The organism is Streptococcus mitis SK564, from assembly GCF_000148525.1.
Classification (GTDB): Bacteria; Bacillota; Bacilli; order Lactobacillales; family Streptococcaceae; genus Streptococcus; species Streptococcus mitis_H.
Genome location: NZ_AEDU01000022.1, coordinates 56,274 through 149,048 on the forward strand (window position 1 = coordinate 56,274; position 92,775 = coordinate 149,048).

At 39.9% G+C, this 92,775-nt stretch carries 90 protein-coding genes and 1 tRNA gene (1 of these 91 cut by a window edge); 58 read left to right on the top strand and 33 right to left on the bottom strand.

Annotated elements, in window-relative coordinates; translation table 11 throughout:
* The 7 genes from SMSK564_RS09820 to SMSK564_RS09850 all read left to right on the top strand — a co-directional run.
* On the top strand, positions 1-197 hold the end of the coding sequence (locus tag SMSK564_RS09820) for a PTS system mannose/fructose/sorbose family transporter subunit IID (protein WP_000185294.1). The gene continues 625 nt to the left of window position 1, outside the view; the window shows 197 of its 822 coding nt (coding positions 626-822); the start codon falls outside the window, past its left edge; it ends in the stop codon at positions 195-197.
* Positions 198-200: 3 nt separating this feature from the next.
* Positions 201-605 carry a PTS sugar transporter subunit IIA gene (locus SMSK564_RS09825; protein ID WP_000194481.1) on the top strand — a complete coding sequence of 135 codons (405 nt, stop codon included), beginning with the start codon at positions 201-203 and terminating at the stop codon, positions 603-605.
* 209 nt (positions 606-814) lie between these two features.
* Positions 815-1,981 carry an SIS domain-containing protein gene (locus SMSK564_RS09830; RefSeq protein ID WP_000903534.1) on the top strand — a complete coding sequence of 389 codons (1,167 nt, stop codon included), beginning with the start codon at positions 815-817 and terminating at the stop codon, positions 1,979-1,981.
* A 115-nt stretch (positions 1,982-2,096) separates the two neighbouring features.
* On the top strand, positions 2,097-3,134 hold the full coding sequence (locus SMSK564_RS09835) for an aldose epimerase family protein (RefSeq protein ID WP_000649435.1): 1,038 nt from the start codon (positions 2,097-2,099) through the stop codon (positions 3,132-3,134).
* A 136-nt stretch (positions 3,135-3,270) separates the two neighbouring features.
* Positions 3,271-4,467: a CAP domain-containing protein gene (locus SMSK564_RS09840; protein WP_000724619.1), complete on the top strand. Its 1,197-nt coding sequence runs from the start codon at positions 3,271-3,273 to the stop codon at positions 4,465-4,467.
* Positions 4,468-4,662: 195 nt separating this feature from the next.
* Positions 4,663-5,517 carry a VOC family protein gene (locus SMSK564_RS09845; RefSeq protein WP_000220691.1) on the top strand — a complete coding sequence of 285 codons (855 nt, stop codon included), beginning with the start codon at positions 4,663-4,665 and terminating at the stop codon, positions 5,515-5,517.
* A 149-nt stretch (positions 5,518-5,666) separates the two neighbouring features.
* Positions 5,667-5,924 carry a metal-sensitive transcriptional regulator gene (locus tag SMSK564_RS09850; protein ID WP_000185159.1) on the top strand — a complete coding sequence of 86 codons (258 nt, stop codon included), beginning with the start codon at positions 5,667-5,669 and terminating at the stop codon, positions 5,922-5,924.
* Between the two features lie 351 nt (positions 5,925-6,275).
* On the opposite strand, the gene SMSK564_RS0102830 is transcribed toward SMSK564_RS09850, so the two are convergent.
* Genes SMSK564_RS0102830 through SMSK564_RS09860 form a run of 3 tightly spaced genes read right to left on the bottom strand, consistent with a single transcriptional unit; the run spans position 6,276 to position 8,543 of the window.
* Positions 6,276-6,572, bottom strand: a complete 297-nt coding sequence (locus SMSK564_RS0102830) for a rhodanese-like domain-containing protein (protein ID WP_000450175.1) — start codon at positions 6,570-6,572, stop codon at positions 6,276-6,278.
* Positions 6,562-8,217, bottom strand: coding sequence for an FAD-dependent oxidoreductase (locus tag SMSK564_RS09855; protein ID WP_000691359.1), 1,656 nt, complete (start codon positions 8,215-8,217; stop codon positions 6,562-6,564). The genes SMSK564_RS0102830 and SMSK564_RS09855 overlap by 11 nt, the downstream gene beginning before the upstream one ends.
* A gap of 20 nt (positions 8,218-8,237) precedes the next feature.
* Positions 8,238-8,543 (bottom strand): rhodanese-like domain-containing protein, encoded by a 306-nt coding sequence (locus tag SMSK564_RS09860; protein ID WP_000468855.1) that lies wholly within the window; start codon positions 8,541-8,543, stop codon positions 8,238-8,240.
* 185 nt (positions 8,544-8,728) lie between these two features.
* On the opposite strand from SMSK564_RS09860, the gene SMSK564_RS0102835 reads away from it, so the two are divergent.
* The 8 genes from SMSK564_RS0102835 to rpsD all read left to right on the top strand — a co-directional run bounded on the left by SMSK564_RS0102835 (position 8,729) and on the right by rpsD (position 17,365).
* Entirely contained in the window at positions 8,729-9,493 is a 765-nt protein-coding gene (locus tag SMSK564_RS0102835; RefSeq protein ID WP_000614978.1) for a nucleoside phosphorylase, read from the top strand.
* A 33-nt stretch (positions 9,494-9,526) separates the two neighbouring features.
* Entirely contained in the window at positions 9,527-10,906 is a 1,380-nt protein-coding gene (locus tag SMSK564_RS09865; RefSeq protein ID WP_000897716.1) for a TrkH family potassium uptake protein, read from the top strand.
* Positions 10,907-10,919: 13 nt separating this feature from the next.
* Positions 10,920-11,585: a potassium channel family protein gene (locus SMSK564_RS09870; protein WP_001283905.1), complete on the top strand. Its 666-nt coding sequence runs from the start codon at positions 10,920-10,922 to the stop codon at positions 11,583-11,585.
* A gap of 153 nt (positions 11,586-11,738) precedes the next feature.
* Positions 11,739-12,755 (top strand): glycosyltransferase family 2 protein, encoded by a 1,017-nt coding sequence (locus SMSK564_RS09875; protein ID WP_000771881.1) that lies wholly within the window; start codon positions 11,739-11,741, stop codon positions 12,753-12,755.
* 115 nt (positions 12,756-12,870) lie between these two features.
* Positions 12,871-14,688, top strand: a complete 1,818-nt coding sequence (locus SMSK564_RS09880; RefSeq protein WP_000671479.1) for an SSURE domain-containing protein — start codon at positions 12,871-12,873, stop codon at positions 14,686-14,688.
* Between the two features lie 123 nt (positions 14,689-14,811).
* Entirely contained in the window at positions 14,812-15,510 is a 699-nt protein-coding gene (locus SMSK564_RS09885) for a response regulator transcription factor (protein WP_000520645.1), read from the top strand.
* Complete coding sequence (locus tag SMSK564_RS09890; RefSeq protein WP_000769783.1) at positions 15,507-16,559, top strand: HAMP domain-containing sensor histidine kinase; 1,053 nt, start codon at positions 15,507-15,509, stop codon at positions 16,557-16,559. The genes SMSK564_RS09885 and SMSK564_RS09890 overlap by 4 nt, the downstream gene beginning before the upstream one ends.
* Before the next feature lie 194 nt (positions 16,560-16,753).
* Complete coding sequence (rpsD, locus tag SMSK564_RS09895; protein ID WP_000092756.1) at positions 16,754-17,365, top strand: 30S ribosomal protein S4; 612 nt, start codon at positions 16,754-16,756, stop codon at positions 17,363-17,365.
* Between the two features lie 95 nt (positions 17,366-17,460).
* Here rpsD and SMSK564_RS09900 read toward each other — a convergent pair whose 3' ends face one another.
* Together SMSK564_RS09900 and SMSK564_RS09905 are read right to left on the bottom strand one after the other, a co-directional pair.
* Positions 17,461-18,624, bottom strand: coding sequence for a tyrosine-type recombinase/integrase (locus SMSK564_RS09900; RefSeq protein ID WP_000683944.1), 1,164 nt, complete (start codon positions 18,622-18,624; stop codon positions 17,461-17,463).
* A gap of 56 nt (positions 18,625-18,680) precedes the next feature.
* Positions 18,681-19,220 (bottom strand): helix-turn-helix domain-containing protein, encoded by a 540-nt coding sequence (locus SMSK564_RS09905; RefSeq protein WP_000578650.1) that lies wholly within the window; start codon positions 19,218-19,220, stop codon positions 18,681-18,683.
* Positions 19,221-19,394: 174 nt separating this feature from the next.
* Between SMSK564_RS09905 and SMSK564_RS09910 the strand changes: the two genes are divergently transcribed.
* Both SMSK564_RS09910 and SMSK564_RS12455 read left to right on the top strand, forming a co-directional pair.
* Entirely contained in the window at positions 19,395-19,691 is a 297-nt protein-coding gene (locus tag SMSK564_RS09910; RefSeq protein WP_000493151.1) for a hypothetical protein, read from the top strand.
* 148 nt (positions 19,692-19,839) lie between these two features.
* Positions 19,840-21,381: a phage/plasmid primase, P4 family gene (locus SMSK564_RS12455; RefSeq protein WP_000172686.1), complete on the top strand. Its 1,542-nt coding sequence runs from the start codon at positions 19,840-19,842 to the stop codon at positions 21,379-21,381.
* Between the two features lie 709 nt (positions 21,382-22,090).
* Here SMSK564_RS12455 and SMSK564_RS09915 read toward each other — a convergent pair.
* Genes SMSK564_RS09915 through SMSK564_RS09930 form a run of 5 tightly spaced genes read right to left on the bottom strand, consistent with a single transcriptional unit; the run spans position 22,091 to position 26,013 of the window.
* A complete protein-coding gene (locus SMSK564_RS09915) occupies positions 22,091-23,182 on the bottom strand; it encodes a DUF6287 domain-containing protein (protein ID WP_000791258.1) in 1,092 nt (363 codons plus the stop codon).
* 6 nt (positions 23,183-23,188) lie between these two features.
* Positions 23,189-23,926 carry a hypothetical protein gene (locus SMSK564_RS09920; RefSeq protein ID WP_001020597.1) on the bottom strand — a complete coding sequence of 246 codons (738 nt, stop codon included), beginning with the start codon at positions 23,924-23,926 and terminating at the stop codon, positions 23,189-23,191.
* Between the two features lie 10 nt (positions 23,927-23,936).
* Positions 23,937-24,740, bottom strand: a complete 804-nt coding sequence (locus tag SMSK564_RS09925; RefSeq protein WP_001071060.1) for a hypothetical protein — start codon at positions 24,738-24,740, stop codon at positions 23,937-23,939.
* A 3-nt stretch (positions 24,741-24,743) separates the two neighbouring features.
* On the bottom strand, positions 24,744-25,181 hold the full coding sequence (locus SMSK564_RS0102850) for a DUF6568 family protein (protein WP_001086165.1): 438 nt from the start codon (positions 25,179-25,181) through the stop codon (positions 24,744-24,746).
* Entirely contained in the window at positions 25,174-26,013 is an 840-nt protein-coding gene (locus SMSK564_RS09930) for an excalibur calcium-binding domain-containing protein (protein WP_000914270.1), read from the bottom strand. Before SMSK564_RS09930 ends, SMSK564_RS0102850 begins: the two co-directional genes overlap by 8 nt.
* Positions 26,014-26,197: 184 nt before the next feature.
* Between SMSK564_RS09930 and SMSK564_RS09935 the strand changes: the two genes are divergently transcribed.
* Positions 26,198-26,524 (top strand): helix-turn-helix domain-containing protein, encoded by a 327-nt coding sequence (locus SMSK564_RS09935; RefSeq protein ID WP_000340948.1) that lies wholly within the window; start codon positions 26,198-26,200, stop codon positions 26,522-26,524.
* Positions 26,525-26,844: 320 nt separating this feature from the next.
* Here the strand turns inward: SMSK564_RS09935 and SMSK564_RS13865 are convergent, their stop codons facing one another.
* Positions 26,845-28,245: a PspC-like choline-binding domain-containing protein gene (locus tag SMSK564_RS13865; RefSeq protein ID WP_000728914.1), complete on the bottom strand. Its 1,401-nt coding sequence runs from the start codon at positions 28,243-28,245 to the stop codon at positions 26,845-26,847.
* A gap of 637 nt (positions 28,246-28,882) precedes the next feature.
* Here SMSK564_RS13865 and relB point away from each other — a divergent pair.
* Both relB and SMSK564_RS09950 read left to right on the top strand, forming a co-directional pair.
* On the top strand, positions 28,883-29,170 hold the full coding sequence (gene relB / locus SMSK564_RS09945; protein WP_001101482.1) for a type II toxin-antitoxin system RelB/ParD family antitoxin: 288 nt from the start codon (positions 28,883-28,885) through the stop codon (positions 29,168-29,170).
* Positions 29,160-29,507, top strand: a complete 348-nt coding sequence (locus SMSK564_RS09950; protein ID WP_000395515.1) for a type II toxin-antitoxin system RelE/ParE family toxin — start codon at positions 29,160-29,162, stop codon at positions 29,505-29,507. Before relB ends, SMSK564_RS09950 begins: the two co-directional genes overlap by 11 nt.
* 380 nt (positions 29,508-29,887) lie before the next feature.
* Here SMSK564_RS09950 and SMSK564_RS09960 read toward each other — a convergent pair whose 3' ends face one another.
* The 6 genes from SMSK564_RS09960 to SMSK564_RS09975 all read right to left on the bottom strand — a co-directional run bounded on the left by SMSK564_RS09960 (position 29,888) and on the right by SMSK564_RS09975 (position 34,868).
* Positions 29,888-31,153, bottom strand: a complete 1,266-nt coding sequence (locus tag SMSK564_RS09960) for a tyrosine-type recombinase/integrase (protein WP_000200173.1) — start codon at positions 31,151-31,153, stop codon at positions 29,888-29,890.
* A 92-nt stretch (positions 31,154-31,245) separates the two neighbouring features.
* Positions 31,246-31,494: a MerR family transcriptional regulator gene (locus tag SMSK564_RS0102860; RefSeq protein ID WP_001083626.1), complete on the bottom strand. Its 249-nt coding sequence runs from the start codon at positions 31,492-31,494 to the stop codon at positions 31,246-31,248.
* On the bottom strand, positions 31,494-32,696 hold the full coding sequence (locus tag SMSK564_RS09965) for a Rep family protein (RefSeq protein ID WP_000093566.1): 1,203 nt from the start codon (positions 32,694-32,696) through the stop codon (positions 31,494-31,496). The genes SMSK564_RS0102860 and SMSK564_RS09965 overlap by 1 nt, the downstream gene beginning before the upstream one ends.
* Before the next feature lie 189 nt (positions 32,697-32,885).
* A complete protein-coding gene (locus SMSK564_RS13335; RefSeq protein WP_004236945.1) occupies positions 32,886-33,218 on the bottom strand; it encodes a hypothetical protein in 333 nt (110 codons plus the stop codon).
* A 206-nt stretch (positions 33,219-33,424) separates the two neighbouring features.
* Entirely contained in the window at positions 33,425-34,534 is a 1,110-nt protein-coding gene (locus SMSK564_RS09970; RefSeq protein WP_000154971.1) for a helicase HerA domain-containing protein, read from the bottom strand.
* A gap of 10 nt (positions 34,535-34,544) precedes the next feature.
* Positions 34,545-34,868: a hypothetical protein gene (locus SMSK564_RS09975; RefSeq protein WP_000144757.1), complete on the bottom strand. Its 324-nt coding sequence runs from the start codon at positions 34,866-34,868 to the stop codon at positions 34,545-34,547.
* Between the two features lie 633 nt (positions 34,869-35,501).
* Between SMSK564_RS09975 and SMSK564_RS09980 the strand changes: the two genes are divergently transcribed.
* From SMSK564_RS09980 to SMSK564_RS09990, 3 genes are all read left to right on the top strand, one after another.
* The gene (locus SMSK564_RS09980) at positions 35,502-38,282 is read left to right on the top strand and encodes a CAP domain-containing protein (RefSeq protein ID WP_001034298.1); all 2,781 of its coding nucleotides are present in this window, start codon (positions 35,502-35,504) and stop codon (positions 38,280-38,282) included.
* Positions 38,283-38,375: 93 nt separating this feature from the next.
* Entirely contained in the window at positions 38,376-38,933 is a 558-nt protein-coding gene (locus SMSK564_RS09985) for a hypothetical protein (RefSeq protein ID WP_004236947.1), read from the top strand.
* Positions 38,934-38,973: 40 nt separating this feature from the next.
* Positions 38,974-39,360 (top strand): hypothetical protein, encoded by a 387-nt coding sequence (locus SMSK564_RS09990; protein WP_001176018.1) that lies wholly within the window; start codon positions 38,974-38,976, stop codon positions 39,358-39,360.
* 280 nt (positions 39,361-39,640) lie between these two features.
* Here SMSK564_RS09990 and rpmG read toward each other — a convergent pair whose 3' ends face one another.
* From rpmG to SMSK564_RS10010, 4 genes are all read right to left on the bottom strand, one after another.
* Entirely contained in the window at positions 39,641-39,790 is a 150-nt protein-coding gene (rpmG, locus tag SMSK564_RS09995) for a 50S ribosomal protein L33 (protein WP_001265622.1), read from the bottom strand.
* A 15-nt stretch (positions 39,791-39,805) separates the two neighbouring features.
* A complete protein-coding gene (gene rpmF, locus SMSK564_RS10000; protein ID WP_000290417.1) occupies positions 39,806-39,988 on the bottom strand; it encodes a 50S ribosomal protein L32 in 183 nt (60 codons plus the stop codon).
* Positions 39,989-40,139: 151 nt separating this feature from the next.
* Positions 40,140-40,340: a type II toxin-antitoxin system antitoxin gene (locus tag SMSK564_RS10005; protein ID WP_000796544.1), complete on the bottom strand. Its 201-nt coding sequence runs from the start codon at positions 40,338-40,340 to the stop codon at positions 40,140-40,142.
* 2 nt (positions 40,341-40,342) lie between these two features.
* A complete protein-coding gene (locus SMSK564_RS10010) occupies positions 40,343-41,350 on the bottom strand; it encodes an SPFH domain-containing protein (RefSeq protein WP_000136838.1) in 1,008 nt (335 codons plus the stop codon).
* Between the two features lie 184 nt (positions 41,351-41,534).
* Here SMSK564_RS10010 and ilvD point away from each other — a divergent pair, with 184 nt between their 5' ends.
* On the top strand, positions 41,535-43,238 hold the full coding sequence (ilvD, locus tag SMSK564_RS10015) for a dihydroxy-acid dehydratase (RefSeq protein WP_000137343.1): 1,704 nt from the start codon (positions 41,535-41,537) through the stop codon (positions 43,236-43,238).
* Positions 43,239-43,297: 59 nt separating this feature from the next.
* On the opposite strand, the gene SMSK564_RS10020 is transcribed toward ilvD, so the two are convergent.
* The gene (locus tag SMSK564_RS10020; protein WP_001206380.1) at positions 43,298-43,639 is read right to left on the bottom strand and encodes a metal-sulfur cluster assembly factor; all 342 of its coding nucleotides are present in this window, start codon (positions 43,637-43,639) and stop codon (positions 43,298-43,300) included.
* Between the two features lie 123 nt (positions 43,640-43,762).
* Between SMSK564_RS10020 and rgg the strand changes: the two genes are divergently transcribed.
* From rgg to SMSK564_RS10085, 14 genes are all read left to right on the top strand, one after another.
* Positions 43,763-44,614 carry a quorum-sensing system transcriptional regulator Rgg gene (rgg, locus tag SMSK564_RS10025; protein ID WP_000434950.1) on the top strand — a complete coding sequence of 284 codons (852 nt, stop codon included), beginning with the start codon at positions 43,763-43,765 and terminating at the stop codon, positions 44,612-44,614.
* A 200-nt stretch (positions 44,615-44,814) separates the two neighbouring features.
* Positions 44,815-46,062 carry an MFS transporter gene (locus SMSK564_RS10030; RefSeq protein ID WP_000770643.1) on the top strand — a complete coding sequence of 416 codons (1,248 nt, stop codon included), beginning with the start codon at positions 44,815-44,817 and terminating at the stop codon, positions 46,060-46,062.
* A gap of 182 nt (positions 46,063-46,244) precedes the next feature.
* Positions 46,245-47,525: a histidine--tRNA ligase gene (gene hisS, locus SMSK564_RS10035; RefSeq protein WP_000775868.1), complete on the top strand. Its 1,281-nt coding sequence runs from the start codon at positions 46,245-46,247 to the stop codon at positions 47,523-47,525.
* Positions 47,525-47,989, top strand: coding sequence for an aspartyl-tRNA synthetase (locus SMSK564_RS0102870; protein ID WP_025170921.1), 465 nt, complete (start codon positions 47,525-47,527; stop codon positions 47,987-47,989). Before hisS ends, SMSK564_RS0102870 begins: the two co-directional genes overlap by 1 nt.
* Positions 47,990-47,998: 9 nt before the next feature.
* Positions 47,999-48,205 carry a helix-turn-helix transcriptional regulator gene (locus SMSK564_RS10040; RefSeq protein ID WP_001176237.1) on the top strand — a complete coding sequence of 69 codons (207 nt, stop codon included), beginning with the start codon at positions 47,999-48,001 and terminating at the stop codon, positions 48,203-48,205.
* Complete coding sequence (locus tag SMSK564_RS10045) at positions 48,205-48,387, top strand: hypothetical protein (protein WP_001046113.1); 183 nt, start codon at positions 48,205-48,207, stop codon at positions 48,385-48,387. Before SMSK564_RS10040 ends, SMSK564_RS10045 begins: the two co-directional genes overlap by 1 nt.
* A complete protein-coding gene (locus SMSK564_RS10050; protein WP_001046125.1) occupies positions 48,380-48,568 on the top strand; it encodes a hypothetical protein in 189 nt (62 codons plus the stop codon). Before SMSK564_RS10045 ends, SMSK564_RS10050 begins: the two co-directional genes overlap by 8 nt.
* Before the next feature lie 5 nt (positions 48,569-48,573).
* Positions 48,574-49,329, top strand: a complete 756-nt coding sequence (locus SMSK564_RS10055) for a DUF3169 family protein (RefSeq protein ID WP_080554219.1) — start codon at positions 48,574-48,576, stop codon at positions 49,327-49,329.
* A 10-nt stretch (positions 49,330-49,339) separates the two neighbouring features.
* Positions 49,340-50,164: an ABC transporter ATP-binding protein gene (locus tag SMSK564_RS10060; protein WP_000621681.1), complete on the top strand. Its 825-nt coding sequence runs from the start codon at positions 49,340-49,342 to the stop codon at positions 50,162-50,164.
* Positions 50,157-50,855, top strand: a complete 699-nt coding sequence (locus SMSK564_RS10065) for an ABC transporter permease (protein WP_000488846.1) — start codon at positions 50,157-50,159, stop codon at positions 50,853-50,855. Before SMSK564_RS10060 ends, SMSK564_RS10065 begins: the two co-directional genes overlap by 8 nt.
* Before the next feature lie 9 nt (positions 50,856-50,864).
* The gene (locus SMSK564_RS10070) at positions 50,865-51,506 is read left to right on the top strand and encodes a CPBP family intramembrane glutamic endopeptidase (protein ID WP_000771202.1); all 642 of its coding nucleotides are present in this window, start codon (positions 50,865-50,867) and stop codon (positions 51,504-51,506) included.
* 17 nt (positions 51,507-51,523) lie between these two features.
* A complete protein-coding gene (locus SMSK564_RS10075) occupies positions 51,524-51,754 on the top strand; it encodes a membrane protein (protein ID WP_000832192.1) in 231 nt (76 codons plus the stop codon).
* 134 nt (positions 51,755-51,888) lie between these two features.
* Positions 51,889-53,652 carry an aspartate--tRNA ligase gene (aspS, locus tag SMSK564_RS10080; RefSeq protein ID WP_000830920.1) on the top strand — a complete coding sequence of 588 codons (1,764 nt, stop codon included), beginning with the start codon at positions 51,889-51,891 and terminating at the stop codon, positions 53,650-53,652.
* Positions 53,630-54,571 (top strand): YitT family protein, encoded by a 942-nt coding sequence (locus SMSK564_RS10085; RefSeq protein WP_000806290.1) that lies wholly within the window; start codon positions 53,630-53,632, stop codon positions 54,569-54,571. Before aspS ends, SMSK564_RS10085 begins: the two co-directional genes overlap by 23 nt.
* 28 nt (positions 54,572-54,599) lie before the next feature.
* Here SMSK564_RS10085 and SMSK564_RS10090 read toward each other — a convergent pair whose 3' ends face one another.
* The 5 genes from SMSK564_RS10090 to SMSK564_RS10110 form a co-directional block, all read right to left on the bottom strand.
* The gene (locus SMSK564_RS10090; protein WP_001145446.1) at positions 54,600-55,586 is read right to left on the bottom strand and encodes a LacI family DNA-binding transcriptional regulator; all 987 of its coding nucleotides are present in this window, start codon (positions 55,584-55,586) and stop codon (positions 54,600-54,602) included.
* A 9-nt stretch (positions 55,587-55,595) separates the two neighbouring features.
* A complete protein-coding gene (locus SMSK564_RS10095) occupies positions 55,596-56,396 on the bottom strand; it encodes a DUF1189 domain-containing protein (protein WP_000938248.1) in 801 nt (266 codons plus the stop codon).
* Between the two features lie 145 nt (positions 56,397-56,541).
* Entirely contained in the window at positions 56,542-57,384 is an 843-nt protein-coding gene (locus SMSK564_RS10100; RefSeq protein WP_004236955.1) for a sugar ABC transporter permease, read from the bottom strand.
* A gap of 1 nt (position 57,385) precedes the next feature.
* Entirely contained in the window at positions 57,386-58,678 is a 1,293-nt protein-coding gene (locus SMSK564_RS10105) for a sugar ABC transporter permease (RefSeq protein ID WP_000414961.1), read from the bottom strand.
* A gap of 109 nt (positions 58,679-58,787) precedes the next feature.
* A complete protein-coding gene (locus SMSK564_RS10110; protein ID WP_000095473.1) occupies positions 58,788-60,059 on the bottom strand; it encodes an extracellular solute-binding protein in 1,272 nt (423 codons plus the stop codon).
* A gap of 485 nt (positions 60,060-60,544) precedes the next feature.
* Here SMSK564_RS10110 and malQ point away from each other — a divergent pair, with 485 nt between their 5' ends.
* The 3 genes from malQ to SMSK564_RS13755 all read left to right on the top strand — a co-directional run bounded on the left by malQ (position 60,545) and on the right by SMSK564_RS13755 (position 64,902).
* Positions 60,545-62,062 (top strand): 4-alpha-glucanotransferase, encoded by a 1,518-nt coding sequence (gene malQ / locus SMSK564_RS10115; RefSeq protein ID WP_000747301.1) that lies wholly within the window; start codon positions 60,545-60,547, stop codon positions 62,060-62,062.
* A gap of 25 nt (positions 62,063-62,087) precedes the next feature.
* Positions 62,088-64,346, top strand: coding sequence for a glycogen/starch/alpha-glucan family phosphorylase (gene glgP, locus SMSK564_RS0102875; RefSeq protein WP_000950165.1), 2,259 nt, complete (start codon positions 62,088-62,090; stop codon positions 64,344-64,346).
* A 349-nt stretch (positions 64,347-64,695) separates the two neighbouring features.
* Positions 64,696-64,902 (top strand): hypothetical protein, encoded by a 207-nt coding sequence (locus SMSK564_RS13755; RefSeq protein WP_033630792.1) that lies wholly within the window; start codon positions 64,696-64,698, stop codon positions 64,900-64,902.
* Positions 64,903-65,257: 355 nt separating this feature from the next.
* On the opposite strand, the gene SMSK564_RS10125 is transcribed toward SMSK564_RS13755, so the two are convergent.
* On the bottom strand, positions 65,258-66,106 hold the full coding sequence (locus SMSK564_RS10125; RefSeq protein ID WP_001095520.1) for a putative RNA methyltransferase: 849 nt from the start codon (positions 66,104-66,106) through the stop codon (positions 65,258-65,260).
* 150 nt (positions 66,107-66,256) lie between these two features.
* Here SMSK564_RS10125 and SMSK564_RS10130 point away from each other — a divergent pair, with 150 nt between their 5' ends.
* Together SMSK564_RS10130 and SMSK564_RS10135 are read left to right on the top strand one after the other, a co-directional pair.
* Positions 66,257-66,535, top strand: coding sequence for a DUF6110 family protein (locus tag SMSK564_RS10130; RefSeq protein WP_000910910.1), 279 nt, complete (start codon positions 66,257-66,259; stop codon positions 66,533-66,535).
* Between the two features lies 1 nt (position 66,536).
* The gene (locus SMSK564_RS10135; protein ID WP_000008778.1) at positions 66,537-68,600 is read left to right on the top strand and encodes a heavy metal translocating P-type ATPase; all 2,064 of its coding nucleotides are present in this window, start codon (positions 66,537-66,539) and stop codon (positions 68,598-68,600) included.
* A gap of 77 nt (positions 68,601-68,677) precedes the next feature.
* On the opposite strand, the gene tyrS is transcribed toward SMSK564_RS10135, so the two are convergent.
* Positions 68,678-69,934, bottom strand: coding sequence for a tyrosine--tRNA ligase (gene tyrS, locus SMSK564_RS10140; RefSeq protein ID WP_000546911.1), 1,257 nt, complete (start codon positions 69,932-69,934; stop codon positions 68,678-68,680).
* 141 nt (positions 69,935-70,075) lie between these two features.
* Between tyrS and pbp1b the strand changes: the two genes are divergently transcribed.
* The 6 genes from pbp1b (at position 70,076) to SMSK564_RS10170 (ending at position 76,869) form a co-directional block, all read left to right on the top strand.
* The gene (pbp1b, locus tag SMSK564_RS10145; RefSeq protein WP_001181096.1) at positions 70,076-72,541 is read left to right on the top strand and encodes a penicillin-binding protein PBP1B; all 2,466 of its coding nucleotides are present in this window, start codon (positions 70,076-70,078) and stop codon (positions 72,539-72,541) included.
* 82 nt (positions 72,542-72,623) lie between these two features.
* Positions 72,624-73,535 (top strand): DMT family transporter, encoded by a 912-nt coding sequence (locus SMSK564_RS10150; protein ID WP_004236961.1) that lies wholly within the window; start codon positions 72,624-72,626, stop codon positions 73,533-73,535.
* A gap of 228 nt (positions 73,536-73,763) precedes the next feature.
* Positions 73,764-74,462 (top strand): 2,3,4,5-tetrahydropyridine-2,6-dicarboxylate N-acetyltransferase, encoded by a 699-nt coding sequence (gene dapD, locus SMSK564_RS10155; protein ID WP_000127458.1) that lies wholly within the window; start codon positions 73,764-73,766, stop codon positions 74,460-74,462.
* A gap of 67 nt (positions 74,463-74,529) precedes the next feature.
* A complete protein-coding gene (locus SMSK564_RS10160; RefSeq protein WP_000885094.1) occupies positions 74,530-75,660 on the top strand; it encodes an N-acetyldiaminopimelate deacetylase in 1,131 nt (376 codons plus the stop codon).
* 11 nt (positions 75,661-75,671) lie between these two features.
* The gene (locus SMSK564_RS10165) at positions 75,672-76,211 is read left to right on the top strand and encodes a 5-formyltetrahydrofolate cyclo-ligase (RefSeq protein ID WP_000834329.1); all 540 of its coding nucleotides are present in this window, start codon (positions 75,672-75,674) and stop codon (positions 76,209-76,211) included.
* Complete coding sequence (locus tag SMSK564_RS10170; RefSeq protein WP_000658502.1) at positions 76,195-76,869, top strand: rhomboid family intramembrane serine protease; 675 nt, start codon at positions 76,195-76,197, stop codon at positions 76,867-76,869. Before SMSK564_RS10165 ends, SMSK564_RS10170 begins: the two co-directional genes overlap by 17 nt.
* Before the next feature lie 53 nt (positions 76,870-76,922).
* On the opposite strand, the gene galU is transcribed toward SMSK564_RS10170, so the two are convergent.
* From galU to argS, 4 genes are all read right to left on the bottom strand, one after another.
* Positions 76,923-77,822, bottom strand: coding sequence for a UTP--glucose-1-phosphate uridylyltransferase GalU (galU, locus tag SMSK564_RS10175; RefSeq protein WP_000096179.1), 900 nt, complete (start codon positions 77,820-77,822; stop codon positions 76,923-76,925).
* 21 nt (positions 77,823-77,843) lie between these two features.
* On the bottom strand, positions 77,844-78,860 hold the full coding sequence (locus tag SMSK564_RS10180; protein WP_000415119.1) for an NAD(P)H-dependent glycerol-3-phosphate dehydrogenase: 1,017 nt from the start codon (positions 78,858-78,860) through the stop codon (positions 77,844-77,846).
* A 168-nt stretch (positions 78,861-79,028) separates the two neighbouring features.
* Positions 79,029-79,274 (bottom strand): hypothetical protein, encoded by a 246-nt coding sequence (locus SMSK564_RS10185; RefSeq protein WP_000084857.1) that lies wholly within the window; start codon positions 79,272-79,274, stop codon positions 79,029-79,031.
* Positions 79,275-79,661: 387 nt separating this feature from the next.
* On the bottom strand, positions 79,662-81,353 hold the full coding sequence (gene argS / locus SMSK564_RS10190; protein WP_001092729.1) for an arginine--tRNA ligase: 1,692 nt from the start codon (positions 81,351-81,353) through the stop codon (positions 79,662-79,664).
* A gap of 135 nt (positions 81,354-81,488) precedes the next feature.
* Here argS and argR point away from each other — a divergent pair, with 135 nt between their 5' ends.
* The 9 genes from argR to SMSK564_RS0102880 all read left to right on the top strand — a co-directional run bounded on the left by argR (position 81,489) and on the right by SMSK564_RS0102880 (position 92,726).
* Positions 81,489-81,935 (top strand): arginine repressor, encoded by a 447-nt coding sequence (argR, locus tag SMSK564_RS10195; RefSeq protein WP_001231475.1) that lies wholly within the window; start codon positions 81,489-81,491, stop codon positions 81,933-81,935.
* Between the two features lie 50 nt (positions 81,936-81,985).
* Positions 81,986-84,520 (top strand): DNA mismatch repair protein MutS, encoded by a 2,535-nt coding sequence (gene mutS, locus SMSK564_RS10200; RefSeq protein ID WP_000179941.1) that lies wholly within the window; start codon positions 81,986-81,988, stop codon positions 84,518-84,520.
* A gap of 145 nt (positions 84,521-84,665) precedes the next feature.
* Positions 84,666-86,372, top strand: coding sequence for a multidrug efflux ABC transporter subunit PatA (gene patA, locus SMSK564_RS10205; RefSeq protein ID WP_000908120.1), 1,707 nt, complete (start codon positions 84,666-84,668; stop codon positions 86,370-86,372).
* A 1-nt stretch (position 86,373) separates the two neighbouring features.
* The gene (patB, locus tag SMSK564_RS10210) at positions 86,374-88,140 is read left to right on the top strand and encodes a multidrug efflux ABC transporter subunit PatB (protein WP_000859881.1); all 1,767 of its coding nucleotides are present in this window, start codon (positions 86,374-86,376) and stop codon (positions 88,138-88,140) included.
* Between the two features lie 137 nt (positions 88,141-88,277).
* Entirely contained in the window at positions 88,278-88,967 is a 690-nt protein-coding gene (locus tag SMSK564_RS10215; RefSeq protein ID WP_000124770.1) for a gamma-glutamyl-gamma-aminobutyrate hydrolase family protein, read from the top strand.
* 169 nt (positions 88,968-89,136) lie between these two features.
* Complete coding sequence (locus SMSK564_RS10225) at positions 89,137-90,486, top strand: glucose-6-phosphate isomerase (RefSeq protein WP_000018272.1); 1,350 nt, start codon at positions 89,137-89,139, stop codon at positions 90,484-90,486.
* A 127-nt stretch (positions 90,487-90,613) separates the two neighbouring features.
* Positions 90,614-92,074 (top strand): glutamate--tRNA ligase, encoded by a 1,461-nt coding sequence (gene gltX, locus SMSK564_RS10230; RefSeq protein WP_000031054.1) that lies wholly within the window; start codon positions 90,614-90,616, stop codon positions 92,072-92,074.
* A gap of 13 nt (positions 92,075-92,087) precedes the next feature.
* Positions 92,088-92,522: a cytidine deaminase family protein gene (locus tag SMSK564_RS10235; protein ID WP_000355913.1), complete on the top strand. Its 435-nt coding sequence runs from the start codon at positions 92,088-92,090 to the stop codon at positions 92,520-92,522.
* A 132-nt stretch (positions 92,523-92,654) separates the two neighbouring features.
* Positions 92,655-92,726: transfer RNA gene (locus SMSK564_RS0102880), tRNA-Glu, on the top strand.
* Positions 92,727-92,775: the final 49 nt, after the last annotated feature.

A 92,775-nucleotide genomic window follows, 5' to 3' on the forward strand; every position in this document is an offset into this window, starting at 1 on the left:
TCGGTGAGAAGATGATTGACTTCCAAGACATCTTGAACCAAATCTTCCCACGCTTGCTTCCAGCAATCTTTACTGCCTTTATCTTCTGGTTGCTTGGTAAGAAAGGTATGAACTCTACTAAAGCTATCGGTATTATTATCGTACTTGCTTTGGCTCTTTCTGCCTTTGGTAAATTTGTACTTGGAATGGGCGCATAATTTATGACGCAATCATTAATTTTGGTGAGTCATGGTCGTTTCTGTGAAGAACTTAAAGGTAGCACTGAAATGATTATGGGGCCACAAGACAATATTTACACAGTAGCTCTTCTTCCAGAAGATGGCCCAGAAGAATTTACTGCAAAATTTGAAGCTGCTATTGAAGGATTGGATGATTTCCTAGTCTTTGCGGATCTTCTCGGTGGAACACCATGTAACGTGGTAAGCCGTTTGATTATGGAAGGTCGTGACATCGAACTTTACGCAGGGATGAATCTTCCAATGGTGATTGAATTTATCAATGCGAGCCTGACAGGCGCAGATGCGGACTACAAGAACCGTGCTGCAGAAAGCATTGTTAAAGTCAATGATTTATTAGCGGGCTTCGATGATGATGAAGATGAATAAGATGTGACAACGTGAAAATCATAGGGAAAATAGGCGATAGGAGGATGGAGCGATGCTCCGACGATAATCGGTCTTTTTCCCAAAGATTTTAGTTGGAACTCGATTCAATTCATGTGACAACGTGAAAATCGTTAGAGTATTTTATATAGAATATACATGGGAATGGGGCTTACTCCCATTCCCATATTTAATAGAAAAAGAGGAATTCAATGCTACATTATACAAAAGAAGACTTGCTCGAATTGGGTGCAGAAATCACTACACGTGAAATCTACCAACAGCCTGATGTCTGGAAAGAAGCTTTTGAATCTTATCAAGCAAAACGTGAAGAAATTGCAGCCTTCCTGCAAGGGATTGCTGATAAACATGACTATATCAAGGTAATCTTGACAGGTGCTGGGACTTCTGCTTATGTGGGAGATACCTTGGTACCTTACTTTAAGGAAGTATATGACGAACGCAAATGGAATTTCAATGCTATTGCGACAACAGATATCGTTGCCAATCCAGAAACCTATTTGAAAAAAGATGTGGCGACTGTCCTTGTATCTTTTGCTCGTAGTGGGAACTCGCCTGAAAGTGTGGCGACTGTTGATTTGGCCAAAGCCTTGGTGGATGAGCTTTATCAAGTGACGATTACTTGTGCAGCAGATGGTAAATTGGCTCTTCAAGCTCATGGAGATGACTGCAATCTCTTGCTCTTGCAACCAGCTGCTTCTAATGACGCTGGATTTGCCATGACTTCTAGCTTTACGTCTATGATGTTAACAGCTCTCTTGGTCTTTGATCCTACAGAATTTGCTTTGAAAGCTGAACGTTTTGAAGTTGTATCTAGTCTTTCCCGTAAAGTTTTAGACAATGCAGAAGATGTCAAAGAGCTTGTTGACCTAGATTTTAACCGCGTCATCTATCTAGGCGCTGGTCCATTCTTTGGACTTGCTCATGAAGCTCAGCTCAAGATTTTGGAATTAACAGCTGGTCAAGTTGCGACCATGTATGAAAGCCCAGTTGGCTTCCGTCACGGTCCAAAATCACTGATCAACGAAGATACAGTTGTTTTGGTCTTTGGTACAACGACAGACTACACTCGTAAGTACGACTTGGACTTGGTTCGTGAAGTTGCTGGTGATCAGATTGCTCGTCGTGTTGTGCTTTTGAGTGATCAAACCTTTGGCCTTGAAAATGTCAAAGAAGTGGCCCTTGGTTGTGGCGGTGTATTGAATGATATTTACCGTGTCTTCCCTTACATCGTTTATGCCCAACTCTTTGCCCTATTGACTTCACTCAAGGTAGAAAATAAACCTGATACACCGTCTCCTACAGGTACCGTAAACCGTGTGGTACAAGGTGTTATCATCCACGAATATCAAAAGTAAGGAAATGTTTATGAATTCTTGACAAGAGAATTTGTAAACTATCAGATAAACCATAGATTGTCAGTAGGCTTTCTATGGTTTGTTTGCTTGAGAGAAATAGTAAAAGGAGAACAGAATGAAAGCATACACAGAGCGTGTATTTGGAAATGTTGAGGGTAAGGATGTCTTGGCCTATCGTTTTGAGACGGACGGTGGCTACCAGCTTGAAGTCATGACTTATGGTGCGACTATCTTGCGTTATGCCACGCCTGACAAGGCTGGAAATTTTGCCAATGTTATCTTGGGATTTGATGATTTTGATAGCTATGTAGGCAATAGTCCCAAGCATGGAGCTAGCGTAGGTCCTGTGGCGGGACGTATTGCAGGTGCGACCTTTGAATTAAATAGCAAGACCTATGACCTTGAAGTCAACAATGCTAGCAATTGTAACCACAGTGGTTCAACTGGTTGGGATTCCAGCTTGTTTGAACTAGTTGAAGTGAGCGACCATGGCTTGACCCTCTACACAGAGCGTACAGACGGGACAGGAGGATTTCCTGGGAATCTTAAGATTTGGATTAGCTACTATTTGGAAGAAACTGGTGCCTATGAAATCAGCTACAAGGTAACAACAGATCAGGATACGCTGGTCAATCCAACCAATCACAGCTATTTCAACTTGTCTGGTGATTTCACGCAGACGATTGACCGTCATGTCTTCCAACTAAACACAGAGGGCATTTACCCAATCGCTCCAGATGGTGTTCCTGCCAAAACTTCAGATGCCAATCGTGATGTGGTCAAACACATCTACAATGGTGCCTTGTTGAAGGATATCTTTGCAGAGGACGATGAGCAAATCCAACTGGTATCTGGTTTGGACCACCCCTTTGCCCTTCCTGCAGGTCATGACAATGCTGGTTTCCTTTATGACCAAAACTCAGGTCGTTTCCTACTTTTCAAGACAGAGGCTCCTTGTTTTGTAGTCTACACAGCAAACTTTGTGGATGAGAGTGTTATCATAGGAGGTCAGCCAATGCTACAGCACAATGGGATTGCCCTTGAAGCGCAAGCTTTACCAGATGCCATTCACAGTGATCTCAAAGACCAAGTTGTCCTCAAAGCCGGTCAAACCTTCACCAGTAAGACACGTTATGAGCTTGTTGTGAAATAAAGGATGAAGCTTCTACTTTTCGGAGGAAATAGCATTTGCCTCATGACATTGGTAGAAACGGGCAAAGAGTAGGGAAATATGATATAATTTAATAGTGAAAATACCTGTCCTATCTAGAGGATAAAAGGAGAAAAAGATGAAGAAAATTGTATTTGCTAGCGCCTTGGCTTTGACCTTGGCAGGAGCAGTTTTGACAACTGATGTTTTTGCGAATGACAGACTGGTGGCAACACAATCTGTTAATGGTAAAAATGAAAATGTATTGACCTCAGAGGTGCTAAAACCTGCTAGTGGCAATGTTTTGGTTGGAATCAAGGGAGAATTTTTAACTCCAAATAAACAATCTATTTTGGACGCGATTAATAAGATTCGTAAGGAAGCGGCTGATGAAGGTTTGGTAGATAAGTATGTCCCTATTAAATGGTCTACTGATCTTGAGAAAACTGCTTTTGTACGAGCTACTGAGGTGTCAGTAGCTTTAAAACCTGAGCGTCTTTCTACTAAAGAAATCTGGACTGCTTTTCCATCTAGCAATAGTATAAGAGGAGAAGCTTTAGATGTGAACTATGAAGGTTTTCTAAAAGCAATTGAAAACTGGCATGCTGAGAAGGCGAATTATGTAGCGAAAAAGAAGGGTGGAACCTCTAAAGAATTTACAGGTTATTATGAGGTTTTGATTAATCCTAAATTTACATATGTGGGTCTTGCAGCTTTTAAAAACGCAGCCAGCTCTCAGCAAGTAGCAACGATTTCTCTAGCTTTAGGTGATGATGCTTCTTCAGAGGAATTGGCTGGTGGATATGGTTCTGCTATTCAGTATACAGAAGTGACTGCATCAAATCTTTCAACAGTTAAAAGTAAAGCTACGGTTGTAGAAAAACCGCTGAAAGATTTTAGAACATCTACATCTAGTCAGTCTGGATGGGTGAAGTCTAATGGAAAATGGTATTTTTATGAGTCTGGTGATGTGAAGACAGGCTGGGTGAAAACGGGTGGTAAATGGTACTACTTGAATGATTTAGGTGTCATGCAGACTGGATTTGTAGAAGTTGATGGTGCATGGTATTTCCTTGATAGTTCAGGCGCGATGTTTACAGGCTGGGGAACAGATGGTAGTAGATGGTTCTACTTTGATGGCTCAGGAGCTATGAAGACAGGCTGGTATAAGGAAAATGGTACTTGGTATTATCTTGATCAGTCAGGTGTCATGAAGACAGGTTGGTTTAAAGTAGGCAAGCACTGGTACTATGCATATGGTTCAGGAGCTTTGGCAGTCAGCACAACAACACCAGATGGTTACCGTGTAAATGGTAATGGTGAATGGGTTAACTAGGCTGAAAATAGCAAGTCATAGGTAAAGTATTCATCTTACTTAGCAAAAAGAATGAACGATAAGAAAGAGGTTGATGGCGGACATTGACCTCTTTTTGTTAGAATATAGGCTTCAAGTTGTCTGGCTTGACTTTCTTGGTGGGAATTATATAATGTATGTAATAAAATCGATTACAACTGGAAAAGAGGACCATTTATGACCTATGAATACAAGAGCCACATTTATTTAGCAGAGGCAGTTTTAAATGTAAAGGATTTGGTCAGTCAAACAGCCTTTTATCAGCAAATCATTGGTTTAGAAATCTTATCTCAAACGTATACAGAGGCCATTCTAGGAAGCGGTGGAAAAGCCTTGGTACACTTGATTCAAGTACAAGAGAGTGGTGACGTAAGGGAACATTATGGTCTTTACCATCTGGCTATTCTCTTGCCGTCACGAAAGACTTTGGCTGATGTCTTGAAACACCTGACAGATTTACAGATTCCTCTTGTGGGCGGTTCAGACCATGGTTATAGTGAGGCTCTTTACTTGGAGGATTTAGAGGGAAATGGTATTGAACTCTATCGAGATAAGCCGGTTTCCACATGGGATATTCGAGAAGATGGACGCATTATCGGGGTGACAGAGGCCCTTGCGGCGCAGGATATCTATGAGTTGGGGGAAAGAGTAGAGCCCTTTACTTTAGCCGAGGGTACGAGAATAGGGCATATCCATCTGTCCGTCAAGGATAGTCGAAAGTCAAGCCAATTTTATCAAAAGGTATTAGGGCTAGAGGATAAATTCAGTGTACCTAGTGCCAGTTGGATTGCAGCTGGGGATTACCATCATCATTTGGCAGTCAACGAATGGGGAGGAAAAGGCCTAGCTCCGCGTAAGCAAGGCTTGCCAGGTTTGGCCTATTATGTTATTGAAGTCGCACATAAAGAAGAACTGTTAACGATTGCTCTGCGAGCACAAGAAGTTGATGCACTAATCAAATGGCTGACATCGATCCAGTTGGAAATCACAGACCCAGACGGAATTGTGACTCGTATCTGCTTAGACAGATAAAACGAGGAATTTCTATCAAGTTATCAGCATGGATAGTTTACCTTTTGAAACGTCTTTGGTAACAGAACTGCGTGAGCTGGATGGGCGATAATTTTGACAAAGGAGCTGATTAGAGATATAATGAAGAAAAATCGAGCAAGGAAAAAGAAATGACAAACTCAAAGTATATTACTCGTTTGAAACGTTCAGAGGGCCAGTTACGTGGAATTCAAAAGATGATTGAAGAAGATCGTGACTGTGCTGATATTGTTACGCAACTAACAGCCGTGAAATCTAGTGTAGAGCGCGTGATTGAGATGATAATTACCGAAAACCTTACTGAATGCATCAACCAGCCGCTAGATGATCCTGAAGCTCAAAAGGAACGCCTAGAAAAGGCTATCCGATACTTGATTAAACGGAAATAAAGAGATGAGAGTTGCAAAGATCTCTGCTATTAGAATAGTTGAATGTGAATTAAGAGAGGCTGGAAAAAGTCTTTAAAATTAAAAAAACGCATATTATTATCAGGTGCAGTTCAAAAAAACCTTGATAATATGCGTTTTATTGTGGGGAGATTTATACTCTTCGAAAATCTCTTCAAACCACGTCAGCTTCACCTTGCCGTAGAAATATGTTCCTGACTTTGTCAGTCTTATCTACAACCTCAAAACAGTGTTTTGAGCAGTCTGCGACTAGCTTTCTAGTTTGCACTTTGATTTTCATTGAGTATTACTTCACTTTTTCCTGAAATTGAGTTTTTGCCCAGCTCCTCTTGATTATTCTACTTGACCGGGCCAAGCATTCATACCACCTTCTACATTGATAACGGTGAGGCCTTGGGCGCTGAGAAATTGGCAGGCAGAGGCAGAACGCACTCCACCTTGACAGATGACATGGTATTCATGGTCAGGTTTGAGTTCTTTGTATCCTTGTTCCAAGGTACTTAATGGAAGATTTTTGGCACCTGGTGCATGTCCTGCTTGGAATTCATGTGCTTCACGGACATCGATAAGCTCTAAATTTTCATTTTGATATTTTTCATAAAAGTCAGCCATACTGATACTAGTTTCCATATTCTACTCCCTCTGGCTTAGCCATTTTGTATAGTGAATAAGCGCCGTCAAGGTTTTGGACGGTAAATCCTGCTTGCTTGAGGATACGCTCTGCGATATAGCTGCGCAAACCACTGTGGCAGCTAACGATATAGGCTTGGTTCTTGTCCAGTTCGTCCAAGCGTTCCCGTAGTTCGTTTAGGGGGATGTGGATGGTATCGACTTTGAGTCGACCACTTTGGAATTCGCCACTTGTCCGTACATCTAGGAATTTCTTTCCCTTAGCTAGTTCGTCTTCTAGCTGGTACCATTGAATATTGTCGCTGAGACCTTCGATAAGGTTCAAGGCTGCGTAGCCCAGCATATTGACGGGATCCTTGGTAGAGCCAAATGGTGGCGCATAGGTGAACTCCAATTCTGGCAAGTCAAAGATGGTGAGATTTCCCTTGATAGCAGTTGCTAGGATATCGATTCGATTGTCAACACCTTTCTTCCCAACTCCTTGGGCACCATAGATTTTTCCAGTGGTCGGGTCAAAGAGGAGCTTCAAGGTCATATCAGTAGCGCCTGGATAATAACTAGCGTGGTCTTTTCCACTGACATGAAGTGCCTTGTAAGGAAGTTGATTCATGCTAAGGATACGCTCGCTGAGACCAGTCGATGCAGCTGTCATATCAAAGGCACGAACGATAGCAGTGCCGATACTACCCTTGTTTGTACGCCCGAGTCCTGCGATGACGTCTGCCACTTGGCGTCCCTGACGATTGGCAGGAGAAGCGAGAGAGATGAGAGCATCTTGGCCTGTAATCTCTTGCTTGACGACGATGGCATCTCCAACTGCAAAGATATCTTTTTGACTGGTTTCGTAACGTTCATCGACTAGGATTCCACCACGAAGTCCCAGTTCAATCCCTGCAACTTTGGCCAGTCCGTTTTCAGGTTCAACACCGACAGAAAGGATGGTGAGGTCAGAAGTGATCTTTTGACCGTTTTCGAGAACGATGACTTTTCCTTGCTCTTCAAATCGAGTTGCAGACTGAGAAGTGATGATGCGAACGTCATTTTTGACCAACTCTGCTTGGACAAAGGCTGCCATTTCCTGATCTAATAGCGGCAAGACATGGGGTGCTTTCTCAACGATAGTAACTTGCAATCCACGTTTTGCCAGGTTTTCAGCCATTTCAAGTCCGATAAAGCCTGCACCGATAACGACAGCTTCTTTTGGATGATTGTCCAAGGCTGCCATAATTTCATCGAGATCGGGAACATTGCGAAGCGTGTAGGTATTCTTAGTTTCTGCCAAACCCTCAATGGCAGGAACAAATGGTTTAGCTCCTGGGGAGAGAATCAACTTGTCGTAGCTTTCTGTAAAGTCTTGTCCATCGTGTCGCACCGTCACAGTGTGTTCTTCTGGCGAAATCTGGATGACCTCGTGAAATGGTCGCACATCTAGATTAAAGCGTGCCTTGAGACTTTCAGGAGTTTGGACCAATAAACTATCACGGTTTGCAATTTCTCCTGAAACATAGTAAGGAAGCCCGCAGTTTGCAAAGGAAACAAAGGGACCTTTCTCAAAAATAGTGATTTCAGCGTCTTCCATGAGACGTCTGAGACGGGTTGCTGCTGACATTCCGCCTGCAACTCCCCCGATAATGATAATTTTCATTGACTTCCTCCTTTATGCTTCTAGATGACTTTTCCTGTCCAAGCACTCATACCGCCTCGGACATTGATGACATCATAGCCTTTTTTCTTAAGCTTTTTCGCAGCTAGTTTGCTTCGCACACCAGAATGACAAATGACATAGAGTGTTTCTTTTGTTGTTGGTGTGTAGGAACCAATTTCGGTCAGAGGAACATTCTTGGCATTTTTGATATGACCTCTACGAAATTCCATCGGCGTCCGAACATCCAGTAGCTGAATTGGTTCCTTGAGTTTAGCTTCTAACTCGCTGGTAGAAATACTGTCAATTTTTGTAAATAAGTGAAACATAGGCACCTCCAAATATACCCTTATGGGGTATATTAAACCATGAAGTCAAGCTTTTGTCAAGCAAGTTGTTTTGACTTGGTGGAGATTGGTTGCGATTGTATTGTTTTTTTCCTCGGTTCCTCAGCTTCCTCCTTGACATTCGGTCCGCTTTTGATACAATAGTACAAAATTAGAGGAGGTGGGTTATGATTCAGAAACATGCGATTCCCATTTTAGAGTTTGATGACAATCCTCAGGCGGTCATCATGCCTGATCACGAGGGGCTGGACTTGCACTTGCCCAAGAAGTGTGTCTATGCATTTTTAGGTGAGGAGATTGACCGCTATGCGAGGGAAGTAGGGGCGGATTGTGTCGGCGAATTCGTTTCTGCCACTAAGACCTATCCAGTCTATGTCGTGAACTACAAAGGCGAGGAAATTTGTCTGGCTCAGGCTCCTGTCGGTTCAGCTCCAGCAGCTCAGTTTATGGATTGGTTGATTGGATATGGTGTGGAGCAGATTATCTCTACTGGTACCTGTGGTGTGCTGGCTGATATAGAAGAAAATGCCTTTCTAGTCCCTGTTCGCGCTATGCGAGATGAAGGAGCCAGTTACCACTATGTGGCACCTTCTCGTTATATGGAAATGCAGCCAGAGGCTATTACTGCGATTGAGCAAGTTTTGGAAGCCAGAGGGATTCCTTATGAAGAAGTCATGACCTGGACGACAGACGGTTTTTACCGAGAAACGGCTGAAAAGGTGGCCTATCGTAAGGAAGAAGGCTGTGCTGTTGTAGAGATGGAGTGTTCTGCGCTTGCGGCAGTAGCCCAACTGCGTGGGGTTCTCTGGGGAGAGTTGCTGTTCACAGCTGATTCCTTAGCGGACTTGGACCAGTACGACAGTCGTGACTGGGGTTCAGAAGCTTTCGAGAAGGCCTTGGAACTCTGCCTTGAGATAGCCTCTAAGTTCTAGCTACTCTTCTTCTTTTTATGGTACAATGGATGTATGTTATTCAAATTATTTGTGAAAAAACTTGAAAGAGTCTTTGGTGGACTTTCGCCAGCACGTCGGATTTTTTTAAGTTTCGCTGGAGTTATTTTTATAGGCTCTCTCCTTTTGAGTTTGCCTTTTGTTCAGGCGAGCGGTTCGCAGGCCACTTATTTTGACCATCTTTTTACGACGGTGTCTATGGTCTGTGTAACCGGCCTTTCTACGCAACCGGTGGCTACTACCTATAATGTCTGGGGGCAGTTGATTTGTATGCTCTTGATACAGATTGGTGGCTTAGGTCTCATGACTTTTATCGGGGTCTTTTATATTCAGGGGAAGCAAAAGCTTAGTCTTCGCAGTCGTGAAACCATTCAGGAGAGCTTCAGTTACGGGGAGACTCGGTCGCTGAAGGCTTTTATGCGGTCCATCTTTTTGACGACTTTTCTGGTGGAGGGCTTGGGTGCCTTCCTACTAAGTTTTCGTTTTATTCCTGAGTTTGGTTGGGGACGGGGTATTTTTACCTCTATCTTCTTAGCTATTTCAGCCTTTTGTAATGCTGGTTTTGATAATTTCGGCAGTAGCAGTTTAGTGGCTTTTCAGACGGATCCCTTGATTAATCTGGTTATTGCTGGCTTGATTATCACAGGTGGTCTTGGCTTTATGGTTTGGTTTGACTTGGCAACCCAGTTTGACAAGAAGAAAAAACGCCGTCTGCGTTTCCACACCAAGCTGGTTCTCTTCTTGACTGCAGGGATTTTGCTGTTTGGGACAGTATCTACTCTCTTTACGGAGTGGCACAATCCAGGAACCATTGGCAATCTCGGTGTTCCAGAGAAAGTGCTGGTTAGCTTTTTCCAAACCGTCAGCATGAGAACGGCTGGTTTTGCCTCTATTGATTACACCCAAGCTCGGCCTGTGACCCTGTTTATCTATATCCTACAGATGTTTCTGGGTGGGGCGCCTGGAGGGACGGCTGGGGGTCTCAAGATTACGACTTTCTTTGTCTTATTGGTCTTTGCGCGTAGTGAATTGTTGGGCTTACCTCATGCTAATGTTGCGCAGAGAACCATTGAGGCTCGAACAGTCCAAAAATCCTTTAGTGTCTTCATTATCTTTTTGATGACCTTCTTGTTGGGCTTGATGTTGTTGGGAATTACAGCAGAAGGAACACCGCGCTTTATCTATCTTATGTTTGAGACCATTTCAGCCCTTGCGACAGTTGGGGTAACGGCAAATCTGACGCCAGAACTGGGTAAGCTAGCTCTCAGCATTGTCATGGTGCTCATGTTTATCGGCCGTATCGGTCCCTTAACCTTGCTGGTTAGTCTAGCGGATTACCAGCCTGATAAGAAAGATTTGATTCAGTATATGAAAGCAGATATTAGTATTGGATAAGAAAGGAAGAACTATGTCAGATCGTACGATTGGAATTTTAGGTTTGGGGATTTTCGGGAGTAGTGTCCTGACGGCCCTCGCCAAGCAAGATATGAATATCATTGCCATTGACGACCACGCCGAGCACATCAATCAATTTGAACCAGTTTTGGCGCGTGGAGTAGTTGGTGATATCACAGATGAGGAACTCCTCAGAACCGCAGGGATTGATACCTGTGACACGGTTGTAGTCGCAACAGGGGAAAATCTAGAGTCGAGTGTGCTTGCAGTTATGCATTGTAAGAGTCTAGGGGTACCAAGGGTTATTGCCAAGGTCAAAAGCCAGACAGCTAAGAAGGTACTGGAAAAAATCGGTGCTGACTCGGTGATTTCACCTGAGTATGAAATGGGGCAGTCTCTAGCGCAGACCATTCTCTTTCATAACAATGTTGATGTCTTTCAGCTGGATAAAAATGTGTCTATCGTGGAGATGAAAATTCCGAGTGTTTGGGCAGGTCAAAGCCTGAGCCAGCTGGATCTACGTGGCAAATATAACCTCAATGTCCTAGGATTTCGTGAACAAGAAAATTCACCGCTGGATGTCCAATTTGGCCCTAATGACCTCTTGAAGGCGGATGCCTATATCTTGGCGGTCATTAACAACCAGTATCTAGATGACTTGGCAGAATTAAATTCGTAAGGAGGGAATTTCCCTCTTTTTTAATGTTCAAGATAGGAAATTGGGAGAACACCTTGTATTCCAGTAAAAGTCCTTCAAAAACTGGACTTTATGGTAGAATAGAAAGAAGTGACAAGAGAGAAAGAAAAAATCAGTCCCCTAAAGGAGTAGATTATGAAGTTATTGTCTATCGCCATCCCCAGCTATAATGCCGCTGCCTATCTTCATTACTGTGTGGAGTCGCTAGTGATTGGTGGTGAGCAAGTTGAGATTTTGATTATCAATGACGGATCTCAGGACCAGACTCAGGAAATCGCTGAGCGTTTAGCCAGCAAGTATCCTAACATCGTTAGAGCTATCTATCAGGAAAATAAGGGCCATGGCGGTGCGGTCAATCGTGGCTTGGCGGAGGCTTCTGGGCGCTATTTTAAAGTAGTGGATAGTGATGACTGGGTGGATCCTCGTGCTTACCTAAAGATTCTTGAAACCTTGCAGGAACTAGAGGGTGATGGTCAAGAGGTTGACGCCTTTGTGACTAATTTTGTCTATGAAAAGGAAGGTCAGTCTCGTAAGAAGAGTATGAGTTATGAGTCAGTCTTGCCTGTCCAACAGATTTTTGGCTGGGATCAGGTCGGAAATTTCTCAAAAGGCCAGTATATCATGATGCACTCGCTGATTTACCGGACAGATTTATTGCGTGCTAGCCAGTTCCAATTGCCTGAGCATACCTTTTATGTCGATAATCTTTTTGTCTTTACCCCCCTTCAGCAAGTCAAGACCATGTACTATCTTCCTGTCGATTTCTATCGTTATTTGATTGGGCGTGAGGACCAGTCTGTCAATGAGCAAGTGATGATTAAGCGCATTGACCAGCAACTCAAGGTCAATCGACTCTTGGTAGACCAGCTTGATTTATCTAGAGTAAGCCACCCAAAAATGAGAGAATATCTACTGAATCATATTGAAATCACGACGGTTATTTCCAGTGCCCTGCTCAACCGAGCTGGAACAGCAGAGCATCTTGCAAAAAAACGTGAGCTGTGGACCTATATTCAGCAGAAAAATCCAGAGGTCTTTCAGGCTATCCGTAAGACCATGCTCAGCCGTTTGACCAAACATTCAGTCTTGCCAGCTCGCAAACTTTCTAATGTTGTCTATCAAATTACCAAGTCTGTTTATGGATTTAATTAATATAAGTATTTTATAAGAGGGATTTAAGAAAAATTTTAACTTTTTCTTAATCCTGTTTAATTTTAGGAGATTATACTAGAGTCATCAAATAAAGAAAAACTCTAAGGAGAATCCTATGAAATTCAATCCAAATCAAAGATATACTCGTTGGTCTATTCGCCGTCTTAGTGTCGGTGTTGCCTCAGTTGTTGTGGCCAGTGGCTTTTTTGTCCTAGTTGGTCAACCAAGTTCTGTACGTGCCGATGTGGTAAATCCAACCTCTGCCCAAGTCGTGCCAGACGCTGCTTCGGTGAGTGAAAAGAGCGACTTACCAGCAGAACTTCTCAAAGAAGCAGTCGATACAGCTCTTCCTTCAGAACAGGCAGACGTAACACCTAAAGCAAGCTTGGATGCTACAAGCTCTCCAGAAAAAGTGAATGTAGCTGATAAAGACCAAGTGGTAGCGCCAAAAGAAGAAGTTCAAGCAAAACCAGAATCTAAGAAACAAACAGAATATGCGGTTAAACCTGCGACAAATCCTGCGCCTACAGTTTCTGGACAAGACCGTGAAGCAAGTGAAGTGCAGCCAGCAACTACCCCAGCTGAAGTGCAAAAAGGTGTGGCTGACAATACTAAAGACACAGTAGATGTCCCAGCTACTTACTTGGATAAAGCCAATTTCCCAGGCCCATTCACAGCCGGTGTTAACCAAGTCATTCCTTACGAATTTTTCGCCGGTGACGGTATGTTGACTCGTCTTATCTTGAAGGATTCAGACAAGGCCCCATGGTCAGATAACGGTTCAGCCAAAAATCCCGCCCTTCCACCAGTAGAAAACTTAGGCAAAGGTCTTTACTTCTATGAAGTAGACTTGGCAGGAACTCAAGGCAAATCAGATAAAGAGCTTCTAGACCTTTTGAAACAAAACGGCACTCAAAGTTATAAAGCTACTATTAAAGTGTACGGTGCTAAAGATGGCAAGGCTGATTTGAGCAATCTTGTAGCGACTAAGGATTTGGATGTCAACTTGAACGGCTTGACTACCCCAGCTGAAGTGCAAAAAGGCGTGGCCGACAACACTAAAGACACAGTAGATGTCCCAGCTACTTACTTGGACAAAGCCAACTTCCCTGGTCCATTCACAGCCGGCGTCAACCAAGTCATTCCATACGAATTCTTCGCTGGTGACGGTATGTTAACTCGCCTTATCTTGAAGGCTTCAGACAAGGCTCCATGGTCAGACAACGGCTCAGCAAAAAATCCAGCTCTTCCACCAGTAGAAAAATTGGGCAACGGCCTCTACTTCTACGAAGTGGACTTGGCCGGCACCCAAGGTAAATCAGATAAAGAGCTTCTTGACCTCTTGAAACAAAATGGCACTCAAAGTTATAAAGCTACTATCAAGGTATACGGTGCCAAAGACGGCAAGGCTGATTTGAGCAATCTCGTAGCGACTAAAGATTTGACAGTGAACTTGAATGGACATCAGTCTCTGATTCCGATGCAGTCAGGTTTCGTCCCATCTTCTAATGGTTCAGCTATGCCGGCTCCAATGATGAATAGTCATCAAGATGCGTCTAAGATGAACGCTCAAATGCCAAGTGCTCATCAAGATGAGATGAAATCTCAAATGCCAGCTGCTAGTCAGGATAAGATGATGCCTAACAAAGAGCAGGACAAAAACATGAATGCTAGCCAGCCTATGGCAACACCAAGCATGAAACAAGATCAAGTTCCAGCAGCCTCAAGCAAAATGTCTGATGAAGGCAAGATGGCATCTACTAACAAGGAGTCAAGTCCAATGATGGCTGATCAAATGAAAGACAAAAAAGACATGCTTCCATATACTGGTGAAGCCCAAACATCAATGGCTACTCTTGGATTCTTTGGCCTCACCTTAGCAGGACTATTAGGCGGACTCAGTTTGAAAGCTAAAAAAGAGGAAAATGACTAGTCTAGTTACAGACTTTCTATCTAGGATTTGAAAAATCCAGATATCGATTAGAATGTTCGTAAAGAGATTAAAATAGTGTTATACTATTGTGGTATAGCACTGTTTTTTTCAAAGGAGAGACAGATGGGAAAGACAATTTTACTCGTTGACGACGAGGTAGAAATCACAGATATTCATCAACGTTATCTGGTTCAGGCAGGATATAATGTTTTGGTGGCCCATGATGGAGCAGAGGCCTTAGAAATCTTCAAGCGAAAACCAATTGATTTGATTATTACAGATATCATGATGCCTCGGATGGATGGTTATGATTTGATTAGTGAGGTTCAGTATCAATCTCCAGATCAGCCTTTTCTATTTATCACGGCTAAGACCAGCGAGCAGGACAAGATTTATGGCCTGAGCTTAGGGGCAGATGACTTTATTGCCAAGCCCTTTAGCCCTCGTGAGCTGGTTTTGCGTGTCCACAATATCTTGCGTCGCCTTCATCGTGGAGGTGAGACAGAAGTCGTCAGTCTCGGGGATTTACGGATGAATCACGGTAGCCATGAGGTCCAAGTCGGAGATGTGGCGCTTGATTTGACAGTCAAATCCTTCGAACTTCTATGGCTTCTAGCCAGCAATCCAGAGCGGGTTTTCTCTAAGACAGACCTCTATGAAAAGGTCTGGCAGGAAGACTATGTGGATGACACCAATACCTTGAATGTTCATATTCATGCTCTTCGACAGGAGTTGGCTAAACATGCTAGTGCAGAAACACCGACCATCAAAACCGTCTGGGGCTTGGGCTACAAAATTGAGAAAGCACGAGGTAGTCAATGAAATTAAAAAGTTATATTTTAGTGGGGTATGTCATTTCAACACTCCTAACGATTATCGTGGTTTTTTGGGCTGTTCAAAAAATGCTGATTGAGAAAAGCGAGATTTACTTTCTGCTTGGAATGACCATCGTTGCCAGCCTTGTCGGTGCTGGGATTAGTCTCTTTCTCCTATCGCCGGTCTTTACTTCATTGGGCAAACTTAAGGAACATGCCAAGCGGGTAGCGGATAAGGATTTTCCATCAAATCTGGAGGTTCAAGGACCTATGGAATTTCAGCAGTTAGGGCAAGTCTTCAATGAAATGTCCCATGATTTGCAGGAAACTTTTGATTCCTTGGAAGAAAGCGAACGAGAAAAGGGCTTGATGATTGCCCAGCTGTCGCATGATATCAAGACCCCCATCACTTCGATCCAAGCGACGGTAGAAGGGATTTTGGATGGGGTTATCAAGGAGGGAGAACAAGCTCATTATCTAGCAACCATTGGACGCCAGACAGAAAGGCTTAATAAACTGGTTGAGGAGTTGAATTTTTTGACCCTAAACACAGCTAGAAATCAGGTGGAAACTACCAGCAAAGACAGCATTTTTCTGGACCAGCTCTTGATTGAGTGCATGAGTGAATTTCAGTTCTTGATTGAGCAGGAGGAGCGAGATGTCCACTTGCAGGTGATCCCAGAGTCTGCCCGAATTGAAGGAGATTATGCCAAACTTTCTCGCATCTTGGTGAATCTGGTCAATAACGCTTTTAAATATTCTGCTCCAGGAACCAAGCTGGAAGTGGTGGCTAAGCTGGAGAAGAACCAGCTTTCAATCAGTGTGACGGATGAGGGACAGGGCATTGCACCAGAGGACTTGGAGAATATTTTCAAACGCCTTTATCGTGTCGAAACTTCGCGCAATATGAAAACAGGTGGTCATGGCTTAGGTCTTGCGATTGCGCGTGAATTGGCCCATCAATTGGGTGGAGAAATCACAGTTACCAGTCAGTACGGCCTCGGAAGCACCTTTACTCTCGTTCTCGATCTCTCTGGCAGTGAAAATAAAGCTTAAAACCCCTTTACAAATTCATCTATTCATGGTAAAATGGATTTTGTGTGAAATATCAGCAGGAAAGCATGAAGCTCGTCAACAGGTGTCTTATGATAAGTAACCTTGGCTGTTTAGGCGAAGGGCATCTGCACGAATCAGGGCTTTCTAAGTGACTATTTCCACCGAAATATTATTTATATCAGGAGGACATTTACATGTCACGTTATACAGGACCATCTTGGAAACAAGCTCGTCGCCTTGGCCTTTCACTTACAGGTACAGGTAAAGAATTGGCACGTCGTAACTACGTACCAGGACAACACGGACCAAACAATCGTTCTAAATTGTCAGAATACGGTTTACAATTGGCTGAAAAACAAAAACTTCGTTTCACTTACGGTGTAGGTGAAAAACAATTCCGTAACTTGTTCGTACAAGCTACAAAAATCAAAGGCGGAATCCTAGGTTTCAACTTTATGCTTCTTTTGGAACGTCGTTTGGATAACGTTGTTTACCGTCTTGGTCTTGCGACTACTCGTCGTCAAGCTCGTCAATTCGTAAACCACGGTCACATCCTTGTTGACGGAAAACGTGTTGACATCCCATCATACCGCGTAACTCCAGGTCAAGTGATCTCAGTTCGTGAAAAATCATTGAAAGTTCCAGCAATCCTTGAAGCAGTAGAAGCTACTCTTGGACGTCCAGCATTCGTATCATTCGACGCTGAAAAATTGGAAGGTTCATTGACTCGCTTGCCAGAACGCGACGAAATCAACCCAGAAATCAACGAAGCACTTGTCGTTGAATTCTACAACAAAATGCTTTAATTTTAAGAAATATCTTACAGAAAGCCTACAACAGTGGGCTTTTTGCTTTGTCTTAAAACGTTGATTTCTGGGTTTGTCCCCCTTTTTGTCCCCCTTTACAAAGAACTTACAGCTTTCTCATAAAATGAGACGGCTGTTTTTGCTTTTTCTTTGGAGAGATGACTGTAAGTGTCCATAGTCATAGCTAGTGTAGAATGACCTAGACGGTGTTGTAATTCTTTATATGGTATTCCAGAGTTTAGCAAAAGACTAGCGTGTGTGTGTCTAAAACCGTGGAATCCAATATTAGGTACACCAGCATGTTTGAAACGTGTGTTTAAACGAGTTGATAGTGTTTTATTGTTTGGGTATTTATGAATAAAATCTGAGAAGACAACAGTTTCAGTCCGACCAAGTTTCCAAGCTTCTTGCCTTTGTCTTTTTTGATACACTTTTAAGACCTCTATAGTTTGTGGGTCAATATCAATTGTGCGATAACTTGCCTCAGACTTTGGGCTGTTAATCTCACCTAAATGATTTAGTGTCTTTGTAATATTCACAGTTGCATTATTTAGGTCAATATCTGACCAGTGTAGAGCTAAGGCTTCGTTAATACGGCAACCAGTAGCAAGAAGAAACTTGTACAAAGTAATTTCATAGATATTTCTATATATTGCTAAGTTAGCCTCTTCTAAATAGCTGAGAAATTGCTTTAACTCTAAGTTATTAAAGTGTTTTACTTTGTTTCTACCCTTTTTTATTTTACGAGGAAGAATAACTTCACGAGCTGGATTCATATCAATAATCTGCATTGTCACAGCATATTGTAGTATACGTTTATTTAGCGCGTGAATTTTATCATAGTGTAGAAATGCGCCTTCTTCTCGTTTGTTAGCACGTAGAGCTAGTTGATTAACAATGCGTTGGATAGTTGGAGTAGTTAACTTATCTAACCTATAAGAACCAAATAAAGGAATCACATGGTTAGATAGTAGTCGCTTTACTGAATCTTGCGTATTTGGTTTTACTGTGTGTTGATAGCTTTCCCACCATAGTTGAGCTACTTCTTCATAACTTGTTAGTGGGATTATTTCTTTTTTAGTGAAGCCATTATTTTGGAATTCAGCCTTAGCTAATTGAGCTTTTTTCTTCAATTCAGTTTTAGTTCTAGCTGTCAGATTAGACTTTATTTTTTTTCCTGTGAGTTTATCTACTCCTAAGTATACTTTGGCACGATATACAGTGCTACCATTTTGTTTTTTTATTTCTGCTATTTTCATTTTTTAACCTTTCTAACATCAGTAGGCAAGCTGTAAAAGGTTATGAAAAATAGATATTATGATTTGTGTCTAGAACGAATACCTTCAATTAGTATCTGTAGAGCAGTTAAGTCCTCAGTTGTGAGTGCTTGACCATCAATAGTTATTTTTACATTCTTCCTAAAGATATAATCAAGATTAATTTTGATATTTTCCCCATTGATAATATCTTGGCTAATATCTTTGTATGTTTTTAACTTTGAGAATATGGATTCGCCATTTCTTAACTCAATTAAATCTTTTAAAAGTTGCTTCTCTTTATCGTTATGAACAGAATCCATGTGGATATTTTTGATTATATCATCAATATAAGAGTTAGCCAATTGTTGATATTTAATTTTGTGCTCATCAAACTCTAATCCACCTTGTTCGCATTTTTCTTTTATAGAGAGTGAAGCAATGCTTTCAGTAATTTCAGAGAGTTTAGTTAAACTGGGAATCTTTTTCTCATTTTCAATTTGTGAGATATAAGACTGTGATACTTTTAGTTCTTCAGCAAGGCTCTTAGTAGTTACGTTACCTTCTGTACGGTATTTTTTAAGATATGCTCCTATCATTTTTAACCTCCGTTTAATAACTTTAGTAATATTTTAGCAAAAAACTCTTGACATGTAAATAGAAAACTGATAAAATTCCAAATATAACCCAAGTCAATTAACTTGGTTAATAGGCGAGCTGTACTAGTTATGAGAGGATAGTTGTGCACAAAATGGAAAAGAAAGGGGGTGTCTATGTTTAGTACACCACAAGGGATATTATCTCAAGAAGCAGAACTAGCATTGTTGGGAAGGATTGAGCATTTAATAAATGATTATCTATCACATGCAATGCTTTCACCTCACAGTGACTCGTTTGGCTTGATACAACAGAAAGAGTTAATCAAAGAACTAGGTATTAGTTTAGTAACTCTGCATGAATGGGAGCGTTTGGGGTTAACTCGATACTGTCCACCAATAGAAGGAACTCGCAAAGTTTTCTATAAGAAATCAGATGTTATGAAGTTTCTTTCAATTACTAGTAAGGAGTGAATACATTGTATGAAAAGAAAATAAACACAATTGAAAAGTTCTATGATTTCTTGAAATACATAGGTACTTGCAACCATGTTGAATCACAGATTCAATTGCTATCAATTACGCTATATAGTGTAATGCTTATCCAAGAAAGGATTGTCTAATGACATTAATTACCATAAAACCAAAACATTCTGTTCTAGAAGCAGATATTAAATTTGAAACTTACCCTGAGAATGCTATTCAAGATTTTGATAACGCTACTCCAATAACTGAATATAAGGAAGAATGGCGAATATATAAAAATGAGGTAATTGATTCTACCCCTCACATAGAGCCTTCAGAAAAAGAGAAGATGAAAAAGAGAAAAGCTCCTTTTTATATCATGGCAGATTTTTTAATGGCTCATCTCATTGTGGTTAGTATAGCTGAAATAGAGGATACTGGTGAAGGTAACTTATTTGTGTATAATCCCAAAGAGGGGATTTATCAACCTGCTTGGCATATTGTTAATAAATTAGCAAGAAGGTTAGAACCTTCTTTTAGGAGTAATGATATATCAGAGATTTTTTCTGTACTAAGTTGTATCTGTAAAAATGTAAGTATATATCAAGGCTCACGTTACATAGCGTTAGGGAATTGTATTTATGATACTTATTATGGGGACGGAATGAAGTACAGTCCTTCAATTGTGTTTACACATAAGGTACAAGTAAATTATAATTCAGAAGCAACTTCTCCAGTATTGGGCGATTGGTCTATTGATTCTTGGTTAACTGAACTGTTTAATAATGATGCTGAACTAATTCACTTAGCATGGCAAACAATTTTGGCAGTGATACGTGGTTATGCTGATGAGAGAATTATTTGGCTGATTGGAAAAGGAGGAACAGGTAAGGGTAGTTTCCAAGAGTTGTTAATTAACTTAGTAGGTAGGATTAATACAGCATCCATGAAACTAATTGAATTAGAGGGCAAAAATCGTTTTGCCACTTCACAGTTAATAGGTAAACATCTAGTTATTGGAGATGATAATCCTATTGATAAGGTGGTAACAGACCCTTCTACTATGTTTTCTCTAGTTACTCATGATATTGTCACAATCGAAAAGAAAGGCAAACAGGCCTATTCTGCTCGACTTACTCCTGTGATTGTTCAATCATCTAATCGATTGATTAAGATTCAAGGAGACAAAGAAGCTATAGCAAGAAGAACTTTCATACTTCCCTTCGTTTCTGAATTTAACAAAGATGGTTACAAGAGAGAAATAAAGCAGGTTTATCTAAAACGTCAGGATGTATTAGAATATGTATTGAAGAATGCATTAGAATATGATATCAGTGATGGATTCAAGGATATCAGTCACCACCCTGCTATCAAGGAAATTCATGGGAAGTCTATGACAAGTGTTGAACAGTTTTCATCTTATCTGTTTAGTCGTGTGAAATCTACTTTCTTGCCGAATTCATTTATGCTATGGGCATATGAACAATTCTGTGAAGGAAATGGTTTAAAACGAGAAACTAAGGAAGCCTTTCACAAAGAATTAAAAGATGCACTTCCATCAGACTGGGTATTTAAGCCAACATTATCTACTTGTAAAGATTTTGATGAGGGTGATTCTGTTTATTTTATTCATTCTGAGTCTTTTAATTTGGATTCTACAAAGAGATATAAAGGGTATGTAATGAAGTCATGCTCTTGATACACTTGAAACAGTAAATTTCATTTCTATTTTCAATTTTATTTGTTTTATTTATTCTAAGAAGTTGGAAATTAGTGTATCAAGTGTATCATTCTGGAGATATACAAAGTGTGAACGACTAGCCCGCCACGAGCGAAGGCAAAGGAGTGAAACACTTTGTTAAGTACCAAACACGCCTAATTTATTCCATGGTCTAATTGACAGCAAGAAACAAGGCACTCTCGTACAAATGAACTGTCCATCCGAAAAACTAAAGCCTTTCGTCTGAGACGTTCTTAGCGTACTTTGTGCCTACTTACTGTCAATTTGCTTTCACGGCATAAAGGCGTATGCTTGTGAGATAAAATAGAGAATAAAACTAGCTATTTAATAAGGATTTAGATTATAGAATTTAACATTTTTATAGTGTTGTCTTGATTCAGCTATCAGTTTTTTCTGTACAATTGTATCAATTTATCTTTTTGTGTTTGTGGTTAGTAATGCGCGTGATAATGGGATTTCTAAGGGGCGATTAAAAAATAGAATAGTAATGGATGTATGTGAATTTTGCTATTCACCGATTAACTCTCTATATCAAAAATGTGTTAGTAATGTGGAATTGTCTGAAAGAGATTCATGTGATGTAACGGATATACAAAATCCCTGCAATGAGTAATTGCAGGGATTTTCAGGTAACTAGGAAAACTTTGTAAGTATAGGGAATATTGTTTTAGTCTATTTTGTAGTAGACAGCTTTTTCATCAGATGGATGTGTTTGAGTAATGATAATTCTAGTTTTACTTTTATCAGTTGGGTCTTCGATTGATACCATTTGGTTATTCTCAAATCGTTTCATAGGTATACTTGTTCCAGGGGGATATATTCCCATTGCAGCTCCTATAGGTCCTGAGCTGATACTAAAACCTATGTGTCCATCGCTTCCCATGCCTGACTGAGCTATCTGTCCTCCTTTTGTTAACCCATTCTTATTAAACACTATTTCATATCCTAGTTCATTCCTCCAAGTACCAGCTATACTAGAGTAGTCTCCATGTAGAATAGCCTGTGTATCAATTTCTTGTGTTGTATTTTCTGTGTGCTTTTCTTCTGTGGGAGTCGTGATAAGTGTGGCATCAGTAGCAACCCAGAATTGAAATTTTTCAGAGTCTTCCATGATTCTGACTGTGAAAGTAACGGTTGCTCCTTCTTGCCATCCTTCAATCATAGATTTCTTAATTTGTATTTGTACACCAGTTATAGGAGCATTACTAGCTTTTACCCAAATAGTATGGTATGTTTCTAGAGCTTTAAAATGTCCTACGTATGCTTCCCAAAATTTTTGGCGTGTTAGTTCTGCTGTGAAGCGGTATAGTTGACCAGTTTTTAACCTACCATCATTTTCCATGTCTCGAAGCTCTTCGGCTGTCGTGTCTATTATACTATCTTCAGTTGAGCTAGAGCTTGTGGTAGATGTGCTGGATGATGCAGAGAAACTAGAAGTAGTAGATGAGATTTGTTGTGAAGAGTGACTATCTACTGTTTCTATATTTTCATTTAGATGTCTAAAGAATAAAAAAGTAGCTCCTATAATGGTAAGAAGTAGAAGTGTAATTGAGGTTATAAGAATCCAAAATTTGTTGCTCTGTGGTAGAGGACAAACTACTACGTGATTCTGATTTTGGTAAACTTCAACAATATCGTTTACTTTAGGATGAAAAGTTAACTCATTGATAGGAACATTTAGAGTCTCATTTGTGTGGAGTCGAATGATAATATGTGTTTCTGAAACGTGAATAATTTGGTTATGTTTTTTATTTTTCATGTAGTATTAGTTCTCGTACATATAGGCAACCATGAGAGGTAGTGTTTTTGTGGATTTAAAGACCGTTTCATAACTTTGTCTTCCTTTTACTAGTCCGTACAATGTTATATGGTCATCTTCGGCTATAACTCTATTGTTGTATTCAGAAGGAATAGAAACCAAAATAATTTTATCATAGTCATCATTTATGGCTACACGCAGTGTGTAGGCTTTCCCATCTTCCATAGCTTGTAAAACTTTACCATATACTCTTACTTTAGTATCTACGGCTATTTCATCATGATTCCACTTGTTATAGTCTACTTCACCATAATTTGCTTTATCATTATCTACAGTAATCTTAGGTTTTGATGGTACTGAGGATGAGGAACTGGAACTACTTTCCTTTAAGGAAGATGAAGAGGTAGAGCTACTTTTTTTGGATGATGAAATTTGTTTTGATGTTGAACTTGAAGTTGTTTGATTGTTTGAAATTTGTTTTTTAGTATTTATAAAACTTATAACAATAATTACAAACAGTAATAGTAGAGTGACTATAATTCCTATTTTTTTAGATTTGTTCTTTTTCTCTATGTTGTTCTTGTTGATGTCGACTTTTATGACAATACCTTCATAAACTTCTACATAATCCCCTATACTAGGTTCAAAGTCACAAGATTCAATAGCAATTTCCTTTAAACTTCCATCTTCATAACCTATATAAGCAGTATCTTCAGTTATTTTAATAATTTTCCCTATGTTCATTAGTACTCTCCTATTTTAATATTCCAGAAAACTTAACTTCATCAGGTGCCATTACATAACGATTCACAGCGACTTCTTCCCCACTGAGAGTGTAATAGAATCTAGGGCTATTTACTCCGTGGGATTTGGCAATTTTATATAAAGATTTGTTTAATGCACTGATAATTGCTCTAAGTTCTTTGTTTGAATACGAAGCATTATTTTCTGTGAGAATGATTCTGATGCCAAGTGTTACAGATGTTTTTTCCATTTCAAGCATATGTGCTCCTGATTGTGTATTTACTTTATCTACACCTCCTTGAATTGCATTATAGAAAGCATCTAAATCTACTTTTCTGTTTTCTTCATTAGACTTTTTTTCAGATTCTTTAGATTTTTTCTCTGCTTCCTCTTTCAATTTTTTCTGTTTTTCCCGTTCTTCCCGTTCTTCTCGTTCTTTCCGCTCTTTTTCTTCTTTAATCTTTTCGATTTGTTTATTAAGTTTTAATTCCACTTCGTTTACACGGGAGGACAAACTACTAATTTTGTACTCGTGGTCGTTTGGATATCTATCTTCTAGGTATTTAATTTCCTTTTTAACAGATGACAATTCACTATCATCAGAAACAAGCTTCAAAGCTTCCTCTAACGTTATATTTTGTTTTATATTTGTTGTGTTATTTTCTAGTGCTTCAACTAGCTTAGTAACACGTTCCGTATCTTTAACATATTGTTGATTACCATAGCTTATTGCAATATAAGCAAATAATCCAAATAATAAAGTAAATATCACTAGAAAACCTACAATATATTTATAAATTTTTTCTTGGTTCATTATTTATTCCTTTCTTATAAATGACTCAATCACTTCAACACTAGCTTGACTTGCTTTCGGTAATATGTCATATACTGTACCATTTGTGAAGTAAGTGAGATTGGGGATTGTTTTGAATCCTACATTTGTTTTAAAGTTATTCCAACTTGTCTTATCTATATGCTCACTATCTAAGTAATACACAGTTGTCTCAGTTTTATCTACTGCTTTTGCTAGCTTTGGAGCAAATTCTTGGCAGTATGGACAACTCTCTCTCCCTGTGTATAGGTAAAAGCTTTCTTTATGTTGTATTTTCTGTTCCACAGCCTCTAAACTTATCTTTTGGAGTCTCTTTATAGCTATCTGGTATTCTGTTTGTGGTAGAGTAGTTAAGTATGCTGTGAATGTGACGATTATAATAAGTAGTAGTGACAGTAGAATAAGAACTTTTTTACTATTCATCACATCCGTATCCGTCTTTGTCTCTATCTAGCCATGGACCATATTGTGGGTCACTAGCAGGTATGTTTACACGTCCTGCTTTTCGTGCTTCCTTACAGTTTTTGAACGGTCTTAAATTTGATTGTGGAGCAGGTGTAGACGATTGTGTAGGAGTGGTTGTGGTGTGAGATGAAGCTTGTTCTTGCTCTTTTGCTCGTGAAGATGCTTTCCTTTCCTCCTCTTTTGATTTGGAGGCTTCAATACTTGCTTTTTCCTCTTCTTGTGCTTTTTCTGTTTTTCTCACTTCACTGATTACTAACGAACCTTTATCGATTGAATCATATTTTTCTAAAGATACTGTATTTCCTGTATAGACCATAAGTTCATTCATTTTCACAGCTAGTGATTCAGGTGTACGGATAAGAAGCTTCTTACCTGTTATGTTGTACTCACGGTATTCATCTTTTTCTTCAATCCCAATTACCTCAGCTTCAACTTCGTAGAGTTTATCTGTGTTAGAGAGTTTGTGTGCTACCTCTCTCAGTGCTTTGGCTCGCAGTATGATTTTAATTTGTGGTGTATTTAGATAAGCATCTACAGCTATATGTCCAGTTGGAGACCATTTCTCTATTTTAGAGCTAGTTTCACTACTAGATGATGAAGTAGAGGAAGATGAACTAGACTGTTTAACTTGTGAAGACTGTTTGACAGAATCACTAGCCTTGGTTTGAGCTTGTGAGTGTTTAGTGCTACCGCTAGTTAGTAGTGTGAAGAACAAAATGAGGATAAGCAATAGTACAATACCACCTATAATCTTTTGTTCTTTGCTTAATTCCTTAAGCTTTTTAAGCATATATAACCTCCAAATGTTTAACTTTATTTAATGAAATAAAATAAATATTTCCTAATAGTTATAATTATATCACACAAACTTTAACAATAGAATATGTTTTTATTAAATATTAAACTATAGAGAATGTAAACCTGATTGTTTAATCTATAAGATAGATAGTAGATTTAACATAGAGGGTGAAGGAATGGATGATATATTAGAAAATATAAGTAATCAGATACGAGACTTACGAGCTTCAAAGAAGATTACACAGCAAGAATTAGCAGAAAGAACAAATCTAAGTGTTCCTTATATCAGTCAGATAGAAAATAATCATAGAAATATCTCTTTGGAAACTTTTGTGAAGATTGTTGATGCTTTAGAAGTTCCGTTGAGTGATTTTTTCTTACCTTATTCTGTTCCACAAGATACAGAGATGATGGAACTGTTATTGAAGATTCAGAAACACCCACAGCATAAGATGATTGTTCATAAGGTGATGGAAATACTTGAATTAAGCCAAGATAGTTAGTGATAAATAAAAAGCACTAAAGAGTAATTTATACTAAATCTATCCAACCATATATAGTTGTTTTAGTATCTATTATTATTTCATCATGCTTAAAATTGTTATAGTCTCTCTCGAAGTGATTTTTAATAGTAATCTGTAGGTCGGGTGATTAGAAATTATCTGTACTGTTTGTATATTGTGAGGATTAGAGGTTACATTATTCAGATAAGGAATGAGAATTATTTTTCTTAATTGAAGAGGTCGATTAAAAAACAAAAAGAAAAAAGAAAGCACTGAATCTGAATATTCAGCGCTTATCTATTTTCTTAAAAAACGTGTTACTAAATCCATTCCCCATTAGCATTTACAGTATAACCATCAACTGTAGTGCTTACTGCTAATGCTCCTGAGCTATAAGAGTAGTACCATTTAGTGCTGACTTGATACCAACCAGTTTTCATAGAACCTGATTCAGTGAGGTAATACCAAGTACCACTTTGACTAAGCCAGCCAGTCTGCATAGAGCCTGAGCTGTTTAGGTAGTACCATGTACCAGATTGATTGAGCCAACCTGTTTGCATAGCTCCTGAACCGTTGAGATAATACCAAGTTCCATTAACTTTTTGCCAACCTGTTTTCATAGAGCCTGAATCAGTCAAATAGTACCAAGAGCCTCCTTGATTTAACCAACCAGTCTTCATTTCTCCATCTTGTGCTAGGTAATACCATGCACCGTTTACTTGAACCCAGCCAGATTGCTTGTTCTTTGATTGGTCATAGTAGAACCATTTACCATTTTCTTGCACCCAACCTTGTTTCTGTGTTGTAGCTTCTTCTTTTTTAGTAGTACTTTCGTCTACTTTCTTTTGCTTCAGTTCATTCTCCTGTTTTTTTAATGGTTCTTCAGCTTTAACTGTAGTATCACTCTTAGGTTTCTTTATTCCCTCTTTAATTTTTTCAAGAGAGTCATATCCTCTACGCTTATTTATTTCTGCAACATAGTCAGCATAGGGTGTATCTCCACCCTCAAAAGGGTTCCCAGTAGTTTGGCTAATCGTTTTAGATTCATAGGGGTCTTCGACTTTTCCTGTTTCAGGATGATACCAAGCAAGTACGCCTGCTTCCCCCCAGTAGAATATACCCCAATTATTTCTGAGAACATCTCCCACATATTTTAAATCTTCACTGTTTGCATATTTTTTATCTGCAATTATTCTTTCTATATACTCAGCTTCTTGTCTTTTCTTTTCTTCTGACCTGTTTCTTCTAGTTTCTTTAAGTTTTTCTATGTATTCTTTATGTCTCTTTGCTTGTTCCTCTTTGTCTTTATCAAACTCTTTTTTGATTTTATCAAAACTATCATACCCTCTAAGGCGGTTTGTTTCAGCAATATAGACACTCGAGACTAAACCAACATCATCAAAAGGGTAACCATAATGTATTTTCTCATATTCGGTTACATTTAAAGGGTCTAATATAATTTCATTTTCAGGCTGATACCAAGCAAGTTCTCCATTTTTACCCCAGTAAAATACGCCACTATTTCGAGCAATTTTTTGATTTTGCATTTTAAAATCTTCATCCCAAATAGCTTTCGTCTTCTTTGGAATATCATTTATTATTTTACTAATTCTTTCAGTCTCGCTTTTATTAATTACATGGTCTGCTGAGACAGACTTAACACCAGCAAAAACTATAAACAATGCTATAAGCGCTGTAATAATTGTGTTTTTCTTTTTCACTTTAAATACTCCTTTGTTTTATAATTCATTTCAAGCAATAAGAAGTCATTTAAACTTTATTACTTAAATATAAATCGTAAATTATTATACCATAAATCAAGTAATATCACTATATTTTCATAAAACACCTCCTGTTTTATATTTATGTTTAAAACATTGTTAAACACTATCCTAATTATATCACAGTTACATATATATTAGTTAATGTTTTTAATAATTTTTTAACTCTAGCAAATGTAAAATATACACCTTAATCTACAAGATGAATGGGGTAAAATAAAAAGCACCTAAACGGTACTTCTTACTTGCCTACTGAACTCATCACCATGAAATTTGTACTCCTTTTTGTCCACCTCGGAGTAAAGTTTAATCTATTTTATTTAATATGTAAATTCTAAAAATACTACAGAATCAACATTTATAAAGCATACCAAAGTGTAATTTATACTAAATCTATTCTACAACAAAATGTTGTAATATTTTATTGAATAAGATAGGCTTTAGAGCCTTGATATTAAGCACTTTGGGGCGTTTTCCCTTAGTGCTTTTTTTGTTTTTACTACCAGCTATAAGTATCTATACGCAACTAGACCTGTATAGTTTAAAGTGATATAATAGTCTAAAAGGAGGTGCTACTATGAATGTTTTAGAAAAAAACACACAGGTAAACTTTAAGACTAACAGAGACTTGTTAGAGAAGGCTAAAGCTATTATCACATCGCAAAATCTTGATATGACAGCCAGTTTTAACTTGTTTTTAGAACACATTGTAGAAAATAAAGCCTTGCCATTTGAAACTCAAGTAGACAAAGAAAGAGAAGAACTTCTATTAGGATTGCGTGCCGAAATTGCCCGTAGCTTTGAGGATTTAGAACATGGAAGGACTTACAGCCTTGATGAAGTGAGGGCTAACCTTGGAATTTAACGAGAACTCATATAGCCTTATTATCTCTGAAACGGTACAAGAACAGCTAAGAGGTATTAAAGATTATATCTCAGCTAACTACTTTTCAGAACAGGCAGGAGCAAACACAGTTAAGAATATTCTTTACGGATTGGAACGTCTTGAAGTTTTCCCGGAAGCAGGATTTGATGCTGATGAAAGAGTAGGAGTTATTATATACCCACCCCACAAAACTCGATGCATCATTTTAGGCGATTACCTAGCCTTCTATCATATTTTAGAGGATAGAAAAGCTGTCTTTGTATCAGATATTATTCATAGCAAACAGGATTACATTCGCTTGTTCAAGAAAAAATAGTGCATATTATTGAACTGCGTTTTGGATTCCAAAAATTTTAAAAAAGATTACTCTATTTCAAAAATTTTTAGGAATGAAAATATAAAAAAAGAGAAACCTCATAATGAAGTTTCTCTTGCTTTTAATCGTCCGAATCAATATTCTTATTTCAAAAAAGGTAGTGAAAAAGGTAGTGATTCGAATGATTTCCCTTGCAATATAGTGAAATTAACAAAAAGAAAAAACGCTAATCAAGCGTTTTTCTTCTGTATTGATTCGTATTGAATGCTTATTTAACCTCTGTAAGGAGTAGACAGAGTTCTATATAACCCCTCAAAACCTTTATTTTAAAGGCTTTGTAATTTATTGAAGAAAAAATGTAGAGACAAATGTAGAGACGATTAAGTAGATAGTTCAGCTATTTTATCTAAATAAATATTTACTGCCTCTAATTTCTTCTTCGGTGCTAACTCGGCGTATGTATCCATAGTTGTGTTGATAGATTTATGTCCCATACGAACTTGTAGTTCTTTCCAGTTTGCCCCAGCATTTAACATCATTGAAGCATGAGTATGTCTGAAAATATGGAAACCGTAATCAGGTAAGCCAAGAGAAGTTAGTCGTTTTTTTAAAGTAGCACGTTCGTTTCTATCGCACATATAATTTCCATAAATCGTTGGAAAGATTAACTTGGATTGAGGTAGACCTTGTTTTTTGAAATAGTTATTCATTTCTGTGTAGAAATCCCTAAGGTCAGTGAGAGTAGAGTTTGGAACGGGAACCTGACGATTACCAGAATCGGTTTTTGCGGTTGGTTTACAAATCATACATCCTTTAGTACCAAGTTTCTTATTGGCACTTTTCCACATCAATGTTTTATTTACAATAATTTCATTGTTTGTGAAATCCAAGTCATTTATTTCTAATGCTAGAAGTTCATTGATTCGCAATGCAGAAGCGAGTAAGGAATTGCAGATGGTAATAAATCGTCGATTAGCTCTGTTATTAGGTAAAGTTTTTAAGAATGCTAACCATGTTTTTAATTCTTCATCATGTAAGACCATAGTTCTACGAGAAGCTAATTTAGGCTTTGGAGGGATTTTGATAGTTTTCACTGGGTTTTTAGTTAATCCAAAATGTGTGATGCCAAAATCGAAAATATCACTAAGTTTGTGAGTGACTGCTCCAAAGTCTTTTGCACTACCTTTTTCAGCACGTTTTTTCCCTGATTCAATCGATGTTCTAGCTTTTTGGGCGAGATTGTTAACCCATCTTTGAATGTCGGCAGATGTGATTTTTTCAGGAATGTAATCCCCGAATGCAGGGATGATGTAATTATATACGTATCCCTTCACTCTATTGATTGTATTATGAGAAGTAACCCAAACTTGATAATTATTGAACCATTCTTCTGCAAGTTCAGAAAAAGTGGATAATCGTTTATCTTCTTTCCTCGTTCCACCTGCTTTTTCAAAATTAACTCTAGCCGTTAGGATTTTACGGTCAAGTTGCCGTAGTGTTTTAGCTGTTATAGACGTTGTTACTTGTTTGCCTGTTTTTTCATCGATACCTAAGTAAAGGCCTCGTAAAATATAACTAACCTCTCCGTTTGAATTTGTTTTTTTAATAACTTTTTTGTTATTGTAAGTTATAGTTTCAGATGTCATAATGCCCTTTCATTATACGGATATAAAATAAAAAGGCTAAAATAGAACATTTTCTATACATAACAGACAGTTCTATTTTAGCATAATTCATGTTATTTCTCTAAGAATTGGAGAACATTTTCAAGTTTATAGTAAACAGTTCTGGTTCCTTCTATAGGTGGTTCCAGTCGTTTTAGTCCTTTTTCTTCCCAAGATTTTAATGTATTCGGAGAAATTTGAAGGAGATTCAATAGGTCTTTTTGGGTATATAGACCACAATAATTGAAGATGTGGGTTTCCTGTTGTAGGATTTGTAAGAGATTTAGTAGTAGGTTTTTAATTTCAAATAGTTCTGAGTTCATTATTGTTGTTCCTTTCTTTGAATAGTTGTTTCAAACTGTGTGAAGAAGCTATTAGCACGATGTATTGACTGAGACTCAAAGGGGTTCGTGAAAAAGTTGCTGTCATCTTTTTCGTATTCCCGACTCTCATTGTTATAGTGTGTATAAAAGATATTATCCTTTTCAACTAGTATGGCTGTTTGTATTCGTCGTTCTAGCTGGTCGAAACGGTCAATTCGTTTACTGGTTTGAAAATTATCATACAACTCCTTTGGTGAGTAAGGGCTAGTTATGAAGATTAGTTCAGCGGTTAATGCTTTATCTATATATCTAGAAGGTAAGAAAACATCGAAATTATAAGGGTCTAGAATTTTCAAAAGGTCATCATATCGAAAGCTATCTGGTCGCAGTTCGTCAATAATGATAGTTTCCTGGTTTTGATAACTCTGAAAAGGATCGCGACTTGAGCCTGTTACAAAATAAGAGGTATTTTTATTTTCTGCATAAGTCTTAGCCAGTCTTGTCTTACCAAGTCCAGACTCACCATAGATATAGACTACTTGTTTTGTCTTTTGTTCATACTTCATACGATTCAGGAATTCTCTTCCTAATCTTTCTTGCCTTTTTTCGGCAACAGCTTTAAGTCGCGTACTTGCTTTTGCATATTGACTTCCCGTTAGCTCAGATTCAATCTCTTCTAGAGTTAATAAACCGTCATAAAGCATATCTAGATATTCTCGTATTAGTTCCCCTTCTTTTTTACTTTGGTTTCGCTCTACTTGTTTTCGAATGTTTTCTAATTTTTTAGCAAAATCAAAGTTACTTATTACTTCCGAAATAGGGTACTGATATTTATTTTGAGCATCTTTAGTTTGGTGAACAAGATAACTAAAACCATTATTAGGATGCTTGAAGAATTCTAATCGTTCGATTTGAGAATCTTCACGCTTACCATTTCGTTCATTAATTTCCCAAGCTATGCTATGTGGACTACGAGCATGTTTGAAATACATCATGAGATGAATATGGGGTTCTACAGTTTCTCCATCTTCATTAACATCTTTATCATGTAAAATGCCTGCCCAGAGTAATGGCTCTAATAGCTTAACGATTCTATCAATTTCTTCTTTCCAATCAGATAAAATAGCTAGTCGCATTTGTTGTGTATACATGATTGCACGCTGTTTAGGGATTTTTTTATTTGTTTTTTTCTCTGAAGACATTTCAAGAATTTCCTTTCGTTTTGTTTTTGGCACATTGGCACAGTTTGAATGCGAGACAATGCCAAGACCAGTCTCGCAGGATTGTTAGTATTAAGGGTATTTAGAGTAAGTAGTATCATTGGCACAGTTTTGTAATATAAAAAAATGGTGGAAGGACTTTTTGTCTTTGACAAAGTCCTTCCACCGATTTTAATTGTAAGAGCCTGTTGCTTGATACCAACGACCGTCACTAGGCGCTATGTTGGTAAAGAACAATTCGGGTTCTATAGTGTGTAATTTTGCTTTAATAGCAGGGAATATTTCTTGTACTTTCAAGAAACTTTCGTGATTGTTTGGAACTTTCCACCGTAATATAGCCCCATCTTCTGTATAAATCATCGATAAGGTTAGCAAAGAACGATTGGCTTTGTTGACGATTGATTTTTGAGTAGAAATCTGTTTATTTTGAGTATCGAGAATAGAATCGGATTCAAAATGGGCAAATTTTCTCAGTTCGTAGGTTGCTCGTAATCCTTTGAGCATGTATTTTATATCACTTTTAAACCAGTGATAAAGGAAAAAAGAGAAAAGTAGTATTGAAAAAATTATCAAAGGATAGAAAAGAAAAACAACATTTTGATAATTAATTTCAATGTTCAGATTCTGTTGAATCAAGATAAGTATAAATATAGGGAAAAAGCTTACTACAGTTCCTATACATAAGATTTTGAATAGATTATACTTGTTTATCATAAGCACCTCTTGTTATAGTATGGGGTGAGGAGTGGCATGATGTTGCTGTCATGCTTTCCATCACTAAATTTGACAATTCCTGTCCCTATTCCGCTAGGAACAACAATATTTTCAATATGAGCGTTTGGCAATAAAAACTGAGTGGTGTTAGTATTTATCTCTCCCAAAATAATAGAACAGTTAATTTGTTCTCTAACTGCTAGATTTCCTCCAAATGCGGTAGCATCAAAACGTTGGGAAACTAGGATAAGTGAAACTTTGGTAGCTCTACCTAGAAGAGCCACAGTTCCTAATAGTTGTGCAAACGTATCTCGTGCTTGTTTTGAAGAACCCTGAACAAGAGCAAGTAGCTCATCTATGATAATATATTTGCGTTTTAATGTAGCTTTTGGGTTTTCTAAAAGTATTTCTTGACGTTCGTAAATCTTATTGATAGCATCCCCCAGAATTTCATTTACTTCTGTGATAAAACTATTTAAGTTAGCCCCTCTTTTCGGAGACAGGACAGACAGATTTAATTCACGACCTAGAGAATAAATATCGGCACGTTTAGGGTCTACTGCTACAATATCGTCAGTTATTTTCCGAATACACCGAATAAGGTATTCTAGGAAATAACTTTTTCCTGAACCAGATGAACCACTGATAGCTAAATGAACAACATCATTTAGATTGATACTAACTTGGTTTGACATGAGCGGAACCCTAATCTCACTAACTTCTTGATTTATAAAGTGTTGGATATCAGGAATAGTTAGTCGAGTTGGAATACCATTTACCCAAGGGAAGAAAAAACCTCTAGCAAGATTAGGGTCACCTGTCTTGTAGGGGATGAAAATCGCATTACTTTGTAACATAAGCGTTTTATACGGGTAAAGAATGCCAGAACAGATATCTGCTATCTTAAAATACAGGTTTTTATCTAAAACATAGGAAACAGGAAGATTGGGAATGAAAAACATTCCCTTATCTTCTGCTTCTAAAGAAATGGAGAAAGAGTTTGTAAAGCTCGTTTCTCCGTTTATATCTAGTGTATTGTTGAGATTGCTTGTAATGAATTTAGCTAATTCATTTTCAGACATAGGCATTTTAATAGGGATAGTCATAAACTACCCCCTAAGCTTTGTGAATGCCTGTGGCACGGAAATACGCATTTGATTTAATCTGAATTGCTTCTAATTTATCAAATGCTATTTTCTCACCAATGTTAAATTCAGATAAATCTGGTTTGTTATCCGGAAGAAACTTCACTTTAAAAGGATTATGAGTATCCGTAGCAATCCAAATCTGATAACCAATAACTTTATCTGTCCGCTTATCGTCTTTATATTCATACTGTGTTTCTATTTGCAGTCCTACAATATAAGTTGTTTCATTTCCAAGAAGTTTCTCAGCATTTTCTGAGCTATAATAGCTTGATGATTTGACTGTGAATGTCATATTTTTGACCTTTCTTATTAAGGAGGAGAATAATTTTTATTCTACAGGAGTAATAGTTGTATTTAACAACTATATGTTGATTTATCTCATGGTGCCCATCTCTTATATATATATTGAAATGCCACGCGTGGCTAAAGGGAGTTAAGGTCAAGTGATTTTATGTCATCAAAAATTAACAAAAATGTAACATAAAAACACTTGACAGAGTGTTAATTTTTAGATTATACTCCCTTTAGGGAAATAAGATAAGAGATGGGCAAGAGATAAGAAAAAAATTTTTTTCATAAAGAAAAAGGGGATTCGGGGCGTAGCCCCGTTGAGATAAGTTAGTTTCGGGTACCCGAAACTAACTAGAATGGAGCATTGCATAAAATTTTATGCAACATTAAAAATGTAAACGGCTGAGCTTTTCTTGGCTGTTTTTTTGTTTTCTAAAAGAAAAAATGAGAGTTTTTCAACTTATAATTTATAGTAAAGTTCAGGAAAAATAATTTATAAAATCCTCAGAAATGGCTTGACAAAAGCATTTCGGGGGGGGTATAATATAGTAGGAATATTTTAAATGAGTCTATAAATCGAAAAAGGAAGCGCTTGCTTTTTGGTTTTGTTAACGACTTTTATAAAGGAGACAATATGAATAAAAAAGATATTTTGTTAGGTGCTGGTTTGACAACTATTCTTGTTGGGGCTGGTGCTGTAAATACAACTGCCCATGCAGAAGAGGTTGATTCTAGTCAGCCTAAGCCTACGGTGAAGACGACCCCTGTTCATGTTACTGAACAAGACGTTAAAAATGCTAAAGCTGATGTAGATAAGGCGCAAGCTGATATCAACGCAAAACAAGGCACAGTCGACCAAGCAAAAGCTGATAAAGTAAAAGCTGATGGCAAAATTGACTCAATCAATAAAGACATCGACACTGCTAATAACGCAAACAAAATCATCAATGCTCAAAACGATATTATCACTAGCAAAACAGCGGACAAGACAAACGCAACAAACGATTTGAATACCGCTAAAGATGGTGAACGTGATGCACATACAGCATTAGACAATGCTAATACTGCAAAAACAGACGCCGATAACGCCCGTGACGCTAAGAAAGCTGATGTTGATACGAAACAAGCCGACCTTGACGCAATCACAGACGCTAATGTACGTAAAAACATCACAAACACAACTAGCAAAATTTCAAACGTTGATAATGATTTGAACGCTAAAGGTGCACAAATCACAGATACAGACACTAAAATTGCTGCTAAACAAGGGGAAATCGATAACTATAGAGTTAAAGTTATTTCGACAGATTTAAATCCTGATGAACGTAATCATACCGCTCATGATAATCTTGATGATTATGCGCATAACCACGGTCCGTATCGCAATAAACAAATGGAACCGGTTAATTTCCAAGGTGTTGACATCAAAGAAATTGATGCAACTAAAGACATGATTGATTTCACAGAGGCTTTAGCGGATTATAAGAAAGAACCGTTTGACCGTGTTACCAGAAAATTAAAAGAACGCCCAGCATATCGCTACAAGGTAGATAACAAAGGTATTTCAGATGCATTTGTAAAATTAATTAACCAACTACGTGTTAATAACAACTTGAAGGGTGATATGGTGGTTGACGATGAGTATCTTGCATACGCACAAAAACGTGCAGATGAAATGCAGAAAACAGGCCTATTGTCACACCGTACAAGTTTAACCGACAAACCGGGCTATATTGAAAGAGTTCAACCAGGGGAAAACGTTGAAAACATCCTTGGTGGTGCATATGGTCAACTTATTGACCGTGATGGCGAATATTTAATGTTTGACCACATTGTAACTAACGAAACATTAGCCTACGAAATGTTGTTGGGTTGGTATGATGACTACAATAACGTGCGAGGTTTAGATTATGGACACCGTAAAAACCTATTGACACCAACAGGTAGTAAAATGGGTATTGCTCTATCTAAAATCGATGGCGTAGACAAAACAACATATTATGGCTCATTTAATGCTAGTGCATTCAAGGATTCTACTTATGAATGGGATGACGAATACAACGAATTCTTTCAGTTAAACCGAAGTCAGAGTGAGAAGGATTATTGGAACAATAACAATAACTTCAAACAAGATGACCCAATGAACCCAACATTCTATGGTAAAAAGATGAAATTTATCGCAGACACTCATTATGTGTTTGTTAAACGTCAAATCATCGATGACAGACCAAAAATGCACGCAGAGTTAGATGCATTGAAAGCTCAAAAAGCGACACAAGAACGCGAACGTGACGTATTAGTTGCGAAGAAAGCTGATTTGACTCAAGAGTTGGACGCTTTAAACAACCAATTGAATGATATTGCTACAGCACGTACGAATGCGACAACAGCACTAAATCAAGCAAAATCTGATTTAGCTACACTTACAGCGACAGCTCAAGATAAGGCAAATGCTGTTATCCAAAAACAAAAAGAGTTGGATAAGGCAACAGAACGTGTAAATGATGTAACTGCACGTATCAACACAATTCAAAGTGAAATTGATGCGGCAACAAGCAAACGTGATAATGCTATGAGTGTCCACGCGCAATTACCACAATTGCGTGCAAGTTTAACACAGGCAGAAGCAGATAGAACAAACGTGGAACAACGCATCACAGTTGCAGAGCAAGACTTAGCGGATGCCAAAGCTCGTTTGACACAAGCACAAGCTGACCACAAATACAAATCAGATATCTTTTCAATTGATAAGATACTAAATGTATATACTGATGGTAACCGTGTCATTTCAGCAACACCGAAAGTTGCTCCAACAGTAGATGAATTGCCAGAATTGGATATCACAGCTGACATTCCAAGTGATTTGACTACAAAACAAAATCCTGACGGTATCGGTGCGACACCAAAAGTAGCTCCAACCGTAGATGAATTGCCAGAATTGGATATCACAGCTGACATCCCAAGTGATTTGACTACAAAACAAAATCCTGATGGTATTGGTGCAACACCAAAAGATGCACCAGTTGAGGATGAATTGCCAGAGTTGAATCCAAGTGCTATCATTGATAAGCCAGCAGATAAGCCAGCAGATAAGCCAGCAGATAAGCCAGCAGATAAGCCAGCAGATAAGCCAGCAGATAAGCCAGCAGATAAGCCAGCAGATAAGCCAGCAGATAAGCCAGCGGATAAGCCAGCGGATAAACCAGCAGATAAACCAGCGGATAAACCAGCGGATAAGCCAGCGGATAAGCTAGCGAATAAGCCAGCGGATAAGCCAGCAGATAAACCAGCAGAACAACTTGCGTTACCAAGTACAGGAGAAAATCCTAGGGTAGCAAATTCAATTGTTACAGTTGGCTACGGATTGTTAGCAATGATTGGTCTAGCAGGATTATTTGTTAAGAGAAAAAACTAAATTAAGGGTGATTAAAGATAGGAGTCTTTGGGGAATAAAAAAAGGGAACTATCTAGTTATAACTAGGTAGTTTCTTTGGAAAGGTGTATAATGATGTTATTTTTTAGAAACGTAGTCAATTATGTAACAAAATACTCAGAATTAGAATATATCCTAGAGAATGATAAACTTGTGATAAAGAACTATTATAAACAAAGTGCAGGAGAACGAGAAGCGTTTGAAGAATATGTTAGACAACGTGGTGTAAGAGTTTATCGTATACTTTCGTTCAAAAAAGTGCCTCTAGAAAGGTTTAGTGAGCTGATTAGGAAAATTAAAGACTATTGTAAACAAATAGATACGACTCTTGAAGAAATTGACAATGCAAAGTTCCCAGACTACAAGGATAAAAGTTATCGAGTACCAGAAAGATTATATGCGATAGACTATTATAAAAATGGTAGTTTGTTAGTAAGTGGTAGAATGCAAGATGTGGCAGTTATAATGAGATTTAGGCCTAATCTTAGAGAATTTATAAAGAGTGATAATCTAATAATTGAAGTGGAAGAACGGGACGGGAAACCAATTGGTGAAAGTGTAAAATCTATTTGGTCGCAAGGGTTTACGACAATGACGAAAGAAATTGAATCAAATAGTGTATCTGAAGATTAGTTTGCTATTTATATAAAAATAAATAGTACGAGGTGTTAAAATGCAACTGATAAATTATGAAGCATTTTTAAGTGCTAAAGATGCTCTAACTTTTGAAGAATGTCAAAACATTCATCAGACAATTCTAAACAATATTGGTAACGATGAGGAAATTTTAGAAGTATGGTCTGAGTTTTTGCAAGCTAGTATAAGCTATGCTCATATTCGTAGCCAGTGGTTGCTATGGGAACGTGAAGAGCGTCAACAAAAAGATGAAGGTAGAACAGCAAAGCATGAGCGAGTAATATATTGTTTAAAGCTTCTTAGTCGTTATCTAGGGAAAGAAAGTGTGGACATTTCATGGTTTGATGCTATAGAGGATAACAGAAAGCAAATAGGAGATTTTGCTTGTTATATAGCTTATATTTACTCTATAAATGCTAGATAGAAAATGCAGGCTGATTAATGCCTGCATTTTGGACTTCAATTATTCATTCAAAAGATTTTACTATTTTCATGAATAAATTGAAGTGAAAGAATAAAAAAAGAAGAGCTACTCATCTGTGAAGTAGCTCTTCTCTTATATCCGTAATCTCTTTTTATTTATCTGAAAATGTAGAGAAAAATGTAGAGATTCGGCTGATTTGTATTGCAATACATTGAAATTTGAAATCTCAAGAATCGCTTAAAATCAGGGATTCTCACGCCTGCTGACGTGTAGTGAATCTCTATTTAACCTCTGTAAACACAACGTGTTTGCGAAGTTTTGGTGAGTATTTCTTCAATTGAAGACGGTCTGGAGTGTTACGTTTGTTTTTAGAAGTAAGGTACAAGCGTTCACCAGATTCTTTGTGTTCAAGTGTAATATTTACGCGCATGGTATCTCCCTTCTATTATTCAGCTGATGCAGCTTTAGCGATTTTACGTCCTTTGTAGTATCCTTTAAGTGATACACGGTGAGAACGTGAGTAATCTCCAGTAGTTTCGTCAAAGTTTACAGATGGAGCTGTTACTTTGTAGTGTGTACGACGTTTGTTTTTCTTCGCTTTTGAAGTGCGACGTGCAGGTACTGCCATTTTGATTTCTCCTTTAGGTATTTATATTCGATTCAATCTACTGATTTTCATCAACCATACTAGGATAACACATTTTTTTTGTAAAGTAAAGTTACTTGACAAAAAAAGATGAAAAAATTCTCCTGTCCGACCTAGCAGACAGGAGAAGATCTTAAATATCAATCTCAAATGGTTCGTCAATGGTTTCTGATACGTATTTTCCGTCTTTCTTCCGTTGTTTGACACATTCTGTGAGGAGATATTCGATTTGCCCATTGACTGAACGAAAGTCGTCTTCTGCCCATGATGCGAGTGCAGCGTATAACTTTGTTGATAGTCGAAGGGGGATCTGCTTTTTTTTAGCTTCAGCCATCTTTAGTAAAGACTTCCTGTGTTGACAATTGGTTGTGCATCATGATTGCCACAGAGAACGACTAGGAGATTTGAGACCATGGCAGCTTTTCGTTCTTCGTCAAGTTCTACCAATTCTCCTTCATTGAGACGTTCTAGTGCCATTTCAACCATACCCACAGCGCCGTCTACAATCATCTTACGTGCATCGATAATAGCAGATGCTTGTTGACGTTGAAGCATTACAGCTGCAATTTCCGGTGCATAAGCTAGGTATGTAATACGTGCTTCAAGGATTTCCAAACCAGCGTCCTCTACACGACTTTGAATTTCCTCACGAATACGTTTAGCTACAATCTCACTAGAACCACGGAGGCTTCCTTCATCGGCTTGCCCATCACCTGTAGTATCCACATTAGGAGATACATCGTAAGGATAGATGCGGACAATATTACGAAGGGCGCTATCACACTGCAATGAAAGATATTCTTTATAGTTATCTACGTTGAAGACTGCTTTGGCTGTATCGACAACTCTCCAAGTTACCGCGATTCCGATTTCAACAGGGTTACCTAAACAATCGTTAATCTTTTGACGAGAATTACTCAAAGTCATAACTTTGAGAGAAATCTGTTTCTTGCCAATTTCAATGTTTACATCATTGCCATTGGATGATTTCATTCCTGAAAAAGGAGATTTTGTGCTAACGTCACCACTTTGTCCAAGTCGAGTGTGGTTTGCAGGGTTAACTGCTACGCTGAAGGGATTGACAAAGTAAAAACCAGGTTCTTTGATGGTACCTGTATAGTTACCAAAGAGTGTCAGAACCAGAGCTTCCTGAGGTTTGACAACTTTTAAACCAGCATGAGCTAGGCCTGCAATTAAGATTAATAAAAGTCCGATAATAATTCCAAAAATGTTTTCCGAAGCAGCACCCATTATAAATATAAAGAAACCAAGTACGAGTGTCAACTCAATGAGAATCAATGCGAATACACCATTTGGTTTTGAATTGATGAGTTTTTCAGTCATAAGAATGACCTCCTGTTGTTTGATATCTAAATGATATCACTTTAATTTATAAAGTCAAGAAATAAATGTAAAATTTTCAAAGAAAATATTACTGTATAGAATTTTCTGAAAATTCAAGAATTTTCTTCTGTTCATTGCTTTTAAAATGTGCTATAATAGTAAAAACTGAAATGGGAGGGATAAGATGACTGAATTAGATAAACGTCACCGCAGTAGCATTTATGATAGCATGGTTAAATCACCAAACCGTGCTATGCTTCGTGCGACTGGTATGACAGATAAGGACTTTGAAACACCGATTGTGGGAGTGATTTCGACTTGGGCGGAAAATACACCATGTAACATTCACTTGCATGATTTTGGGAAATTGGCTAAAGAAGGTGTCAAATCTGCAGGTGCTTGGCCTGTTCAGTTTGGTACCATTACCGTAGCGGACGGGATTGCCATGGGAACGCCTGGTATGCGTTTCTCTTTGACATCTCGTGATATCATTGCGGACTCAATCGAGGCAGCTATGGGTGGTCACAATGTGGATGCCTTTGTTGCTATCGGTGGCTGTGATAAGAACATGCCTGGTTCTATGATTGCCATTGCCAATATGGATATCCCAGCTATTTTCGCCTATGGTGGAACTATTGCACCGGGAAATCTTGATGGCAAAGACATTGACTTGGTTTCTGTTTTTGAGGGGATCGGAAAATGGAACCACGGTGACATGACAGCTGAGGACGTAAAACGTCTTGAATGTAATGCCTGCCCTGGACCTGGTGGCTGTGGTGGTATGTATACTGCTAATACCATGGCGACTGCTATCGAAGTTTTGGGGATGAGTTTACCAGGATCTTCATCTCACCCAGCTGAATCAGCTGATAAGAAAGAAGATATCGAAGCAGCAGGACGTGCTGTTGTTAAGATGCTGGAACTTGGTCTCAAACCATCAGATATCTTGACTCGTGAAGCCTTTGAAGATGCTATCACTGTAACTATGGCTCTCGGTGGTTCTACAAATGCCACTCTTCACTTGCTTGCCATTGCCCATGCTGCCAATGTTGACTTGTCTCTTGAGGACTTCAATACGATTCAAGAACGTGTGCCTCACTTGGCCGACTTGAAACCATCTGGTCAGTATGTCTTCCAAGACCTCTACGAAGTTGGTGGTGTCCCTGCGGTTATGAAGTACTTGTTGGCAAATGGTTTCCTTCATGGTGACCGCATCACATGTACTGGTAAGACTGTCGCTGAGAACTTGGCTGATTTTGCAGACTTGACACCAGGTCAAAAAGTCATCATGCCACTTGAAAATCCAAAACGTGCGGACGGTCCGCTTATCATCTTGAACGGGAATCTTGCCCCTGATGGTGCGGTTGCTAAGGTATCAGGTGTTAAAGTGCGTCGTCACGTTGGTCCAGCTAAGGTTTTTGACTCAGAAGAAGATGCTATTCAGGCCGTTCTGACAGATGAAATCGTTGATGGCGATGTAGTCGTTGTTCGTTTCGTTGGACCTAAAGGTGGTCCTGGTATGCCTGAGATGCTGTCACTTTCATCAATGATCGTCGGCAAAGGTCAAGGAGACAAGGTTGCCCTCTTGACGGATGGTCGTTTCTCTGGTGGTACATATGGTCTGGTTGTTGGACATATCGCTCCTGAAGCTCAGGATGGCGGACCGATTGCCTACCTTCGTACAGGTGATATCGTTACGGTTGACCAAGATACCAAAGAAATTTCCATGGCCGTATCTGAAGAAGAACTTGAAAAACGTAAGGCAGAAACTACCTTGCCACCACTTTACAGTCGTGGTGTCCTCGGTAAATACGCCCACATCGTATCATCTGCTTCACGCGGAGCCGTGACAGACTTCTGGAATATGGACAAGTCAGGTAAAAAATAAACTCAAAAAGCAAGCCAACTTTGGCTTGCTTTTTTCATCTTCAAAAGTAATTTGCCTGCTTAACGAGGTGGCAGTCCAAGGGCGATGCGGCCGTAGCGACTGATTCGTGTGATTTTCCAAGCAGGTGACCAGGTAACTTCAACCTTAACATCTTCGATGCCCTCGATTTGTTTCAAACCTGCCACGATTTCGATAGGCAAACTTTCTGCGCAATCGCAGGCAGTATCGGTGAAGGTCATGACAATCTTACAGAGACCTGTTTCGTCCAGATTGATTTCATAAATCAACCCTAGATTGTACACATCCAATTCCACATCTGTATCAAAAACCTTCTCTAGTTTTTCGATAATTTGGTCTTGCAAGGCCAAAGCGCGGTCATTGATTTTGATATCCTCTCTCATTACAGTCCCTCCACGTGATAAATATCCTCTATTTTCTCATAATTCTGACAATTTGGCAAGTTTTTGATGAATTTTCTGAAAAATATGATAAAATGAAGAAAATACGGAATCAAGGGGAAGCCTATGGAGCAGATTGGAAAAGTCTTTAGACAATTACGAGAGTCAAGAAATATCTCGCTGAGACAAGCAACTGGGGGACAATTTTCGCCGTCTATGTTATCTCGCTTTGAAACAGGTCAGAGTGAGCTTTCGGTGGAAAAGTTTCTATTTGCCCTAGAAAATATATCTGCCAGTGTGGAGGAAATCCTCTTTCTAGCGAGAGGTTTTCAGTATGATACAGATTCTGAGTTGAGAAAAGAAATCATAGATGTCTTGGATCCAAAGAACATAGCTCCGCTTGCGGACCTGTATCGCAAGGAATATCAAAAGCATGCCCATTCTCAAAACAAACAGAAACATATTCTAAATGCCATCATTATCAAGTCTTATATGAAGAGCATGGATGAAAGGGTAGAGTTAACAGCAGAGGAAGGGAAAGTCCTTCATGACTACTTGTTTTCTACTGAGATTTGGGGAATTTATGAACTCAATTTGTTCTCGGTCAGTTCTCCATTCTTATCTGTTGCTCTTTTTACTAGATATGTACGAGAAATGGTCCGCAAATCCGATTTTCTAATGGAAATGTCTGGTAATCGAAACCTTTTTCACACTATACTATTGAATGGTTTTTTAGCCAGCATTGAGTGTGAAGAATTTACAAATGCCTCTTATTTTAAACGTGTTATCGAAGAGCATTTCTATAATGAAAATGAGACCTATTTCCGAATTGTCTATTTGTGGGCGGAAGGTCTCCTTGATAGCAAGCAAGGCAGAGTCAAGGAAGGTCAGAAAAAGATGGAAGATGCTGTCCGTATTTTTGAGATGCTTGGCTGTAATAAGTCTGCCGAATACTATAGAAAAACGACAGATTGTTGAATATCTGCAAACTAAGAAAATTATTTGAAATTTTAAGTGATAGAATTGTTGAGCTCTCTCGTGTCACTGGAGAAATTCTATCGTTTCTTTTTGCTCATTTTATGTGTTGCATATATTCAAAAGTTTTTCCTCTAACATTTCTAAGTGCTATACTATAGTCATACTTCACATAAAACTTCTAACAAGAAGGGAGATTATCTATGAAACTATTGTTTAGAAATCAAGCTTATCGACTCTTGACTTTGTCACGATTCTTCAATGCTTTTGGTGCTTCGATTTTTAATCTGGTCTTTATCGTCTATGCATCGACCTTGCAACAAGCATCTTTTGCGGTTGCTATGGCGAATATTGTCATGATCATTCCGACTCTCTTTACAGTTTTTGTAGGGATTCGGGCAGATTACACGAGGGACAAGGTCACATGGATGGTCTATAGCGGTTTGTTTCAGGCGGTTTTATTTTTTCTAGCAGCCCTAGTTGTCCAGCAAGCTAGTCTCTTTGCCTTTTCTAGCCTGTGTTTGATCAATGTCATTAGTGATGTCATCAGTGATTTTGCAGGTGGCTTGCGCATGCCTCTCGTTAAGGAAAAAGTAGCTGAAGATGATTTGATGGAAGCTTACTCTTTTTCTCAGTTCATCACCTATATTTCAGCTATTGGTGGTCAAGCTTTTGGAGTCTGGCTTTTAGGTTTATCGGTCAACAATTTTTCCCTCGTTGCGGGAATCAATGCCTGTTTCTTCCTAGTATCAGCCGTCATCCTCTTTTTAGGAAAAAGCAAATTAAGCCTGTCAATGTCATCTGCTGATGGTGAAATTCTAAAAAATGAGAAGCTTCCGATCAAAGAGCAGTTCCTAACGATTTATCGAAATTTACGTCTCGTTTTTCTTAAAGGTGGACAGAAAAACTTTGGATTCATGATCTTTGCTGTCTTGCTTATCAATGCCTTGGGTGGCGCTTTAGGAAGTATCTATAACATCTTCTTTTTGAGCCATTCTCTTTTGGACTTTTCTTACACAGAGGCATTATTTATCAGTCAATTCTGTGCTTTGTTAGCAATCATCATCAGTAGCCTTACGGGCAATGATTATTTTGGGAAGCAGTCCTTGCCTAGATTGATGATGTGGGTGACCGTAGGACTCAGTCTAATTGGTCTAGCTAATTTATTCAATCAAGTCGTACTTGGTTTACTATTTCTCTGTTCAACTCTGTATGTGTCTGGTAAAGTTCAACCAAAGATTAGTGCCATGCTCCTGAAAAATCTAGCTCCAGAGGTTCTAGCTCGTACCAGTAATTTTTTAGGTTTATTGTTCACCTTATCCATACCTGTGGGAACAGCTTGTTTTTCACTTATAGCTGTATGGAATATACAGTTGACTTGGATGCTATTTGTTGGTCTTTCCTTGCTAGCTATTCTTTTGACGATTCTTAATCTCAAAAATGATATCTAATACTCTTCGAAAATCTCTTCAAACCACGTCAGCTTCGCCTTACCGTACTCAAGTACAGCTTGCGGCTAACTTCCTAGTTTGCTTTTTGATTTTCATTGAGTATAAATCCTAATTTTTTTCTCACTGTTTTAATCCCTCTATTTATGGTAAAATAAGACTATTAAGTTTAAAGAGGATTCCCTATGAAATTACAAAAACCAAAAGGAACGCAGGATATTTTACCTGCTGAATCTGCCAAGTGGCAGTACGTTGAGGGCTTTGCCCGTGAGATTTTCAAGCGCTATAACTATGCAGAAGTGCGTACGCCTATTTTTGAGCATTACGAGGTTATCAGTCGCTCTGTCGGAGATACAACGGATATCGTAACCAAGGAAATGTACGATTTCTATGACAAGGGTGACCGTCATATTACCCTCCGTCCAGAAGGAACAGCGCCGGTTGTCCGTTCTTATGTGGAAAATAAACTCTTCGCCCCAGAAGTGCAAAAGCCAAGTAAGTTCTACTACATGGGTCCTATGTTCCGTTATGAGCGTCCACAGGCAGGGCGTTTGCGTCAGTTCCACCAGATTGGTGTCGAGTGTTTTGGCTCTAGCAATCCAGCTACGGATGTGGAAACCATCGCGATGGCAGCTCATTTCTTGAAAGAAATCGGTATCCAAGGTGTCAAATTGCACCTCAACACGCTTGGAAATCCTGAGAGCCGTGCGGCTTATCGTCAAGCCTTGATTGACTATTTGACACCGCTCAAGGAGACCTTGTCTAAGGATAGCCAGCGTCGCTTGGAGGAAAACCCTCTCCGTGTCTTGGACTCTAAGGAAAAAGAAGACAAGGTGGCAGTGGAGAATGCACCGTCTATCTTGGATTTCCTTGATGAAGAAAGCCAAGCTCATTTTGATGCGGTGCGTCAGATGTTGGAAAATCTTGGGGTAGACTATATCATTGATACCAATATGGTGCGTGGTCTGGACTACTACAACCACACCATTTTTGAGTTTATCACTGAAATTGAGGGCAATGACTTGACAGTCTGTGCGGGTGGCCGTTACGATGGTTTGGTTTCTTATTTTGGAGGCCCTGAGACTGCTGGATTTGGTTTTGGACTTGGGGTAGAGCGCCTACTTCTCATCCTTGAAAAGCAAGGTGTGGCTCTTCCTATCGAAAACGCCCTAGATGTTTATATCGCAGTCTTGGGTCAAGGAGCAAATGTCAAGGCCTTGGAGTTGGTACAGGCCCTTCGCCAACAAGGTTTCAAAGCAGAGCGTGATTACCTCAACCGTAAACTCAAAGCTCAGTTCAAGTCAGCCGATGTCTTTGCGGCTAAGACCCTCATCACCCTAGGAGAGAGTGAAGTCGAAAGCGGACAAGTAACGGTCAAGAACAACCAAACACGAGAAGAAGTGCAAGTATCACTTGATGCTATCAGCCAAAACTTCTCAGAAATCTTTGAAAAATTAGGCTTTTAATAGTAGATAAACTGGTCAGGATTTTACTCCTGACCTTTTTCTTTTGCAAAATGACAAAAATTATAAACTTTTTGACAAATATGCTTGTCAAAAAGAAAAAGATGTGTTACAATATAAGCAAGTTAAGAGAAAAGGAGAAAGGAACGATTATGTGGGCATTAGGATTTGTACCTCTTGTGATTATGTTTTATCTCTATCATACCCAAAGGGTCAAGAAATTAGAGAATAAAATCAAAAGAATTGAGCAAAAACAGAAAGGAAATAAAGAAATGTCAAGATTATTAAAAGAATTGATTGGGAAAACACCGAAAATCTTTGGACAAGTTTTTGGAACAGATAACTGGGAAGTTGTAGATGTTGATGAGGAATGGGTCAAGCTACGTCGTGTTGATAAAAAAGGAAAAGAAAAATTCAAACTACAACGCATTGAGGATATCCAAACCGTTGAATTTGATGGAGAGTAGGTGTGTAACATGCAACTAAAAAATCGTCTAAAAGAGCTTCGGGCTCGCGATAGTCTCAATCAAACCGACCTAGCCAAGCTGGCAGGGGTTTCCAGACAGACCGTTAGCCTACTAGAACGGGACGAATACACCCCGTCCGTTGTGATTGCCCTGAAAATATCTCACATTTTCAACGAAACAGTCGAATCGGTATTTCGCTTGGAGGAGGACGAGTGATGAATAAGTATAAAGTGTTTTATTATATGAGTGTTCTTGCCCTTATTGTGAATGCCTTTGCTATGATTGGAACATTACTGGGGTGGTTCTATTTTGTTGAAAGTAAGTATTTGTTTTGGATTAATTTAATCCTCTTATCCATTTTCAATTGGTTAAAGAAAAAGGAGAAAAATGATGAATAAGTATAAAGTAATCTATTATGTAGTTGCCATAGCTCTATTAGTCAGCCTGTGTCTACTAATTGGAACAAATCTAGGATGGTTTGATCTCTATTACAGCGACCAATTTATCTGGGTCTACTTTGCTCTTATCCCAGTCGTTGACTGGATTGAAAAGAAATCCAAAAATCTAGCAAGTAAATAAGGAGAATGAATATGGAAAAGAAAAAGAAAAATAAACGTGGATTGTTGTTATTTTTAATGTCTGTTGTCTTGGGAGGTTTCTTGGGCATGTTTGTAGGGATGTTTAAGGCACGTGCCGAATCCCACGAAATTATGTTAGATGTGAAAGTCTTGATACCATGGATATCAGCTATTTGTTTACTGATAGGTTTCATTAGCATTCTTTTGACTTTCAATTTCTTAAAGAAAAGCAGAAAATTTCACTCCTTGTATCAAGAGGAAATGGATGATAATCTGAATGAAACCTATTATGTGCAAATGTATCGGAATCTCGAGTTTGGAACCATTGCTTTTAATATTGCAAGTGTAGCAATCTTATTGGCTCTTTTCATCTCAGGTAGTGAAGTGATTGTACCAAATAGAAGCAATCTAACCTTATCTCTTTCTTTTTTGGGATTAGTGCTGATTCTCAGTGTTCAAAAATATCTTTTTAAGACCATTGCGATTGTTCGTCAGTTTGATTTGGCATTTTTCTCAACACCAAAGGATGTCTTAGAGTATGTCAATTCTTATGATGAAGGGGAGCGACAAGCTAATTTAGAACAGAGTTTTCGGATTTTATTCCAATTAAATAACTATGTCTTACCAGCCTTATATATTTTTCTTTTTATCATTTCTTTCTTGACAGGAGAGATTCAGCTACTAGCCTTCTTGCTTGTCGGAGCAATCCATATTTATATCAATGTGATGCAGTTACCTATGGTGAAACGTTATTTTAAATAAAGGAGTTTCTATGATTCGTGTTGAAAATGTAAGCAAAAGTTTTGGGAGCAAAAAAGCTCTTCATCAGATTTCTTTTGAGATTAAGGAGGGGGAAATCTTTGGTTTTCTTGGGCCTTCTGGTTCAGGTAAAACAACCATGATCAACGTCTTGACAGGTCAGTTGCCTGCAGATCAAGGTAACACAATTTTGTTAGGTAAGAATTCTCAAGATTTAACTTCAAATGATTTAGAACAAATCGGTATAGTTAGTGATGGCAGTGGTTTTTATGAAAAGATGAGTCTTTATAAAAATCTGCTCATTTACGCTAAGTTATATGGTCTCAAGTCAGATAGAGTAGTTCAGGTGCTCCAACAGGTTGGATTGGCAGATGCTAAAGATATTATCGCAGAAAAACTATCTACAGGAATGAAACAACGAATGTTCTTGGCTCGTGCCCTTCTGAATGCTCCTAAGATTCTCTTCCTAGATGAGCCAACTAGTGGCTTAGACCCTACAACATCTAAGATGATTCATACCCTACTTCAAGAACTAAAGCAGGCGGGGACAACTATCTTTTTGACCACGCATGATATGCATGAAGCAACTCTGCTTTGTGATCGCTTATCTCTTTTGAATAAGGGGAATTTAATAGAGTATGGAAGTCCGCAAGATATTATTCAGAAGTATCATGTGGATAAGAAAGTACATGTGGTTTATAATGATGGACGAGAACAGATAGTTCCATTTGAAGAATTGCCACATTTAGACACGACAGATTTGATGGTGGTTCACTCTTGTGAGCCGACTTTAGAAGAAATCTTTATCAGATTGACAGGAGAAAAGTTAGATGTTTAGAAAATTAAATGCCCTACTATGGTTAAGATTACAAGTTCTTATCAGCAATTCAACTTTATTGGCGAGTCTATTGATGCCTTTTGGTACTGCTATTCTATATAATGAATTTTCAAATAAGGATGGACAATTGAGCCTATTTTTACTATCTGCTAGCTTGACGATGGTCTTGAGCATGGGAAGTGGTTATATGGTATCGATTATGATGGCAGAAGATAAGGAAAAGCGCAATCTTAAATCACTCATCCTAAGTGGTGTGACAGCAACAGAATATACTTTCAGTATGCTTGTTCTCCCTATTCTGATAATGTTACTTGCTATGATTGTACTTCCCATCTATCTTAAAGTAGATGTATCGGGTTATTTAGTTGCCTACGTTATCTATTTGCTCCTAGCAACGATTAGTATTATTTTTATCAACCTTCTAATCGGTGCGGTGTCAGATACTCAATCTAAAGCGCAAGTTTATAGTATCTTCCCTATGTTAATTGTCTCTTTTTTACCTATAATTGCTCTTCAAAATGATACGGCTCAGAAAGTGTTGGATTACTCGTTCGTTGGTCCTATTGTAAATCTTTTAAATAAAAAAGGTGGGGAAATATCTTTTTCTAACATCGGTATGTTACTTGCCTGGGTACTTGTGTTAGGAATAGCGAACCTCTTTGTATTGAAAAATAGCTATAAAGCAAGATAGGAGAACTTTATGAAACTACTTAAAAACCTTGGCTGGTTTCTTCTAGCCATTCTATCCTTTTTATTCATCTATGGCTTCATTCAGGGGCTCGCGACTACGTCGCTTGCCTTAGGCGGTTCACCCTATGCTGTTACCCTACTCTATGTGGCCCTGGCTGGAGTATATGTGTACGTCATTTATAAATGGTACCAGAAAGCTCCTGTCCATATTGAGAAGAGTGGTTTTAACCGATTTATTTGGCTCCCTGCCTTGGTTTGGTTCTTATCTCTTGTCGTTCAATTTTTCCTACCAAATGATCCTTCGGTAAATCAGCAAACAGCGACAGACCTGACCTTGGCTCAGCCACTTTTTTCATTCTTTGCTATTAATATTTTTGCTCCTTTGACGGAAGAACTCATCTTTAGAGGGATGTTAGCACGCTATCTCTTTCCTAAGCAGGACAATAGCAAACAAACTCTGCTTTTCCTTCTGGTAACTAGTGTTCTGTTTGCCTTGATTCATTCTCCCGGAACTTTGCAACAGTTTTTAGTTTATGCTAGTCTTGGTTTTAGCTTGGGCTTGGCTTATATTAGCAGAAAAGGTCTGGTCTACAGTATTTCTCTACATGCTTTGAATAATTTAGTCGGCTTTTTGATGATTCTCATGCTATAATAGAGTCAGGAGGTCACATGAAACGAGTAATTTTATTAGCAGTGATTCAAGCAGTTGTTCTATTTTTCATCATTGGGGGATTAGCTTATGCCTTCAAAGGTGATTTCTTCTATAGCCATCTCGCAGTGGTCTTTGCCCCTATTGCCGGTATCTGGCGTTTTGGGACAGCTTACACAACGGAAATTGTCTTGCCTCGAAAGGCAGCTGAAATTGCTGAAAAGCGTAAAGCAGGCAAAGATTCAAAATAAAAGAGTCCGATGAACTTCATCGGATTTTTGTATGGGCGTTAATTTTTAAAGACTGGCAAACTTTTCTGCTGATTTTCATGAAGAGCCTGCGCTTTTATGGTAAAATAGTAACAGAATAAAAGAGGAGAGAAACAATGAAACGTAGTATGTATGCTGGTCGTGTTCGTGAGGAACACATCGGACAAGAAATGACCTTGAAAGGATGGGTAGGCCGTCGTCGTGACCTTGGTGGTTTGATCTTTATCGACCTTCGTGACCGTGAAGGAATCATGCAGTTGGTTATCAACCCTGAAAAAGTCTCTGCAGAGGTTATGACAACAGCTGAAAGCCTTCGTAGCGAATTTGTTATCGAGGTGACTGGACAGGTCGCTGCGCGTGAGCAAGCCAATGATAAGTTGCCAACTGGTACAGTTGAGTTAAATGTAACAGCTTTGACAGTGCTTAATACAGCTAAGACAACACCATTTGAGATTAAGGATGGTATTGAGGCCAATGACGATACACGTTTACGTTACCGTTACCTTGACCTTCGTCGTCCAGAAATGTTGGAAAATCTTAAACTTCGTGCTAAGGTGACCCACTCTATCCGCAACTACTTGGATGAGTTGGAATTTATCGACGTGGAGACACCATTCCTTTCTAAGTCAACGCCTGAAGGGGCGCGTGATTATTTGGTGCCGTCTCGTGTTAATAAAGGGCATTTTTACGCTCTTCCTCAAAGTCCACAAATCACGAAACAGCTCTTGATGAATGCTGGATTTGACCGTTACTACCAAATCGTTAAATGTTTCCGTGACGAGGACTTGCGTGGTGACCGCCAGCCTGAGTTCACTCAGGTCGATTTGGAAACATCTTTCCTTACTGAGCAAGAAATCCAAGATATCACAGAAGGCTTGATTGCGCGCGTGATGAAGGAAACTAAAGGCATCGAAGTGACGCTTCCATTCCCTCGTATGAAATACGATGACGCTATGGCTCTTTACGGTTCTGACAAGCCAGATACCCGTTTTGACATGTTGCTTCAGGACCTGACAGCAGTAGTCAAAGGTGTAGACTTCAAAGTCTTTTCAGAAGCACCTGCTGTAAAAGCAATTGTAGTTAAAGGCGCTGCGGACAACTATTCACGTAAAGACATCGACAAGATGACGGAAGTAGCCAAACAATACGGTGCCAAAGGTCTTGCCTGGATCAAGGTTGCTGATGGAGAATTAAATGGACCAGTTGCTAAGTTCTTGACTAACATCCAAGCAGAATTGACAACAGCGCTTGCTCTTGAAGATAAGGACTTGGTTCTCTTTGTGGCAGATACGCTTGAAGTGGCTAATGCAACGCTCGGTGCCCTTCGTGGACGTATTGCCAAAGAGCTTGGTTTGATTGATAATGATAAGTTCAACTTCCTTTGGGTGGTTGACTGGCCGATGTTTGAATGGTCTGAAGAAGAAGGCCGCTACATGAGCGCCCACCATCCGTTTACTCTTCCACAGGAAGAGACTGTTCACGAATTAGAAGGTGATTTGGCTAAGGTTCGTGCCATTGCTTACGATATCGTCTTGAACGGTTACGAACTTGGTGGTGGTAGTCTTCGTATCAACCAAAAAGACCTTCAAGAACGCATGTTCAAGGCTCTTGGTTTCTCAGCTGAAGAAGCAAATGACCAGTTTGGCTTCCTTCTTGAAGCCATGGACTATGGTTTCCCACCACACGGTGGTTTGGCTATCGGGCTTGACCGCTTTGTCATGCTCTTAGCTGGAGAAGAAAATATCCGTGAAGTTATTGCCTTTCCTAAGAACAACAAGGCAACTGATCCAATGACACAAGCTCCTTCAACAGTAGCTCTCAAACAACTAGAGGAACTCAGCTTACAAATAGAAGAAGATGAAACAAGCAAAACGAATTAAGCGGTGGCGCTATTATCTGCGCCGCTTTGCTTATCAGATAAAAATTTTACGTGTCTTACAAAGCATCTCTCGCGAAAAATATGATGAGAAGATTTCGGCCTCTCTGGTCTATGGTTTTTTATCAGCAGTAGCGGTCAATTTCTTTTTCCAACCGGGGCATGTGTATTCGAGTGGTGCGACAGGTCTGGCACAGATTATCTCTGCCTTGAGTAATCACTGGTTTGGTTTTCACATTCCGATTTCGCTGACCTTCTACGCCATTAATTTTCCTTTGATGGTCTTGGCTTGGTATCAGATTGGCCATAAGTTTACGATCTTTACCTTTATTACGGTTTCCATGAGTTCCTTCTTTATCCAGTTTGTCCCTGTGGCGACCTTAACGGAGGATCCCATTATCAATGCCCTTTTTGGGGGTGTTGTCATGGGCTTGGGGATTGGTTTTGCTCTTCGAAACAATATCTCCAGTGGTGGGACGGATATCGTCAGTTTGACCATTCGCAAGAAAACAGGTAAGAATGTCGGCAGTATTTCTTTCTTAGTAAATGGGACCATCATGCTGATAGCAGGTTTGACCTTTGGTTGGAAATACGCTCTCTACTCTATGATTACCATCTTTGTCTCTAGCCGTGTGACAGACGCTGTCTTTACCAAGCAAAAACGGATGCAGGCCATGATTGTGACCAATCATCCAGAGAAGGTAATTGAAAAAATACATAAAAAATTGCACCGCGGAGCAACTATGATCCACGATGCAGAAGGAACCTATAATCACGAAAGAAAGGCAGTTTTAATCACTGTCATTACACGTGCAGAGTTTAATGAATTTAAACAGATTATGAAACAGGTGGATCCAGGTGCCTTTGTCTCTGTATCTGAGAATGTTCATATTCTGGGACGATTCGTTGAAACAGAAAATTAGTAACTAAAAAACCAGCGCGAGCTGGTTTTTATTTTTCAATAATTTTGTGGGCGATTAACTGACGGTAACAAATTTGCTTATTGCTCTTAGCATCGTTGATAATCTGAAGAATCGTTTCAAATGATGTTTGACCAAGTTCTAGGCTATTGATATCGACATAGGCCGCCAAGTTGAGCTTGGGATTGACTGAGTCGAAGCTGAGAACAGGGACATCCAGTTGGTGCTTAGCGATGTAGTCACAGACCCCTTCAGCTAGGAGGCTATCAGTTGTGATGATAGCATCAATCATAGGATCGTGTTTAAACAAACGCTTACTAAATTGATAGCCCTTTTCTTCTAGAAATTCGTTCGCAAAATAGGTCAAGTTACTATCAAGAGGCAGTTGGTACTGTTTGAGTGCTGACTCATAGCCTGTTAAACGGTCTTGTGTTACGAAGAGTCTCTTAGTCCCTCCAATAAAGGCAATTCGTTTGCATCCTTTTTTGATGAAATATTCAGTCGCATCAAAGCCAGCTTGAACGTTGTCATTATCGACAAGTGGAATGAAGGGAGATAGAGATTTACCTAAGATAAGGAAAGGAAATTGCTCGTCTGCTACTAACTTAACCAAAGGGTCCTCTTCTTGGGCATAGAGGAAAATCAAACCATCTACACGCTTACCATAGACCATCTGAGAAATAGCTTTAAGACGCTCTTTGGCATCTTTACCTGTTGCAATCTGAATGGCGTAGTGGTTTTTAGATGCGACTTGAGAGATGCCACGTAGGACTGATGGAAAGAAAGGATTCTGGTAGAAGGCATCTGAGTCATCAGGAAGAACTAAGCCGATAACTTGGGTATAACTGCTTACCAAACTGCGAGCATTGAGGTTGGGGTGGTAATTGAGCTCCTTCATAGCCTTGCGAACGCGTTTTTTAGTTTCGTCGCTAATGGTTGATTTATTTTGAATAACACGGGTTACGGTTGAAGGCGAAACACCAGCAGCCTTGGCCACGTCTTTAATCGTAACGGGCATAAAAATCTCCTATTTATGGTAATCTGGATCACGAAAATGCGTTTTATAAAAGATAGTGACCAGATAAAGGACAAAAAGAATGTTTTGTATAGTGATGAGGTTTGACATATTTTGGCCAAACAATCCCAAAATAAGCGTAATCAGAGTCGGCAATCCTAAACAGTTCAAAATAAAATGGTAGCACTCTTTAAAGGTTTTAAATGAAAAGAGGCGTGATTTCTTAGTGATATAAAGGAGAAGACTCGCTCCTAGAGAGACGATAAAGAAATTCAAACCAAAGAGGAAACTTGCACCGAGAACTAGGAAGAGACTGATATAGACACGATTTTGCTGGTACCAGTCTTTAGAAATCGCTTGGGTCAAGCTGTCTTTACTTTTGAAACTCTCAGTCTGAATGGCTCGGTAAGAGACACGGGTCAGTTCTTTACTTTCCTTGCTGATGACGAGCTCATTCGTATCGAAATGCAGTTGCAAGTCCTTAGGTAACTCCTTACTTTGACTTGGACCGATCACAATAGAAGGGGCTTGACTAGCTGTTCCTGTATAAGTTAATTTACCATCAACAATTGCAGCATGCTCAGAGAGATCCTGGACAACCTCATCTGTCAATGGTTCATAGACATTATCGATAAAGGTTTCTAGCGGATAAGTCTCCTGCGAGCTGTTTTGAATGGCAATGGGTACCATAGACAAGCTGATAAGGAAGATACTGGTAAAGAGTAGTTGAAACCAGTTGAGCCCGAAACGTTTGGACAGGGGCTTACGAAATCCCCAAATACTTGAAAAATAGGAAAATGGATATGGAAGCATAGGTGTCTTTCTAAAAGGTGTTTTCTATATGAGTATTATTATATAGAGAAATGCGCTTTATTTCAAGTCTAGGAGAAAAATTGCTTGCTACAAGGATATTTTTACAGTAACAAGTTTTAAAATGAAAAAGGGTGGCGGGGATATATTATCCCTTGTCGCCACCACTTGTAAGTCCTGAAACAAAGTTCTTTTGTAGGAAGAAGAAGAGAATACAGATTGGAAGGGCGATGAGGATAGCACCTGCTGAGAAGTAGGCGATCTTCATGTTTTTCACATTGCTAACGAAGGTTTGGAGACCTACGGCAACAGTAAAGTATTCTTTCTCACGAAGCAAGAAACTAGAGAGGATGTAGTCTCCAAAAGGTCCCATGAAGGCCCAGAGAGCTTGTACGGCAACCATTGGGCGAACAAGTGGAAGAACAATTTGCCAGAAGCGGCGGAAGTGTCCTGCACCGTCTAGTTTTGCAGATTCGTCTAGAGACATTGGTACTGTATCGAAGTAGCCCTTCATGAGCCAAGCATTCATCGGGATACCACCACCAACGTAGAGGAAGATGAGGAACCAGCTGTGGTTAAGGGCGTTCAACATAAGCGCCATAACGAAGAAGGCTGTCAAAGCGGCCATAGTTGGCACCATTTGGATAATCAAGAAGAAGACCAAACTTTGTTTACGAGCCAAGAAATTGTAACGGCTATAAGCATAACCAGCAAGTACGATAATACTTGTTTGAACAGCCATAGTAATTAAGGCGATAATCAAAGTGTTGAGGTACCAAGTACCGTACAAGGTTTCAGTGAAGAGGCCTTTAAAGTTATCAAAATTGAGGTCGATATTAGTATCTAGTTTAAAGGCTGAGACGTTACCTGCTTTAAAGGCTGACATGATGGTAATCAAAAGTGGATAGATAATCACGATTGATAGGCCAATTAAGTAGAGGTAAGTAAGGGTTTGAGTCAGTCTACGTTTGAGTTTAATTGAGTTATTCATCTTAGACATCCTCCATATCAAATGCGTGTAGTTTCTTGAATGCGATCATAGAGATTGAGATGACAATGATAGAGATAATCAAGGTAACAGCTGCCGCCATTGAGTATTGAGGAGATGTACCTGTTGTCAAACGGTAAATCCATGAGATTAAGATATCGGTTGAACCAGCTCCACCACCGACACTACCAGGACCTCCACCATTGAAGAGGTACATGATAGAGAAGTTGTTAAAGTTGAAGGTGTATTGGCTAATCAAAGTAGGTGCTGCAACAGCCAAGATCATTGGGAAAGTGATGTTGCGGAATTTTTGCCAAGCATTAGCACCGTCAATATAAGCTGCTTCGTAAAGGTCGTTAGGAATAGATTGTAAGATACCTAAAGTTAAAACGTAGATGTATGGGAATCCAAGCCAACCTTGCATCATAATCAAGGCAACCTTTGTCCAAGTAGGGTCTGTTTTCCAAGGGATAAGAGCACCATCAAGGAAAGGAAGGAATTTAGCAAAGATCGGCAAGACTTGAGTGTTGATAGCACCGACACTATCATTAAACATGTTTGAGAATGTCAAGATAGTGATGAAGGCTGGGACAGCCCAAGGAAGAAGGAAAATAACACCAAAGATACGTTTTCCTTTGATAAATGGTTGGTTAGCAATGATAGCTGTGAAGATACCAATCACGATCTGTAAAGTTGAGGCAGATAAAGCCCAAATGATAGTCCAAGAAAGAACAGAACCGAAGGCAGAACGGAAGGTACTCAAGCTCCAAATGTTTGTAAAGTTTGTCAAACCAACCCAGTCCAACAATTTGTTTGGTGGCAAGTGTTGGAAGTCGTAGTTAGTAAAGGCAATCATCAAGGTTACGATAACTGGGAAGATGATTGCAAAAGTCATGGCAATATAAGATGGAATGATCAAGAGGTAAGGGAAGCCATTTTCATAGATTCCTTTGACCATTTCTTTAAAGGTAAGTGCTACTGGAATACCATTATTAATGTGTTTAGCAGTTGTATGTGCATCTTTAATATTTGAGAAATAAAAGAGTACATAAACAACTACAAAGATTAAATGGAAGGCACCACGAATCAGCATAAAGAGGGAATTGTCACGACCTGGCTTGTCACCAAGAGTGATGAGATTGCTCAATTCAGGGGCTGCAAGTGCTAGGAAATAAAGGACAAATACGATGGTTACACCAAGGAAGATAAAACCTTTGGCCTTTTGTTTATTGTAAATCTGTCCTAACCCAGGAATGATAGACAGCAGGGCTGCTTTACTAGGTTGTTGCTTTTCCATAATAACTCCTTTCATAGGATACTGGTTTCTAGATAAAACCTAAACTATTTGTGTTTTTGTTGATAAATTCAAAGGGGGATTTGATTTCCACCCCCCTTGAACAAATTTTTTATTCACCAAATTTTTGTTTGATTGTTTCTTTGATCAATGTTACAGCATCGTTAGCAGCTGTTTTAGCATCTTTCTTACCACTTACAGCTTCAAACAACATTGTTTTAGCTGGGTCCCAAACAGCTGACATTTGAGAGATGTTTGGCATTGGTTGAGCGTTCTTGAACTGTTTGATAACAGCTGTTGTCAACTCATCATTTTTACCTTCAGCGTATGAACGAGCTTCAGTGTTAGCTGGGATTTCATTAGTTTTATCGTAGAAGGCTTTTTGTTGTTCAGTTGAAACAAGGAAGTCTACAAATTTTTGAGCAGCTTCAAGGTTCTTAGTGCTTGATGGGATGATCCAAGCTTTACCACCACCAAATGCTGCGTAGTCTTTTCCGTTTGGAAGAGTTGGGATAGTTGCAACACCGTAGTTTACTTTAGCGTCTTTGAAGGCTTGAGCTTTCCAAGGTCCATCGATGATAGCAGCTGTTTTACCTTCTTGGAATTGAGTTTGGATTAGGTTTCCAGCTCCTTCAGTATCTTGCATACCTTTAGGCCATTTTTCATACCAAGTTTTAGCGTATTCTACACCTTTGATAGCGCCGTCGTTTGCAAGACCGATGTCTTTAGCGTCTTTACCGTTTTGTCCGAATACGTAACCGCCGTTACCAGCAAGAAGTCCGTATGCAAAGTAGAAGTTTGTCCAGTCAGCTAGGAAAGCAGAAGTTTTTCCATCTTCTCCAGCGAATGCGTATTTGCTATCTTTAGCAAGGTTTTCCAAGTCAGCAAATGTTTTTGGAGCTTCTTTTACCAAGTCTTTGTTGTAGTACATAACAAGTGACTCGATAACGGCAGGAGCACCGTAAACTTTACCGTCAGCAGCTGTTACAAGAGATTTAGTTTTATCATCTGTTTTAGCACCGTCGCTCAATTTCACTTCTGAAAGTTGTCCGTCAGTACCAAGGCTACCTACACGGTCGTATGGAGCCATCATAACGTCAGGAGCTTGACCTGATTGGTTGTCAAGAGAAAGTTTGTCAAGCCCACCCATTTGGTCACCAGATTTGATGTTAACTGTTGTTCCTGATTGTTCTTTATAAGCTTTAGCTACTGTTTCAGCATAAGCTTTGTATTGGTCCTCAACGTAAAGAGTGATTTCTTTCGCTTCAGATGAACCAGAATCAGCAGGCTTATCAGCAGTTTTGCTTCCGCAAGCTACCAAAAGCAAGCTAGCAAGTGTAACAGTTCCAAGCACAGCAGCGCTCTTCATGAATTTAGATGACATAGTGTATTCCTCCTAAAGAATAACAAATTTTATAATGAGGAAACGCAAACGTTTTCCTTTATGGGACTAGTATAGCACAAATAGAAAACGGTTGCAAGTGTTTTTTGTAAAAATTTTAAAAAAATTTCACGGAAAGGGTAAGCGTTTTATTTGTTTATAATAGAAGAAAAGTTAGAAAATATATTTTCATGCTTTTACTGAAATTATTTAGGGAAACGATTGCCTAGATTTTGAACAAAAAATAAATTGCTCTAGACCAAAAGTAGGCTAAGTTGAGCCTTCTATTTGTAGTTGAAGAAGGTTTTGTAAATAGAAAAGAAAAATGTATATGTATACATAAAGAAGGACAAGTTTTTTTAAAAAAATAATCAAAAAGTTTTTTAAAAACGCTTGCATTTGTCGGGAAAATACGCTATAATTATCTTAACGCAAACGTTTGCGCCCAAAAATGAAAATTTAAACTACAAATACACGAGGTGTTGTTTATGAAAAAACGTCAAAGTGGTGTGTTGATGCACATCTCTTCTCTTCCAGGAGCATACGGAATCGGATCATTTGGTCAAAGTGCTTACGACTTCGTTGATTTCTTGGTCCGTACAAAACAACGTTACTGGCAAATCCTTCCATTAGGAACAACTAGTTACGGAGATTCTCCTTACCAGTCTTTCTCAGCCTTCGCAGGAAACACTCATTTTATCGATTTGGATATCTTGGTGGAGCAAGGTTTGTTGGAAGCAAGTGACCTTGAAGGAGTTGACTTTGGTAGCGATGCGTCTGAAGTTGACTATGCTAAGATTTACTATGCACGTCGTCCTCTTTTAGAAAAAGCGGTGAAACGTTTCTTTGAAGTCGGAGATGTTAAAGATTTTGAGAAATTTGCTCAAGACAACCAATCATGGCTTGAGCTCTTTGCTGAGTATATGGCTATCAAAGAGCATTTTGAAAATCTTGCTTGGACTGAATGGCCAGATGCTGATGCTCGTGCTCGTAAAGCTTCAGCGCTTGAAAGCTACCGTGAGCAATTGGCAGACAAGTTGGTTTACCACCGTGTGACTCAGTACTTCTTCTTCCAACAATGGTTGAAATTGAAAGCTTACGCTAACGACAACCACATTGAAATCGTTGGGGACATGCCAATCTACGTAGCGGAAGATTCAAGCGATATGTGGGCAAATCCACATCTCTTCAAGACAGATGTCAACGGTAAGGCAACTTGCATCGCAGGATGCCCACCAGATGAATTTTCTGCAACTGGTCAGCTTTGGGGTAACCCAATCTATGACTGGGAAGCAATGGATAAAGACGGCTACAAATGGTGGATTGAACGCTTGCGTGAAAGCTTCAAAATCTACGATATCGTTCGTATCGACCACTTCCGTGGTTTCGAATCTTACTGGGAAATCCCTGCTGGTTCCGATACAGCAGCACCTGGTGAGTGGGTGAAAGGTCCAGGCTACAAGCTTTTTGCAGCCGTTAAGGAAGAACTTGGTGAGCTAAATATCATCGCTGAAGACCTTGGCTTCATGACTGATGAAGTTATTGAGTTGCGTGAACGTACTGGCTTCCCAGGAATGAAGATTCTTCAATTTGCTTTCAACCCAGAAGACGAAAGTATCGATAGTCCACACTTGGCACCTGCTAACTCAGTTATGTACACAGGAACACACGATAACAACACGGTCCTTGGTTGGTACCGTAACGAGATTGATGATGAGACTCGTGAGTACATGGCTCGCTACACTAACCGTAAAGAATACGAAACAGTTCCACACGCTATGCTTCGTACAGTCTTTTCATCAGTTAGCTTCATGGCAATTGCAACTATGCAAGATTTGCTAGAATTGGATGAGACAGCTCGTATGAACTTCCCATCTACCCTTGGTGGAAACTGGTCTTGGCGTATGACTGAAGATCAATTGACACCAGCTGTCGAGGAAGGCTTGCTTGACTTGACAACAATCTATCGCCGAATCAATGAAAATTTGGTAGAATTAAAGAAATAATACAATATCAGGAGACACCTTAAACATGTTATCACTACAAGAATTTGTACAAAATCGTTACAATAAAACCATTGCAGAATGTAGCAATGAAGAGCTTTACCTTGCTCTTCTTAACTACAGCAAGCTTGCAAGCAGCCAAAAACCAGTCAACACTGGTAAGAAAAAAGTTTACTATATCTCAGCTGAGTTCTTGATTGGTAAACTCTTGTCAAACAACTTGATCAACCTTGGTCTTTACGACGATGTCAAAAAAGAACTTGCGGCTGCAGGTAAAGACTTGATCGAAGTTGAAGAAGTTGAATTGGAACCATCTCTTGGTAATGGTGGTTTGGGACGTTTGGCTGCCTGCTTTATCGACTCAATTGCGACTCTTGGTTTGAATGGTGACGGTGTTGGTCTTAACTACCACTTTGGTCTTTTCCAACAAGTTCTTAAAAACAACCAACAAGAAACAATTCCAAATGCATGGTTGACAGAGCAAAACTGGTTGGTTCGCTCAAGCCGTAGCTACCAAGTACCATTTGCAGACTTTACTTTGACATCAACTCTTTACGATATTGATGTTACTGGTTATGAAACAGCAACTAAAAACCGCTTGCGTTTGTTTGACTTGGATTCAGTTGATTCTTCTATTATTAAAGATGGTATCAACTTTGACAAGACAGATATCGCTCGCAACTTGACTCTCTTCCTTTACCCAGATGATAGTGACCGTCAAGGTGAATTGCTACGTATCTTCCAACAATACTTCATGGTTTCAAACGGTGCGCAATTGATCATCGACGAAGCAATCGAAAAAGGAAGCAACTTGCATGACCTTGCTGACTACGCAGTTGTACAAATCAACGATACTCACCCATCAATGGTTATCCCTGAATTGATCCGTCTTTTGACTGCACGTGGTATCGAGCTTGACGAAGCAATTTCAATCGTTCGTAGCATGACTGCCTACACTAACCACACAATCCTTGCTGAAGCCCTTGAAAAATGGCCTCTTGAATTCTTGCAAGAAGTGGTTCCTCACTTGGTACCAATCATCGAAGAATTGGACCGTCGCGTGAAAGCAGAATACAAAGATCCAGCTGTTCAAATTATCGATGAGAGCGGACGTGTTCACATGGCCCACATGGATATCCACTACGGATACAGCGTTAACGGGGTAGCAGCGCTCCACACTGAAATCTTGAAAAATTCTGAGTTGAAAGCTTTCTACGACCTTTACCCAGAAAAATTCAACAATAAAACAAACGGTATCACTTTCCGTCGTTGGCTCATGCATGCTAACCCAAGATTGTCTCACTACTTGGATGAGATTCTTGGAGATGGTTGGCACCATGAAGCAGATGAGCTTGAAAAACTCTTGTCTTATGAAGACAAAGCAGCTGTCAAAGAAAAATTGGAAAGCATCAAGGCTCATAACAAACGTAAATTGGCTCGTCACTTGAAAGAACACCAAGGTGTGGAAATCAATACAAACTCTATCTTTGATATCCAAATCAAACGTCTTCACGAGTACAAACGCCAACAAATGAACGCTTTGTACGTGATCCACAAATACCTTGACATCAAAGCTGGTAACATCCCTGCTCGCCCAATCACAATCTTCTTTGGTGGTAAAGCAGCTCCAGCCTACACAATCGCTCAAGATATCATCCACTTGATTCTTTGCATGTCAGAAGTTATTGCTAACGATCCAGCAGTAGCTCCACACTTGCAAGTTGTTATGGTTGAAAACTACAACGTTACTGCAGCAAGCTTCCTTATCCCAGCATGTGATATCTCAGAACAAATCTCACTTGCTTCTAAAGAAGCTTCAGGTACTGGTAACATGAAATTCATGTTGAACGGAGCTTTGACTCTTGGTACTATGGACGGTGCTAACGTGGAAATCGCTGAGTTGGTCGGTGACGAAAACATCTACATCTTTGGTGAAGATTCAGAAACTGTTATCGACCTTTACGCAAAAGCAGCTTACAAATCAAGCGAATTCTACGCTCGTGAAGCTATCAAACCATTGGTTGACTTCATCGTTAGCGATGCAGTTCTTGCAGCTGGAAACAAAGAGCGCTTGGAACGTCTTTACAATGAATTGATCAACAAAGACTGGTTCATGACTCTTCTTGACTTGGAAGACTACATCAAAGTCAAAGAGCAAATGTTGGCTGACTACGAAGACCGTGACGCATGGTTGGATAAAGTCATCGTTAACATTTCTAAAGCAGGATTCTTCTCATCTGACCGTACAATCGCTCAGTATAACGAAGATATCTGGCACTTGAACTAATACTCTTCGAAAATCAAATTCAAACCACGTCAGCGTTGCCTTGCCGTACTCAAGTACAGCCTGCGGCTAGCTTCCTAGTTTGCTCTTTGATTTTCATTGAGTATAAGATACAAATTCATACTAATACATTTTGTAAAAAAGCGAGTTTCGATTGAAATTCGCTTTTTTAAATGCTGTGGATTTGGGTCAATCTTGTCTAAAAATAGGGAAATCCTAGATACAGTGAAGGCTTTAAATGCTGGTTTTTACTGTCTTCAGCCTTATATTTCTTCGTAGTTGTTTACCTCATATCTCTTGTATTCGCTTACATAAAGTATTATAATATGATTGTAGGAAAGAAGGTGTTCTTATGTGGAAAAAATATTTTTCAAAATATAGATGGACGGATTTATTTTGGATTCTATTTGTTATTTTAACATGCCTCTTGGCGGGTAATAGTAATCTTTACCCCCTTACCCATCAAGAAATCTCTTATCATGGGTGCTTATCGGGAATTACACTTGCCTTATTTCACTTGCTATTCATTGATAAGTTTGTAATTTCGAATCGAAAATAAAGATTAGAGCTATGCTTGACTGTGTACTTTTATGATTGATTTTTGGGGGAAGATTTTGTCTCTGTTATTTATTATTTTAAATTTATTTATTTTGTACAAAATCTATTCTTTGAGGCGGGAGAAATCGAAATACTTGATTTATACGGCCTATATCATATTTGGGGTAAATGTACTATATGGTATTCAATGGTTATTAAAAGAACTGATTTCAAAGATTTCCACTTAATGTGTATAGAAACTCCAGTGATTTTTGCATAACAAAACGCATAAGATTAAGGTTTTTGAGTACCTGTTCTTATGCGTTTTTGTAATATTAAAGATTTTCGGTAAGTTTTATACCTTTGGGAAGTCTAGTTTAGAATGCTTTCCCAACCAAAATCTTTGCTTCGATAGTAATCTCTGTCACTTGGCTCCAGTCAATCTTAGTCTGGTCGATGTGAAAGAGTAGGGGCGTCATACTGAGTAGGGCTTGGAGTTGTTCTGCTGTGATAGTCTTAGTCAGAGAGGCAGTTTGACTAGATAGGATGGTAAAGTGTTCCTGGAAATGCTCCTTGATATCTTGGTTGGAATAGTCCTTGTTTGTCAGCTGGTCTTGTACCTTCTGACGGATTTCCTTGAGGTGATTTTTAGTTGGAATAACCTTTATCAAGATACCGTCTTTGGATAAAACGCGACGAAATTCTCCATAGTTTGCAGGTGAGAAGATATCAAGCAGGATATCCATGCTGGCGTCTGTTATAGGAAGACGAGCCAAGTCGCCTACAAACCAATTGACTGCCCAGTTGGGTTCACTTTTAGCAGCGATTTGGACGGAATCTTTGGAAATATCAAAGGCATAGAAGGTTTTGTCAGGATGACTTTCTTGGAGTTTGCGAGAATAGAATCCTTCGCCACAACCGATATCTAAGACTGTGGTGCTAGTGTCTGAATTTGCTAACAAGTCAGATACAGTCTCTAAGATAGCGTGGTAAAAGCCAGCTTCTAGGATTTGTTGACGGTTTTGAAAATTTTCCTTGTCGTAGTTAGTAGATTGCTTGATTTGAGGGGCTAGATTGACATAGCCAAATTTCGCCAGGTCAAAAGAATGACGGTTGCAGCACTTGAGACTAGTCTCTAGCAGAGTCAGATTTTCTTGACAGATAGGGCAGGCAAAGGCAGTCGCAGAAGCAAAACGCTGGAGTTTAGGTTTGAGATTTGTATTCATAGTTTAAGTGTATCAAAAGAGGCAAATGAAAGCAACTTTAGGATGATTTGTAATAAAATTAAATAGTAGTATAATTACTTTTCAAAGTGCCAAAATTAAATTGCTTTTATATCTAAATTGCTATATAATAATAGCTAGGAGGAAATAAGTATGTTAAAAGAAGTATTGACCGTCGCAAAAGTTGCGAAAAAATCATCACTCTTTTTAGGTGGTGTTGCATTTGGTACCCTTGGTTTGAAAATCTTGGCAAGTAAGGAAGCTAAAAAAGGTTATTCTAAAGCCTTGGCTAAGGCTTACAAGTTGAAAGACGGGCTAGACGCATCTGTTTCTGTTGTGAAGCAACATGGAGACGATGTCTTGCAAGATGCCAAATATTTGTACGAGCAAGAGAAAAAAGAAGAGCAATTAGATAGCCTTATAGGAGAATAATATGTCTTTTAAAGTGCTACATAGAGGATACCAACATATCCGACTATCATCTTCTTTTTCACTCACCTTGGATATTCAAGACTATCTTCGTTCCTTGGCGAGAGATGAAAAGGGGATTGAGTCTATCCAGTTTTACATGGATCAACAGCACTTTACTCTACGCATAAAAGAAGGCTTTTCTGTATTAGATAATGCAGAAGCCTTTTTAAAAAGAATTGATAAAGGGAAAGTTTCTGAGCTGATGACTCTTCCCATTCGTAGAGAAGAGAGTGCTTATTCTATTGTTTCAGGTGCAGCGATTAAGCGTGTGCTTTTTCGTAGTTTTGTGCCGTATCCTATTCGCTATATATGGACTTGTTATCAGGCTTTGGGTTATGTTAGAGAAGCCTATCAAACACTGGCGCGTAAGGAACTAACAATGGAAGTCTTGGACTGTTCGGCGATTTTATTGTCCTTGTTTATGAACCAATCCAAGACGGCTAGCAATATCATGTTTATGCTTGATTTGGGGAATCATTTAGATCAATGGTCCTTGAAAAAAACTGCAACAGATTTAGAACAGAGTCTTCTTGCAAAAGAGAGCGATGTATTCTTAGTGCAGGGCGATACGGTCGTTAGTATCAAGAGTTCCGATGTTCAAATAGGAGATGTCTTGGTCCTATCTCAAGGAAATGAAATTCTGTTTGATGGACAAGTGGTTTCAGGTTTAGGTATGGTCAACGAAAGCTCCTTGACGGGAGAGAGTTTTCCAGTTGAAAAAAGAGAGTCTGATTTGGTTTGTGCAAATACAGTATTAGAAACTGGAGAGTTACGCATTCGTGTAACCGATAATCAGATGAACAGCCGTATTTTACAACTGATTGAGTTGATGAAGAAATCTGAAGAAAACAAGAAAACGAAACAACGCTATTTTATCAAGATGGCGGACAAGGTCGTCAAATATAATTTCTTGGGGGCTGGGCTGACTTACCTATTAACAGGTTCTTTTTCTAAGGCTATCTCTTTCCTATTGGTCGATTTCTCCTGCGCTTTGAAAATCTCTACTCCTGTAGCTTATTTGACAGCTATCAAGGAGGGGTTGAATCGTGAAATGGTGATTAAGGATGGGGATGTTCTGGAGAAATATCTGGAAGTTGATACTTTCTTGTTTGATAAGACGGGAACAATCACAACTAGCTATCCGATAGTTGAAAAGGTGTTACCTTTTGGGGACTATAGTGAGGAAGATATTCTCAGAATCAGTGCCTGTCTTGAGGAGCACATCTATCATCCTATTGCTAATGCTATCGTCAAGCAAGCTGAGATAGAGGGGATTGAACATGAGGAAATGCATGGGAAACTCCAATATATCGCAAGTAAGGGAATTAAGTCACATATTGATGGCCAACTAGTTGTTATTGGGAATTATGTCTTGATGCAGGATGAGCAGATTCATATTAGTTTGGAACAACATGCTTTGATTGAAGAGTACAAGAATCACTACAATCTCTTATTCTTAGCCTATCAGAATGAATTGATTGGAATGTTCTGCATTCATACTCCTTTGAGAAAAGAAGCAAAAGCAGCCTTGGAGAAACTTAAGGCACAAGGGAAAAAATTGATTCTGGCAACAGGGGACACCTTGGTTAGGACAGAGGAATTAGTCAAAGATTTGCCCTTTGATCAGGTTTATACAGATTTGAAACCTGATGGGAAATTTGAGTTAGTAGAGGAACTGCAGAAAGCAGGTCACACTATTTTGATGGTTGGGGATGGGTTGAATGACTCAGCTGCTCTAACCCTATCAGATATCGGTGTGGTGATGAATGAGAGTGCAGATATTTCTAAGCAGATGAGTGATATCTTATTGTTAGATAATCGTTTGGATTTCTTCCAAGAGTTGGATTGGCTATCATCATCTTTGCAAACACTCATCAAGAAGAATATTCAAGATACTGTTGTCGTAAATAGTAGTTTGATTGGCTTTGGCTTATTTAATTGGCTCAGTCCTTCAAATCTCTCTATCTTACATAATCTAACAACCTTGCGCATTGTACTGCGTAGCCTGTCTATTAAAAATAGATAGATGAGAGTTATCAACAACAAAAAGGAGTTACCTTTCTTGAGGTTAACTCCTTTATTTATAGGTAAATGTTGAACAATTTAGTAAGTCAATACAAAGTATTTTTTCTTCCCACGACGGATAACAGTCAGTTCGTTCTCAAGCTTATCTGCGTCACTCAAGACATAGTCAAGGTTTTGGATGCGGTCACCGTTTACGTAAATAGCTCCATTTTGGACATCTTCACGGGCTTGGCGTTTTGAGTTAACCACACCAGATGAAACGAGCAGTTCCACGATATTGTGGTCTTCATCAGCTTGAACGTGGTAGTTTGGCACGCCAAGAAGTCCTTGTTTGAGCTCTTTGACAGAAAGATTTTTGATGTTTCCGGCAAAGAGTTGCTCGGTAATGTTAAGGGCTTCTTTGTAGGCTTCTTCGCCGTGAACAAGTGTGACAACTTCACGAGCCAAGACTTTTTGAGCCAAGCGTTCGTGTGGCGCTGCTTCAAATTGTTTACGAATGTCTTCAATCTCATCAAGTGACAAGAAAGTAAAGATCTTCAAGAAGCGAACAGCGTCAGCGTCCATAACGTTCATCCAGAATTGGTACATTTCGTATGGAGAAGTCTTTTCAGGATTGAGCCAAACTGCGTTTCCTTCTGATTTACCAAACTTCTTACCAGTTGCATCGGTAATCAGTGGAACAGTGATAACGTAACCAGTTTTGTCAGCTTTACGACGAAGCAATTCAGTACCAGCTGTCATATTTCCCCACTGGTCAGAACCACCGATTTGTAGCGTTACGTTGTGGTCTTGGTTAAGGACGAAGAAGTCGTACCCTTGCATGATTTGGTAAGCAAACTCAGTGTAAGAAATTCCAGTTTCAATTCGTTTTTTAACAGATTCCTTACTCATCATGTAGTTGACCGTGAAGTATTTTCCAATGTCACGGAGGAAGTCAATGAAGCTGATGCTGCCAAACCAGTCGTAGTTGTTGACCATGACAGCTTTATTTTCGCCATTTTCAAAGTCAAGAAAACGAGAAAGTTGTCCTTGGATAGACTTGACCCAGCCATTTACTGTGTCTTTTGTTTGGAGACTACGTTCAGCATCTTTGAAGGACGGATCTCCGATGAGACCTGTAGCACCGCCAACGAGCGCATAAGGTTTGTGACCTGCTAATTGCAAGCGACGACTTGTCAAGATTGCGACAAGGTGGCCTAGGTGAAGGCTGTCAGCAGTTGGATCGTAGCCAGTATAATAAGAAACTTGACCTTCTTCTAGGGCTTTACGCAAAGCTTCTTCATCAGTCGTTTGAAATATCAAACCACGCTCTTTTAGCTCATCAAAAATGTGCATGTGTCTTTTCTCCTTTTTAAAATTATTGTTTCTAACTATTGTATCACAAACTTGGGCAATAGCCTAGCAGAATAGGGAAGAAAGTGGCTATTTTATTGAAAGTTTCCCTTTTATGGTATAATAGATAGAGTGAGGAAATCCATGCAAAATCAAGTAAATGAATTAAAACGAAAAATGCTGGAATTTTTCCAGCAAAAACAAAAAAATAAAAAAACAGCTAGCCCTGGCAAGAAAGTCTCAAGTGTCCAAAAATCTAAATCCTTAGAGAAGCCAGCTATTTTTCCAGCTATTTTACTGAGTATAAAAGCCTTATTTAACTTACTCTTTATACTCGGTTTTCTAGGAGGAATGTTGGGAGCTGGGATTGCTTTGGGGTACGGAGTGGCCTTATTTGACAAGGTTCGGGTGCCTCAGACAGAAGAATTGGTACATCAGGTCAAGGACATCTCTTCTATTTCAGAGATTACCTATGCGGATGGGACGGTAATTGCTTCCATAGAGAGTGATTTGTTGCGCACTTCTATCTCATCTGAGCAAATTTCGGAAAATCTGAAGAAGGCTATCATTGCGACGGAAGATGAACACTTTAAAGAACATAAAGGTGTAGTGCCCAAGGCGGTGATTCGTGCGACCTTGGGGAAATTTGTAGGTTTGGGTTCCTCTAGTGGGGGGTCGACCTTGACCCAGCAACTAATTAAACAGCAGGTGGTTGGGGATGCGCCGACCTTGGCTCGTAAGGCGACAGAAATTGTGGATGCTCTTGCCTTGGAACGCGCCATGAATAAGGATGAGATTTTAACGACCTATCTCAATGTGGCTCCCTTTGGCCGAAATAATAAGGGACAGAATATTGCAGGAGCTCAGCAGGCAGCTGAGGGGATTTTCGGTGTAGATGCCAGTCAGTTGACGGTTCCTCAAGCAGCATTTTTAGCAGGACTTCCACAGAGTCCCATTACCTACTCTCCTTATGAAAATACTGGGGAGTTGAAGAGTGATGAAGACCTAGAAATTGGCTTAAGACGGGCTAAGGCAGTTCTTTACAGTATGTATCGTACAGGTGCCTTAAGCAAAGACGAGTATTCTCAGTACAAGGATTATGACCTTAAACAGGACTTTTTATCATCGGGCACGGTCACAGGAATTTCACGAGACTATTTATACTTTACAACTTTGGCAGAAGCTCAAGAACGTATGTATGACTATCTAGCTCAGAGAGACAATGTCTCCGCTAAGGAGTTGAAAAATGAGGCAACTCAGAAGTTTTATCGTGATTTGGCAGCCAAAGAAATTGAAAATGGTGGTTATAAGATTACTACTACCATAGACCAGAAAATTCATTCTGCTATGCAAAGTGCGGTTGCTGACTATGGCTATCTTTTAGACGATGGAACAGGTCGTGTAGAAGTAGGGAATGTCCTGATGGACAACCAAACAGGTGCTATTCTAGGCTTTGTAGGTGGTCGTAATTATCAAGAAAATCAAAACAATCATGCCTTTGATACCAAGCGCTCACCAGCTTCTACTACCAAGCCTTTGCTGGCTTACGGTATTGCTATTGACCAGGGCTTGATGGGAAGCGAAACGATTCTATCTAACTATCCAACAAATTTTGCTAATGGCAATCCGATTATGTATGCTAATAGTAAGGGAACAGGAATGATGACCTTGGGAGAAGCTCTGAACTATTCATGGAATATCCCGGCTTACTGGACCTATCGTATGCTCCGTGAAAAGGGTGTTGATGTCAAGGGTTATATGGAAAAGATGGGTTACGAGATTCCTGAGTACGGTATTGAGAGCCTGCCAATGGGTGGTGGTATTGAAGTCACAGTTGCCCAGCATACTAATGGCTATCAGACCCTAGCAAATAATGGTCTATATCATAAAAAACATGTAATTTCTAAAATTGAAGCAGCAGATGGTAGAGTGGTGTATGAGTATCAGGATAAACCGGTTCAAGTCTATTCAAAAGCTACTGCGACGATTATGCAGGGCTTGTTGCGAGAAGTTCTATCCTCTCGTGTGACAACAACCTTCAAGACGAATCTGACTTCTTTAAATCCTACTCTGGCTAATGCAGATTGGATTGGGAAGACTGGTACAACCAACCAAGACGAAAATATGTGGCTCATGCTTTCGACGCCTAGATTAACCCTGGGTGGCTGGATTGGGCATGATGATAATCATTCACTGTCACGTAGAGCAGGTTATTCCAATAACTCTAATTACATGGCTCATCTGGTAAATGCGATTCAGCAAGCCTCCCCAAACATTTGGGGGAACGAGCGCTTCGCTTTAGATCCTAGTGTCGTAAAATCCGAAGTCTTGAAATCAACAGGTCAAAAACCAGGGAAGGTTTCTGTTGAAGGAAAAGAGGTAGAGGTCACAGGTTCGACTGTTACCAGCTATTGGGCCAATAAGGCAGGAGCGCCAACGACCAGTTATCGCTTTGCTATTGGTGGAAGTGATGCGGATTATCAGAATGCTTGGTCTAGCATCGTGGGGAATCTACCAACTCCATCAAGCTCCAGCAGTTCAAGTAGTAGCTCTAGCGACAGTAGTAACTCAAGTGCTACACGACCTTCTTCTTCAAGGACGAGACGATAAGTTCTATAAACTGTGCTAAATGAAGTGGCTAATCAATGGATTGCCACTTTTTTCTTTTTTACTTTCGTGTTACAATAAAGGTATGAATCAGTATCAGAAAAAGATTGTTAAAGGAACTATTTATTCGCTTCTATCCGGCTTAATATGGGGAATCTGTGGAATTTTAGGAGAATATTTCTTTACTCATTATCAGGTGTCCTCTGGCTGGATTACCTCTATGCGTTTGACACTGGCAGGGAGTCTTGTGCTCATTTGGTCAGCAATGCAATTAAAATCGCAAGTGTTAGATATTTGGCGAGATAAGAAAAATTACCTGCCCTTTTTAGCCTATGCTATTTTGGGGATTTTGTCAGTTCAGTATTTTTTCTATCTCTGTGTAGAATACTCAAATGCAGCGACAGCAACTATTTTACAGTTTATTAGTCCTGTCTTTATCCTCTTTTACAATCGCTTGGTTTATCAAAAACGAGCGTCAAAAAGCGCTATTTTTTATGTTTTGGTTGCCATGTTGGGTGTTTGCCTGATGGCGACAAAGGGGGATCTCTCTCGATTATCCATGACACCACTAGCCCTTGTGACGGGTTTGTTGAGTGCCATGGGGGTCATGTTTAATGTTATCTTGCCTCAGCCTTTTGCGAAGCACTATGGTTTTGTACCCACGGTTGGGTGGGGGATGATTTTGGCAGGTTTATTTAGCAATGTCCTTTCTCCGGTATATCAACTTTCCTTTACTCCTGATATTTGGAGTATCTTGATTTGCCTTATTATCGCTTTCTTCGGTACAGCTTTTGCTTTTTTCATTTCTATGAAGGCAGTGTCCTTGGTTTCTCCTTTGGTTGTTTCCGTTATCAGTGCTAGTGAACCTCTCTCTTCTGCCCTTTTGAGTGTTTTGTTTTTAGGATTGGTAGTGGATTGGTCCCTTCTTCTAGCTATGGCCTTGATTATTTTGCCTATGATTTTCCTATCGGTAGAAGAAGCGAAAGAAAGTAAATAAAAAGTCTTTTCTTAATTCTAAAAGTGTGCTATACTAGAATAGTCAATAAAACATGGGGAGATAGTTGTGAAGAGTGTTTTTAGGTTGTATCGGTAGGGGCTTGCTTTTACCGACAGCACGTTTTATCTCACATCCCTAAAAATCATACCTAAAAACAAACAAAAAGGCTTCAAATTTGAGGCCTTTTTTGGTAGAATAGGTATCATTAAAATGAACTAGGAGGCGCCTATGACTGCTACAAAAATGAACGCTCAAGAAATTATCCAATTTATCGCCAATGCTGAAAAGAAAACCAGTGTGAAAGTAACCTTTGAGGGACAACTCGCAACTGCTGTACCAAGATCTGTTGTTAAACTAGGGAATGTACTATTTGGAGACTGGAAAGATGTTGCTCCTCTTCTCGATGGTTTGGTAGAAAATCAAGACTATGTTGTTGAGCAAGATGCTCGCAATTCTGCAGTTCCTTTGCTAGATAAACGTGCTATCAACGCTCGTATCGAACCAGGTGCTATTATCCGTGATCAGGTTGAAATTGGTGACAATGCTGTTATCATGATGGGAGCAGTTATCAATATCGGTGCTGAAATTGGTGCAGGAACTATGATTGACATGGGTGCTATCCTTGGTGGCCGTGCTATCGTGGGGAAAAACAGTCACGTTGGTGCAGGTGCCGTTCTTGCAGGTGTGATTGAGCCAGCTAGCGCAGAACCAGTCCGTGTTGGAGACAATGTTCTCATCGGTGCCAACGCAGTGGTTATCGAAGGGGTCCAAATCGGTAGTGGTTCAGTTGTCGCAGCAGGAGCTATTGTTACCCAAGATGTCCCAGAAAACGTGGTGGTAGCAGGTGTTCCAGCTCGTATCATCAAAGAGATTGATGCCCAAACCCAACAAAAAACAGCGCTAGAGGATGCGCTTCGTACCTTATAATTGTAAAAGTAATAAAGAGGCGGAACCCTTCTTCCAGCCTCTTTCTGCTATATCGGAGGATAGATAGATGTTAGATTTGATTCAGACTAGACGAGATTTGCACCAGATTCCAGAGATTGGCTTGGAGGAGTTCAAGACTCAAGCTTATCTGTTGGATGTGATTGAGAAATTGACTGCGGGTAAGAATTTTGTCCAAGTTCGAACTTGGCGGACAGGGATTTTGGTCTATTTGCAGGGAAGTCAGCCAGAGCGGACCATTGGTTGGCGGACAGATATTGATGGTCTGCCTATCGTCGAACAAACAGGACTTCCTTTCGCTTCTCAGCACCAAGGTCGCATGCATGCTTGTGGACATGATTTCCACATGACTATTGCTTTGGGCTGTCTTGAGCGAGCCCTTGAGGAGCAACCAAGGAACAATCTGCTCTTTCTGTTTCAACCTGCTGAAGAAAATGAAGCTGGTGGTATGCTCATGTATGAGGATGGTGCTTTTGGAGATTGGTTACCAGATCAATTTTATGGCCTCCATGTTCGACCAGATTTGAAAGTCGGCCAGATTGCGACTAATACTCATACACTTTTTGCAGGAACTTGCGAGGTGAAGATCCGTTTCAAAGGCAAAGGTGGCCACGCAGCCTTTCCACATGAAGCTAATGACGCCTTGGTGGCTGCTAGTTACTTTGTGACCCAAGTACAGTCAGTGGTTAGCCGCAATGTTAATCCAATCGAGGGAGCGGTGGTGACCTTTGGCGTTTTTCAAGCTGGAACAACCAACAATGTCATCACAGACACAGCCTTTTTGCATGGAACTATTCGGGCCTTGACTCAGGACATGAGTCTCTTGGTTCAAAAGAGGGTCAAAACAGTTGCAGAAGGGGTTGCAGCTGCTTTTGATATGGAAGTCGAAGTGGAACTCAAACAAGGTGGATACCTACCTGTTGAGAACAATCCAGCCTTGGCGCGTGAACTGATGAACTTCTTTGAAGAGAAAGACGGAATCGAGTTGATTGATATCGAGCCTGCTATGACAGGTGAAGACTTTGGTTATCTCCTTTCAAAAGTTGATGGCGTTATGTTCTGGCTTGGTATAGATAGTCCCTATGCCCTTCATCACCCTCAGATGAATCCTAAGGAAGAAGCATTAGCTATTGGGGTGGATGCGGTCTCTAGTTTCCTGAAAAAGAAGGCAGCAGAGTAGAGGGCTTGTCTATGAAATCGGAATTACGCAAGCAAGTCTTGCACGAAATGAAGGCTTTAACTCGAGAGCAAAAACAGTTTATAGATCAAGCTTTAACAGAACGACTTTTACACCCTCCCTTTTATCAAGAAGCTAAGGTCATCGCAACCTATCTCTCTTTTCCTCATGAATTTCAAACGCAGGAACTGATTGAGCAGGCGCTGAAGGATGGCAAGAAGGTTCTGATACCTAAAACATATCCCAAGGGGCGCATGGACTTTGTGGTCTATGATCCGCAACAACTGGTTAAAACTTCCTTTGGCCTACTGGAACCACAGGGAAATTTGGAAGTGATGGATGCCTCTCAGATTGATTTGATTCATGTTCCGGGGTTAGCTTTTACGACAAAGGGCTATCGGATTGGCTATGGTGGAGGTTATTATGACCGCTATCTGAAACATTTTCCTGGTCATACTTTGAGTACAGTTTATCCTTGTCAAATTCGGGACTTTAGCCCTGAAAATCATGATATTCCTGTTGAGGAGGTACTGATTGATGAAAGAAATCTTTGATAGGCGTTACCCTGTGACGAGTTTCTTTCTCTTAGTGACGGCCTTGGTATTTCTACTAATGTTGGTGACCACAGGAGGAAACTTTTACAGGGCAGATACCCTATTTCAATTTGGAGCCATGTATGGGCCTGCCATTCGCCTCTTTCCAGAGCAGATTTGGCGTCTCTTCTCTGCCATTTTTATTCATATTGGGTGGGAGCATTTCATTGTCAATATGCTTTCGCTTTATTATCTTGGTAGGCAAGTAGAGGAAATTTTCGGTTCTAAGCAGTTTTTCTTTCTCTATCTCTTATCTGGAATGATGGGCAATCTCTTTGTTTTTGTATTTAGTCCCAAATCCTTAGCAGCAGGAGCCTCTACCTCTCTTTATGGGCTATTTGCCGCGATTATCATTCTTCGCTATGCAACTCGCAACCCCTATATCCAACAGCTAGGGCAATCTTATCTGACACTTTTTGTGGTTAACATTATTGGAAGTGTTCTGATTCCAGGAATCAGTCTAGCAGGCCATATCGGTGGTGCAGTTGGTGGCGCATTTCTAGCAATTATCTTTCCAGTTCGAGGAGAAAGACGGATGTATAGCGCTAGTCAGAGACTGGTAGCATTAGTCTTGTTCGTAGTACTCGCAGTCTTGCTTCTCTACAAGGGAATGGGATGAAAATTTATGTAATGAAAAAAGATAAGGCATTTTTTGAACCTTATCTTTTTATTTTATTCCTTCTCAGCCAATTCTTTTCCCAGTTGGATGAGGTAATTTTTCAAGGCATCTTTGACTTGTGGGTGCTTGAGGGCGTAGTCAATAGATGTTTTCATAAATCCAAACTTATCCCCAACGTCGTAACGAGCTCCTGTAAATTCACGGGCAAAAACACGCTGTGTTTTATTGAGCGTATCAATCGCATCGGTAAGTTGGATTTCATTTCCAGCACCAGGAGCTTGCTTTTCGAGGATATCAAAAATTTCCGGTGTCAGAAGATAGCGACCGATGATTGCCAAATCACTTGGTGCATCTTCGGGAGCTGGTTTTTCTACGAAAGTTTCAACGCTATAGAGTCCATTACTTCCTTCGCCCTGAGGAGCGATAACCCCGTATGATGAAACGTCTTCATGTGGTACAGGCATGACAGCAATGGTTGATGCGTGTGTCTTTTCGTAATCATTCATCAGTTGTTTTGTCAAAGGAACGGCATTCTCATTTGTGATGTCCATAAGGTCGTCACCCAGCATAACAACGAAGGGCTCATTCCCTACAAAAGCTTTGGCTTGTAAGACAGCATCTCCAAGACCACGAGGGTGAGTTTGGCGAATGAAATGGAGGCGCATACCAGTTGCTTCATCTACCAATTTTAACAAATCCGTTTTGCCTTTTTCCTTAAGGTTGTACTCAAGCTCAAAGTTTGAGTCAAAGTGATCCTCAATAGAACGTTTTGACTTACCAGTGACAACCAGAATATCTTCAATACCTGATTTAAGAGCTTCTTCTACGATAAACTGGATAGTTGGTTTGTCTACAATTGGCAACATTTCTTTGGCAAGGGCCTTGGTTGCCGGTAAAAATCGAGTCCCGAGTCCAGCGGCAGGGATGATTGCTTTTCTAACTTTTGATGACATAAGAATCCTTTCTTTAGAGGGTTAAGACCACTCATTTTCTGCTTTAAATTCATTGTTCATGATGTCATAAATGGCATCTTTGATATTGGTTCCGTGGTAAATAACTTGGTAAATGGCTTGTGTAATCGGCATATAGACTCCAAGTTCTTGCGCTAGTTCATAGGCTGCTCGAGTCGTTGAAATTCCTTCAATCACCATGCCCATATTAGCTTCTATATCATCTAGGGATTCTCCTCGTCCGAGAGCATCTCCAGCTCTCCAGTTACGAGAGTGGATGGAGGTTCCCGTTACGATCAAATCTCCCACACCAGATAAGCCACTATAGGTCAATGGACTGGCCCCGAGTGCTACCCCTAGGCGAGTAATTTCTGCCAAGCCTCGAGCGATGATGGCTGCCTTGGCATTGTCACCAAATCCCAGACCATGTAAAGCTCCGGCACCGACAGCAATAATATTTTTAAGAGCACCAGCAGTTTCAACTCCAATAACATCCGTATTGGTATAAAGTCGGAAGTAGTGATTACTAAATAGCTCTTGAACGTATTGAGCTGTTTGTAAATCTTTAGAAGCAGCTGTTATTAAAGTCAGGTCACGCACAATGGTCTCTTCTGCATGACTAGGGCCTGAAACAACGACAATATCACTGCGGAGATGTTCAGGAATTTCTTCTTCAAGGATGGTTGATAATCGTTTATGACTATCAGGCTCTAATCCCTTTGAAGCGTGCATGATGATAACCTTATGGTCTAAGATTTTTGCAACTTGTTGGGCAACAAGTCGTGTCACTTTTGTTGGGACAACAAACAAAATCGCATCTACATCTTTTAATGCCTCTGCTAAGTCGGTGTAGGCAATGATATTTTCGTCTAGAACGATATCTTTAAAGTAGTGTTTATTAGTATGGTGTGTATTAATTTCATTGATTTGCTCGGGAAGATTTCCCCAAATACGTACCTCGTGTCCATTGTCATTTAAGACTTGTGAAAGGGCAGTTCCCCAAGAACCAGGCCCCAAGACGGTGACGGTTTGTTTTTCCATGATTTCCTCCTTAATAGAGTCCTTTCCATTATTCTATCATATTCTAGAGGATTTTGCACTTGCATTGCTGGGGTGTGGTGGCTTTGTGACTTCAAAAATACACAAAAACCGAGGCTAAGTATTAAACTCTCAGTCTCGGTTTTGATATTCGTTATAATATAGTTAGGTTTATTTCAATTGATCTGTAATGTCTTTTGATAGCAACATTCCTAGATGATACGTTTTATTGATGTAAGCAATGACATCATTGATATTTTCAGTCGTGTGAATTTTCTCTTTGATATCATTCTTAAATGTTTCATCCTTCAAAAGTTGTTCTTGGTAGAGTTTTTGCAGTCTCTCCTTCTCGTACTTATTGAGCAGAAAAAGGAATACCAAGCTAATTACAACGAGGATATAAGCATATTGGCTCATAGGATATCTCCCTGTATGATAAAAAAATAGTAGTGAATAAATCGATTTAGTGGATCTAAAATAGCAGAACAAGCCAGCAAACCTTGATAAGGTTTTTGATAGACTGTCAGTGAAGCGATTAGGTAAATCGCCATAGTTACGACGTCATGGTCTCTAAATCGATTATATTTAGAGACCATGACTAGTGAAGCAGCTAGCTAGTCCGCATATAAGCGGCTAGCGTCTAACAATTAGGAACTTTAGTTCCAATAGCTTTAAGATTACGACGTTCTGGAACATAAATCGATAATATTTATGTTCCAGAACTAGTGAAGCGCCTAGCCAAATCCCTGATAGGATTTGGCGTTAGTTACTTAGATTGCTCCGCAATCAAGTAACTTTGGCGATTTACATCTTCTCAGGCGCTTCTACTCCAAGCAAGCGAAGGGCCTCTTTGAGAACGACTGCGGTTGCGTAGCTGAGGGCTAGACGGCTGTCGCGCTCAGCATTTTCGTCTAGGATACGTGTATGTGCATAGTATTTGTTAAAGGCTTGAGCCAGGCTAATTGCAAATTTAGCAATGATAGAAGGTTCAAAGTTATCCGCCGCACGGTTGATAATACGTGGGAAGTCTTGGATGAGTTTAATGATTTCCCAACTTTCAGCATCATTCAAGCTATAGTTGCCAGCTGTTTCTGGTTTGAAATCCGCTTTCCGTAAGATAGATTGGATACGAGCGTAGGCGTATTGAACATAAGGTCCAGTTTCCCCTTCGAAGGATACCATAGCCTCTAGGTCGAAGTCGTATCCATTTGTACGGTCAGTCTTGAGGTCATAGAATTTAATGGCTCCAACTCCAACAGCATGCGCTACCTGGTCTTTGTTTTCAAGTTCAGGATTTTTAGCTTCGATTTGGGCCTTGGCACGGCTAACAGCCTCTGCAACTGTAGGCTCTAGCAAGATGACATTCCCTTTACGAGTAGAGAGTTTTTTCCCTTCTTTTGTAACCAAACCAAAAGGAACGTGAGTAATGTCGCCACTCCAGTCGTAACCCATCTCTTGCAAGACAGCTTTGAGTTGTTTAAAGTGGGCAGATTGCTCTTGACCAACTACGTAGATAGATTTAGCAAATTGGTATTCATTTTTACGGTAGAGGGCTGCAGCCAAGTCACGTGTGATATAGAGAGTTGCACCATCTGATTTCTTGATAAGGGCTGGATGTTCAATTCCATATTTCTCAAGATTCACAACTTGAGCACCTTCTGATTCAACAAGAAGGCCTTTTTTAGAAAGAATGTCTACAACTGCATCCATCTTATCGTTGTAGAAAGCTTCTCCGTTGTAGCTGTCAAATTCAACCTTCAGTTCATTGTAAAGGCGGTTAAATTCCACTAAACTTTCATCGCGGAACCATTGCCAAAGAGAGAGAGCTTTCTCGTCTCCATTTTCAAGTTTACGGAACCATTCGCGTGCTTCTTCATCCAAGCTAGGGTCATTTTCAGCTTCAGCGTTGATGCGGACATAGAGTTTAAGAAGTTCATCGATTGGATGAGCTTTTACAGCTTCTTCGTTGCCCCATTTTTTGTAGGCAACAATCAACATCCCAAACTGTTTACCCCAGTCTCCCAAGTGGTTGACCTTGACTGTTTGATAACCGATTTTTTGGAAAATATGTGATAAGCTATCTCCGATGACAGTTGAGCGCAGGTGGCCAATAGAGAATGGCTTAGCGATATTGGGACTAGACATATCGATAACAACATTTTCTTGTTTACCAATATTTTGATCAGCATAGTGTTCTTTTTCAGTGATAACAGCTTGCAATACTTGAGCAGAAATGGCAGATTTATCAAGGAAAAAGTTAACGTAAGGTCCTGTTGCAACAACCTTTTCAAAGGATTGGCTGTTAATTTTTTCAGCCAGTTCAGCCGCAATCATTTGAGGTGCTTTACGTTCGACTTTTGCAAGAGAAAAAGCAGGGAAAGCAATGTCTCCCATTTCTGAGTTTTTAGGGGTTTCCAGTAAATTTAAAATAGCCTCTTGGTCCAGGCTATCAATGACGCTAGCCAATTCGCTAGCAATCAATTCTTTTGTATTCATTAAGAGCTCCTTTTTGGACTTTTCTACTATTTTATCACAATTTTAAAGAAAGAAGAAAAAATTTTTGAAATCTCCTATTTTTTTGGTATAATATAGTTATAAAAATAGTTATAAATATTCACATAAGAGGATTTTATGAGAAAAAGAGATCGTCATCAGTTAATAAAAAAAATGATTACTGAGGAGAAATTAAGTACACAAAAAGAAATTCAAGATCGGTTGGAGGCGCACAATGTCTTTGTGACGCAGACAACCCTGTCTCGTGATTTGCGCGAAATCGGCTTGATCAAGGTCAAGAAAAATGATATGGTGTATTATGTACTAGCAAATGAGACAGAAAAGATTGATTTGGTGGAATTTTTGTCTCATCATTTAGAAGGTGTTGCAAGAGCAGAGTTTACCTTGGTGCTTCATACCAAACTGGGAGAAGCCTCTGTTTTGGCAAATATTGTAGATGCAAACAAGGATGAATGGATTTTAGGAACAGTTGCTGGTGCCAATACCTTATTGGTCATTTGTCGAGACCAGCACGTTGCCAAACTCATGGAAGATCGTTTGCTAGATTTGATGAAAGATAAGTAAGGTCTTGGGAGTTGCTCTCAAGACTTATTTTTGACAAGGAGAGACGGAAAATGGCGACAGAAAAGCTATCACCCGGCATGCAACAGTATGTGGATATTAAAAAGCAATATCCAGATGCTTTTTTGCTCTTTCGGATGGGTGATTTTTATGAATTATTTTATGAGGATGCGGTCAATGCTGCGCAGATTCTGGAAATTTCCTTAACGAGTCGCAACAAGAATGCCGACAATCCGATTCCTATGGCGGGTGTTCCCTATCATTCTGCCCAACAGTACATCGATGTCTTGATTGAGCAGGGCTATAAGGTAGCCATTGCAGAGCAGATGGAAGATCCTAAACAAGCAGTTGGGGTTGTGAAACGAGAGGTTGTTCAGGTCATTACGCCAGGGACAGTGGTCGATAGTAGTAAGCCGGACAGTCAGAACAATTTCTTGGTTGCCATAGACCGTGAAGGTAATCAATTTGGCCTAGCTTATATGGACCTGGTGACGGGTGACTTTTATGTGACAGGTCTTTTGGATTTTACGCTGGTTTGTGGGGAAATCCGCAATCTCAAGGCGCGAGAAGTGGTGCTGGGTTATGACTTGTCTGAGGAAGAAGAACAAATCCTCAGTTGCCAGATGAATCTGGTGCTCTCTTATGAAAAAGAAGGCTTTGAAGACCTTCATTTACTGGATTCACGATTGGCATCTGTGGAGAAAGCGGCATCTAGTAAATTGCTCCAGTATGTTCATCGAACTCAGATGAGGGAATTGAACCACCTCAAGCCTGTTATACGCTATGAAATCAAGGATTTCTTGCAGATGGATTATGCGACCAAGGCTAGTCTGGATTTGGTTGAGAATGCTCGTTCAGGAAAGAAGCAAGGTAGTCTTTTCTGGCTTTTGGATGAAACCAAAACAGCCATGGGTATGCGTCTCTTGCGTTCTTGGATTCATCGTCCTTTGATTGATAAGGAACGAATCGTCCAACGTCAAGAAGTGGTGCAGGTCTTTCTCGACCATTTCTTTGAGCGTAGTGATTTGACAGACAGTCTCAAGGGTGTTTATGATATCGAACGCTTGGCTAGTCGAGTTTCTTTTGGCAAAACCAATCCCAAGGATCTCTTGCAGTTGGCGACTACCTTATCCAGTGTGCCACGGATTCGAGCGATTTTAGAGGGAATGGAGCAGTCTGCTCTGTCTTATCTTATCGAACAATTGGATAGAATCCCTGAGTTGGAGAGCTTGATTAGCGCAGCGATTGCTCCTGAAGCTCCTCATGTGATTACAGATGGAGGAATCATCCGGACTGGATTTGATGAGACTTTAGACAAGTACCGTCGCGTTCTCAGAGAAGGGACTAGCTGGATTGCTGAGATTGAGGCTAAGGAGCGAGAAAATTCTGGTATCAGCACGCTCAAGATTGACTACAATAAGAAGGATGGCTACTATTTCCATGTGACCAATTCACAACTGGGGAATGTGCCAGCCCACTTTTTCCGCAAGGCGACGCTGAAAAACTCAGAACGTTTTGGAACCGAAGAATTAGCCCGTATCGAGGGAGATATGCTGGAGGCGCGTGAGAAGTCAGCTAATCTAGAGTACGAAATTTTTATGCGCATTCGTGAAGAGGTCAGCAAGTATATCCAGCGTTTGCAGGCTTTAGCTCAAGGAATTGCGACAGTTGATGTCTTGCAAAGTCTGGCGATTGTGGCTGAAACCCAGCATTTGATTCGACCAGAGTTTGGTGACGATTCACAAATCGATATCCAGAAAGGGCGCCATGCTGTCGTTGAAAAGGTTATGGGGGCTCAGACCTATATTCCAAATACGATTCAGATGGCAGAAGATACCAGTATTCAACTGATTACAGGGCCCAACATGAGCGGGAAGTCAACCTATATGCGTCAGTTAGCCATGACGGCGATAATGGCCCAGATGGGTTCCTATGTACCGGCAGAAAGCGCCCGTTTACCGATTTTTGATGCGATTTTTACCCGTATCGGAGCAGCAGATGACTTGGTTTCAGGCCAGTCAACCTTTATGGTGGAGATGATGGAGGCCAACAATGCCATTTCGCATGCGACCAAGAATTCTCTTATTCTCTTTGATGAATTGGGACGTGGAACTGCAACTTATGATGGGATGGCTCTTGCTCAGTCCATCATTGAATACATCCATGAACATATCGGAGCCAAGACCCTCTTTGCGACCCACTACCATGAGTTGACTAGTCTGGCGTCTAGCTTGGAACACTTGGTCAATGTCCACGTGGCAACCTTGGAGCAGGATGGACAGGTCACTTTCCTTCACAAGATTGAACCAGGGCCAGCTGATAAATCCTACGGTATCCATGTTGCTAAGATTGCCGGCTTGCCAGCAGACCTTTTAGCAAGGGCGGATAAGATTTTGACTCAGTTAGAGAGTCAAGGGACAGAAAGTCCTGCTCCCATGAGACAAACAAGTGCCGTCACAGAACAGATTTCTCTCTTTGATACGACTGAAGAACATCCTATCCTAGCAGAATTGTCTAAACTGGATGTTTACAATATGACACCTATGCAGGCTATGAATGTCTTGGTCGAGTTAAAACAGAAACTATAAAGAGAAAATTACTGGTCATTCTAGCTGTATCAAGGAGACTTCTTTGACAAGTTCCCACTTTTTTGCTAGAATAACATCACACAAACAGAATGAGAAGGAGCTGACGCATTGTCGCTCCCTTTTGTCTATTTTTTAAGGAGAAAGTATGCTGATTCAGAAAATAAAAACCTACAAGTGGCAGGCCTTGGCCTCGCTCCTGATGACAGGCTTGATGGTTGCTAGTTCACTTCTGCAACCGCGTTATCTGCAGGAAGTGTTAGACGCCCTCCTTGCTGGGAAATATGAAGCTATTTATAGTATCGGGGCTTGGTTGATTGGTGTGGCCTTGGTTGGTCTAGTTGCTGGTGGTCTTAATGTTGTCCTAGCAGCCTATATTGCCCAAGGAGTTTCATCTGACCTTCGGGAGGATGCCTTCCGTAAAATCCAAACCTTTTCTTATGCCAATATTGAACAATTTAATGCGGGAAATCTAGTCGTTCGCATGACAAATGATATCAACCAGATTCAGAACGTCGTCATGATGACCTTCCAAATTCTTTTCAGACTTCCCCTCTTGTTCATCGGTTCGTTTATCCTGGCGGTTCAAACCTTACCTTCTCTGTGGTGGGTGATTGTTCTCATGGTTATCTTGATCTTTGCCTTGACTGCTGTCATGATGGGAATGATGGGCCCTCGTTTTGCCAAGTTTCAAACCCTTCTTGAACGCATCAATGCCATTGCCAAGGAAAATCTGCGTGGCGTTCGTGTGGTCAAGTCCTTTGTCCAAGAAAAAGAGCAGTTTGCTAAGTTTACGGAGGTTTCAGACGAGCTTCTCGGTCAAAATCTTTACATTGGGTATGCCTTTTCAGTAGTGGAACCTTTCATGATGTTGGTCGGCTACGGGGCGGTTTTCCTCTCGATTTGGCTAGTTGCAGGGATGGTTCAGTCGGATCCATCAGTTGTTGGCTCTATTGCTTCCTTTGTTAATTACCTGAGCCAGATTATCTTTACCATTGTTATGGTTGGATTTTTAGGAAATTCTGTCAGCCGTGCCATGATTTCTATGCGTCGTATTCGAGAAATTCTTGACGCAGAGCCAGCTATGACCTTCAAGGATGTCCCAGATGAAGAGTTGGTTGGAAGCCTTAGCTTTGAAAATGTGACCTTTACCTATCCAATGGATAAGGAACCGATGCTGAAAGATGTGAGCTTTACTATTGAACCTGGTCAAATGGTTGGTGTAGTTGGAGCAACTGGTGCAGGAAAGTCAACCTTGGCTCAATTGATTCCACGTCTTTTTGATCCACAGGAAGGGGCTATCAAAATCGGAGGTAAGGATATTCGAGAAGTGAGTGAAGGAACCTTGCGTAAAACTGTTTCTATCGTTCTTCAACGTGCCATTCTCTTTAGTGGAACGATTGCAGATAACTTGAGACAGGGTAAGGGAGATGCTACTCTATTTGAAATGGAACGCGCAGCTAATATTGCCCAAGCCAGTGAATTCATTCATCGTATGGAGAAAACCTTTGAAAGTCCAGTTGAGGAACGGGGAACCAACTTCTCTGGTGGGCAAAAGCAAAGGATGTCGATTGCGCGTGGGATTGTCAGCAATCCACGTATTCTGATTTTTGACGATTCGACCTCGGCCTTGGATGCTAAGTCAGAGCGCCTGGTTCAAGAAGCCTTGAATAAGGACTTGAAGGGAACAACAACCATTATCATCGCGCAAAAGATTAGCTCGGTTGTTCATGCAGATAAAATCTTGGTTCTAGATCAAGGACGATTGATTGGTCAAGGTACGCATGCAGACTTGGTTGCCAATAATGCTGTTTACCGTGAAATATACGAAACACAGAAAGGAAAGGAGGAGTAAAATGAAGACAGTTCAATTTTTTTGGAATTATTTTAAAGTCTATAAGCTATCATTTGTAGTTGTTATCCTGATGATTGTTCTGGCAACTCTTGCCCAAGCCCTCTTTCCGGTCTTTTCTGGACAAGCAGTGACGCAACTAGCTAATTTAGTTCAAGCTTATCAAGATGGCAATCCAGAACTTGTTTGGCAAAGTCTATCAGGAATCATGGTCAATCTTGGCCTGCTGGTTTTGGTTCTATTTATCTCTAGTGTGATATACATGTGTCTCATGACGCGCGTGATTGCAGAGTCGACCAACGAGATGCGCAAAGGCCTCTTTGGTAAGCTTGCCCGCTTGACGGTTTCTTTTTTTGACCGCCGACAAGATGGCGATATCCTGTCTCGTTTTACTAGTGATTTGGATAATATCCTCCAAGCCTTTAATGAAAGTTTGATTCAGGTCATGAGCAATATTGTTTTATATATCGGTCTGATTCTTGTCATGTTTTCGAGGAATGTGACGCTGGCCCTCATCACCATTGCCAGCACACCGGTGGCCTTCCTTATGCTGATTTTCATCGTGAAAATGGCACGCAAATACACCAATCTCCAGCAGAAAGAGGTAGGGAAGCTCAACGCCTATATGGATGAGAGTATCTCAGGCCAAAAAGCCGTGATTGTGCAAGGAATTCAAGAGGATATGATGGCAGGATTTCTTGAACAAAATGAGCGCGTGCGCAAGGCAACCTTTAAAGGAAGAATGTTCTCAGGAATTCTTTTCCCTGTCATGAATGGGATGAGTCTGGTCAACACAGCCATCGTTATCTTTGCTGGTTCAGCTGTACTTTTGAATGATAAGTCTATTGAAACAAGTACAGCCTTAGGTTTGATTGTTATGTTTGCCCAATTTTCACAGCAGTACTACCAGCCTATTATCCAAGTTGCAGCTAGTTGGGGAAGTCTTCAGTTGGCCTTTACAGGTGCTGAACGGATTCAGGAAATGTTTGACGCAGAGGAAGAAATCCGACCTGAAAAGGCTCCAACCTTCACTCAGTTGCAAGAAGGTGTTGAAATTAGTCATATTGATTTTTCATACTTGCCTGATAAACCTATTTTGAAAGATGTCAGCATTTCCGCTCCGAAAGGTCAGATGACAGCGGTTGTTGGGCCGACAGGGTCAGGGAAAACGACTATTATGAACCTCATCAATCGCTTTTATGATGTTGATGCTGGTGGTATTTATTTTGACGGCAAAGACATCCGTGACTATGATTTAGATAGTCTCAGAAGCAAGGTGGGGATTGTCTTGCAAGATTCGGTCTTGTTTAGTGGAACGATTCGAGACAATATCCGTTTCGGTGTGCCAGATGCTAGTCAAGAAATGGTTGAGGTAGCAGCCAAGGCAACCCACATTCACGACTATATCGAAAGCTTACCTGATAAATACGATACTCTTATAGATGATGACCAGAGCATCTTCTCAACAGGACAGAAACAATTGATTTCTATCGCTCGAACCCTGATGACAGATCCAGAAGTTCTCATTCTCGATGAAGCCACTTCAAACGTAGATACGGTGACAGAAAGCAAGATTCAGCATGCCATGGAGGCGGTTGTAGCAGGCAGAACCAGTTTCGTCATTGCCCACCGTTTGAAGACCATCCTCAATGCAGACCAGATTATTGTCCTTAAAGATGGAGAAGTCATTGAACGCGGTAACCACCATGAACTTTTGAAACTAGGTGGCTTCTATTCAGAACTCTATCACAATCAATTTGTTTTTGAATAAGAAAAAGTTGTCCTGTGCGGGCAGCTTTTTCTTGTCCATAAAAAATATTTATCACGGCCTTTAAAAAAACATATTAGACGAAAGTCATTTTGAGTGATATGATAGGACTATCGTTAACATTCGAAAGGAGAGACATCATGGCTAGAACGGTTGTAGGAGTTGCTGCAAATCTATGTCCTGTAGACGCAGAAGGAAAAAACATTCATTCGTCTGTATCTTGTAGATTCGCAGAGAGCATTCGTCAAGTCGGTGGTCTCCCTTTAGTCATTCCTGTTGGTGATGAGTCAGTTGTGCGCGATTATGTGGAAATGATTGACAAATTGATTTTGACAGGAGGCCAAAATGTCCATCCTCAGTTTTACGGAGAGAAAAAGACCATCGAGAGCGATGATTACAATCTAGTCCGTGATGAATTTGAATTGGCGCTTTTGAAAGAAGCGCTCCGTCAGAATAAACCAATTATGGCAATCTGCCGTGGTGTCCAACTTGTCAATGTTGCCTTTGGTGGAACCCTCAATCAAGAAATCGAAGGTCACTGGCAAGGACTGCCTTTCGGAACATCTCACTCTATTGAGACAGTGGAAGGAAGCGTGGTGGCTAAGCTATTTGGAAAAGAAAGTCAGGTCAACTCCGTACATCGTCAGAGTATCAAAGATTTGGCACCTAATTTCCGTGTAACTGCTATTGATCCAAGAGACCAGACCATCGAAGCGATTGAGTCTATCGACGAGCACCGCATTATCGGTTTACAGTGGCATCCAGAGTTTCTGGTTAATGAAGAAGATGGCAATTTAGAATTATTTGAGTATTTATTGAATGAACTGTAACGACTGGGAATCTGGTCGTTCTTTCTTTTATTATTTCAAAATTTTTGGAATGTGATATTTTTACGCAAACGTTTGAATTCTGATAAAAATTGGAGAAATTCGACAAAAAAACTTGAAAAAAACGAAGGTAAGCGTTATGATAGAAAAGAAGAAATATTGGAGGAATAACATGTCACATATTAAATTTGATTATTCAAAAGTTTTAGACAAATTTGTTGCACCACATGAAGTGGAATACATGCAATCACAAGTAACAGCAGCAGATGAATTGATCCGTAAAGGAACTGGTGCTGGTAGCGACTTCTTGGGATGGTTGGACCTTCCTGAAAACTATGACCGTGAAGAATTTGACCGTATCTTGAAAGCTGCTGAGCAAATCAAATCAGACAGCGATGTTTTGGTTGTGATTGGTATCGGTGGATCTTACCTTGGTGCCAAAGCAGCAATCGATTTTTTGAACCACCACTTTGCTAACTTGCAAACAAAAGAAGAACGCAAGGCTCCACAAATCCTTTATGCAGGAAACTCAATCTCATCTACTTACCTTGCTGACTTGGTAGAGTATGTTTCAGACAAAGACTTCTCAGTAAACGTAATTTCTAAATCTGGTACAACAACTGAACCAGCGATCGCTTTCCGTGTCTTCAAAGAGCTTTTGGTTAAGAAATACGGACAAGAAGAAGCCAACAAACGTATCTATGCAACAACTGACCGCCAAAAAGGTGCTGTTAAGGTTGAAGCAGACGCTAACGGTTGGGAAACATTTGTTGTTCCAGATGACATCGGTGGACGCTTCTCAGTATTGACAGCAGTTGGTTTGCTTCCAATCGCAGCATCAGGAGCGGATATCAAAGCCCTTATGGAAGGTGCTAACGCAGCTCGCAAAGACTACACTTCAGATAAAATCTCTGAAAACGAAGCTTACCAATATGCAGCTGTTCGTAACATCCTTTACCGTAAAGGCTATGCAACTGAAATCTTGGTAAACTATGAGCCATCACTTCAGTACTTCTCAGAATGGTGGAAACAATTGGCTGGTGAATCAGAAGGAAAAGACCAAAAAGGTATCTACCCAACTTCAGCCAACTTCTCAACTGACTTGCACTCACTTGGTCAATTTATCCAAGAAGGAACTCGTATCATGTTTGAAACAGTTGTCCGTGTTGACAAACCTCGTAAGAACGTGATTATCCCTACCTTGGAAGAAGACCTTGATGGACTTGGCTACCTTCAAGGAAAAGACGTTGACTTTGTAAACAAAAAAGCAACTGACGGTGTTCTTCTTGCCCACACAGATGGTGACGTACCAAACATGTACGTGACCCTTCCAGAACAAGATGCCTTCACTCTTGGTTACACTATCTACTTCTTCGAATTGGCTATCGCCCTTTCTGGTTACTTGAATGCCATCAACCCATTTGACCAACCAGGTGTTGAAGCTTACAAACGTAACATGTTCGCCCTTCTTGGAAAACCAGGATTTGAAGAATTAAGCAAAGAACTTAACGCACGTCTATAATAGAAGAAAAGAGTGGTTTGTCCACTCTTTTTACTCTCTTTATCCATAGAAATTGGACTCAGCCAAGACTTATGATATAATATAGAGAGCAAAAAGGCAGACGCCTAGAGACTTTATAGGAGAAACTATGTCAAAAGATATCCGCGTACGTTACGCACCAAGTCCAACAGGACTACTACACATCGGAAATGCCCGTACAGCATTGTTCAACTACCTTTACGCACGTCATCATGGTGGGACTTTTATCATCCGTATTGAAGATACTGATCGTAAACGCCACGTCGAAGATGGTGAACGTTCACAGCTTGAAAATCTTCGTTGGTTGGGCATGGATTGGGATGAAAGCCCAGAAACACATGAAAACTACCGCCAGTCTGAGCGCTTGGACTTGTATCAAAAATACATCGACCAATTGCTAGCTGAAGGAAAAGCCTACAAATCTTACGTTACAGAAGAAGAGTTGGCGGCTGAACGCGAACGCCAAGAAGCGGCTGGTGAAACACCACGCTACATCAACGAATACCTTGGTATGAGTGAAGAGGAAAAAGCTGCTTACATTGCAGAACGTGAAGCAGCTGGTATCATTCCAACAGTTCGTTTGGCTGTCAATGAGTCAGGTATCTACAAGTGGCATGATATGGTCAAAGGCGATATCGAATTTGAAGGTGGCAATATCGGTGGTGACTGGGTTATCCAAAAGAAAGATGGTTACCCAACTTACAACTTTGCCGTTGTTATCGATGACCACGATATGCAAATCTCTCATGTTATCCGTGGAGATGACCATATTGCTAATACACCAAAACAGCTTATGGTTTATGAAGCACTTGGTTGGGAAGCACCAGAGTTCGGTCACATGACTTTGATTATCAACTCTGAAACTGGGAAAAAATTGTCTAAACGTGACACCAACACCCTTCAGTTTATCGAAGACTACCGTAAAAAAGGTTATTTACCAGAAGCAGTCTTTAACTTTATTGCTCTTCTTGGTTGGAACCCAGGTGGCGAAGATGAGATTTTCTCTCGTGAAGAATTGATTAAACTTTTCGATGAAAACCGTCTCAGCAAATCTCCTGCAGCCTTCGACCAGAAAAAACTTGACTGGATGAGTAATGATTATATCAAGAATGCAGACCTAGAAACTATCTTTGAAATGGCAAAACCATTCCTAGAAGAAGCAGGTCGATTGACTGACAAGGCTGAAAAACTAGTTGAGCTCTATAAACCACAAATGAAATCAGTAGATGAGATTATCCCATTGACAGATCTCTTCTTCTCAGATTTCCCAGAATTGACCGAAGCAGAGCGCGAAGTCATGGCGGGGGAAACAGTCCCAACAGTTCTTGAAGCCTTCAAAGCAAAACTTGAAGCAATGACCGATGATGAATTTGTGACAGAGAATATCTTCCCACAAATTAAAGCAGTCCAAAAAGAAACAGGTATTAAAGGGAAAAATCTTTTCATGCCTATTCGTATAGCTGTTTCAGGTGAAATGCATGGACCAGAATTGCCAGATACTATCTTCTTGTTAGGCCGTGAAAAATCAATCCAACATATCGAAAATATGTTAAAAGAAATCTCTAAATAAGAAGGATGTAATAATGGACATCTGGGAAAAGATGTACGAAGAAGCACAGAAATTATATAATCCACATGAAGTATCTGATTTTGTTTATGCCAACCATGTTGTAGCCGCAGTAGAAGCAGAAGATGGGCAAATATTTACAGGTTTCTGTATGGAGGGAACCTGTGGTGTATTCCATCTCTGCGCAGAGCGGGCAGCACTCTTCAATATGTACCAATTTTCAGGGCAAACTAAGGTTAAAAAAGTCTTAGCCTTCCGAGACAAACCGCCGTATGGTGGAAGTTCAGGAATGCCCTGTGGAGCTTGCAGAGAATTCCTTTTAGAGTTGAACGCTGAAAATAAAGATACAGAATTTATGATGGACTACGATAGAAGAAAGATAGTGAAAGTCGCAGAACTAATCCCATATTGGTGGGGAGAAGAACGTGCTTCTAAGTTTAATGAACAATAGAAGAGTCAGTATAATTCTGACTCTTTTTACTTTATTTGAAAAAAAGGAAAAAGTATTTGAAAAAAATTAGAAAAAGTTATTGACAAAAAATAAAAAGGCTGTATAATAGTAAGAGTTGAAAATAACAACTCAGGTCCGTTGGTCAAGGGGTTAAGACACCGCCTTTTCACGGCGGTAACACGGGTTCGAATCCCGTACGGACTATGGTATGTTGCGGATGGCACACTTGATGAAAAAAGTTTTAAAAAAACTT

Coding starts and splice junctions, on each gene's coding strand:
- SMSK564_RS10150 (WP_004236961.1), top strand. CDS start 72,624: ATGAATCAGTATCAGAAAAAGATTGTTAAAGGAACTATTTATTCGCTT.
- SMSK564_RS10005 (WP_000796544.1), bottom strand. CDS start 40,340: ATGGCTGAAGCTAAAAAAAAGCAGATCCCCCTTCGACTATCAACAAAG.
- SMSK564_RS09825 (WP_000194481.1), top strand. CDS start 201: ATGACGCAATCATTAATTTTGGTGAGTCATGGTCGTTTCTGTGAAGAA.
- SMSK564_RS09915 (WP_000791258.1), bottom strand. CDS start 23,182: ATGAAAAATAAAAAACATAACCAAATTATTCACGTTTCAGAAACACAT.
- SMSK564_RS10070 (WP_000771202.1), top strand. CDS start 50,865: ATGAAACTACTTAAAAACCTTGGCTGGTTTCTTCTAGCCATTCTATCC.
- rpmG (WP_001265622.1), bottom strand. CDS start 39,790: ATGCGCGTAAATATTACACTTGAACACAAAGAATCTGGTGAACGCTTG.
- SMSK564_RS09910 (WP_000493151.1), top strand. CDS start 19,395: ATGTTTAGTACACCACAAGGGATATTATCTCAAGAAGCAGAACTAGCA.
- SMSK564_RS10055 (WP_080554219.1), top strand. CDS start 48,574: ATGAATATGGAAAAGAAAAAGAAAAATAAACGTGGATTGTTGTTATTT.
- SMSK564_RS09935 (WP_000340948.1), top strand. CDS start 26,198: ATGGATGATATATTAGAAAATATAAGTAATCAGATACGAGACTTACGA.
- SMSK564_RS10235 (WP_000355913.1), top strand. CDS start 92,088: ATGGACATCTGGGAAAAGATGTACGAAGAAGCACAGAAATTATATAAT.
- SMSK564_RS10050 (WP_001046125.1), top strand. CDS start 48,380: ATGAATAAGTATAAAGTAATCTATTATGTAGTTGCCATAGCTCTATTA.
- SMSK564_RS09980 (WP_001034298.1), top strand. CDS start 35,502: ATGAATAAAAAAGATATTTTGTTAGGTGCTGGTTTGACAACTATTCTT.
- relB (WP_001101482.1), top strand. CDS start 28,883: ATGAATGTTTTAGAAAAAAACACACAGGTAAACTTTAAGACTAACAGA.
- SMSK564_RS10160 (WP_000885094.1), top strand. CDS start 74,530: ATGTTAGATTTGATTCAGACTAGACGAGATTTGCACCAGATTCCAGAG.
- pbp1b (WP_001181096.1), top strand. CDS start 70,076: ATGCAAAATCAAGTAAATGAATTAAAACGAAAAATGCTGGAATTTTTC.
- SMSK564_RS09830 (WP_000903534.1), top strand. CDS start 815: ATGCTACATTATACAAAAGAAGACTTGCTCGAATTGGGTGCAGAAATC.
- SMSK564_RS10030 (WP_000770643.1), top strand. CDS start 44,815: ATGAAACTATTGTTTAGAAATCAAGCTTATCGACTCTTGACTTTGTCA.
- SMSK564_RS10135 (WP_000008778.1), top strand. CDS start 66,537: ATGTCTTTTAAAGTGCTACATAGAGGATACCAACATATCCGACTATCA.
- SMSK564_RS10130 (WP_000910910.1), top strand. CDS start 66,257: ATGTTAAAAGAAGTATTGACCGTCGCAAAAGTTGCGAAAAAATCATCA.
- SMSK564_RS10105 (WP_000414961.1), bottom strand. CDS start 58,678: ATGGAAAAGCAACAACCTAGTAAAGCAGCCCTGCTGTCTATCATTCCT.
- mutS (WP_000179941.1), top strand. CDS start 81,986: ATGGCGACAGAAAAGCTATCACCCGGCATGCAACAGTATGTGGATATT.
- SMSK564_RS09855 (WP_000691359.1), bottom strand. CDS start 8,217: ATGAAAATTATCATTATCGGGGGAGTTGCAGGCGGAATGTCAGCAGCA.
- SMSK564_RS09960 (WP_000200173.1), bottom strand. CDS start 31,153: ATGACATCTGAAACTATAACTTACAATAACAAAAAAGTTATTAAAAAA.
- SMSK564_RS0102860 (WP_001083626.1), bottom strand. CDS start 31,494: ATGAACTCAGAACTATTTGAAATTAAAAACCTACTACTAAATCTCTTA.
- argR (WP_001231475.1), top strand. CDS start 81,489: ATGAGAAAAAGAGATCGTCATCAGTTAATAAAAAAAATGATTACTGAG.
- SMSK564_RS13755 (WP_033630792.1), top strand. CDS start 64,696: ATGTGGAAAAAATATTTTTCAAAATATAGATGGACGGATTTATTTTGG.
- SMSK564_RS10075 (WP_000832192.1), top strand. CDS start 51,524: ATGAAACGAGTAATTTTATTAGCAGTGATTCAAGCAGTTGTTCTATTT.
- SMSK564_RS09865 (WP_000897716.1), top strand. CDS start 9,527: ATGTTATTCAAATTATTTGTGAAAAAACTTGAAAGAGTCTTTGGTGGA.
- SMSK564_RS10185 (WP_000084857.1), bottom strand. CDS start 79,274: ATGAGCCAATATGCTTATATCCTCGTTGTAATTAGCTTGGTATTCCTT.
- SMSK564_RS09970 (WP_000154971.1), bottom strand. CDS start 34,534: ATGACTATCCCTATTAAAATGCCTATGTCTGAAAATGAATTAGCTAAA.
- malQ (WP_000747301.1), top strand. CDS start 60,545: ATGAAAAAACGTCAAAGTGGTGTGTTGATGCACATCTCTTCTCTTCCA.
- SMSK564_RS0102850 (WP_001086165.1), bottom strand. CDS start 25,181: ATGAATAGTAAAAAAGTTCTTATTCTACTGTCACTACTACTTATTATA.
- hisS (WP_000775868.1), top strand. CDS start 46,245: ATGAAATTACAAAAACCAAAAGGAACGCAGGATATTTTACCTGCTGAA.
- SMSK564_RS09880 (WP_000671479.1), top strand. CDS start 12,871: ATGAAATTCAATCCAAATCAAAGATATACTCGTTGGTCTATTCGCCGT.
- SMSK564_RS09875 (WP_000771881.1), top strand. CDS start 11,739: ATGAAGTTATTGTCTATCGCCATCCCCAGCTATAATGCCGCTGCCTAT.
- SMSK564_RS09930 (WP_000914270.1), bottom strand. CDS start 26,013: ATGCTTAAAAAGCTTAAGGAATTAAGCAAAGAACAAAAGATTATAGGT.
- SMSK564_RS09920 (WP_001020597.1), bottom strand. CDS start 23,926: ATGAACATAGGGAAAATTATTAAAATAACTGAAGATACTGCTTATATA.
- SMSK564_RS10085 (WP_000806290.1), top strand. CDS start 53,630: ATGAAACAAGCAAAACGAATTAAGCGGTGGCGCTATTATCTGCGCCGC.
- SMSK564_RS10020 (WP_001206380.1), bottom strand. CDS start 43,639: ATGAGAGAGGATATCAAAATCAATGACCGCGCTTTGGCCTTGCAAGAC.
- SMSK564_RS10225 (WP_000018272.1), top strand. CDS start 89,137: ATGTCACATATTAAATTTGATTATTCAAAAGTTTTAGACAAATTTGTT.
- tyrS (WP_000546911.1), bottom strand. CDS start 69,934: ATGCACATTTTTGATGAGCTAAAAGAGCGTGGTTTGATATTTCAAACG.
- SMSK564_RS09890 (WP_000769783.1), top strand. CDS start 15,507: ATGAAATTAAAAAGTTATATTTTAGTGGGGTATGTCATTTCAACACTC.
- SMSK564_RS09850 (WP_000185159.1), top strand. CDS start 5,667: ATGACAAACTCAAAGTATATTACTCGTTTGAAACGTTCAGAGGGCCAG.
- ilvD (WP_000137343.1), top strand. CDS start 41,535: ATGACTGAATTAGATAAACGTCACCGCAGTAGCATTTATGATAGCATG.
- SMSK564_RS10165 (WP_000834329.1), top strand. CDS start 75,672: ATGAAATCGGAATTACGCAAGCAAGTCTTGCACGAAATGAAGGCTTTA.
- gltX (WP_000031054.1), top strand. CDS start 90,614: ATGTCAAAAGATATCCGCGTACGTTACGCACCAAGTCCAACAGGACTA.
- SMSK564_RS09835 (WP_000649435.1), top strand. CDS start 2,097: ATGAAAGCATACACAGAGCGTGTATTTGGAAATGTTGAGGGTAAGGAT.
- SMSK564_RS09900 (WP_000683944.1), bottom strand. CDS start 18,624: ATGAAAATAGCAGAAATAAAAAAACAAAATGGTAGCACTGTATATCGT.
- patB (WP_000859881.1), top strand. CDS start 86,374: ATGAAGACAGTTCAATTTTTTTGGAATTATTTTAAAGTCTATAAGCTA.
- rpmF (WP_000290417.1), bottom strand. CDS start 39,988: ATGGCAGTACCTGCACGTCGCACTTCAAAAGCGAAGAAAAACAAACGT.
- SMSK564_RS10010 (WP_000136838.1), bottom strand. CDS start 41,350: ATGACTGAAAAACTCATCAATTCAAAACCAAATGGTGTATTCGCATTG.
- SMSK564_RS09985 (WP_004236947.1), top strand. CDS start 38,376: ATGTTATTTTTTAGAAACGTAGTCAATTATGTAACAAAATACTCAGAA.
- SMSK564_RS09965 (WP_000093566.1), bottom strand. CDS start 32,696: ATGTCTTCAGAGAAAAAAACAAATAAAAAAATCCCTAAACAGCGTGCA.
- SMSK564_RS09885 (WP_000520645.1), top strand. CDS start 14,812: ATGGGAAAGACAATTTTACTCGTTGACGACGAGGTAGAAATCACAGAT.
- SMSK564_RS10170 (WP_000658502.1), top strand. CDS start 76,195: ATGAAAGAAATCTTTGATAGGCGTTACCCTGTGACGAGTTTCTTTCTC.
- SMSK564_RS13335 (WP_004236945.1), bottom strand. CDS start 33,218: ATGCTCAAAGGATTACGAGCAACCTACGAACTGAGAAAATTTGCCCAT.
- SMSK564_RS10095 (WP_000938248.1), bottom strand. CDS start 56,396: ATGCTTCCATATCCATTTTCCTATTTTTCAAGTATTTGGGGATTTCGT.
- SMSK564_RS09905 (WP_000578650.1), bottom strand. CDS start 19,220: ATGATAGGAGCATATCTTAAAAAATACCGTACAGAAGGTAACGTAACT.
- SMSK564_RS09925 (WP_001071060.1), bottom strand. CDS start 24,740: ATGAACCAAGAAAAAATTTATAAATATATTGTAGGTTTTCTAGTGATA.
- SMSK564_RS10040 (WP_001176237.1), top strand. CDS start 47,999: ATGCAACTAAAAAATCGTCTAAAAGAGCTTCGGGCTCGCGATAGTCTC.
- SMSK564_RS09840 (WP_000724619.1), top strand. CDS start 3,271: ATGAAGAAAATTGTATTTGCTAGCGCCTTGGCTTTGACCTTGGCAGGA.
- aspS (WP_000830920.1), top strand. CDS start 51,889: ATGAAACGTAGTATGTATGCTGGTCGTGTTCGTGAGGAACACATCGGA.
- SMSK564_RS10065 (WP_000488846.1), top strand. CDS start 50,157: ATGTTTAGAAAATTAAATGCCCTACTATGGTTAAGATTACAAGTTCTT.
- patA (WP_000908120.1), top strand. CDS start 84,666: ATGCTGATTCAGAAAATAAAAACCTACAAGTGGCAGGCCTTGGCCTCG.
- SMSK564_RS09845 (WP_000220691.1), top strand. CDS start 4,663: ATGACCTATGAATACAAGAGCCACATTTATTTAGCAGAGGCAGTTTTA.
- SMSK564_RS10180 (WP_000415119.1), bottom strand. CDS start 78,860: ATGGAAAAACAAACCGTCACCGTCTTGGGGCCTGGTTCTTGGGGAACT.
- SMSK564_RS09860 (WP_000468855.1), bottom strand. CDS start 8,543: ATGTTTCACTTATTTACAAAAATTGACAGTATTTCTACCAGCGAGTTA.
- glgP (WP_000950165.1), top strand. CDS start 62,088: ATGTTATCACTACAAGAATTTGTACAAAATCGTTACAATAAAACCATT.
- SMSK564_RS10090 (WP_001145446.1), bottom strand. CDS start 55,586: ATGCCCGTTACGATTAAAGACGTGGCCAAGGCTGCTGGTGTTTCGCCT.
- SMSK564_RS0102835 (WP_000614978.1), top strand. CDS start 8,729: ATGATTCAGAAACATGCGATTCCCATTTTAGAGTTTGATGACAATCCT.
- rpsD (WP_000092756.1), top strand. CDS start 16,754: ATGTCACGTTATACAGGACCATCTTGGAAACAAGCTCGTCGCCTTGGC.
- SMSK564_RS10110 (WP_000095473.1), bottom strand. CDS start 60,059: ATGTCATCTAAATTCATGAAGAGCGCTGCTGTGCTTGGAACTGTTACA.
- SMSK564_RS10045 (WP_001046113.1), top strand. CDS start 48,205: ATGAATAAGTATAAAGTGTTTTATTATATGAGTGTTCTTGCCCTTATT.
- dapD (WP_000127458.1), top strand. CDS start 73,764: ATGACTGCTACAAAAATGAACGCTCAAGAAATTATCCAATTTATCGCC.
- galU (WP_000096179.1), bottom strand. CDS start 77,822: ATGTCATCAAAAGTTAGAAAAGCAATCATCCCTGCCGCTGGACTCGGG.
- SMSK564_RS10215 (WP_000124770.1), top strand. CDS start 88,278: ATGGCTAGAACGGTTGTAGGAGTTGCTGCAAATCTATGTCCTGTAGAC.
- argS (WP_001092729.1), bottom strand. CDS start 81,353: ATGAATACAAAAGAATTGATTGCTAGCGAATTGGCTAGCGTCATTGAT.
- SMSK564_RS10125 (WP_001095520.1), bottom strand. CDS start 66,106: ATGAATACAAATCTCAAACCTAAACTCCAGCGTTTTGCTTCTGCGACT.
- SMSK564_RS12455 (WP_000172686.1), top strand. CDS start 19,840: ATGACATTAATTACCATAAAACCAAAACATTCTGTTCTAGAAGCAGAT.
- SMSK564_RS0102830 (WP_000450175.1), bottom strand. CDS start 6,572: ATGGAAACTAGTATCAGTATGGCTGACTTTTATGAAAAATATCAAAAT.
- SMSK564_RS09990 (WP_001176018.1), top strand. CDS start 38,974: ATGCAACTGATAAATTATGAAGCATTTTTAAGTGCTAAAGATGCTCTA.
- SMSK564_RS09870 (WP_001283905.1), top strand. CDS start 10,920: ATGTCAGATCGTACGATTGGAATTTTAGGTTTGGGGATTTTCGGGAGT.
- SMSK564_RS09975 (WP_000144757.1), bottom strand. CDS start 34,868: ATGACATTCACAGTCAAATCATCAAGCTATTATAGCTCAGAAAATGCT.
- rgg (WP_000434950.1), top strand. CDS start 43,763: ATGGAGCAGATTGGAAAAGTCTTTAGACAATTACGAGAGTCAAGAAAT.
- SMSK564_RS10100 (WP_004236955.1), bottom strand. CDS start 57,384: ATGAATAACTCAATTAAACTCAAACGTAGACTGACTCAAACCCTTACT.
- SMSK564_RS10060 (WP_000621681.1), top strand. CDS start 49,340: ATGATTCGTGTTGAAAATGTAAGCAAAAGTTTTGGGAGCAAAAAAGCT.